At 65.9% G+C, this 109,881-nt stretch carries 112 protein-coding genes, 3 tRNA genes and 1 other RNA gene (1 of these 116 running past the window's edge); 79 read left to right on the forward strand and 37 right to left on the reverse strand.

Annotated elements, in window-relative coordinates; genetic code table 11:
* The first annotated feature begins 57 nt into the window (after positions 1-57).
* From pdxA to OJA40_RS13355, 3 genes are all read left to right on the forward strand, one after another.
* The gene (pdxA, locus tag OJA40_RS13345; protein WP_263810898.1) at positions 58-1,128 is read left to right on the forward strand and encodes a 4-hydroxythreonine-4-phosphate dehydrogenase PdxA; all 1,071 of its coding nucleotides are present in this window, start codon (positions 58-60) and stop codon (positions 1,126-1,128) included.
* A 150-nt stretch (positions 1,129-1,278) separates the two neighbouring features.
* A complete protein-coding gene (locus OJA40_RS13350; RefSeq protein WP_208426236.1) occupies positions 1,279-1,962 on the forward strand; it encodes a cell division ATP-binding protein FtsE in 684 nt (227 codons plus the stop codon).
* 144 nt (positions 1,963-2,106) lie between these two features.
* The gene (locus OJA40_RS13355) at positions 2,107-3,096 is read left to right on the forward strand and encodes a hypothetical protein (RefSeq protein ID WP_263810899.1); all 990 of its coding nucleotides are present in this window, start codon (positions 2,107-2,109) and stop codon (positions 3,094-3,096) included.
* Between the two features lie 61 nt (positions 3,097-3,157).
* On the opposite strand, the gene OJA40_RS13360 is transcribed toward OJA40_RS13355, so the two are convergent.
* The gene (locus OJA40_RS13360) at positions 3,158-3,637 is read right to left on the reverse strand and encodes a hypothetical protein (protein WP_263791340.1); all 480 of its coding nucleotides are present in this window, start codon (positions 3,635-3,637) and stop codon (positions 3,158-3,160) included.
* A 652-nt stretch (positions 3,638-4,289) separates the two neighbouring features.
* On the opposite strand from OJA40_RS13360, the gene OJA40_RS13365 reads away from it, so the two are divergent.
* Entirely contained in the window at positions 4,290-4,667 is a 378-nt protein-coding gene (locus OJA40_RS13365) for a hypothetical protein (RefSeq protein ID WP_263810900.1), read from the forward strand.
* A 63-nt stretch (positions 4,668-4,730) separates the two neighbouring features.
* The gene (locus OJA40_RS13370) at positions 4,731-6,287 is read left to right on the forward strand and encodes a S8 family serine peptidase (protein ID WP_263791337.1); all 1,557 of its coding nucleotides are present in this window, start codon (positions 4,731-4,733) and stop codon (positions 6,285-6,287) included.
* 338 nt (positions 6,288-6,625) lie between these two features.
* Here OJA40_RS13370 and OJA40_RS13375 read toward each other — a convergent pair whose 3' ends face one another.
* The 6 genes from OJA40_RS13375 to yidD all read right to left on the reverse strand — a co-directional run bounded on the left by OJA40_RS13375 (position 6,626) and on the right by yidD (position 11,589).
* Positions 6,626-7,144: an HhH-GDP family DNA glycosylase gene (locus OJA40_RS13375; protein ID WP_208426233.1), complete on the reverse strand. Its 519-nt coding sequence runs from the start codon at positions 7,142-7,144 to the stop codon at positions 6,626-6,628.
* A gap of 94 nt (positions 7,145-7,238) precedes the next feature.
* A complete protein-coding gene (gene hemB, locus OJA40_RS13380) occupies positions 7,239-8,264 on the reverse strand; it encodes a porphobilinogen synthase (protein ID WP_208426232.1) in 1,026 nt (341 codons plus the stop codon).
* 112 nt (positions 8,265-8,376) lie between these two features.
* Positions 8,377-9,921 carry a cysteine--tRNA ligase gene (gene cysS / locus OJA40_RS13385; protein WP_263810902.1) on the reverse strand — a complete coding sequence of 515 codons (1,545 nt, stop codon included), beginning with the start codon at positions 9,919-9,921 and terminating at the stop codon, positions 8,377-8,379.
* A gap of 159 nt (positions 9,922-10,080) precedes the next feature.
* Entirely contained in the window at positions 10,081-10,437 is a 357-nt protein-coding gene (locus tag OJA40_RS13390) for a transcriptional regulator (RefSeq protein WP_263810903.1), read from the reverse strand.
* A complete protein-coding gene (locus OJA40_RS13395; RefSeq protein WP_263809424.1) occupies positions 10,430-10,573 on the reverse strand; it encodes a hypothetical protein in 144 nt (47 codons plus the stop codon). Before OJA40_RS13395 ends, OJA40_RS13390 begins: the two co-directional genes overlap by 8 nt.
* Positions 10,574-11,265: 692 nt before the next feature.
* Complete coding sequence (yidD, locus tag OJA40_RS13400; RefSeq protein WP_263810905.1) at positions 11,266-11,589, reverse strand: membrane protein insertion efficiency factor YidD; 324 nt, start codon at positions 11,587-11,589, stop codon at positions 11,266-11,268.
* A gap of 86 nt (positions 11,590-11,675) precedes the next feature.
* On the opposite strand from yidD, the gene hisI reads away from it, so the two are divergent.
* Complete coding sequence (hisI, locus tag OJA40_RS13405) at positions 11,676-12,059, forward strand: phosphoribosyl-AMP cyclohydrolase (RefSeq protein ID WP_263791326.1); 384 nt, start codon at positions 11,676-11,678, stop codon at positions 12,057-12,059.
* Positions 12,060-12,061: 2 nt separating this feature from the next.
* Here hisI and OJA40_RS13410 read toward each other — a convergent pair whose 3' ends face one another.
* The 3 genes from OJA40_RS13410 to OJA40_RS13420 all read right to left on the reverse strand — a co-directional run bounded on the left by OJA40_RS13410 (position 12,062) and on the right by OJA40_RS13420 (position 15,726).
* Entirely contained in the window at positions 12,062-13,498 is a 1,437-nt protein-coding gene (locus tag OJA40_RS13410) for a sodium/proline symporter (RefSeq protein ID WP_263809428.1), read from the reverse strand.
* A 212-nt stretch (positions 13,499-13,710) separates the two neighbouring features.
* The gene (locus OJA40_RS13415) at positions 13,711-14,331 is read right to left on the reverse strand and encodes an SAM-dependent methyltransferase (protein WP_208426227.1); all 621 of its coding nucleotides are present in this window, start codon (positions 14,329-14,331) and stop codon (positions 13,711-13,713) included.
* Positions 14,332-14,382: 51 nt separating this feature from the next.
* Complete coding sequence (locus tag OJA40_RS13420) at positions 14,383-15,726, reverse strand: APC family permease (RefSeq protein ID WP_263810907.1); 1,344 nt, start codon at positions 15,724-15,726, stop codon at positions 14,383-14,385.
* Between the two features lie 264 nt (positions 15,727-15,990).
* Between OJA40_RS13420 and OJA40_RS13425 the strand changes: the two genes are divergently transcribed.
* Positions 15,991-16,485, forward strand: coding sequence for a TspO/MBR family protein (locus tag OJA40_RS13425; protein ID WP_208426225.1), 495 nt, complete (start codon positions 15,991-15,993; stop codon positions 16,483-16,485).
* A 20-nt stretch (positions 16,486-16,505) separates the two neighbouring features.
* Here OJA40_RS13425 and OJA40_RS13430 read toward each other — a convergent pair whose 3' ends face one another.
* Positions 16,506-18,035, reverse strand: a complete 1,530-nt coding sequence (locus OJA40_RS13430; RefSeq protein ID WP_208426224.1) for an SDR family oxidoreductase — start codon at positions 18,033-18,035, stop codon at positions 16,506-16,508.
* Positions 18,036-18,272: 237 nt separating this feature from the next.
* On the opposite strand from OJA40_RS13430, the gene OJA40_RS13435 reads away from it, so the two are divergent.
* The 43 genes from OJA40_RS13435 (at position 18,273) to ruvX (ending at position 53,361) form a co-directional block, all read left to right on the forward strand.
* Complete coding sequence (locus OJA40_RS13435; protein WP_043552131.1) at positions 18,273-18,476, forward strand: hypothetical protein; 204 nt, start codon at positions 18,273-18,275, stop codon at positions 18,474-18,476.
* A 311-nt stretch (positions 18,477-18,787) separates the two neighbouring features.
* Positions 18,788-19,213 carry a hypothetical protein gene (locus OJA40_RS13440; protein ID WP_263791312.1) on the forward strand — a complete coding sequence of 142 codons (426 nt, stop codon included), beginning with the start codon at positions 18,788-18,790 and terminating at the stop codon, positions 19,211-19,213.
* Between the two features lie 69 nt (positions 19,214-19,282).
* A complete protein-coding gene (locus OJA40_RS13445) occupies positions 19,283-20,212 on the forward strand; it encodes a DUF3108 domain-containing protein (protein ID WP_208427481.1) in 930 nt (309 codons plus the stop codon).
* Positions 20,213-20,395: 183 nt separating this feature from the next.
* The gene (locus tag OJA40_RS13450) at positions 20,396-21,571 is read left to right on the forward strand and encodes a site-2 protease family protein (RefSeq protein WP_263809434.1); all 1,176 of its coding nucleotides are present in this window, start codon (positions 20,396-20,398) and stop codon (positions 21,569-21,571) included.
* A 145-nt stretch (positions 21,572-21,716) separates the two neighbouring features.
* The gene (gene pyk / locus OJA40_RS13455; RefSeq protein WP_208427479.1) at positions 21,717-23,147 is read left to right on the forward strand and encodes a pyruvate kinase; all 1,431 of its coding nucleotides are present in this window, start codon (positions 21,717-21,719) and stop codon (positions 23,145-23,147) included.
* Between the two features lie 125 nt (positions 23,148-23,272).
* Positions 23,273-26,251, forward strand: coding sequence for a type IX secretion system periplasmic lipoprotein PorW/SprE (gene porW, locus OJA40_RS13460; RefSeq protein ID WP_263810910.1), 2,979 nt, complete (start codon positions 23,273-23,275; stop codon positions 26,249-26,251).
* Between the two features lie 129 nt (positions 26,252-26,380).
* A complete protein-coding gene (gene ftsH / locus OJA40_RS13465; protein WP_423816504.1) occupies positions 26,381-28,354 on the forward strand; it encodes an ATP-dependent zinc metalloprotease FtsH in 1,974 nt (657 codons plus the stop codon).
* Positions 28,355-28,746: 392 nt separating this feature from the next.
* Positions 28,747-29,121 carry a 30S ribosomal protein S12 gene (rpsL, locus tag OJA40_RS13470; RefSeq protein WP_011403790.1) on the forward strand — a complete coding sequence of 125 codons (375 nt, stop codon included), beginning with the start codon at positions 28,747-28,749 and terminating at the stop codon, positions 29,119-29,121.
* 47 nt (positions 29,122-29,168) lie between these two features.
* A complete protein-coding gene (gene rpsG, locus OJA40_RS13475) occupies positions 29,169-29,642 on the forward strand; it encodes a 30S ribosomal protein S7 (RefSeq protein WP_208426647.1) in 474 nt (157 codons plus the stop codon).
* Positions 29,643-29,715: 73 nt separating this feature from the next.
* A complete protein-coding gene (gene fusA / locus OJA40_RS13480) occupies positions 29,716-31,836 on the forward strand; it encodes an elongation factor G (protein WP_208426648.1) in 2,121 nt (706 codons plus the stop codon).
* Positions 31,837-31,923: 87 nt separating this feature from the next.
* Entirely contained in the window at positions 31,924-33,114 is a 1,191-nt protein-coding gene (gene tuf / locus OJA40_RS13485; RefSeq protein WP_208426649.1) for an elongation factor Tu, read from the forward strand.
* A gap of 82 nt (positions 33,115-33,196) precedes the next feature.
* Positions 33,197-33,508 carry a 30S ribosomal protein S10 gene (rpsJ, locus tag OJA40_RS13490; RefSeq protein ID WP_011403794.1) on the forward strand — a complete coding sequence of 104 codons (312 nt, stop codon included), beginning with the start codon at positions 33,197-33,199 and terminating at the stop codon, positions 33,506-33,508.
* Between the two features lie 5 nt (positions 33,509-33,513).
* Positions 33,514-34,008, forward strand: coding sequence for a hypothetical protein (locus OJA40_RS13495; RefSeq protein WP_208426843.1), 495 nt, complete (start codon positions 33,514-33,516; stop codon positions 34,006-34,008).
* A gap of 53 nt (positions 34,009-34,061) precedes the next feature.
* Positions 34,062-34,688, forward strand: a complete 627-nt coding sequence (gene rplC / locus OJA40_RS13500; protein WP_208426842.1) for a 50S ribosomal protein L3 — start codon at positions 34,062-34,064, stop codon at positions 34,686-34,688.
* A 73-nt stretch (positions 34,689-34,761) separates the two neighbouring features.
* A complete protein-coding gene (gene rplD / locus OJA40_RS13505; protein WP_208426841.1) occupies positions 34,762-35,409 on the forward strand; it encodes a 50S ribosomal protein L4 in 648 nt (215 codons plus the stop codon).
* A 56-nt stretch (positions 35,410-35,465) separates the two neighbouring features.
* Entirely contained in the window at positions 35,466-35,765 is a 300-nt protein-coding gene (rplW, locus tag OJA40_RS13510) for a 50S ribosomal protein L23 (protein ID WP_011403797.1), read from the forward strand.
* 52 nt (positions 35,766-35,817) lie between these two features.
* The gene (gene rplB / locus OJA40_RS13515) at positions 35,818-36,669 is read left to right on the forward strand and encodes a 50S ribosomal protein L2 (protein ID WP_208426840.1); all 852 of its coding nucleotides are present in this window, start codon (positions 35,818-35,820) and stop codon (positions 36,667-36,669) included.
* A gap of 75 nt (positions 36,670-36,744) precedes the next feature.
* Positions 36,745-37,038 (forward strand): 30S ribosomal protein S19, encoded by a 294-nt coding sequence (rpsS, locus tag OJA40_RS13520; RefSeq protein WP_011403799.1) that lies wholly within the window; start codon positions 36,745-36,747, stop codon positions 37,036-37,038.
* An 88-nt stretch (positions 37,039-37,126) separates the two neighbouring features.
* A complete protein-coding gene (gene rplV / locus OJA40_RS13525) occupies positions 37,127-37,492 on the forward strand; it encodes a 50S ribosomal protein L22 (RefSeq protein ID WP_208426839.1) in 366 nt (121 codons plus the stop codon).
* 61 nt (positions 37,493-37,553) lie between these two features.
* Entirely contained in the window at positions 37,554-38,264 is a 711-nt protein-coding gene (gene rpsC / locus OJA40_RS13530; protein ID WP_011403801.1) for a 30S ribosomal protein S3, read from the forward strand.
* Between the two features lie 60 nt (positions 38,265-38,324).
* On the forward strand, positions 38,325-38,762 hold the full coding sequence (gene rplP / locus OJA40_RS13535; RefSeq protein ID WP_011403802.1) for a 50S ribosomal protein L16: 438 nt from the start codon (positions 38,325-38,327) through the stop codon (positions 38,760-38,762).
* A 47-nt stretch (positions 38,763-38,809) separates the two neighbouring features.
* On the forward strand, positions 38,810-39,019 hold the full coding sequence (gene rpmC, locus OJA40_RS13540) for a 50S ribosomal protein L29 (protein ID WP_043552137.1): 210 nt from the start codon (positions 38,810-38,812) through the stop codon (positions 39,017-39,019).
* A gap of 60 nt (positions 39,020-39,079) precedes the next feature.
* Positions 39,080-39,388 (forward strand): 30S ribosomal protein S17, encoded by a 309-nt coding sequence (gene rpsQ / locus OJA40_RS13545; RefSeq protein WP_208426837.1) that lies wholly within the window; start codon positions 39,080-39,082, stop codon positions 39,386-39,388.
* An 84-nt stretch (positions 39,389-39,472) separates the two neighbouring features.
* On the forward strand, positions 39,473-39,841 hold the full coding sequence (gene rplN / locus OJA40_RS13550; RefSeq protein WP_011403805.1) for a 50S ribosomal protein L14: 369 nt from the start codon (positions 39,473-39,475) through the stop codon (positions 39,839-39,841).
* 53 nt (positions 39,842-39,894) lie between these two features.
* Entirely contained in the window at positions 39,895-40,266 is a 372-nt protein-coding gene (rplX, locus tag OJA40_RS13555; RefSeq protein ID WP_118838571.1) for a 50S ribosomal protein L24, read from the forward strand.
* 133 nt (positions 40,267-40,399) lie between these two features.
* Entirely contained in the window at positions 40,400-40,975 is a 576-nt protein-coding gene (rplE, locus tag OJA40_RS13560; RefSeq protein ID WP_208426836.1) for a 50S ribosomal protein L5, read from the forward strand.
* Between the two features lie 74 nt (positions 40,976-41,049).
* On the forward strand, positions 41,050-41,319 hold the full coding sequence (rpsN, locus tag OJA40_RS13565) for a 30S ribosomal protein S14 (RefSeq protein ID WP_208426835.1): 270 nt from the start codon (positions 41,050-41,052) through the stop codon (positions 41,317-41,319).
* Positions 41,320-41,412: 93 nt separating this feature from the next.
* The gene (gene rpsH, locus OJA40_RS13570; protein ID WP_011403809.1) at positions 41,413-41,814 is read left to right on the forward strand and encodes a 30S ribosomal protein S8; all 402 of its coding nucleotides are present in this window, start codon (positions 41,413-41,415) and stop codon (positions 41,812-41,814) included.
* Positions 41,815-41,881: 67 nt separating this feature from the next.
* Positions 41,882-42,436 (forward strand): 50S ribosomal protein L6, encoded by a 555-nt coding sequence (rplF, locus tag OJA40_RS13575; RefSeq protein WP_208426834.1) that lies wholly within the window; start codon positions 41,882-41,884, stop codon positions 42,434-42,436.
* A 75-nt stretch (positions 42,437-42,511) separates the two neighbouring features.
* The gene (gene rplR, locus OJA40_RS13580; RefSeq protein WP_208426833.1) at positions 42,512-42,871 is read left to right on the forward strand and encodes a 50S ribosomal protein L18; all 360 of its coding nucleotides are present in this window, start codon (positions 42,512-42,514) and stop codon (positions 42,869-42,871) included.
* A 50-nt stretch (positions 42,872-42,921) separates the two neighbouring features.
* Positions 42,922-43,449: a 30S ribosomal protein S5 gene (gene rpsE / locus OJA40_RS13585; RefSeq protein WP_011403812.1), complete on the forward strand. Its 528-nt coding sequence runs from the start codon at positions 42,922-42,924 to the stop codon at positions 43,447-43,449.
* A gap of 139 nt (positions 43,450-43,588) precedes the next feature.
* Positions 43,589-44,059 carry a 50S ribosomal protein L15 gene (gene rplO, locus OJA40_RS13590; protein WP_208426832.1) on the forward strand — a complete coding sequence of 157 codons (471 nt, stop codon included), beginning with the start codon at positions 43,589-43,591 and terminating at the stop codon, positions 44,057-44,059.
* A gap of 56 nt (positions 44,060-44,115) precedes the next feature.
* On the forward strand, positions 44,116-45,447 hold the full coding sequence (gene secY / locus OJA40_RS13595) for a preprotein translocase subunit SecY (protein WP_011403814.1): 1,332 nt from the start codon (positions 44,116-44,118) through the stop codon (positions 45,445-45,447).
* A 72-nt stretch (positions 45,448-45,519) separates the two neighbouring features.
* Positions 45,520-46,344, forward strand: a complete 825-nt coding sequence (map, locus tag OJA40_RS13600) for a type I methionyl aminopeptidase (protein WP_208426831.1) — start codon at positions 45,520-45,522, stop codon at positions 46,342-46,344.
* Entirely contained in the window at positions 46,344-46,565 is a 222-nt protein-coding gene (gene infA / locus OJA40_RS13605) for a translation initiation factor IF-1 (RefSeq protein WP_011403816.1), read from the forward strand. Before map ends, infA begins: the two co-directional genes overlap by 1 nt.
* 88 nt (positions 46,566-46,653) lie before the next feature.
* Positions 46,654-47,037, forward strand: a complete 384-nt coding sequence (rpsM, locus tag OJA40_RS13610; protein WP_011403817.1) for a 30S ribosomal protein S13 — start codon at positions 46,654-46,656, stop codon at positions 47,035-47,037.
* An 87-nt stretch (positions 47,038-47,124) separates the two neighbouring features.
* The gene (gene rpsK / locus OJA40_RS13615; RefSeq protein WP_013061620.1) at positions 47,125-47,529 is read left to right on the forward strand and encodes a 30S ribosomal protein S11; all 405 of its coding nucleotides are present in this window, start codon (positions 47,125-47,127) and stop codon (positions 47,527-47,529) included.
* 110 nt (positions 47,530-47,639) lie between these two features.
* Positions 47,640-48,242 carry a 30S ribosomal protein S4 gene (gene rpsD, locus OJA40_RS13620; protein ID WP_208426830.1) on the forward strand — a complete coding sequence of 201 codons (603 nt, stop codon included), beginning with the start codon at positions 47,640-47,642 and terminating at the stop codon, positions 48,240-48,242.
* A gap of 96 nt (positions 48,243-48,338) precedes the next feature.
* Positions 48,339-49,325, forward strand: a complete 987-nt coding sequence (locus OJA40_RS13625; protein ID WP_013061621.1) for a DNA-directed RNA polymerase subunit alpha — start codon at positions 48,339-48,341, stop codon at positions 49,323-49,325.
* A gap of 84 nt (positions 49,326-49,409) precedes the next feature.
* Positions 49,410-50,003 (forward strand): 50S ribosomal protein L17, encoded by a 594-nt coding sequence (gene rplQ / locus OJA40_RS13630; RefSeq protein WP_208426829.1) that lies wholly within the window; start codon positions 49,410-49,412, stop codon positions 50,001-50,003.
* A gap of 199 nt (positions 50,004-50,202) precedes the next feature.
* On the forward strand, positions 50,203-52,443 hold the full coding sequence (locus tag OJA40_RS13635; RefSeq protein ID WP_208427044.1) for a RelA/SpoT family protein: 2,241 nt from the start codon (positions 50,203-50,205) through the stop codon (positions 52,441-52,443).
* Positions 52,444-52,482: 39 nt separating this feature from the next.
* Positions 52,483-52,863 carry an HU family DNA-binding protein gene (locus tag OJA40_RS13640; protein WP_208427043.1) on the forward strand — a complete coding sequence of 127 codons (381 nt, stop codon included), beginning with the start codon at positions 52,483-52,485 and terminating at the stop codon, positions 52,861-52,863.
* A 66-nt stretch (positions 52,864-52,929) separates the two neighbouring features.
* Positions 52,930-53,361 carry a Holliday junction resolvase RuvX gene (ruvX, locus tag OJA40_RS13645; RefSeq protein ID WP_011403824.1) on the forward strand — a complete coding sequence of 144 codons (432 nt, stop codon included), beginning with the start codon at positions 52,930-52,932 and terminating at the stop codon, positions 53,359-53,361.
* Positions 53,362-53,379: 18 nt separating this feature from the next.
* Here ruvX and OJA40_RS13650 read toward each other — a convergent pair whose 3' ends face one another.
* Together OJA40_RS13650 and OJA40_RS13655 are read right to left on the reverse strand one after the other, a co-directional pair.
* Complete coding sequence (locus OJA40_RS13650; RefSeq protein ID WP_208427042.1) at positions 53,380-54,420, reverse strand: DUF72 domain-containing protein; 1,041 nt, start codon at positions 54,418-54,420, stop codon at positions 53,380-53,382.
* 25 nt (positions 54,421-54,445) lie between these two features.
* Positions 54,446-54,985 (reverse strand): HIT family protein, encoded by a 540-nt coding sequence (locus OJA40_RS13655; protein WP_208427041.1) that lies wholly within the window; start codon positions 54,983-54,985, stop codon positions 54,446-54,448.
* Between the two features lie 161 nt (positions 54,986-55,146).
* Between OJA40_RS13655 and OJA40_RS13660 the strand changes: the two genes are divergently transcribed.
* The 4 genes from OJA40_RS13660 to OJA40_RS13675 all read left to right on the forward strand — a co-directional run bounded on the left by OJA40_RS13660 (position 55,147) and on the right by OJA40_RS13675 (position 56,830).
* On the forward strand, positions 55,147-55,980 hold the full coding sequence (locus OJA40_RS13660) for a PHP domain-containing protein (protein ID WP_208427040.1): 834 nt from the start codon (positions 55,147-55,149) through the stop codon (positions 55,978-55,980).
* A gap of 47 nt (positions 55,981-56,027) precedes the next feature.
* A complete protein-coding gene (gene ribH, locus OJA40_RS13665; protein ID WP_208427039.1) occupies positions 56,028-56,498 on the forward strand; it encodes a 6,7-dimethyl-8-ribityllumazine synthase in 471 nt (156 codons plus the stop codon).
* 141 nt (positions 56,499-56,639) lie between these two features.
* Positions 56,640-56,716: transfer RNA gene (locus OJA40_RS13670), tRNA-His, on the forward strand.
* Positions 56,717-56,752: 36 nt separating this feature from the next.
* A tRNA-Glu gene (locus tag OJA40_RS13675) sits at positions 56,753-56,830 on the forward strand.
* Between the two features lie 63 nt (positions 56,831-56,893).
* On the opposite strand, the gene OJA40_RS13680 is transcribed toward OJA40_RS13675, so the two are convergent.
* The 3 genes from OJA40_RS13680 to OJA40_RS13690 form a co-directional block, all read right to left on the reverse strand.
* Positions 56,894-57,148 (reverse strand): hypothetical protein, encoded by a 255-nt coding sequence (locus OJA40_RS13680; RefSeq protein ID WP_263810912.1) that lies wholly within the window; start codon positions 57,146-57,148, stop codon positions 56,894-56,896.
* 137 nt (positions 57,149-57,285) lie between these two features.
* Positions 57,286-58,044 carry a tRNA-queuosine alpha-mannosyltransferase domain-containing protein gene (locus OJA40_RS13685; protein WP_263810913.1) on the reverse strand — a complete coding sequence of 253 codons (759 nt, stop codon included), beginning with the start codon at positions 58,042-58,044 and terminating at the stop codon, positions 57,286-57,288.
* Positions 58,045-58,088: 44 nt separating this feature from the next.
* Positions 58,089-58,325 (reverse strand): hypothetical protein, encoded by a 237-nt coding sequence (locus OJA40_RS13690; protein WP_263792808.1) that lies wholly within the window; start codon positions 58,323-58,325, stop codon positions 58,089-58,091.
* A gap of 206 nt (positions 58,326-58,531) precedes the next feature.
* Between OJA40_RS13690 and OJA40_RS13695 the strand changes: the two genes are divergently transcribed.
* Positions 58,532-59,209: a ComF family protein gene (locus OJA40_RS13695; protein WP_263792807.1), complete on the forward strand. Its 678-nt coding sequence runs from the start codon at positions 58,532-58,534 to the stop codon at positions 59,207-59,209.
* Positions 59,210-59,265: 56 nt separating this feature from the next.
* On the opposite strand, the gene msrA is transcribed toward OJA40_RS13695, so the two are convergent.
* Complete coding sequence (msrA, locus tag OJA40_RS13700; protein WP_263792806.1) at positions 59,266-59,826, reverse strand: peptide-methionine (S)-S-oxide reductase MsrA; 561 nt, start codon at positions 59,824-59,826, stop codon at positions 59,266-59,268.
* 271 nt (positions 59,827-60,097) lie between these two features.
* Between msrA and ndk the strand changes: the two genes are divergently transcribed.
* Both ndk and OJA40_RS13710 read left to right on the forward strand, forming a co-directional pair.
* Positions 60,098-60,526 carry a nucleoside-diphosphate kinase gene (ndk, locus tag OJA40_RS13705; RefSeq protein WP_208427034.1) on the forward strand — a complete coding sequence of 143 codons (429 nt, stop codon included), beginning with the start codon at positions 60,098-60,100 and terminating at the stop codon, positions 60,524-60,526.
* Between the two features lie 65 nt (positions 60,527-60,591).
* A complete protein-coding gene (locus OJA40_RS13710) occupies positions 60,592-61,842 on the forward strand; it encodes an exo-beta-N-acetylmuramidase NamZ family protein (RefSeq protein ID WP_208427033.1) in 1,251 nt (416 codons plus the stop codon).
* On the opposite strand, the gene OJA40_RS13715 is transcribed toward OJA40_RS13710, so the two are convergent.
* The gene (locus OJA40_RS13715; RefSeq protein WP_263808587.1) at positions 61,843-62,088 is read right to left on the reverse strand and encodes a DUF3098 domain-containing protein; all 246 of its coding nucleotides are present in this window, start codon (positions 62,086-62,088) and stop codon (positions 61,843-61,845) included.
* A 164-nt stretch (positions 62,089-62,252) separates the two neighbouring features.
* Here OJA40_RS13715 and dacB point away from each other — a divergent pair, with 164 nt between their 5' ends.
* Positions 62,253-63,686, forward strand: coding sequence for a D-alanyl-D-alanine carboxypeptidase/D-alanyl-D-alanine endopeptidase (dacB, locus tag OJA40_RS13720; protein WP_208427031.1), 1,434 nt, complete (start codon positions 62,253-62,255; stop codon positions 63,684-63,686).
* Between the two features lie 48 nt (positions 63,687-63,734).
* The gene (mreD, locus tag OJA40_RS13725) at positions 63,735-64,202 is read left to right on the forward strand and encodes a rod shape-determining protein MreD (protein ID WP_263792802.1); all 468 of its coding nucleotides are present in this window, start codon (positions 63,735-63,737) and stop codon (positions 64,200-64,202) included.
* Between the two features lie 42 nt (positions 64,203-64,244).
* Here mreD and dapA read toward each other — a convergent pair whose 3' ends face one another.
* Positions 64,245-65,153: a 4-hydroxy-tetrahydrodipicolinate synthase gene (gene dapA / locus OJA40_RS13730; protein WP_208426507.1), complete on the reverse strand. Its 909-nt coding sequence runs from the start codon at positions 65,151-65,153 to the stop codon at positions 64,245-64,247.
* Between the two features lie 56 nt (positions 65,154-65,209).
* Positions 65,210-65,950, reverse strand: coding sequence for a 4-hydroxy-tetrahydrodipicolinate reductase (gene dapB / locus OJA40_RS13735; RefSeq protein WP_208426508.1), 741 nt, complete (start codon positions 65,948-65,950; stop codon positions 65,210-65,212).
* A 230-nt stretch (positions 65,951-66,180) separates the two neighbouring features.
* Here dapB and OJA40_RS13740 point away from each other — a divergent pair.
* Both OJA40_RS13740 and OJA40_RS13745 read left to right on the forward strand, forming a co-directional pair.
* A tRNA-Ala gene (locus tag OJA40_RS13740) sits at positions 66,181-66,253 on the forward strand.
* A 154-nt stretch (positions 66,254-66,407) separates the two neighbouring features.
* The gene (locus OJA40_RS13745) at positions 66,408-67,799 is read left to right on the forward strand and encodes a cryptochrome/photolyase family protein (protein WP_208426509.1); all 1,392 of its coding nucleotides are present in this window, start codon (positions 66,408-66,410) and stop codon (positions 67,797-67,799) included.
* Between the two features lie 514 nt (positions 67,800-68,313).
* Here OJA40_RS13745 and OJA40_RS13750 read toward each other — a convergent pair.
* Together OJA40_RS13750 and OJA40_RS13755 are read right to left on the reverse strand one after the other, a co-directional pair.
* A complete protein-coding gene (locus OJA40_RS13750; RefSeq protein WP_208426510.1) occupies positions 68,314-68,580 on the reverse strand; it encodes a hypothetical protein in 267 nt (88 codons plus the stop codon).
* Between the two features lie 556 nt (positions 68,581-69,136).
* Positions 69,137-69,340: a hypothetical protein gene (locus tag OJA40_RS13755; RefSeq protein ID WP_263792798.1), complete on the reverse strand. Its 204-nt coding sequence runs from the start codon at positions 69,338-69,340 to the stop codon at positions 69,137-69,139.
* 2,030 nt (positions 69,341-71,370) lie between these two features.
* Here OJA40_RS13755 and OJA40_RS13760 point away from each other — a divergent pair.
* Both OJA40_RS13760 and OJA40_RS13765 read left to right on the forward strand, forming a co-directional pair.
* Positions 71,371-72,630, forward strand: coding sequence for a PIN-like domain-containing protein (locus tag OJA40_RS13760; RefSeq protein WP_208426511.1), 1,260 nt, complete (start codon positions 71,371-71,373; stop codon positions 72,628-72,630).
* A gap of 99 nt (positions 72,631-72,729) precedes the next feature.
* Positions 72,730-73,155, forward strand: coding sequence for a hypothetical protein (locus OJA40_RS13765; protein WP_208426512.1), 426 nt, complete (start codon positions 72,730-72,732; stop codon positions 73,153-73,155).
* Between the two features lie 699 nt (positions 73,156-73,854).
* Here OJA40_RS13765 and OJA40_RS13770 read toward each other — a convergent pair.
* Both OJA40_RS13770 and ssrA read right to left on the reverse strand, forming a co-directional pair.
* A complete protein-coding gene (locus tag OJA40_RS13770) occupies positions 73,855-74,370 on the reverse strand; it encodes a cupin domain-containing protein (protein ID WP_263808583.1) in 516 nt (171 codons plus the stop codon).
* Between the two features lie 550 nt (positions 74,371-74,920).
* Positions 74,921-75,289: a transfer-messenger RNA gene (gene ssrA, locus OJA40_RS13775) on the reverse strand.
* A gap of 211 nt (positions 75,290-75,500) precedes the next feature.
* Between ssrA and mazG the strand changes: the two genes are divergently transcribed.
* From mazG to OJA40_RS13790, 3 genes are all read left to right on the forward strand, one after another.
* Entirely contained in the window at positions 75,501-76,346 is an 846-nt protein-coding gene (gene mazG, locus OJA40_RS13780) for a nucleoside triphosphate pyrophosphohydrolase (RefSeq protein ID WP_208426513.1), read from the forward strand.
* A 93-nt stretch (positions 76,347-76,439) separates the two neighbouring features.
* Positions 76,440-77,042 carry a hypothetical protein gene (locus tag OJA40_RS13785; protein ID WP_208426514.1) on the forward strand — a complete coding sequence of 201 codons (603 nt, stop codon included), beginning with the start codon at positions 76,440-76,442 and terminating at the stop codon, positions 77,040-77,042.
* Positions 77,043-77,133: 91 nt separating this feature from the next.
* Positions 77,134-77,406 carry a hypothetical protein gene (locus OJA40_RS13790; protein ID WP_263808582.1) on the forward strand — a complete coding sequence of 91 codons (273 nt, stop codon included), beginning with the start codon at positions 77,134-77,136 and terminating at the stop codon, positions 77,404-77,406.
* Positions 77,407-77,463: 57 nt separating this feature from the next.
* On the opposite strand, the gene OJA40_RS13795 is transcribed toward OJA40_RS13790, so the two are convergent.
* Positions 77,464-77,967: a hypothetical protein gene (locus OJA40_RS13795; RefSeq protein ID WP_013061647.1), complete on the reverse strand. Its 504-nt coding sequence runs from the start codon at positions 77,965-77,967 to the stop codon at positions 77,464-77,466.
* 207 nt (positions 77,968-78,174) lie between these two features.
* On the opposite strand from OJA40_RS13795, the gene OJA40_RS13800 reads away from it, so the two are divergent.
* The 3 genes from OJA40_RS13800 to topA all read left to right on the forward strand — a co-directional run bounded on the left by OJA40_RS13800 (position 78,175) and on the right by topA (position 83,132).
* A complete protein-coding gene (locus OJA40_RS13800) occupies positions 78,175-79,422 on the forward strand; it encodes an acyl-CoA dehydrogenase family protein (protein WP_208426515.1) in 1,248 nt (415 codons plus the stop codon).
* 248 nt (positions 79,423-79,670) lie between these two features.
* Positions 79,671-80,252 carry a DNA starvation/stationary phase protection protein DpsA gene (gene dpsA / locus OJA40_RS13805; protein WP_112903693.1) on the forward strand — a complete coding sequence of 194 codons (582 nt, stop codon included), beginning with the start codon at positions 79,671-79,673 and terminating at the stop codon, positions 80,250-80,252.
* A gap of 291 nt (positions 80,253-80,543) precedes the next feature.
* Positions 80,544-83,132, forward strand: coding sequence for a type I DNA topoisomerase (gene topA / locus OJA40_RS13810; protein ID WP_263810914.1), 2,589 nt, complete (start codon positions 80,544-80,546; stop codon positions 83,130-83,132).
* Between the two features lie 79 nt (positions 83,133-83,211).
* On the opposite strand, the gene rsgA is transcribed toward topA, so the two are convergent.
* Positions 83,212-84,186: a ribosome small subunit-dependent GTPase A gene (rsgA, locus tag OJA40_RS13815; protein ID WP_208426517.1), complete on the reverse strand. Its 975-nt coding sequence runs from the start codon at positions 84,184-84,186 to the stop codon at positions 83,212-83,214.
* A 120-nt stretch (positions 84,187-84,306) separates the two neighbouring features.
* Here rsgA and OJA40_RS13820 point away from each other — a divergent pair, with 120 nt between their 5' ends.
* Positions 84,307-84,600 (forward strand): hypothetical protein, encoded by a 294-nt coding sequence (locus tag OJA40_RS13820; RefSeq protein ID WP_263808578.1) that lies wholly within the window; start codon positions 84,307-84,309, stop codon positions 84,598-84,600.
* A 57-nt stretch (positions 84,601-84,657) separates the two neighbouring features.
* Positions 84,658-84,900 carry a hypothetical protein gene (locus OJA40_RS13825; protein WP_208426519.1) on the forward strand — a complete coding sequence of 81 codons (243 nt, stop codon included), beginning with the start codon at positions 84,658-84,660 and terminating at the stop codon, positions 84,898-84,900.
* A 174-nt stretch (positions 84,901-85,074) separates the two neighbouring features.
* Here the strand turns inward: OJA40_RS13825 and OJA40_RS13830 are convergent, their stop codons facing one another.
* From OJA40_RS13830 to OJA40_RS13840, 3 genes are all read right to left on the reverse strand, one after another.
* Positions 85,075-86,943 carry a DUF3467 domain-containing protein gene (locus tag OJA40_RS13830; protein ID WP_263810915.1) on the reverse strand — a complete coding sequence of 623 codons (1,869 nt, stop codon included), beginning with the start codon at positions 86,941-86,943 and terminating at the stop codon, positions 85,075-85,077.
* Between the two features lie 50 nt (positions 86,944-86,993).
* A complete protein-coding gene (locus tag OJA40_RS13835; protein ID WP_263808576.1) occupies positions 86,994-88,421 on the reverse strand; it encodes a cystathionine beta-synthase in 1,428 nt (475 codons plus the stop codon).
* 139 nt (positions 88,422-88,560) lie between these two features.
* Positions 88,561-89,646 carry an LptF/LptG family permease gene (locus tag OJA40_RS13840; RefSeq protein ID WP_263810916.1) on the reverse strand — a complete coding sequence of 362 codons (1,086 nt, stop codon included), beginning with the start codon at positions 89,644-89,646 and terminating at the stop codon, positions 88,561-88,563.
* Between the two features lie 145 nt (positions 89,647-89,791).
* Between OJA40_RS13840 and sucC the strand changes: the two genes are divergently transcribed.
* Positions 89,792-90,970, forward strand: a complete 1,179-nt coding sequence (gene sucC / locus OJA40_RS13845) for an ADP-forming succinate--CoA ligase subunit beta (protein ID WP_011403880.1) — start codon at positions 89,792-89,794, stop codon at positions 90,968-90,970.
* 24 nt (positions 90,971-90,994) lie between these two features.
* Here the strand turns inward: sucC and OJA40_RS13850 are convergent, their stop codons facing one another.
* Positions 90,995-92,014 carry a hypothetical protein gene (locus OJA40_RS13850; protein ID WP_263810918.1) on the reverse strand — a complete coding sequence of 340 codons (1,020 nt, stop codon included), beginning with the start codon at positions 92,012-92,014 and terminating at the stop codon, positions 90,995-90,997.
* Between the two features lie 752 nt (positions 92,015-92,766).
* On the opposite strand from OJA40_RS13850, the gene OJA40_RS13855 reads away from it, so the two are divergent.
* Together OJA40_RS13855 and OJA40_RS13860 are read left to right on the forward strand one after the other, a co-directional pair.
* Complete coding sequence (locus tag OJA40_RS13855) at positions 92,767-94,059, forward strand: amidohydrolase family protein (protein ID WP_208427362.1); 1,293 nt, start codon at positions 92,767-92,769, stop codon at positions 94,057-94,059.
* Between the two features lie 61 nt (positions 94,060-94,120).
* Positions 94,121-95,338: an amidohydrolase family protein gene (locus tag OJA40_RS13860; protein ID WP_263808563.1), complete on the forward strand. Its 1,218-nt coding sequence runs from the start codon at positions 94,121-94,123 to the stop codon at positions 95,336-95,338.
* Positions 95,339-95,380: 42 nt separating this feature from the next.
* Here OJA40_RS13860 and OJA40_RS13865 read toward each other — a convergent pair whose 3' ends face one another.
* The 5 genes from OJA40_RS13865 to OJA40_RS13885 all read right to left on the reverse strand — a co-directional run bounded on the left by OJA40_RS13865 (position 95,381) and on the right by OJA40_RS13885 (position 100,497).
* Complete coding sequence (locus OJA40_RS13865; protein ID WP_263810919.1) at positions 95,381-96,088, reverse strand: 4'-phosphopantetheinyl transferase family protein; 708 nt, start codon at positions 96,086-96,088, stop codon at positions 95,381-95,383.
* Between the two features lie 86 nt (positions 96,089-96,174).
* Positions 96,175-96,567: an Mth938-like domain-containing protein gene (locus OJA40_RS13870; RefSeq protein ID WP_263808561.1), complete on the reverse strand. Its 393-nt coding sequence runs from the start codon at positions 96,565-96,567 to the stop codon at positions 96,175-96,177.
* Between the two features lie 99 nt (positions 96,568-96,666).
* A complete protein-coding gene (locus OJA40_RS13875; RefSeq protein WP_263810920.1) occupies positions 96,667-98,082 on the reverse strand; it encodes a GGDEF domain-containing protein in 1,416 nt (471 codons plus the stop codon).
* 97 nt (positions 98,083-98,179) lie between these two features.
* Positions 98,180-99,382, reverse strand: coding sequence for a KamA family radical SAM protein (locus OJA40_RS13880; RefSeq protein ID WP_208425942.1), 1,203 nt, complete (start codon positions 99,380-99,382; stop codon positions 98,180-98,182).
* Between the two features lie 113 nt (positions 99,383-99,495).
* On the reverse strand, positions 99,496-100,497 hold the full coding sequence (locus OJA40_RS13885; protein WP_208425943.1) for a D-alanine--D-alanine ligase family protein: 1,002 nt from the start codon (positions 100,495-100,497) through the stop codon (positions 99,496-99,498).
* 299 nt (positions 100,498-100,796) lie between these two features.
* On the opposite strand from OJA40_RS13885, the gene OJA40_RS13890 reads away from it, so the two are divergent.
* Positions 100,797-101,123 (forward strand): hypothetical protein, encoded by a 327-nt coding sequence (locus tag OJA40_RS13890; protein WP_208425944.1) that lies wholly within the window; start codon positions 100,797-100,799, stop codon positions 101,121-101,123.
* A 56-nt stretch (positions 101,124-101,179) separates the two neighbouring features.
* On the opposite strand, the gene OJA40_RS13895 is transcribed toward OJA40_RS13890, so the two are convergent.
* Positions 101,180-101,602 (reverse strand): hypothetical protein, encoded by a 423-nt coding sequence (locus OJA40_RS13895; RefSeq protein WP_208425945.1) that lies wholly within the window; start codon positions 101,600-101,602, stop codon positions 101,180-101,182.
* Between the two features lie 191 nt (positions 101,603-101,793).
* Between OJA40_RS13895 and OJA40_RS13900 the strand changes: the two genes are divergently transcribed.
* Positions 101,794-103,407 (forward strand): Na+/H+ antiporter NhaC family protein, encoded by a 1,614-nt coding sequence (locus tag OJA40_RS13900; RefSeq protein ID WP_208425946.1) that lies wholly within the window; start codon positions 101,794-101,796, stop codon positions 103,405-103,407.
* A gap of 36 nt (positions 103,408-103,443) precedes the next feature.
* Here the strand turns inward: OJA40_RS13900 and ppsA are convergent, their stop codons facing one another.
* Positions 103,444-105,840, reverse strand: coding sequence for a phosphoenolpyruvate synthase (gene ppsA / locus OJA40_RS13905; RefSeq protein WP_208425947.1), 2,397 nt, complete (start codon positions 105,838-105,840; stop codon positions 103,444-103,446).
* A gap of 550 nt (positions 105,841-106,390) precedes the next feature.
* On the opposite strand from ppsA, the gene OJA40_RS13910 reads away from it, so the two are divergent.
* From OJA40_RS13910 to OJA40_RS13920, 3 genes are all read left to right on the forward strand, one after another.
* Entirely contained in the window at positions 106,391-107,668 is a 1,278-nt protein-coding gene (locus OJA40_RS13910; RefSeq protein ID WP_208425948.1) for an adenosylhomocysteinase, read from the forward strand.
* Between the two features lie 921 nt (positions 107,669-108,589).
* Complete coding sequence (locus OJA40_RS13915; protein ID WP_208425949.1) at positions 108,590-109,312, forward strand: alanyl-tRNA editing protein; 723 nt, start codon at positions 108,590-108,592, stop codon at positions 109,310-109,312.
* Between the two features lie 66 nt (positions 109,313-109,378).
* A protein-coding gene (locus OJA40_RS13920) for a GHMP family kinase ATP-binding protein (protein WP_208425950.1) crosses the window boundary here: on the forward strand, positions 109,379-109,881 show its 5' portion. Its footprint extends 280 nt past the window's final position; 503 of the gene's 783 nt are visible here — the first part of the coding sequence; it begins with the start codon at positions 109,379-109,381; the stop codon falls past the right edge of the window.

Genomic DNA, 109,881 nt, shown 5'->3' on the forward strand with positions numbered 1-109,881 from the left:
TCGGCCTCCGCTCGCTGCTGTCTTCAACGTGTCCTTTCGAACCGACCCGACGCCCCGATGCACATTCAGCGCCCCACCTTTCAACGCCCCGAACCGCCGGCGCCGAACGGCGCCCCCACGCGCCTCGCCATCACCCTGGGCGACCCGAACGGAATCGGGCCCGAGGTGGTGCTGAAGAGCCTGCACGACCCCAGCCTGATGCCGTCCATGACCCCGGTCCTGATTGGGTCGGCGCACGTGCTGCGGGTGCACGCCGACGTGCTCGGCTTCTCGGACCTCGACATTCACATCGTGGACGAGGTGCCGGAGGCGGTGCCCCACGGAGACGTGGCGGTGCTCGACGTGGCCGAGGACCCGGAGCCCCCCGTCATGTTCGGCTCCAGCACGGCAGAGGGGGGGCGCCTGGCGATGCGGGCGGTAGAACGGGCCGTGGAGGCCTGCCAGGCCGGCACCGTCGACGCGATGGTGACCGCGCCCATTTCCAAGGACGCAGTGCGACAGGGCGGGTACGACGTGCCGGGCCACACCGAGTTTTTGGCGGCCAGGACGAACAGCCCGCAGCCGACGATGATGATGGTGGCCGGGGGGCTGCGGGTGGGGCTCGTAACGAGTCACACTGCCCTGTCGGAGGTGCCGTCGGCCGTCACCGAGGGGGCCATCCTCGAAAAGCTGCGTGTCATCGACGCGTCCCTGCGCGACGACTTTGCGATCGAGCAGCCCAAGATTGCGGTCTTCGGGCTGAATCCGCACGCGGGAGAGGCCGGCGCCTTCGGCCAAGAAGAGGAAGAGGTCATCGCCCCCGCCCTGCGGGCCGCGCGGCAGGAAGGGTTTCGGGTCGAGGGGCCCATGGCGGCGGATGGGTTCTTTGGGACGCAGCTCGACGCCGACCACGACGCGGCGCTGGCGATGTACCACGACCAGGGCCTCGTGCCCTTCAAGGCCCTTGCGTTCGATCACGGCGTCAACTACACGGCGGGGCTGCCCATCGTGCGAACCTCCCCGGATCACGGAACGGCCTACGGCATCGCGGGCAAGGGAATGGCCCTGCCGGGCAGCATGCGAAACGCCATGGAGCTGGCCGTGGCCATTGCCCGTCATCGTCACCAGCAGGCCACGCCCACGACGTAGCCCCAGGCCTGTGGGGGCTCCCTTGCGGTGGTGCACCGAGGGCCCTGTCCGTCGGGGGCGTCTCCGCCTGACAGGAAAGGAAGGGGGTTGACCCTTCCCGCCTGGACCCCGATCCTGTAGGCTCCTCTGCCCGGCCTGATTTTCCTGTCCGTGATTGACTTCCGCGACGTATCCATCTCGTTCTCCCTCCCGAACGGTGATCAACGTTCGGTTCTAGACGAGGTCTCCTTCCACATCGATCAGTCGCAGAAGACCTACCTGGTGGGCCCCACGGGCAGCGGCAAGAGCACAATTCTGCGCCTGCTTTATATGGACCTGTTTCCCGATTCCGGGGTGGTCCAGATCGGGGACCACCGGTCCGACCAGATTGAGCGGGACGCCATTCCGTACCTCCGGCGCTCGCTCGGGGTGGTCTTTCAGGACTTCCAACTCCTCCCGGACCGGACGGCGTACGAGAACGTCGCCTTTGCCCTCCACGCCACCGGCACGTCCGCCTCAGAGGTGCAGAGCCGGGTAACGAAGGTGCTGGGGCGGGTGGGCCTCAGTCACAAGCACCGCAGCTATCCCCACGAGCTGTCCGGGGGCGAGCAGCAGCGCGTCGTCATCGCGCGGGCGATCGCCAACGACCCCTGGGTCCTTCTGGCCGACGAGCCCACGGGGAACCTGGACCCGTCCGTGGCCGACGAGATTCACGAGCTGTTGCTGGACCTCCACAAGCAGGGAATGACCCTCTTCGTGGCCACCCACGACCACCGGCTCGTGAAGTCGTACTCGGCCCGAACCCTCGCGATGATGAACCGCCAGGTGGTGGAGATTGACCCAGAGACGCTCTAGCTCGTCCCGGGCACGGACCTGAGCGTCAGAACGACGAACAGGCAGTGGCGTTGCAGTACCCATCTGCGCCGCACAACTCCCGATCCGGCGTGCGCATGGTGTATCCACCCCGATGCTCCCCCTTACGGTGTCGCGTGCGTTCCCATGAGTGTCGTCTCTGCACTTCTTCGCTTCAACAGCCGTGTCTTTGACGCTTTCGAGGGGTGGTGGGAGGGCGAAGGGGCCCGCCGCGTGGTGGCCCAGGTGCTCGTCGGGGGGTTTTTGATCGCCCTCGTGGCGATTGAGCTGAGCCGGATGGGCCTGTTGCCCGACTCGGTGGGGCGTGCGGTGTCTACCAATCACTTCAGGGCCATCGACGTCGCGTTCACCCTTTTCCTCGTGGTGGAGCTCGTCGGGCTCGTTGTCGGCCTCGCCACAAGCGTGGCCGACACGGCGGGGAAGCAGTTTGAGGTGTTTTCGCTCATTCTGCTCCGCCGCTCCTTCAAGGAGCTTGTGAAGTTCGAGCAGGAGCCCATTCGGTGGAGCATGGAGGCGGGGCGGGAGGCGGTGCAGTACCTCGTCGTGGACGCCACGGCGGCCCTGGCCATCTTCGTCATCCTCGGCGTCTTCTACAAGGTGCAGGTGCACCAGCCGATTACCGAGTCGGAGGGGGAGCAGGAATTCTTCGTCCGACAGAAGAAGCTGGTGGCGAATGGACTGCTCCTCATCCTGGCCGGCCTCTCGGTGTACGCTGTGACGGCCCCGCTCCTCGGTGGAGCGGCCATTCCCTTCTTCAACACCTTCTACACGGTGCTTATCTTCAGCGACATCCTCATTGTCCTGATGTCGCTGCGCCACAGCGTGACGTACCACGTGGTGTTTCGCAATTCCGGATTCGCCGCGGCGACGGTCATGATTCGCCTCGCCCTGTCGGGGCCCCGCTACCTGGGGGCGGCACTGGGCGTGGGCGCGGCCCTCTTCAACCTGGGGGTCGCGGCGGCCTACTACTACGTGACCCCGGCGGCGCAGGCCTCGGCCCAACGCAACCAGGAGCAGACGTCCGTCGACGACACGTCGCCGACGGGTCCGGCCGACCCCGAGGACCAGCCCGTTGCGGCGGACCCCGCCGAGCCCGAATCCACGCCGGGCGTGTAGGGGGCCGTCGTGCCACTCGCCCAGGGGACCAAGGCCTTCACCGCACGGGGGGCGACGTCCGCTAATTGGCACCTAGCATCCATTGCCGAAGCCCTTCGGGCCCCAGCTCGTTGTACATCGTCTGGATCCGGGCCACGCCGTCGTCTGTGATGTGGGCACGGAGAATTTTCTCGATCATTGTGGCCAGTGCAGGCGGCATCTTCTGCTCAACATCAACCTCGAGGGTCCGCTCTCCTTGGTTCAGGGTGCGAAAGGCGAGCGGGGCCGCGGCCGCCGTGGCGGTCTCGGAGGGCAGGTGATCGGATAAAATCTCCTGGACCACTGTCGCCGGGGAGCGGGCGTTCTGGTCCTGTGCCGTCCCCATCAATGCCTCCAATTCCGCTCGCACCTCCTCCGACAGCTGAAGGTCGTGAAGCCCATTCGTTTTCAGGTGGGTGTGAAGGCGTTGCGCCAGGCGTTCCGCCTCCTTTTCGTTCGGGATGTGGGTGAGTGTCCAACCGCGCAGCCAGTCCTGCGCCGTCGGCGTCCTGGAGGATTCCATGTCGGTGCGTGTCGGGTCGGTTCGTTGGAAGAACGCGCGGCGTTCGGGAGCCCCCATCCACGCGCCCCCTCTCGGCTCGGGACGGGCGTGCGACGCGCAGGTTGTCGTCTGAACCCAGCAAAAGACGAACAACAGATGCGCCGAGAACCTCAGTTTCCGTTTAGAATGTGGTCAAATCCCTAACAAGGACCATTCCACCAGGGGGATGACTCGGCGAGGGCCGCCAAAGCGCACTGCGGTGGGCTTTGAGACAACAGGCCAGGGGGAGGTGGGGTGGGCTACTCTGATGTGTAAGAGGCGAGTGCACATGCGGAAGGCGGTACGAGGCCCCCACCAGGCGGACGGGTCCAAAAACGGGCGGATCTTTGTTAACAAAATATTAAATTAAGGAGAAGTGTTGACAAACACGCACTCACCTCCAATTTTAGAACATGCTAAGATCATTCAACGGGGGCCGTAAGAAAGGCGATGCCCTCAAAACGGGGAGTAGGAGGGGCTTGGGGGCACCGCAGCGCAGTCCAACGGCTGTGGGGGCCCTCGTCTCAATCTGTCGGGGGCAGACGCGTATCGTCCCCGATCCGGAGGGCGCAGTGTCCCATGATCCGCCTGTCCGCGCCCCCTGCGTTGGCCATCGAATCGGTAGAGCAGAGACATGTCCGATCGCGTGGTTGCCCAGGTGAGTCTCCAGTCCGCCGAGGGGTCGTCTGTGTTGGACGCCGACGAGCCCATTACGTCGGACACTGTAGACGACTACCGGGCCGGAACGAATGCGATTGAGGGCGCGAAGGAGGCGCTCCGCGGCCTCGGGTTTGACGTTGTTCAGGCCAGTGAGGTGGGGCTTTCCATCTCGGGGGACAAGGACCGATTCGAAGAGGTGTTTGACACCACGCTGAAGGCGCGCTCCGAATCTGCCGACGCGGAGCCGGGCGATCGCCAAGCGTACGAGGCAGCGGAGCCGGTTCAGGTGCCGGACGCGCTTGCGGCCTTCGTGGACGAGATCACCTTCCCCGTTCCCCCTGAGTTTCATTAGCTCGCTCGATGCACACCCGACGTTCACCCTCAATGACCTTGTTCATCACACACCAGAACGATCATGTCTGACGCCGAAGCAGATCAGGAAATCGTCACCATCATCTCAACCACATCCAAGGGAGGACGCTCCCTTTTCGAAACCGAAGAGCCCGTCACAGGAGCGAATGTTGACGAGTACAACTCGGACCCGGACGTTACGGAGGAGGCCGAGCGTGAACTCCGAGAATTGGGATTTCGCATTTTGGACGTGGGCCCAGCAACCATCTCGGTCGGGGGCTCGGCCGAGCAGTTCCAGGATGTTTTTGGGGTGGCCCTTGAGGGCAAGAAAAAGGAAGTGTTCGACGGCGAAGAAGCGGAGTACGTTGATGTCGAAGAGGAGGGCGAAGAAATGGCCGGGGCGCTGGGCGACTGGGCGGAGGGCGTCACCCCGGTCGTTCCCCCCGAGTTCCACACGGAGAGTCCCCTCTCGCCCATCGCGGAACCGCACTCGGACGCGTACCACTACTTCACGGTGCCCGACGAGGTTGCCACGATCCTCCGCGCCACGCGGGTACACCGCAACGGCATCACCGGGTCGAAGGTCGAGGTGGCAATGCCGGACACCGGATTCTACGAGCACGAATTTTACGAGCGGCGGGGCTACCGCACGCGCTCAACGATACTCGGGCCCGGGGCCAGTAACCCGTCGCAGGACAACTACGGGCACGGCACCGGGGAGGCGGCCAACATTTTTGCGGCCGCCCCAGACGCCCAGCTCATCCCGGTAAAGATGGGGAACGACGCGGTCGGGGCGTTCAACAAGGCCTGCAATCAGAGTCCAGACATCATCACAAACAGCTGGGGCTGGTCCGTTGACAGGCCGGGCACGTCGTGGAGCGACATCCGAAGCCGCAGCCGCTCCCTGTACAACACGCTGAAGGCGATGGAGGCCGCGATCGCCAACGCCGTAAACAACGGCATTGTCGTGTGCTTCTCCGCGGGAAATGGTCCAAACGGGTACGGTTTTCCGGCGAGCCACCCCGACGTCATTGCCGTGGGGGGCGTCCACGTAAACTATCCGGACCTGGACCTTGAGGCCTCCAGCTACGCGGCCAGCTTCGACAGCAGTTTGTACGCGGGGCGGCAGGTGCCGGACCTCTGCGGGATGGTCGGGGACGACGTATCGTCCCTGCCCGCTCCGCTCCTCATGCTGCCCGTGCCGCCGGGAAGCCGGCTCGACACCTCGTCGACCGGGGCCGCAGACGACAGCTGGGGCCTCTTCAGCGGAACGTCGGCCGCAGCCCCGCAGGTGGCGGGGGTGGTGGCCCTGATGCTGGAAAAGAACAGCTCCCTCAGCCCCTCCGAGGTGAAGAAGAAACTCGTCAACCAGGCCGCCAAGGACGTGACCAAGGGCCAGAGTGCAATGGGCGACTCGGCGGGGCCGGGCGACGACGCGGCAACCGGCGCGGGCATGGTCGACGCCAAGTGGGCCTGGGTCGTGTCCATGGGCGACACGATGGCCCGCTTCTTCGAGGCGACCCCAGAGAGGCGCGAACGGCTCATCGAGGAAGACGCCGTTCCGGAAATTGACGGGGAGTTTGTGGAGGACATGATGCAGACCCTCCGTTCGCGGTCGTAGCGGTCCGCCGCCGCTCGACACCGGCACTGTCGAGTGTGGGGGCCGACCCCGTGCCTCCGCTTCTCGCAGTGAATCTGTACCGGCCGAGGGGGCCCGTGCCGCACACCGGGCAGCCAACCGACGAACGTAGGAACCAGAACGGTCGGTTGGCGGCGTCGCCTGTGTGGGCACGGGCCTCTCCGGCGTGTCTGAGTCCCGTTCCCCGCGCTTCTAGGCTCGTTTCCCGACTCGCTGACGGCGTCTCGGCACGCCGGAGGGGGGAAGGAATCCACGTCCGCGGAGAGATTGGGGGCCGCTCTTCCGTACGAGTGCGGTAGATTCGTCTCGAACAGCGCTCCCTACGCCTCGTCTGAGAAGTCGCGGTGGCCGAAGTAGTGCAGGACGTACTTAATTTTGGACGCCTTCGCCGGGCCAAAGCCGGGCAGGTCCTGCAGGCGCTTCTCGACGCGAGAGAGGTCGGCACCGTCGTTCCACAGGTTTGCGGCGTTGCCGTCGTACTCGTCCGCGACCTGGGCGGCCACCTTCTGGGTGTTCTCCGCCATCTTGTTGACGAAGCGGTGGACGGCGGGCGACTCAGAGAAGTGCTCCTGGAACGGCTCGAAGTCCATCTCGGCGATCGCCTCCATGTCGAGGTGGCCAAGGCGGTCTTTGAGGCGGAGCGGGCCGGTAAAGGCCGACTCGGCGCGGACGCGCTGGTCGTAGAGCAGGCCGAGGAGGGCGGCGTTCGGGTCGTCGCGCAGACGGTCGTCGTCTTCGATCTCGCCGGTGAGGGTGCCTTCCTCCTTGAACCGGTCCATCATGCGGACGAGGCCGCCGGAGAGGTCGCTGTAGTCGATGTGGGTAATCTCAACTGCCATTTCCAAGGTGTGGGGGTCGAGGATGGAGGGATGAGGGTGTGGGGGGAACGTACACAGGGGGACAGCGAATTTGAAGCGTGCCCCCTGAAATTCGTCATTCTTCCAGCCAGCGGGCCACCTCCTCCGCGAAGTAGGTCAGAATGACGTCGGCCCCGGCGCGGCGGATGCCGGTGAGGGCCTCTAGTGCGCACTTCTTTTCGTCGAGCCAGCCGTTCTGGGCGGCGGCCTTGATCATGGCGTACTCGCCGCTCACGTTGTACGCGGCGACCGGCACGTCGCTGTGCTGATGTACGCGGTGGATGACATCGAGATAGGGAAGCGCGGGCTTCACCATCACCATGTCGGCCCCTTCGTCGAGGTCGAGCATGAGCTCGCGGACGGCCTCCTCGCCGTTGGCCGGGTCCATCTGGTAGGTGTCCTTGTTCTCAGGAATGTCCGTGCTCGGGGCCTCCGCCCTGTCCTCCGGCGCCGAGTCGAGGGCGTCGCGGAACGGGCCGTAGTAGTTCGACGAGTACTTGGCGGTGTAGGACAGGATCGCGGCGTCGGCGTGGCCGGCGTCGTCGAGGGCGGCGCGGAGGGCGCCCACGCGCCCGTCCATCATGTCGGAGGGGGCGATGATGTCGGCCCCGGCCTCGGCGTGGAGCACCGCCATTTCACGCATCACCTGAATGGTCGCGTCGTTGTCGATGTGGCCGTCGCGCACGATCCCGTCGTGCCCGTCGCTGTTGTAGGGATCGAGGGCCGTGTCGGTGATGACCATCAGGTCCGGCACGGCGTCCTTGAGGGCCCGGATCGCGTTTGGGTAGAGGTGATCGGGGTCGAGGGCGTGCTCCGCGTCCGGCGTCTTCAGATGATCGGGGAGGGCCGGGAACAGGGCCACCGCCGGAATGCCGAGGGCATGCAGCGTCTCTGCGTGGTCGACGAGCCGGTCGATCGTGTGACGGTACGTGTCCGGCATCGACGGGACTTCTTCCCGCTGATTGTCCCCCGCCATCACAAATAGGGGCGCAATGAGGTCGTCCGTCGACAGCCGCGTCTCCCGCGCCATGCGGCGGATGTTTTTCGTCGATCGGAGTCGCCTCGGTCGGATGGGGATCTCGTAGTCGGAAGAAGAACTCATGGCCGCAGGAGTGGTGCGTGAATCGTGCGACGTGATGCGGGACGCGTGAGGGGCGACGGGGAGTGAAATCTCTTTCCCGCCTCACGGGTCACGTTGTATTCGTCCCCGTTCCTCATTCCAGCTCTACCGTTCGGCGCCATTCCGTGCCCTCTGGGCGGTCCATGACCTCGATGCCCAGCGCCTCCAGCGTGTCGCGGATGGCGTCGGCGCGGGCGTATTCCCCGTCGGCGCGTGCGGCCTCCCGGTCCTCCAGAAGGGTATCGATGGAGTCGGAGAGGTGAGCGGGGGCCAACCCGTTTTCGGAGCCCGCGTCGGTGTGCTGGTCCGCCTCGGGCTCGACGACGCCGAGGAGCGCATTCGTGCGGTCGAGCCAATTGCGGGCGCTTTGGGCCGTCGCCCCATTGAGGCGATCCGTCTGCTCGATGGCCTTCACGCCCTCCAGGGCGGCGGCCGTGGCGGCGGGGGTGTTGAGGTCGTCGCACATCGCCTTAAGGGTGCGGTCGTAGATGGGGCCGAGCCGGCCGCCCAATTCGTCAGGGCCGTCGGCGTCCGCCGCCAGGGCCGCGTCGACGCGGTCCGCTGCGTCCTGGTACCGGCGAACGTGGCGGGCCGCCGTGTGGAGGGTATCGAGGGTAAAGTTGAACGGCTTGCGGTATTGGCCCTGCATTAGGGCGTAGCGGAGGGCCAGTGGATCGACGCCCCCCTGCTCCCGAACCGAGTCCGGAACGTGGTCGTCGTCCGGGCCGGGGGCGATGAGGTCGCGGACGGTGTAGAAATTGCCCTTCGACTTCGACATCTTCTCGCCCTCCACCTGCAGGAAGCGGGTGTGCACCCAGTAGTTGACAACCTGGTGCCCGGCGAGGGATTGGTTCTGGGCAATCTCACACTCGTGGTGTGGAAAGATCAGGTCCTCGCCGCCGGTGTGGAGGTCGAAGCGGTCGCCGAGGTACTGCATGCCCATTACCGAGCACTCGATGTGCCAGCCGGGGTAGCCCCAGCCCCAGGGGCTGTGCCAGTGCATGAGGTGCTGCGGGTCGTGCTTCCACAGGGCAAAGTCGCGCGGGTCGCGCTTGTCAGGGTCCTCCACCACGTCGCGCTCGGTGGCCTGTAGCTGTTGGGCCTCCGTGTTGCCGCTGAGGTGCCCGTAGTCCTCGACGCTCTCGACGGAAAAGTAGACGCCCTGATCGGTCGTGTAGGCGTGCTCCTTCTCGACGAGCTCGATGACGGCCTCCAGCTGGTCCGTGACGTGCTCGGTGGCGCGGGGGCGCACCTCCGGCTCGCGCAGGTTCAGCGCGCCCCAGTCCTCCAGAAACGCCTCCGTGTAGTGGCGCGCCAGGTCGTAGATGTTGGCGAAGCGCTCGCCTTCCCGCTCCAGGGCCCGTTGCATCTTGTCCTCGCCCCCCGGGTCCACGAGATCGTCCTGCGTGAGGTGCCCGACGTCCGTGATGTTGCTCACGTTGGTCACGTCCCACCCGATTGCCTCGGCGGTGCGCCGGATGAGGTCGGCCGTCAGAAACGACCGGAAGTTGCCGATGTGGGCGTACATGTACACCGTGGGCCCACAACTGTAGAAGCGGAGGTGCTCCTCCTCGATTGGCTCGACCGGCTCGGTCTCGTGCGTCAGCGTGTTGTAGAGGCGGAACGTGGGCGACGGCATGTGCGAGTGGACGGGCGGCGGGGTGAGAGGAGGTTGTGACTGGGCAGACCGTTCGGCTGTACCTCGTGCCTCGTGGATTGTGCCGTGACTTCCCCGTGGACCGAAGACGAGCCGGACGGGAACGTGTGGGAGTGGGACGAGGGGACAGGGTCGTTCCAATCATTCCGTGGCGTCCATATCGTCGGCGCCCCACCGATCGGCCGCGTCGCGGAGCGCCTGCAGGTCGTCCCAGTAGTGGGCGATCGTGCGACGGCCATTCTCGCTCAGCGACACGGTCGTCACGGGCGTCTTGTCCGCAAACGACTTGTCCACGTCCACCAGGCCCGCCTCTTCGAGCCGCGACAGGTGGCTTGAGAGGTTGCCCCGCGTGAGGCCCGTCAGGCGCTGTAGGAACGTGAAGTCGGCCTGCCCGCACGACGACAGGGCCGTGAGGATTGACAGCCGCGCGGGCTCGTGGATGAGCTTGTCCAGTTCGGCGAGACGCTCAAACGGCACGTCGGAGCCCGAATCACGCATCGGCGCTCACCTCCGGGTCGTCCATCGGGCCGAGGGTGCCGACGAGAAGGCGATGGTTGTAGAGCCCGACCCCGAGGATGACGGCCCCGAGGAGCCCGCAGTTCACGGCCTGCACCAGGACCATATTGGGCGTCATCAGAGGGAGGAGAGTGACCAGGAAGAGGAGAACGCCCGTTGCCGCGTACGTCCAGCGGAGACGAGGGGGCGGTGCCGGTAGGCTCGCAACAATTAGCACCCACCCTGGGAAAAACACGAGGAAATGGTTGTCGCCGAGGGGGGTGTGCAGGGGAATGGAAAACGTGACGAGTGCAATCCAGCAGAGGGCTCCCGTCAAGAGGGGGATGAAAGTCCATGCCGACCACACATCCCCAAGGGAACTCCCGTGTCCCCCTCGGCCTCGGACCCGCCCATACGCACTCTCGTAGCGTCGGTGCATGTACCACATCCATGGGGACGTGAGAACGAGGAGGGCAGGCGCTCCGAGGGGCGCTCCATCAATCAGGATCTGGGGACGCACCAGCAGACCCCCGAGCACGCCGAGAAGAAGCAGTCCCCCTGCAGGCGCGTAGCAGAGCCCCTTCAATTGATGATAGAACTGAGTAAAGAACCGGACCGAGTCGGGAGAGCGAGGCGGGCCCGACGCGCGTGCTCCTGCGGAAGACATCGGACGAGGAGAGGCCTGTTGGGGAAGCCGACTCGTTTGCACGGCAAACAACCGCTGGAGAAGAGTTTGCTCGGAGTGGTTGATGTTCCGGGCAAACCTGTTTGCATCGCAAACCCAGCACGGTCGCCGTGGGGCCGACCGGATGGGAAAAAATGCAAGCAGCCTCATTGCCGCTCTTCTGTGGCCTTCGGTCGGCCGTCCGCGGCCGGATGCTCCTCTCCGAACCACCGCGGGGGGTCGTAGCCGTGTCCGCCCCACGGGTGGCAGCGAAGAAGCCGGTGGATGGCGAGCACGAGGCCCTTCAGCGCGCCGTACTCCCGAAACGCCTGGATCGCATAGGCCGAGCACGTCGGGTGAAAGCGGCAGGTGCGCCCCAGGTGCGGGGAGAGCACGAGCTGGTACAGGCGCACCAGCCCAATCAAGAGCAGGCGCGGGAGGCGGGCCAGGAGGGAAAGGGCGCGGCGCATTGAGGAAGAAAGGTTGTTCATGCCACGGGTAAAACAGCAGGCCTGGAGACAGGTTCGAACGATCAACCTCATACTTCTTTCCTGCCTCGAACCTGCCGTCTCCCGCAATGAGCGACCCGCTTCTCGACGCTGCCGACTTCACCGACGACGGCCTGATCCCCGCGATCGTGCAGGACGCCGAGACCGACCAGGTGCTCATGATGGCGTACATGACGGCCGACACCCTTCAGGAAACCCTCGACACCGGCCGGATGGTGTACTGGAGCCGCTCGCGACAAGAGCGATGGGTGAAGGGGCAGACGAGTGGCCACACCCAGACGGTCGAAGAGGCCCGCCTCGACTGCGACGGCGACACGTTGCTCTTTCGGGTACACCAGGAGGGCGGGGCCTGTCACACCGGCTTCCAGTCGTGCTTTCACCGCCGCGCCGCCGCCGACGGGTGGACGACCGATGGCGAGAAGGTGTTCGATCCGGACGCGGTGTACGAGTAGGCCTACGACGACGAAGCCGTTACGGGCGACGAGGGGGCGGTGGCGTAGCTCGCGCCCAGCAAGGCCGTCAGGGTGATGGGCCACACCAGGATGGGAAACGTGGCGGGCGAGAGGTACAGGTTGCCGATGGCGCTCCCCAGGCCCGCGGCCACGGCCGCGAACACGCCGGCCCCCGTCGTGCGCGGCCACAAGACCAGAAAGGCGAGGGGCAGCCCGAGCGTCGCCCCGAGGCCCACGAAGGCGAACTCAATAATGTCGAAGATCGTCCCGGGCCGCCAGTAGGCCAGGCCGACCCCGAGCAGGGCCATCACGCCCACGATTCCACGTCCGAGGCGGATCATGCGGGCCGGGAGCACGCGGTCGGCGAGTTGCGTCTCGTAGAGGCGGGTCAGGTCCGCCGCGGTGACGAGCATCATCGAGTCGGAGGTGGACAGGACGGCCCCGATGATGCCGGCCAGCAGCAAGCCCGCGAACCAGTCGGGGAAGAGTTGCACCATCATCTCCATCGCCGCCGACTCGGGGTCGTTCATTGAGCCGTAGAGCACCCGGCCCGCCATCCCGATGAAGAGCGGGACCGTGAGGCGGAGGGCCTGAAAGGCCAGCGCGATGACCGAGGCACGGCTCAGCAGGCGCTCGGACCGGATGGCCTGGAACCGCATGAGTCCGTGCGGCTGGCCGAGGGCGCCGAGGGCGAACGCCAGCCAGGAGCCAACCGAGAGCGCGAGGGCGGTGCCGGTCTGCCCCGCCGTCATCGACAGGAGCGTCGGGTCCGCGGCCCGCACCGCCGTCACGAACGCGCCCCAGCCCCCAATTTCCGCGATGGCGACGAGCGGGAGCGCGAGGGCCGCCAGAATCACGAGCAGCCCCTGCACGAAGTCGGTCCAGACCGACGCGTCGAAGCCGCCGAGCGCCGTGTAGAGGGCGACGGCCAGGCCCCCAGCCCCCACCGACACTGAATAGTTGAGGCCGAGGCCCGTCTCCATGGCCTCCCCCACCGCGATGATCTGCGCGCCGATGTACGACGCCATGAACACCACCACCGCGAGCGTGGCCGTCCACCGGATCCACGGGCCCCACGGGGAGTCGCGGAAGACGAGCGCCAGGTGGTCGACCACCGTCTGGCTGTCGAGCGCCTCCGACTGTCGCCGAAAGGTCGGGGCCACGTAGCGGTACAAGAAGAGAACGACCACGAGCATCGCCATCGAGAACCAGAGCCCGTGGAGGCCTGTGGTGAACCCGACCCCGACCCACGCGAAAAACGTCCAGCCGCTCGCCACCGAGGCCACCTCCGAGAGGGCCAGGGGCCAGGTGCCCACGTCACGGCCCGCGAGCATGTAGTCGGTGAGGCGCCGGGTTTCGGTGCGGAGGAAGAAGTAGATCCCGATCCCTACGAGGACGAGGAGGTAGAGCCCGAACGTCAGTGAGAGGCCGATTGACATGGGACGCTAGGACGCTGAGGAGCGATGACCAAGGATCGTCACGTATCCATCCCCCCGCTTTGCATCGACGCGGCACAGGGCGTAGGCGAGAAGGGGAAGGGTCCCAACGAACGCGAGGGCCGCGGCTGTGCCCAGTGGAAGGCCGAACAGGGTCATGCGACGAGCGGTCTACAGGGGCGTGAGTGAGAGGGGCCGTGCAGGGCCGAGAGGGACTACTCGTCCAGGTCTCCGGGGATCTCGTCCGGAATGGTCCAGCGGTACACGGTATCCCCGTCCAGGTCGACCGTCCGGTCCGGGGCCCACCGTCCCATGTCGAAGTCGTGGGACACCACCGGCGTGCCGGGGGACAGCTGCTCAAACAGGATGGGGCGAAGCTTCTGGTTGACCGAGGGGAGCAGGTACAGCGTTACCACCGTCGCCTCGCTGATGTCGGCCTCGAAGAGGTCCCCCTGCCGGAACTCGACGAGATCGGCCACGCCGGCCTCCTCGGCGTTCTTGCGGGCCTTCTTCACGAGGTCGGGGTCGATCTCAATGCCGACGCCCCGCGCCCCATGCGTCTGCGCCGCACGGATCACGATGCGCCCGTCTCCGCTTCCGAGGTCGTAGATGACATCCGTCTCGTCCACGTCGGCCAGCTCCAGCATACGGTCGACGACCGGCTTGGGGGTCGGTACGTAGGGCACGTCCGACTCCTGTTCGGGCGGCATCTTCAGGCCCGGAATTGTCGTCTCTGCGGTGGTGTCCGTCTGCTGGGCGTATCCGGGCCGAGGCCCGTGGCCCAGCAGGAGGCCGAGGGCGAGCAAAGCGACCGGGAGGAATTGGAGGCGGGACATGGGGCGTTGAGTGTGAATGGGGAGGAGGACGCGAGCGAGAGTGGAGGGGGCTCAGGAGGAGGCCTCCTGAGAGCGGGCCGTCCGCAGGGCCAGCAGGGGAATGCCGGCCAGCAGCACCCCGACGCCCAGCAGGGCGCCGGTGCCGGCGTAGGCCACGCTGGACCAAAGCATGTACAGACAGGCCGCGCAGAAGAGCAGCGGAACGGCCGGGTACAGCGGCACCCGGAAGGGCCGATCCGTCTCGGGCTCGATCCGGCGGAGAACGAAGAGGGCCGCGCCGGCCAGCCCGAAAAACAGCCAGAACACCGGCGCCGTGTAGTCTACCATCGCCTCGAACCCCTGCCGAGTCCAGGCGCCCACGCCCACCAGCCCGAGCGCGACGGCCCCCTGGACGAAGAGGGCGTTGGCGGGGGTCTCGGTGTCGGCGTCCCAGCGGCCCAGGAAGCGAAAAAAGCGAACGTCCCGGCCGAGTGCGAAGCTGGTTCGGGCCCCGGTGAAGATGGTCGCATTTGTGGAGCTGAGGGCCGCCGCCACGACCAGCAGGCTGATGAGCTTCGCCCCCGGCTCGCCGAGGGCCGCGCGCATCAGGTCCGCCGCGACGACCTCCGAGCCCGCCATGCCGGCGAGGCCGAGCCCCTGCAGGTAGGCCCAGTTCACCAGCAGGTAGAGTCCCGTAATCAGGCCGAGGCTCCCGAGCAGCCCCCGCGTCATGTCGTGGCGAAGGTCGCGGACCTCGGCGGAGAGGTAGGCCGCCTCGTTCCACCCGCCGTACGTGAGGAGCACAAAGACCATGGCCATGCCGAAGCTCCCGCCCCCGCCTTCCGAGGCCCCCGTGGCGGCCGCCTGCCCGGCCGACTCGGGCACGAGAAAGAGGCCCGCCCCGATGAGGACGAGCAGGCCCACGATCGTGGCGACGGTAAGGCCCCGCTGTACGTGTTTTCCCTGCCGCACCCCAAGCGCGTTGATCAGCGTGAGCCCGGCGACGGCCAGGGCGGCGTAAATGGACGGCGAGTACGCCCCGATCGGCCACAGCTCGGTGGCGTAGTCGCCAAACACAAACGCCAGCAGGGCGATGGAGCCGGTCTGGATCACCACGAGGCGGGCCCATGCGAAGAGGAACGCCAGCCAGTCCCCGAAGGCGCGCCGAAAGTAAAAATAGTCCCCGCCCGCGTGGGGATAGGCCGTGGTTAGTTCCGCGTAGCAGAGCGCCCCCACAATCGACACGCCGCCGCCCAACGTCCAGGCAAGCAGGGCGGCCCAGCCGCTGCCGGTATTTCCGGCCACGAGAGCGGGGGTCTCGAAGACGCTGGCCCCAATGACCACCCCGACGGTCAGGGCCACGACGTCCACAGTCGAGAGGCTAGAAGCCAGTCGCGCCTGAGAGGGGTCGTTCATGTGGAAAGGCCCGAATGGGAATTGAGAGAACCGCTGTGCCCTGGGGCAACGTATGAAGGGTGGCGGAGCCCGGTCGGGAGCGACGGTTGTGAGGCCTGAGGAGCCTCGGGGCAAAATTCGCGATCTCTACACGGATACGGCCAGGGGACGTTCGCCGTGAGGAGCGTCTCGGTTTGGGAGGGGCCAAACGGATGGCCGGTAGTGAAAACGTCGGTGGGGGCTTGCCTTGCGCACCAGCAGTCTCTTGTCTTGTCCAGCCGAACGATGTCTTACGACTGGCGCCGCGTACTTGCACTTTCGGGAAAGGCCCTCGGGGCGATTCTGTTCTGTGAGGCGGTCGGGCTGTTGGCCGCGTGGGTCACCCAGACCTCCGTCACGACCTGGTACCCGACCCTCGCCAAGCCGGGCTTTACCCCGCCCAACTGGGTGTTTGCCCCGGCCTGGACGACGCTCTACGCCCTCATGGGCGTCGCCGCGTTCCTGGTGTGGCGTTGCGGCCCGGATCGGGCCCGGGTCCGGACGGCCCTCACGGCGTTCGGGCTTCAGCTTGCCGCCAACGCCGGGTGGTCGTTCGCCTTCTTCGGGGCCCGGTCGCCCGCCCTCGGGCTCGTCGTGATTCTGGGGCTGTGGGGACTGCTGGCCTGGACGATGGACCGCTTTTTCCGCGTCCGTCCGGTGGCGGGGTGGCTGCTCGTGCCGTACCTCGCGTGGGTGACGTACGCCCTTGCGCTCAACGCGGCCATCTGGGGCCTGAACTGACGGGGGCGGGGCGAGGGCGTCTATGCAGAAGTGGGCACACTCCGTGCCGTCGAGGCCTGGGGCGAATCGTCCCCGTCGGCGGTGCGCTCCTCGGCCCAGTCGGCCAGGGCGCGGAGCTGGCCGGCAAACAGGGGGCCGTGTACCCAGCGGGCGAGGGACCAGTACAGCGTCCCGGTCAGCCCCTTGGGTTCGAAGAAGAGGGTCTGCGTAATGCGGCTGCGGGCGTTGGCGTCCTCGTGGGGGGAGACCTTGAACTGCAGCCAGGCACGGCCCGGGAGCCGCATCTCCGCCCGCAGGCGGAGCAGCTGATTGTCCTCGCGCGTCTCGACCCGCCAAAAGTCGACCGTGTCGCCGACGCGGAGGGCATCGGGGTCTCGCCGTCCGTAGCGGAAGCCGACCCCGCCGACGAGTTGATCGATCCAGCCACGCAGGCGCCAGAGGGCGTCCCCGTACAGCCATCCGGTGTCGCCGCCCAGTTGTTCGATGGTGTCAAAGACGAGGGCGGGCGGGGCGTCCACGTCCACGGCGCGTTCCTCGCGGTACAGGCCCTCGCTGAGTTCCAGGCGGGTCGAGGGCGCCTCGTCGGGCACCGAGGAGACGGCGCTGTTCCAGACGGTCGGGATGGTCCCCGTTTCCGCCCGCCGCAGGGCAAGCCGCAACGCCGCCTCGAACGAGATGGGCTCGACGTCCGGGAAGAGGGAGTGCGCCTTTTCGGGGTCCTCCACGACCACCTCGTTGTCGAGGCCTTCGATGAGCGGACGGGCAATGCTGTTCGAGACCGGGGTAACGAGCCCGATCCAGTGTGAAGAGAGCCGAGGGGTCAAGAACGGCACGTTGACGACCCACCGGTTGAGGCCGCGCACCTCGGCGTAGATCTGGAACATCTCGGCGTAGGTAAACACGTCGGAGCCCCCAATCTCGACGATCTCCCCCGCACTGTCCGGCTGCTGAAGCGCCGCCACCAGATACTGCAACACGTTCCGGATGGCGATGGGCTGGGTCGGGGTGTGCACCCACCGGGGGCAGATCATGAGGGGCACCCGTTCGGTCAGGTACCGCACCAGCTCAAACGACAGGCTTCCCGACCCGACAATCTGGGCGGCGCGGAACTCCGTGACGGGCACCGCCCCGTCCCGCAGCACCTTGCCCGTCTCGATGCGGCTCTGGAGGTGCTTCGACTGTCGCTCCCCTTTCGGACGCATGCCGCCGAGGTAGACGATCCGTTGCACGCCGGCCGCCGCGGCGGCACGCCGGATGTTGGTCGCGGCGCGTCGGTCCTTGTCTTCGAACGCATCCTCACCGGCCCCAAGCGAGTGGATGAGGTAGTACACGGCGTCCACGTCCTCCATGGCGGGCGGCACGGTATCGGCCTCTAGGGCGTCGCCCACCGCCACCTCCACGTCGTCGCTCCAGGGCTGGGCCTGGAGCCGTTCGGCACTTCGCACGAAGCACCGCACCGCGTATCCTTCACGGAGCAGGCAGGGAACGAGGCGGCCGCCCACGTATCCGGTGGCGCCGGTCACAAGTACGGTCGAGGAGGAGGGGGACATGGAGGAAGCAAAGTATGGGGTCCGTGGCACGGCTCCTTACACGGACGAGGAGGAAAATAGGTTACGAATGCGTGCGAAGCCGGATTGTCACAACGGATGTCCCATTACGAGAATGTTTCACCTCGAGACGGAAACCAGAGATCCCTTGTGGACTTCCATGTGGGTGAACCTCGAACAGGTGCGAGCCCCGAGGTCAGTTTCTCCTATACACATCCAAAAACGAACCCGCACGCAGTTATGGCTGAAGTAGATGACACCAAAACATGGCCGGAGCTCGCCATCGGTCTGTACGACAAGCTCACGGGTCGAGGCGCCCAGATCACCTACGAGTTTGAGGACTTCGACCTTCAGGTGCCCAGCAAGGTTGGTGGCGACGCCCGGCATGCTCACTGGAATATGGACGGGACCCTAAAGATTCGGACGAAAGACAACGAATCGTAAACCAGTTTCCAACGCGCTTCCACTTCCGTGTCGGCGCGGCGGGGGCGTGCATGCGCCTCTGCCGATGTCACCAGCCCCCGCCGGTGCCGACCTTTGCACGTCGACGCCCTGGCATCTTTGAGGTCGTTCCAAAAGACGCGGCGGGCCCCGACGTCCGACGGGCCCGGACCGCCGGGGGCACGCTGAACCGTAGTACCCCCCTCCCTCCCCCCCGAAAAGCGCCCTCCACTTTTTCATCTCCAGCCTGTGTCCCACCCGGTAGTTGACCCGGTCCCTGGAGAGCAGGTGCTGACAACCCCCCCGCAACCGACATGGCCCTTCCCCTCGAAGTTCTCGCTGATCTCCAGTTGGCCGTTGACGGAGAGGACATCGACATTCGGGGGACGGGAGACCGAATTGTCGTGGACCTCTCGAGCCTTCGGGCCGGGCGCCGTCTTCTCGCCTCGGGGCCGTTTGCGTCGCCCCAACGAGCGCGGACGACCGGCCGCGTCCACGAAGCCCTCGACATTGCGGGGCTCACCGTGGAGGTGCGGCTTCGAGGCGACCCCGTGGCCCGCCTTGGGGCTGAGGCGCGGCCCGGTGCGATCGGGCGCCTACTGAACCTCGACGGCATTGAGGTGCGCCCCACGCAGCCCTTGCGGGCAGTTCTGCGCCGCCGGCCCGTTCTTACGGCGGCCGTCGTGATTGGCCTGCTCGCCGGGCTGGGATGGTGGCTGTTCCGGCGTGGGGACACGTAACGAAGGCCCCGGGGCGCCGACGAAAGGCAACACCACCCGCCGTGATCGTCCACCGACCCGTCCCAACTCATGTGGCCCCGTGCCCTCGCGCTCTGTTCAGTGGGCTCCCTTCTTCTCTTCGGGTTCGCCCTCGGGTGCAGTCGCGCTCCCACCTCGTCGGAGCCCGACGCAGACCCGATCACGGACAGCCAGTACCTCACGGCGGAGGTCTGGAACGACGGCCAGGCGGAGGTGGCGTTCTATCGGGTCGAGCGGACCCGCGACCAGTACGGCCGGGCGGAGGAGCAGGCGTTCATCATGGGGACGTACCTCGTGAAGCACCGGTTCAGCCCGGCCGACATGACGAAAGTGACGGACGGCACGGGCGTCTCGTCGTTCAAGTACGCCGCATTCTACGAGCTTGAGAGCGGCTCGTACCAGTACAAGCGCAACTGGGTCGTCAACGCACGGCAGAACGACCTCCGGCCCTTCAAGCAATCGTTTACCAGCTTCGACTGGTGTTCGAACCGCTACCGCGAAGTGGCCTTTCCGCCGGACGGGCCGGTGGAGGTGCGGACGCGGAGCGACGACTACGGCAACCGCCGCGCCTCTTTTGCCCACCGCCCGAAGGCGTACCCGCCCGCTCAGCTTCCTTTGTTGATTCGGGCGTTGGACTTCGGGGCGGCCGACACGCTTTCCTTTTCTGTTCCCGTCGCGGACAGCAGTGCGTACGTCCCGGCCCGGGCGGTTCGTGCGGGAACGGAGACGGTGGAGACCGAGGCGGGCACCCACGACACGGAGCGCATTGTTGTGCACTACGAGACGCCAGTGCCCTCCCCGATCGGGGAGACCAGCGATACGACCGAGACCTACTGGCGCGGCACCGGGCTGGAGCGGCGTCTCGTTCGCATGAAGGCGGAGGGCGGCCGATACCAGGTGACACTCGTCGAGCACCTCCGAACCCCATATTGGCGGGAGAACCTGTGGCCGAAGCTGGACCGCATCGACGACCGTCCCTGAGGCGTCGGCCGTTCGTTTGAGCCGTGCGGGAGGCCGTTGGGGGGCGGTCTTCATCCCCGGTCCCGTGTCTGATGGGCCGAACGGGGGCGGGCACCCCTCGTCAGCGGTCGAGTCCGGGGGAACCATGGCCCAGCGCGTCGCCGTTGGCACAGGCCGAACTCAAGGAGCAATTCACACAGGTGCATGAAGCGTTCACTCCGTGTCGGGTCCGTAGCGGGGATTGGGATTTTCCTGCACTGGACCTTCCTGCTGCTCGTTGCGGCCATCTTCGCCTACTATTACGTCCAGAGCCAGAGCCTGGGCGCGGCCCTCTCGGGAATGGGGCTCATCCTTGGGGTGTTCGTGTGTGTAATTCTTCACGAGCTCGGCCATGCCCTAACCGCTCGTCGCTTCGGGGTGCCCACGCGGAGCATCACGCTCTATCCGATCGGGGGACTGGCGCGGCTGGAGCGCATCCCGTCCGAGCCGATGAAGGAGTTCTGGATCGCCATCGGCGGGCCGGCGGTGAACGTGGTGATTGCCTTCGCGCTCGCCCTCGTGCTGCTGGTAACCGGGGGCACCCTTGCCCCGGCGGCGCTGGAGGCGCCGGGCAGCCACGCCCTGGCGTCCCTGATGTGGATTAACGCCGTGCTGGCGGTCTTCAACATGCTGCCCGCCTTTCCGATGGACGGGGGGCGCGTGCTGCGGGCGCTTCTGGCGCTCCGTTGGGACTACGCCCAGGCCACCCAGACGGCCGCCAACGTGGGGCAGGGCATGGCGGTCCTGTTCGGGCTGTTCGGGATCATGACGTGGAATCCAGTGCTCCTGTTTATCGCCCTGTTCGTGTACGTCGGGGCCCAGCAGGAGTCGAAGCAGGCCATGTACCGCGCCTTCACCGAGGGGACGCCGGTGCGGGAGGCGATGGTGACGCGGTTCGCGACCCTGACGGTCGACGACACCCTCGACGACGCCGTGGATGCGCTTCTGGCCGGCACCGACCACGACTTTCCGGTCCTGGAGAAGGGCACCGTCGTGGGCCTGCTGCGGCGCAAGCAGCTCATCCAGGCCCTGTCCGAGCACGGCCGCGACACCCCGGTCGCGGAGGTGGCCGACGCGGACTGCTTCACCACGGCCCCGAGCGCCCCCCTCGACGAGGTCTTCCAGCAGATGAACGCGCGGAGCTGTTCGACCGTGCCGGTCGTGGACGGGGGGCAGCTCGTCGGCCTCCTCACCCTCGAGAACGTGGGGGAGCTCATCATGGTGTCGAGTGCCCTGGAGACGCGGTCGCACTCGCGAGTCCCGCGCGACCAGCTCTCCGAGGCGCCACTGCGGGAGCGCCCGGACGGGGCGGCCTCCTCCGGGGCGCCACCCGTCCCGTGAAGACTTCTGGGGAAATCCGGCGGACGCGGCTCTCGTCGTGCATTTCCACGTGGGCTCTTCTAGATTTGGGGCGGCTTGCGCCGCGGCGCACCTCGAAGCGCAGGCCCCTCCCTGCGCGTACTGTCTCCCCACCCGCTTCGAAAGCATGGACCGCCGAACAAAAATCGTTTGCACGCTGGGCCCGGCCACGACGGACCCGGAAACACTCCGTCGCCTGCTCGCGGCCGGAATGGACGTTGCCCGAATGAACTTCTCCCACGGCACCCACGAGGAGCACCGGGAACGCGTGGAAACCGTTCGGGAGGTGGCCGAGGCGGAAGGAAAGGGAATAACGGTGTTGCAGGACCTGCAGGGCCCCAAGATTCGAGTGGGGACGGTCCAGAACGACTCGGTCATGCTGGCGGAGGGGGACGACGTGAGGGTGAGCACCGCCACCCCGCGGGAGAGCACGAACGAGCACATCTTCATCGACTACGAGGCCCTCGCCCGGGACGCCCGAGAGGGGGAGCGCATTCTGATCGACGACGGCCTGCTCGAACTCCGGGTCACCGAGACGAACGGCTCGCAGCTCCGGGCGACGGTTGTGGAAGGGGGGCCGCTGCGGTCTCGAAAGGGGGTAAACCTGCCCGACCTGCAGGCCTCCACGCCCCCGATGACGGAGAAGGACCTGAAGGACCTCGAGCTCGGGCTCGAATTGGAGGTGGACGTCGTGGCCCTTTCGTTCGTGCAGGAACGGTCCGACGTGGAGGCGCTGGTCCACCGCATCGAGGAGACCGGGAAGAAGACCAGTGTCGTGGCCAAGATCGAGAAGCCGCAGGCCGTCCACAACATCGACGAGATTCTGGAGGTCGTGGACGGCATCATGGTGGCGCGGGGCGACCTTGGCATCGAGATGCCGATGGAAGAGGTGCCCGGCACCCAGAAGCGACTCATCCGCAAGAGCATGGAGGCGGCCAAGCCCGTCATCACGGCCACGCAGATGCTCGAGAGCATGGTGGAGGACCCGCGCCCGACCCGCGCCGAGGCGAGTGACGTGGCCAACGCGGTCCTCGACGGCAGCGACGCGGTGATGCTTTCCGCCGAGACGGCGGTTGGGGATCATCCGGTTCGGGTCGTGGAGGCGATGAACCAGATCATCCGTCAGGCCGAGTCCTACTGGCACGAGGAACGACGGGCCCTTACCATGACGCCCGATCACTTTGAGCAAGGGGCGAACGTAACGAACAGTGTTAGCTTCACGGCCTGTCGCCTCGCCGAGCAGGTGGGGGCGGAGGCCATCTGCTGCCTGACCAACTCGGGGTCGACCGCTCGCTCGATCGCCCGACACCGGCCCAGCATGCCCATCTACGCCTTCACCGACAACAAACGGGTGGTGGCCCAGCTTGGAAGCCTCTGGGGCACCGAGGCCTTCTACATCCCCTTCCAGCAAGACACCGACCAGGGCATTGCGCGTGTGCACAGCGTCCTGCACGACTACGACCTGGTGAGGTCGGGCGGCCACGTGGTGCTGACCGTCGGAATGCCGCTGCCGGCCCGCGGGCGCACCAACACCGTCCACGTCAGCACCGTGCAGTAGGAAGGATTCGCAGCAGGAGGGGGGCGGGGCGTGGAGCCGTTCCAGACGGATCCCGTGGCGGCGCGCTTCCATTGTAGAACTTGCGAGTGGTTTCTCTTCTTTCCCGACGCGACTGGCGTGTCGACATGGGTCGCTTTTCTCCTCGGGGACGGACACAGGTCCGTACGGTGTGCGGCCTCCTCTTTCTCCTCGTCGGGGCCGGACTGCTGATGAGCTGTGGGCGGGGCTCGTTCATCGGTCGCCAGTACGACGACCTCACGGCCTATTACAATACCTTCCACAACGCCACGCAAGCCTTCGAGTCCGGACTCGAATCGGTGAACGAGTCGGGGGGAGACATCGACCGGACTCGTTACCTCTCGGTATTTCCGCCGCCCCAGGGAGGGGCCGGCCAGTCGTCCTTTGAGGAAGCGATTCAGAAGAGCGCAGCCGTGTTGCGCGAGCACCCCAACTCGGAGTGGGTCGACGATGCGCTGCTCCTCATCGGACGGTCCCGGTACTACCAGCAGAACTACGTGGGGGCGGTCCAGAAATTTTGGGAGGCGATTGCCCTCGAACCGGAGCGGGAAGGAGAGGCCCGCTTCCGGCTTGCCCAGACGCTGGTGGTGGCCGGCCGGTACCGGGAGGCCGCAGAAGCCCTCCGGACGGGACTGGACTCGGGGGAGGAGTACGGCAGCTGGGCGGCCCGAATGCGAGTGGTACAGGGGGAGCTCCTCGTGCGGCAGGAGAACTGGGCGGCGGCCGAACAGGCCCTGGCCCAGGGCCTGAACGACAACCTGCCGGACGAGACGGGCGCCCGGGCTGCCTTTCTGTTGGGGCAGGTGCGCGAAACGCTCGACGATCCCGAGGGGGCCCGGGCGGCCTACCGACAGGTATCGGGGTACGACCCGCCGTACCCGTTGGCGTTCGCCGCCAAGCTGGCGGCCGTCGAACTGGGCGGGGAGACCGGCCCCCCTGGACGGGCCCTAGAGCGGCTGGCAGAGCTGGAGCGGGACGACAACACCCGTGAGATGCGGGCGGAGATTGCCCGGGTTCGTGCCCGGCTGCATCGCGCGCAGGGACGGCCCGACCGGGCCCGGCAGGTGCTCACGGCCGTTCTGCGGGGCGACCAGGCGCCACGAGGGAGCGGGAAGGGGCGAACTCACTACGAGCTGGCGACGCTGTACCGGGATGCGTACGAGGACTTCACCCGGGCCGCGGCGCATTTCGACACGGCCTCGGCGACCCTCTCGCCCGGCCCAGATGGAGGAACGGGGGCGGGGGCGGCGGAGGCGGCCCAGGTCCTTCCGCGGGCGCCATCGGACGCGAGGGCCCAGGCGGACCGCTTCCGAAAACTGGCGGATCGCTCCCAGGCCGTCGCCCGGATGGATTCCCTTCTGCGCCTCGGCCGCATGGCCCCTACGGAGTTCCGGGCCGTCGTGGAGAAGATTCGCCAGCGGCGACTGGAAGAGCAGGAGGCGCGGGCCCAGCGCACACGCCGACAGCCGCGGTTCCGGGGCGGGAGGCGTCCGGCGGCGGGAGACGCCTCCCCCCCCTCGGCCGGACAGCCCGCCGTCCAGACGCAGGGGGCCGACGCCGGCTTCCTGTTTCATCGCGATCCGACCCTCGTGCAGCAGGGACGCCGCCAGTTCGAGCAGACGTGGGGCGACCGGCCCCTCATGGACGACTGGCGCCGTGCAGAGGCGATCCGCGGGCGTCCGGACGCCCGCCCGCGTGCCGACCAGACCGAAGACCGGGTCCGCCCGCAGTCGTCCGCGGGCTCGTCCACAGCGGCCGGTGTCGTGGACGTGTCGGCCGTGCCGCGAGACTCGATCAGTCGGGCGGAGATGAAAGACCAGCGGGCCGTTGCGCAGTACGAGTTGGCCAACGCGCTCTTCCGGGCGGCAGGCCGTCCCGACTCGGCGCAGACCTGGTTTCGTCGGGTGCTCGACGAGACGCCGGATCACCCGGTGGCGCCCCAGGCCCTCTACGGGTTGGCCCAGGCGCACCGGGCACAGGGCGATACGGCCGCCGGGGACGACGTGTACCGGCGCCTCATCAGCGAGCACCCCGACACGCCCATTGCGAGGCGGGCCCGTGAACAGCTGGGATTGGCGACGACCGACGAAGCCCCGGGGCGGGCGGTGAGCCGGGCGGATTCGGCGTACGCCAGGGCCTACGAGGCGTGGCGAAGTGGTCGCCACGATGCGGCCCTCAGGGCGTTCTTAACGGTGGCCGACGCGTATCGCGAAACGAGCGTGGCGCCGCGCGCGCTGCTGGCCGCCGGGGTCGTGTACCATCGAACCGCCCGCCACGATTCGAGTGGGCAGGGGCGGGCCCGTTTTACGCGCTACGCGGATTCACTGGCGCGGGCCGACGCCCCTGATCCCGGCCCCGACCCGACAGGCAGCCCGTCCCCGGACGCGACGGCCCCCGAGCCCCCCTCATCGGACGCCGCGACCCCGGCGCGGCCCGCCCCCGCCGACACGACGGACGCCAGTGTCCCCGAAGGGCCGCCGCGCCGGATGATTGACTCAACGGCCGTAGCGAACCAGGGGGCGTCGGGCACGCCGTCGGACAGTGCGGTGGCGTCGCCTTCCGTCGTCCGGGACACAACAACGGGCCCCTCGGGGCGATCCGGGCCACCGGATGCGCCCACGTCCGCCGTAGCGAGGGAGACGGCGCGGTCGGATTCCACGAGTGCTGCCCCCCAATCGCGGAGAAAGCCGGCCGATCCGTTTGAGCTTCTCCTGGCCCACCTTGTGGCCCGCTATCCCGAAACGGCCGAGGCGGAGCGAGCACAGGCCCTTCTCGACCAGCTGCGCGAGCGGCGCACCGCACAAAGGGGCACCACGGGGGATTCGACCGGTGCGGGAGCGCCGGGCGGCCCCGGAGCGAACCGGGAATCGGGGACCGTTGCTCCGGAGGCAGACACCACCAAGGACCGCCCGCGGCCGCCCGACGAGGCAGCAGGCCCTGCTGCCCGTCGTCGGCCCGCGCTCACGACCCCGTCCCAATCTGGACGAGAGAGGGCCACGCCCTTCCAGCGTCGTGATTCGTCCGCAACGCCGACCCGGAGTGCTTCTTCCCTGCAGGCGAACGCGTCGTGCCGCCCCCCGACCTGAGCCAGGGACAATCCGAACGACCCCTCTCGCCTAGGTTTGTGTTTCTGCATCGTGTCGTCGCCCGAGGCCATGCCCTCCAATGCTGATTCCCCGTTGAGCGGCCCCGGCCTGCAGCCGGTGTGGACGACCATGCACTCCCCATATGTGTTCTGGATCGGGGGCGCCATCCTCCTGGCTCTTCTCGTTCATCTCGGGATCAAGTGGCAGCAGGCGAGCGCCCCCGTGCGTGTCGAGTACAGCACGTTTCTCGAGCACGTGGAGTCGGGATACGTCGAGCGGGTCGAGATCGTCAACGGCAAGCGCATTAACGGGACCTACACGGCCACGGCGGTACAGAACGATCGGGTCGAGACCCGCCCGCCCCCGCCCGCCCCGATGGGGGCCGTCGTCGACCGCTCGCGGCGTGCCTTTGCCACCCACAAGCCCACCGCCCACGAGTTGACGGCGTTCTTGCAACGCCACAACGAGGCCGCGAGGGGGAGGGGCACGACCCCGGTCACGTTTGCGGCCACGCAGGAAAGCGACTGGGTCGGGACCCTTCTTTTGTGGGGGCTGCCCCTGGGGCTTATCGTGGGCCTCTGGTTCTTCTTCATGCGGCGCATGGCCACAGGGACAGGGGGGCGCGGAGAGCAGCTTGGCGGCGACGCGGCCGCGCTTTTCGAAGGGACGGGCGGGCGGCGCGTGACCTTCGACGACGTGGCCGGACTCGCCGAGCCGAAGGAGGAGGTGGCGGAGGTCGTCGAGTTCCTACGACGCCCCCAGAAGTTTACGCGGTTGGGGGGCGCCCTCCCCACCGGCGTTCTACTGGTGGGGCCGCCCGGCACCGGAAAGACCCTCCTGGCGAAGGCCGTGGCCGGCGAGGCGGGGGTGCCTTTCGCATCCATTTCCGGGTCGGACTTCATGGAGATGTTCGTGGGCGTAGGGGCGAGTCGGGTGCGGGACCTCTTCGACCAGGCGAAAGAGCGGGCCCCCTGCATCATCTTCATCGACGAGGTGGACGCCATCGGGCGGGCGCGGGGCGGCCCGGGAGGCGCCGGCACCGGGGAGCGGGACAACACCCTGAATCAGCTGCTCGTCGAGATGGACGGGTTCGACTCCGACGAGGGGGTGGTCATCATGGCGGCCACCAACCGGCCCGACGTGCTCGACTCTGCCCTCCTGCGCCCGGGGCGGTTCGACCGACAGATTTCCATCCACAAGCCCGATCGACTTGAGCGGGCCGACATCTTTCGGGTCCACGTCGCGGACCTTCGCCTGGACGCGTCGGTCGATCCCGAGGCACTGGCGCGTCAGACGCCCGGCTTCGCCGGTGCCGAAATTGCGAACGTCTGCAACGAGGCGGCCCTCCTGGCGGCGCGGCGGGGCAGAAACGCGGTGCAGATGGACGACTTCGACCAGGCCCTCGACCGTGTCATGGCGGGACTGGAGCGAAGCAACAAGCTGATTTCACCGGAGGAGCGGCGCGTCATCGCCCACCACGAGTCGGGACACGCCATCGTCGGGTGGTTCCTCGAACACACCGACCCGGTCGTGAAGGTCTCGGTCGTGCCTCGGGGCCTGGCCGCGCTCGGGCACGCGCAGCACCTCCCCAAGGAACGAGACCTCTATTCGAGGGAGGCGCTGATGGACCGGATGACGATGGCCCTCGGGGGACGGGGGGCCGAAGAGATCGTCTTTGGGCGGGCGACGACCGGGGCAAAAGACGACCTCGAACGGGTCACGGAGACGGCCTACGCGATGGTCGTGGAGTACGGGATGAGCGACCGCATCGGGCCCCTCAGCTACAACCGGGCCGAGCGCCGTGCCGACGGCTCCCTGTTCGAGAAGCCCTACTCGGATGCCATGGCCGCGGCCATTGACGAGGAGGTGGCCGACATTGTCGGGGAGGCGCGGGCCCGGGCGAACGACCTTCTCCAAGAAAAGCGCCCGCTGCTGGACGAGATGGCCGAGAGGCTTCTTCGGGAAGAGGTGCTCGGGGTCGAGGCGCTCGTGGCGCTCCTCGGCCCCCCTCCGCATGGGGAGTACGCATGGCTCAAAGAGGGCGAGGGGACCTCTCGGAACTCCGCCGCCGCAGAGGGGGCGTCTCCCTCGTCACAGGAATAAGATGGAAGTTCGTCTGAATCCGACGAAGTGTCGTGGCGCGCGGAAACCCCGTCGATCATCGTCTCGTAGACCCCTTCTGCAAAGAAGAAACCCGGCTTGGGCACGCCTAGAAACAGTTGGGCAAGCGCAATTGCGGCTTGCCTTTTTCTTAGCCCTCGGTTCGCAGAAAAGATTGGTCAACCGATACAGAGCGGTATACCAAAATAGGCGAGCTTTCGGGCCCCGTGCTGGCGGCCGGGGCCGGAAGAGTTGTTTTCATTTCTTCTTTGCCCCGCATTTAGGACCCTGACTGCCAGACGGACGGTAGTTAGAAAGTGTGCATACTTGAGAACAGCCAAGTACGCACCCGTGACGTCCCTCCGACATCGTCCCGACAAACGACCAACACCGACGTGCCGACGACGCAGCAGTTGATTCGAAAAGGGCGAAAGACCGAAGAGGAAACGAGCGACGCCCCCGCGCTGGAAGGCAGCCCGCAGCGACGCGGGGTGTGCACGCGGGTCTACACGACTACGCCGAAGAAGCCGAACTCGGCGCTCCGGAAGGTGGCGCGTGTGCGGCTGACCAACGGCAACGAGGTTACCGCGTACATCCCGGGCGAGGGGCACAACTTGCAGGAGCACTCCATCGTGCTCGTTCGCGGTGGGCGCGTGAAGGACCTGCCGGGCGTGAAGTACCACATCGTGCGGGGCGCCCTCGATACCGCCGGCGTGGAGGAGCGTCGGCAGGGCCGCTCGAAGTACGGCACGAAGAAGCCGCGTGAGTAGCACGCCGCTCCACTGAACCCTGTTCTTGACGACAGCCAGCTTTCCCTATGTCACGAAACGAGGCCCCTGAGCAGCGCACCACCCAGCCGGATCCCGTCTACCGGGACGACATGGTCGCCCGGTTCGTCAACGCCATCATGCGGGACGGCAAGAAGAGCCTCGCCCGGCGCATCGTGTACGACACGTTCGACGTGATTGAGGAGCGCACGGGAGAGGAGGAAGGGCTGGAGGTCTTCAAGAAGGCCGTGAACAACGCCGCTCCTCTCGTAGAGGTGCGGAGCCGCCGCGTGGGCGGGGCCACCTATCAGGTGCCCACGGAGGTGCGTCCCGAACGGCGCATTACACTGGCCTTCCGCTGGATCATTCAGTACGCCCGGGCCCGGAATGAGAAAAGCATGGTGAATCGCCTTGCGAGTGAGCTGGTCGATGCCGCTCGCGGCGAAGGCGGTGCCGTAAAGAAGAAGGACGACACGCACCGCATGGCCGAGTCCAACAAGGCCTTCGCTCACTTCCAGTTCTAGATTTGCTGGACGGATCGGGCCGCCACCCGGTCTGTGCTGAGCGTTCAAGTACCCAACTTTGAGCTTTATACCCATGGCTACGCAGACAAACGAGAGTTTCCCGCTGGAGAAGACCCGAAATATCGGCATCATGGCCCACATTGATGCCGGGAAGACCACCCTCACGGAGCGCATTCTCTTTTACACCGGGCGGCTGCACCGGATGGGGGAGGTGCACGAGGGGGCCGCGACCATGGACTTCATGGAGCAGGAGAAGGAGCGGGGCATCACCATTACCTCGGCGGCCACCACCTGCTACTGGGATGACCACCGGGTTAACATCATCGACACGCCGGGCCACGTCGACTTCACGGTCGAGGTGGAGCGGTCCCTCCGCGTGCTGGACGGGGCGATTGCCCTGTTCTGTGCGGTTGGGGGCGTGGAGCCGCAGTCGGAGACGGTCTGGCGCCAGGCCGAAAAATACGACGTGCCGCGGATCGGGTTCGTGAACAAGATGGACCGAACCGGGGCGGACTTCGAAAACGTCCTCGAGATGATGGAGGACCGCCTCAGCGCCAATCCGGTCCCGGTGCAGTATCCCATCGGGGCGGGCGACATGTTTCGAGGGGTCATCGACCTCATCGAAGGCAAGGCCATCATCTACGACGACGAGTCCCAGGGCATGCAGTGGGATGTGAGGGAGATTCCGGACGACCTGAAGTCGAAGGCCGAACACTGGCGCATCAACCTTCTGGAGAGCGTCGCGGAGTACGACGACGAGCTGCTCATGAAGTACCTCGACGAGGACCAGGAGGTGGAGCCCGACGAGCTGCACACGGTGATCCGGAAGGCAACGCTCAACCGCGACATGACGCCGATGTTCTGCGGCTCTGCCCTCAAGAACACGGGCGTGCAGCGCGTGCTTGACGGGGTTACGAACTACCTTCCGAGCCCGAACGACGTGCCCGCCATTACGGGCCACCACCCGCAGGACAAGGAGGAGGACATCACCCGCCATCCGCGGGAGGAGGAGCCCTTCAGTGCGGTCGCGTTCAAGATTACCACGGACCCGTACGTCGGGAAGCTGACGTTCGTCCGCGTTTACAGCGGCACGCTGGAGTCTGGGTCCCGCGTTTACAGCCCCACCCGGGACGAGGACGAGCGCATCGGGCGCATGATGTTCATGCACGCCGACAGCCGGGAGGACGTGGACGTGATCCGGGCCGGGGACATCGCCGCCGTGGTCGGCCCGAAGAACCTCAAGACCGGAGACACGATCTGCGACCCGGATCATCCGGTCGTGCTCGAATCCATGGACTTCCCGGAGCCGGTCATTCGGATCGCGGTCGAGCCCAAAACCAAGGCCGACCGGGACAAGCTGACCAACGGCCTCACGAAGCTCGCCGAGGAGGACCCGACATTCAACGTCCGCACCGACGAGGAAACGGGGCAGACGATCATTGCGGGAATGGGGGAGCTTCACCTCGAGATTATCATCGACCGGCTCAAGCAGGAGTTCAAGGTGGAGGCCAACGTCGGCCAGCCCCAGGTCGCCTACCGGGAGGCCCTCACCGACACCATCGACGAGCACTACGTTCTGAAGAAGCAGTCCGGAGGACGCGGGCAGTTTGCCGAGGTCTACATGGACGTCGGCCCGATTCCCGCAGAGGAAGAAGAAGAGAGCGGGTTGATCTTTGAGAACGAGATCAAGGGTGGGGTCATTCCGAAGGAGTTTATCCCATCCGTCGAGCGCGGCATCGAGAGCGCCATGGAAGACGGGCCGTTGGCCGGATACCCAATCGAGGGGGTCTGGGTGCGCCTCTACGACGGGGACCACCACGAGGTCGATTCTGACCAGAATGCCTTCGAGATTGCCGGCCGGCTTGGCTTCCGTGAGGCCGCCCGTCACGCCAGCCCGGTTCTGATGGAGCCGGTGATGGAGGTGGAGGTGGTGACCCCGGACGATTACATGGGGGACATCATCGGTGACCTCAATGGACGCCGCGGCCAAATCGGTCAGATGGGGCAGCGCAACGACGCGCAGGTCATCAACGCCGAGGTGCCGCTGTCGGAGATGTTTGGGTACTCGACGGATCTTCGCTCCCTGTCTCAGGGACGGGCCATCTATACGATGCAGTTCGGGAGTTACGAGCCGGTCCCCGAGGAGATTGCCTCCGAAATTATGGACGAGCAGACCATGGGCGCGGCGGCTTAGCCCGCTGGCGCCACGGGACACGGGTCTCGTGTCTGCCTCCTTTTAGCCTTATTCGAATCCACACGCACACACCCACCACACATCACCATGGCCAAGGAAGAGTTTGCGCGGGAGAAGCCGCATGTGAACGTAGGAACGATCGGTCACGTCGACCACGGGAAGACGACCTTAACGGCGGCGATCACGAAGGTACTGGCCGAGCGTGTCGGCGGGGCGGCGGAGCAGACCTTTGAGGCGATCGACAACGCGCCGGAGGAGCGGGAGCGCGGCATTACGATTGCGACGTCCCACGTCGAGTACGAGACGGAGAACCGGCACTACGCCCACGTCGACTGCCCGGGGCACGCGGACTACGTGAAGAACATGGTGACGGGGGCGGCGCAGATGGACGGGGCGATTCTTGTGGTGGGGTCCGACGACGGCCCGATGCCGCAGACCCGGGAGCACATTTTGCTTGCGCGACAGGTGGGGGTGCCCTACCTGGTGGTGTTCATGAACAAGACCGACCTGGTCGACGACGCGGAGCTGCTGGAGCTGGTGGAGATGGAGGTCCGGGAGCTTTTGACCGAGTACGAGTTTCCTGGCGATGAGGTGCCGGTGGTGCGGGGGTCGGCGCTGCAGGCCCTCGAGTCCAGCGAGGAGCATGAGGAGAAGATCATGGAGCTGATGGCGGCGGTTGACGAGTACATTCCGACGCCGGAGCGGGACGTGGAGAAGCCGTTTTTGATGCCGGTGGAGGATATTTTTTCGATCACGGGCCGGGGGACGGTGGTGACCGGCCGGATTGAGCGGGGGAAGGTTGAGTTGCAGGATGAGATTGAGATTGTCGGGATGCAGGAGGAGAAGATGGACTCGGTGGTCACCGGCATTGAGATGTTCAACAAGACGCTGGAGGAGGGGGAGGCGGGGGACAACGCGGGGATTTTGCTCCGTGGGATTGAGAAGGAGGAGATCAAGCGGGGGATGGTGCTGGCGGAGCCGGGGACGGTGACGCCGCACAAGGAGTTTGAGTGTGAGGTGTACGTGCTCAGCAAGGAGGAGGGGGGTCGTCACACGCCGTTTTTCGACGGGTACCAGCCGCAGTTTTACTTTCGGACGACCGATGTGACCGGGTCGATTGAGCTGCCGGAGGGGGTAGAGATGGTGATGCCGGGGGACAACGCGACGTTTGAGGGGAGTTTGATTGAGCCGGTGGCGCTGGAGGAGGGGTTGAGGTTTGCGATTCGGGAGGGGGGGCACACGGTCGGCGCCGGGGTGGTGACCGACATCCTGGACTAGGACTTTTGCGGCTTCAGGAGGCGGGCAAAGACAGCCGCCTCCTGTTCGCCAACACTCTGCATTCGAAACCCGATACGGATACATGGCTGCGCAGCAGGACATACGGATCAAGCTCAAGTCGTACGACCACACGCTGATCGACAAGAGTGCGGAGAAAATCATCCGCACGGTCAAGTCGACCGGTGCGGTTGTGAGTGGCCCAGTGCCGCTGCCAACCGAAAAGAAGATCTACACCGTGCTGCGAGGCCCGCACGTGGACAAGAAGAGCCGCGAGCAGTTTGAGCGGCGCCACCACAAGCGCCTCATCGACATCCTTTCGTCGAGCAGCGACACGGTCGACTCGCTCATGCAGCTTGAGCTGCCCAGCGGCGTGGACGTAGAAATCAAGGTGTGACGCCAGTGAACCTCTCTCCCCCAGTGTTTCTGGGAGTGGTCGGAGCGCTGCTCTGCGCCGGAGGGGTTCTACTCGTCGGCTGTGACGGGGCGGGCTCACAGCAAGCCTCGCTCTACCAGCGGCTTTCCGATGAAGGCGACGGGCCCTGGCGAATTAGACAGCTGAACGGATCGCTCACCCCGGAGCTTGGGGACCGAAAGGTACAGATTGCATTCCAGCAGGAAAATGGACGACGGTACCGGATCACAGAGCGAGTGTCGGGGGATTCGACGGTCGTACTTGCGTCCGGCGCCGTGGTGCTGCCTCGAGGAGACGACTTGCAGATGGCGACTGGGTTCGGGCGGCTCGGCCCAGTGACCTGGACGTATAGCTTTCAAGCCAGCCGGGCGGTGTTTACGCTTCGGGCAGGCTCGCGCCCTTTTCTGCAGGCGCTTTTCCCGGACACGGCCTGGAGTGAAGGACTGAACGTGGAAATGATCCTTGCGCCGATGGCGGAGTAGCCCCGGCCAGGACTTCCCAACGATGGACATACCATTGCACGGAGATCACATTTATGAGTAGCGGACTGATTGGAAAGAAAGTCGGAATGACCAGCGTCTTCGACGACGAGGGCAACAACGTGGCCTGCACGGTCGTGGAGGCGGGGCCCAACGTCGTGACGCAGGTGAAGTCGGAGGGCCGTGACGGCTACCGCGCGGTGCAGCTTGGCTTCGACAACGTGAAGGAGAAAAATGTGACACAGGCCATGCTGGGCCACTTTGAGAAGGCCGGGTGCCCGCCCAAGCGCATGCTCTCCGAATTCCGCGACTTCGGCGACGACGTAGACCTCGGCGATGTCGTGCGCGTTGAGGACCTCTTCCAGGAGGACGAGCGAATCGACGTGGTCGGCGTGTCGAAGGGAAAAGGCTTTCAGGGCGTGGTAAAGCGCCACGGCTTCAGTGGCGTCGGCATGATGACCCACGGCCAGTCCGATCGCCAGCGGCACCCCGGATCGATTGGCGCGTCGGCGGACCCGTCGCGCGTCTTCAAGGGCGTCCGCATGGCGGGCCAGACCGGCGGCGAGCGCACCAAGATTCAGAACCTCCGCGTGGTCCGAATACTTGCGGATCAGAACGCCATTCTTATCCACGGCTCCGTGCCGGGGCCGAAGAGCGAATACGTAGAGCTGCACAAGAAATAGAGGAGCCGCGAAAGCCTGGGCGTCCGCCCAGCTTCCGCATCGATGCACTGCAAACTGTTGAGGCCACGAACCCATGGACGTTGACATCTACCAAGACGACGGGGTAGAGTCGGGGGAAACCGCCGAGCTCGACCCGACGGTCTTCGACATTGAGCCGAATGACCACATCATTTGGCTGGACGTGAAGCGCATTCAGGCCCATCAGCGACAGGGCACGAGCAAGACCAAAGAGCGCGGCGAAGTGCGGGGGTCTGGCCGGAAGCTCTATCGCCAGAAGGGAACCGGAAACGCCCGGGTCGGCGACGCCCAGTCGCCCATCCGTCGGGGCGGAGGACGGGCCCATGGGGCGCGGCCTCGCGACTACGCCCACGACCTAAACCAGAAGGAGAAGCGCCTGGCCCGGCGGTCCGCCCTTTCGTACAAGGCCGCGAACGACAACATCCAGGTGATCGAGAACTTCTCGCTGGACCGGCCCGACACCCGAGGGCTTACGGACCTCTTCGACCTGCTGGGCGTGGAGGGGCAGGACATTCTGCTCGCAACCGCCGAGGTGGAACGTGAGGTCTACTTGAGCTCGCAGAACCTTCCGGACGTGAACGTGCAGGAGGTCCAAAGCATCAACACGGTCGACATCCTGGACGCCGACGTCGTTCTGCTCCAGGAGGGCGCGCTCGACTGGCTCACGGACGTCCTTTCAACCGACGAGGCCGTGCCGGCGTAGCGCCCGTCCCCGGTTCCGATCTGCCTGTTGCACTCCCCAACGAGCACCGTTGACCCATGAGCAAACGCGTACTGATTCGCCCCTACGTGACCGAAAAGACCACTCAGCAGATGCAGGAGGGCAAGTATTCCTTCATGTGCGGGCTCGACGCCACGAAGACCGAAATTCGGAGGGCGGTGGAACACCGCTACGACGGCGTTGAGGTCGAGGACGTCCGGACCCAGGTCGTCCCGGGGAAGCGTCGTCGCCAGTTCCGTGACGGAAACATGATTGAGGGCCGGACCTCCGGCTTCAAGAAGGCCATCGTGGACCTGGACCCGGACGGGGAACAGATTGACTTCTTCGAGGGCATTTAGGTGCCCTTGCCTAAGCCTGTACGACCCTTTGAACCGCTGACAACCCAGCGCCATGTCGATTAAAAAGCGAAAGCCGACCATAAACAGCCAGCGCCAGTACTCGGTGGACGACAAGGAGGACATCACCACCACCGATCCGGAGCGCAGTCTGCTGGAGCCCCTCCCGAACAGTGGGGGCCGCAACAACCAGGGCCGCATGACGATGCGCTACCGGGGGGGCGGCCATAAGCGCCGCTACCGCAAGATTGACTTCAAGCGGCGCAACAAAGACGGCATCCCGGCCACGGTGAAGACGATTGAGTACGACCCGAACCGCTCGGCCCGCATTTCGCTGCTCGCCTACGCCGACGGGGAGAAGCGGTACATCATTACGCCCGACGGGCTGGAGGTGGGGGATACGGTCATGAACGGCCCGCAGGCACAGGCTGAGGTGGGCAACTGCCTTCCGCTGACCAGCATTCCGCTGGGAACGAAGGTTCACTGCGTCGAGATGACGCCGGAGAAGGGGGCTCAGATGGTTCGTGCCGCGGGCACGCACGCCCAACTTACCGCCCGCGAAGGCGACTACGCGACGCTTGAACTTCCGAGCGGGGAGACGCGCCTCGTGCCCTCGAAGTGCCGGGCGACCGTCGGCACGACCAGCAACGTCGAGCACGAGAACGTGGTGCTCGGCAAGGCCGGTCGGAAGCGATGGCTCGGTCGTCGGCCCCGCACCCGCGGCGTGGCGATGAACCCGATCGACCACCCCATGGGCGGCGGTGAGGGCCTGAAGTCCGGCGGCCATCCCCGGTCCCGAGAGGGCGTGCCGGCGAAGGGGTACAAGACCCGCAAGCGCAACAAGGAATCAAACAAGTACATCATCCGGCGCCGCACGGAGTCGAAACAAGGAGCCGGGGGCCAGTAATCGTCCCGATCAGCCGGGGCCCTCGACCCCACCCGCGAGCCGCCTACACTTTCGGATTCAAACTTCCCCGACGACATGCCTCGCTCTCTACGCAAAGGCCCGTACGTATACTACAAGCTGCAGCGCAAGGTCGACGCGCTCAACGAGTCCGACGAAAAGAAGGTCATCAAGACCTGGAGCCGCGATTCGATTATTACGCCGGACTTCGTCGGCCACACGTTTGCCGTTCACAACGGACACCAGTTTATCCCGGTGTACGTGACGGAGAACATGGTGGGGCACAAGCTCGGCGAGTTCGCCCCGACGCGTACATTCACGGAGCACTCGCAGGCAAAGGTGGACCAACGGATCCGCAAGCCGGGACAGTAGTGCCCGGTTGACGGCGCCGGCTGGACCCCAGTGAGCGCCCATCCCTGCTCCGCGACCCTGATTTTCCCCGCAAACCGCACGACGAGACATGCAAGCACGAGCCGTCCGCAGGCACATTCGGAGCTCTCCCCTCAAGATGCGTCGCGTCATCAACCTGGTGCGCGATCGGAGTGTGCCCGAGGCCGTTGCGATTCTGGACTACATGCCGCAGAAGGTGACCGGCGTCGTGGAGAAGACGATCCGTTCCGCCGTCTACAACCTGATGGACCAGCACGACGAGCGCTTCGACGAAGGGGCCTTGAAGCTCAAGGAGATTCGGGCCGACGAGGGCCCGACGTTCCAGCGCCACCAGGCGCGCGCCCGAGGCCGTGCGGCGCCCATTCGCAAGCGCACGACCCACCTGAAGGTGGTCGTGGCGGTCGAGGAGGAGGACCCCGAAGAGGCGGCCGCGTAGCCTGCATGCCGTTTTCGACATCACACGTTGCTCTCTGAACTAATACACGAGGTACACACCCGTGGGCCAGAAAACACACCCCATAGGCTTTCGCCTCGGCGCCATCCGGGGTTGGGACTCCAACTGGTACTCCGAGACCAACTTCCAGGACAAACTCGTCGAGGACGAGGAACTGCGCCGCTACCTGCACACGCGCCTCAAGCGCGCCGGCCTGAGCCGGGCCGTGATTGAGCGCACGCCGGAACGGGTCATCCTGACCCTCCACACGAGCCGTCCGGGCGTCGTGATTGGCCGGGGCGGGTCCGAGGTTGAGAAGCTGAAGGGAGAGCTCGAGACCCTTACGGGCAAGGACATTCAGATTAACATCAGCGAGATCAAGCGTCCGGAGCTCGACGCTACGCTCGTGGCGAAAAACATCGTGCAGCAGCTGGAGGGGCGAATCTCCTTCCGGCGGGCCATGAAGCAGGCCATGCAGGCCGCCATGCGCATGGGGGCCGAAGGGGTGCGCATCCGTGCCGCCGGGCGTCTGGGCGGGGCCGAGATGGGGCGCACCGAGGAGTACATGGAGGGCCGGGTGCCGCTCCACACGATTCGTGCAGACATTGACTTCGCCCAGGAGACCGCTCTTACAATCTACGGCACAATCGGCGTCAAGGTCTGGATTCACCGCGGCGAGATCCTCGGCAAGCCGGACCTGAGCCCGAACGTGCAGGCGCAACAGCGCAAGATGAAAGAGTCGCCCCAGCAGCGTCGCCAGCGCCGCGGGGGGTGACCTCCTGCGTCGGCGGCCCACCCTCTTTAAACCGATCACACGCACCTGCCTTTACGACCCATGCTAGAGCCCAAAGACACAAAGCACCGCAAGGTCCAGCGCAACCAGGGCCTGAAGCGGAACAAGTACGCCGTGAAAGGCACCCGTCTCAGCTTTGGCGACTACGGCCTGAAGTCCCTCGAGGAGGGCGAGGTCAACAGCCGCCAACTTGAGGCGGCCCGGGTGGCGATCAACCGCTACCTGAAGCGGGACGGAAAGGTGTGGATCCGCGTGTTTCCGGACAAGCCCAAGACGAAGACCCCGGCGGAGACGCGGATGGGGAAGGGCAAGGGGGAGCCCGAGCACTTCGTCGCGCCGGTGCAGCCGGGCAACGTCATCTTTGAGGTGGGCGGCGGTGCCGACGAAGAATCGGCACGAGAGGCCCTGCGCCTGGGCAAGCACAAGCTGCCGCTCAAAACAAAATTTGTGGTCCGTCCGGGCTCACGGGCCGAGGAGTAGGTTCGTGTGTGCGTGTTCGGGCCCGTTCACCCAAGCCATTTAGACTGATGGATGCCGACCAGATTCGAGACCTCAGCATCGCGGAAATTGAGACGCGGATTGACGAGGAGGAGGAAGAGCTGGAAGAGCTTCAATTCCAGCACGCCATCCGGGGACGCCTAGAGAACCCGATGCTCCTTCGGACCAAGCGCCGTCTCATCGCCCGCCTGAAAACGATTCGCAACGAAAAGCAGGCCGTTGAGGAGGAGCCCGCATAGCCGTTTCCGCCGCGCCCGCCGATGCACCCACTCAGACGATCACATTGCCGATAGGGTATTATGGAGCAGACTGAAGAGCATACCGACACGCACACGGACGAGCAGGACGAAGCCGTCGACCGAAACGACCGCAAGGAGCGCATTGGGGTCGTCGAGTCGGCCAAGATGGACAAGACCATCACCGTGTCCGTCCGTCGCCAGATGAAGCATCCGATGTACGGGAAGTACCTGGAACGGTCCTCCACGTTCATGGCCCACGACGAAGACGACGCGGCCAACGAAGGGGACACGGTCCGGATTATGGAGACGCGTCCCATTAGCAAGAACAAGCGATGGCGACTTGTTGAGATCATTGAGCGGGCCAAGTAACGGACGCATCCTTCAGCGGCGGCCCGGACCCCTCCGGCCCCCATGTGGCCTTTTTACTTCGAACACTGAACCTGGACGACACCCATGATTCAACAAGAGACGCGACTCAACGTGGCCGACAACAGCGGGGCCAAGGAAGCACAGTGCATCCGTGTGCTCGGCAGTAGTGGACGCCGCTACGCCGGCATCGGGGATCAGATTGTGGTTTCCGTCAAGTCGGCCATTCCGAGCGGAGAGATCAACAAGGGCGACGTGAGCCGGGCCGTCGTGGTACGGACCGCCAAGGAGACGCGCCGCGAAGACGGCACCTACATCCGCTTCGACGAGAACGCGGCCGTGCTCATTAACCAGGAGGAGGAGCCGGTCGGGACGCGCGTCTTTGGGCCTGTGGCGCGGGAGGTCCGCGAGAAGCAGTTCATGCGCATCGTATCCCTTGCTCCCGAGGTGCTGTAGCTCCGTCGGGTCATCCCGGTTGCACTAGCGAACCAACATCTACCGCGAAGCCCATGGCTCAGAACAAGTTACACGTTAAGCAGGGCGATATGGTCATGCTTAACAAGACCATCACGTCCGCCAAATCCGCCGGCGAGGACCGAGAAGCCGGGTATGTGGGAAAGGTTCTGAAGGTGTTTCCCGACGAGCAGCGCGTGATTGTGGAGGGCGTCAACGTGCGCGTCTTCCACGAGAAGCCGAGCCGCTCCAACCGAGAGGGGGGACGAACTGAGCGGGAGGCGCCCATTCACGTTTCCAACGTCAACCCGATTGACAGCAACGGCGAGGCCACGCGGATTGGCCGAAAGAAGGTGGAGGATCCGGACACCGGCCGGTCCCGCTGGGTGCGGTACGCCAAGACGACTGGGGAGGAACTCGACGACTAGTTTGGGGCGACGCGCGGCATGAATCGCCCGTGCAACAGGAACCCCGCTCGTGCATCATCGATTTTCAACGTCTGCGGCCGCCGAGTTATTCTGGAGGCCGCGGCGCAACTTCCGAGCTTTGACCCTTTGAGCTATGGCCGACGTTCCGCGACTTCAGAAGCAATACCAGGACGAGGTTCGTCCCTCGCTGACGGACCAGTTTGGGTACGAGAACCCGATGGAGGTGCCCCGCCTCGAGAAAATCTGCGTCAACCGAGGGGTCGGGGAGGTTTCGGAGAACCAGAAGGCCCTTGACCAGGCCGTGGAGGAGATGCGGAAGATCACGGGCCAGCACCCGACCATTCGGCGCGCGAAGCGAAGCATCGCGAGCTTCGACGTGCGGGAGGGAATGCCTGTCGGCGTGAAGGTGACCCTCCGGGAGGCTCGGATGTACGAGTTTTTCGACCGGCTCGTCACGCTCGCCCTGCCCAACATTCGAGACTTTGGGGGCGTGCCCGACCGCAGTTTCGACGGCCATGGCAACTACACACTTGGCATCGACGAGCAGATCATCTTCCCCGAGATCGACGTGGACAACGTCGACCGCATTGACGGCATGGACATCACGTTTGTGACCGACGCGGAAACCGACGAGGAGTCCTACGCCCTCCTCAAGGGGCTGGGCATGCCGTTCGTCCGGCGTGGAGACGAAGAGCCAGCCGAGGCGTAGTGACGACTGGCGTTCTGGCGACGCCTCCCGTGCGCGCTTAGATCTACACAGGACAGATTCTACACACCGACGATATGGCCAAGAAAAGCTGGATTGCCCGTGAAGAGAAGCGGGAACGACTCTACGAGAAACACAAGGAGGAGCGGCGGCGGCTCAAAGAGGAGGAAAAGTGGGTCGAGCTGCAGAAGCTTCCCCGAGACTCCAGTCCCGTTCGCCAGAACAACCGGTGCAAGCTATGCGGCCGGCAGCGCGGGTATCTCCGCAAGTTTGGCGTCTGCCGAATCTGCTTCCGCGAGCTTGCCCTCGAAGGCAAGATTCCGGGCATCCGGAAATCGAGCTGGTAGCCGCTGCGCCCCGGCGGTTGCGAGCACAGCCAGAGCGGCCCCCTCCCTCTTGGCCCCCGAGTCCCCTTCCGAACCGACGATTCGACGCCCGAAATGAGTGGTATTTCCGACCCCGTCTCGAACTACATGGCTCAACTCCGCAATGCGCAGGAGGCGGAGCAGACCTATGTGGACATCCCCGCCTCCAAGCTGAAGCGGGCCATGACCCAGATTCTCCTCGAAAAGGGGTACATTAAGAACTTCGTCAACATCGACGATGAGAAGCAGGGCCTCCTCCGGGTCTACCTGAAGTATGACGAGTACGACCAGCCGGCCATCCGGATGCTGGAGCGGGTCTCGCGTCCGGGACGCCGCGAATATGCGGACTCGGACAACCTGCCGGAAGTGAAAAACGGCCTCGGCATCGTCATTTTGTCGACGTCCCGGGGCGTGATGAGCGACAAGGAAGCCCGCCGGTTTGGGGTGGGCGGCGAAGTGCTGGCCAAGGTCTTTTAACCACGCCCCTGCACTCACGGGCGTGCCTGCCCGCCAACTCCGTTGCACGAGACGAACGATTGAATCCATGGCTCGAATAGGAGACAACCCGATCCCGTTCGGTGACGACGTCACCGTGTCGGTCGACGATCACAACGTAGTGACGATCGAAGGGCCGAAGGGGACCCTCACGGAGCAGATTGACCCGGAGATGACCCTAGAAGTTGCCGACGACCACGTGGTCGTCCGGCGCCCGACCAACCAGAAGCGGCACCGCTCGCTGCATGGCCTCAGTCGGTCCCTCATCGTAAACATGGTCGAGGGGGTTACGGAGGGCTACAAGAAAGAGCTGAAGATCATTGGGGTGGGCTACCGGGCCCAGATGTCCGACGAGACCCTTGAGATCGCCCTCGGCTATTCGCACCCGATCTACTTCCTGCCGCCGAGTGATGTCGCGGTGTCGGTGGATGCGGACCGGGGCCAGGACGACATCATCATCGTGGAGGGCATCGACAAGGAATTGGTGGGACAGGTTGCGGCGAAAATTCGCAGCCTCCGTCCCCCGGAGCCGTACAAAGGAAAAGGGGTGCGGTACGTGGACGAGCACGTGCCCCTCAAGGCCGGCAAGACGGCGGCTCGCTAGTCCCTTCTCTTCGGTCGTGCCCCGCATTGCGGGGCCGGCTTGCTTCCATCGAACGACCACGACGACACAGCGGTTATGCCAAAGGGTAAAAAAGAAAAGGTCGAACGCCGACAGCGAATTCACGACAGCATTCGGGAGTCCATGTTTGGGACCTCGGTGCGTCCCCGCCTGTCGGTCTACCGGTCCAACGAGCACATCTACGCCCAGCTGGTTGACGACATGGAGGGGCATACGCTCACCTCCGCGTCGAGCCTGGCGGACGACGTAGGGGGGGAGACCCCGACGGAGGAAAGCCGGTCGGTGGGCGAACTGCTCGCCGAGCGGGCCGAAGAGGCAGGCATCGACAAGGCGGTCTTCGACCGAGGGGGGTACAAGTATCAGGGACGCGTTCGGGCCTTGGCGGAGGGCGCCCGTGACGGCGGCCTTCAGCTGTAGTCCCCCGACGATCGTAGCAACTATCCTCGCACGGAGCACCACGTACAGACATGGCGGATCGAAAAGAACAGAAGCGCGTCAACGCCGAGAAGCGGCAGGAAAACTGGGTGGATCGACTTGTGTCGGTCAACCGGGTCTCGAAGGTCGTGAAGGGCGGGCGTCGATTTTCCTTTAACACCGTCGTGGTCGTCGGAAACGAGGACGGCCTCGTCGGCACGGGCCTGGGCAAGGCCAACGAGGTCTCGAGTGCCATTTCGAAGGGAGCGGACGACGCGAAGAAAAACGTCATCCGCGTCCCGATGCGCGACGGCACGATTCCCCATAAGGTGGTGGGGAAGCAGGACGCCGGAAAGGTTCTCCTGAAGCCGGCCTCGCCGGGAACCGGAGTAATTGCGGGCGGAGGCGTCCGGGCCGTGCTTGAGTGTGCCGGGTACCGAAACGTGCTTACGAAATCGCTCGGCACGTCCAACCCGCACAACCAGGTCAAGGCGACGATCAACGCCCTCGCGGAGACCGAGGATGCCCTGGAGGTGGCCCGGCGACGGGACATCCCCCTCGAAAAGGTGTTCAACGGGTAGTGGGTGGGGCCCGACGCAACCCTCGGGGGGCGACCGGTCTCAACTTGCACCCCGGTGGGCCCGGCGCCCGGAGATAAGCACCGCACGCGCACGTCACTGCGCACGTCATTTGAGTTACCACAAGGACGGACGGATCGACATGGATTTGAGTAATCTGAAGCCGGCAGAAGGGGCGACCCAAGCGGGACAGCGCCTCGGACGAGGCGAGGGCTCCGGGCGGGGCGGCCACAGCTCGACCCGCGGAACCAAGGGGCAGAGCAGCCGATCGGGGGCAGGGACGCGCCCGATCTGGTTTGAGGGGGGACAGACGCCGCTCTTTCAGCGGGTCCCGAAGCACGGGTTCAACAACGCCCCTTTTCGCACCGACTACGCCATTGCGAACGTCAAGCGCCTGCAACGGCTGTTGGACGAAGAGGTCCTGGACGGGGACGATCCCGTCACGCCGGAGGTGCTCGCGGACCTTGGAGTGGTCCGAACCGCCAACCGGGTCAAGATTCTGGGCGACGGCGACCTGTTCGATGCGCTTGAGGTCAAGGCGCACGCCTTCAGTGAATCGGCCCGACAAAAGATCAAGCAGGCGGGCGGTTCAGTAACGGTTGTCGACCAGTGAGCTGGTTGGCGTCGGGCCCCTCTTCCCCGTGGCTTACGCATCAACGAGGCTGACTCATGGCTGGCTTTGCCGAAAGCATCCGCAACATCTGGAGTGTGCAGGAGCTCCGGGAGCGCATTCTGTACACGCTCGGCATCCTCCTCATCTACCGGCTGGGCACGCATGTGACCCTCCCCGGGGTGGATGCGGCCGCCCTCGCGCAGGTGCGGGCCCAAGAAGGAGGCGGGGGCCTCTTCGGCTTCCTCGACATGTTCGTCGGGGGCGCGTTCAAGCAGGCTGGCATTTTCGCATTGGGCATCATGCCCTACATCACGGCGTCCATCATCATTCAGCTGATGGGGGCCGTCGTCCCGTACTTCCAAAAGCTACAGCGGGAGGGCGAAGAGGGGCGACGACGGATTACGCAGCTCACCCGATACGGGACGATCGGCATCACGGCCTTGCAGTCGATTGGGTACTCGATCAACCTCTTGGCGGGGGCCACCGGGCGGGCCGTCGTGATCAACTCGACCCTGTTCACCATCACGACGGTCGTGGTGTTGACCAGTGGGACGGCGTTTGTGATGTGGCTCGGGGAGCGCATCAGCGAAGACGGCATCGGGAACGGCATCTCGCTGATCATCACGATTGGCATCATCGCGTTCCTGCCCCAGGCTCTCTACAACGAAATCGGCCTAATTGGCGACAACTTCTTCATCCTGCTCGTTGAGATCGGGGTCTGGGTGCTCGTGGCGGGGGCGGTGGTCCTGGTGTCTCAGGGCATGCGCCGGATACCGGTGCAGTACGCCAAGCGCGTGGTGGGGAAGAAGGTGCAGGGCGGAACGACCCAGTACCTTCCCCTTCGGGTGAACGCGGCGGGCGTGATGCCGATCATCTTCGCACAGTCGATCATGTTCATCCCGTCAACGATCGCGTCGTTCTTCCCGAACAATGCGACGATGCAGCGGGTCGGCGGCTGGTTCTCGGACATTAGCAGCATGAGCTACTCGGCGGTTTTCTTCGTGGTGGTCGTGTTCTTCACGTACTTCTACACCGCGATCACGGTGAACCCGCAGGAGATGGCCGACACCATGAAGCGGCAGGGCGGGTTTATTCCGGGCATCCGGCCCGGCAAGCAGACCAGTGAGTTTATCGACACTGTTCTGACGCGGATCACGCTCCCGGGCTCTATATTCCTTGGCCTCGTGGCCATCTTCCCGGCTTTTGCGATGCAGGCGGGGGTATCGCAAGGATTCGCGATGTTTTACGGGGGGACGAGTTTGCTCATTCTCGTGCAGGTGACCCTTGATACCCTGCAACAGATCGAAAGCCACCTGCTCATGCGCCACTACGACGGCTTTATGAAAAGTGGCAAGATGCGCAGCCCCCGGCAGGGCGGGGGCCTCTAGGCCCTTTGCGACTGAACGAGCTTTTTCATGCGGTGGTTGTCCCGCCTCTGGAACCGAACCTTCGGAGCTTCTATGGTGCATCTGAAAAGCCAACGCGAAATTGACTGCCTGCGCGAGAGTGCCAATCTCGTCGGGCAGACGCTCGCCGAGGTGGCCCGCCACATTGAGGTGGGCGCGACGCTGCGGGAGCTTGACGCCGTCGCGGAGGAGTACATCCGAACACAGGGAGGGGAGCCCGCATTCAAGGGCTATCAGGTGGGGGACAACGTTTTTCCCAACACGCTGTGCACGTCCGTCAACGATGCGGTCGTACACGGCATTCCGGACGATTATGCGCTTCAGGATGGCGACCTCCTGTCCATCGACTGTGGGGCAAAATTGAACGGCTATTACGGCGACTGGGCGTATACGTTTGCCATCGGGGACATTGCCGAAGAGGACGCCGCGCTCTGCCGCGCAACCCACCGGGCTCTTCTGGGGGGGATTGAACAGGCGGTTGCCGGCCAACGGGTGGGCGACATCAGCCACGCCGTGCAGTCGCATTGCGAGTCCCAGGGGTTTAGCGTGGTGCGCGACCTTGTGGGGCACGGCGTCGGTCAGGATCTGCACGAAGATCCGCAGGTGCCAAACTTTGGGGACCCGGGGCGCGGCCGTTCGTTGAAGCCCGGCCTCTCAATTTGCATCGAACCGATGATTAACCGGGGCACGGCCCGGGTTGTGACCGACGACGACGGATGGACCGTGCGCGCCGCCGACGGACTTCCCTCCGCCCACTACGAGCATATGGTGGTCGTGCGGGACGGAGAGCCGGAGGTTCTCTCCGACTACGGATACATTGAAGACGTGATCGACCCCCCTTACGAAGCTGACGCTCTTACAGAAACCACCATTCGCTAATGGCAAAAGAAGAGGCCATCGAGAAAGACGGGGAAGTTATCGAAGCACTCCCCAACGCGCAGTTTCGCGTTCGACTGGAGAACGGCCACGAGATCCTCGGGCTCCTCTCCGGAAAGATGCGGATGAACTATATCAAGATTTTGCCGGGGGATCGGGTCAAGGTCGAGATGTCCCCGTATGACCTTTCCAAGGGGCGGATTGTGTATCGCTACAAGAACTAGCCTTCTCCCCGGAAGGCGGGAGAAGCTGCGGGGCGGGGAGCGTGCGTAGTGGCTGCTCGGACTCTAGAACGAACCCAACTGACAAGTCATGCCGAGAATTGAAGGAGTTGACGTGCCGGACGACAAGCGTGGAGAAATCGCGCTCACCGACATCTACGGGGTGGGCCAGTCGCGGGCCAGTGAGATCCTGGAGAAAGCAGAGGTCAGCGTAGACAAGCGCCCCCGTGAGTGGACCGAGAGCGAGACCAAGCGTGTGCGGCGCATTATTGAGGAAGACTACACCGTCGAAGGCCAGCTCCGCACTGAGGTGCAGATGAACATCAAACGGCTGAAAGAAATCGGGTGCTACCGCGGCAAGCGGCACCGCGAGGGGCTGCCCGTCAACGGCCAGCGCACGCGGACCAACGCCCGGACCCGGAAGGGCAAGCGGAAGACCGTGGCGGGCCGCAGCCAGTCGACCCAGAAGAAGTAGGGCGGCCTCGGCACTTTGCATTTCCATCCCGGCACGGGCCAACGCTGCACGCCGGGTTCTCTCCCAAGACAAACACCGAATAGTTTCATGGCTGACGGAGACGATCGAGGGGGCAAGCGCACGCCCCGTAAGAAAAATGTTGTCGTTGAATCCAACGGTCGGGCGTACGTGAAGGCCACGTTCAACAACGTCATCGTGACGTTGACCGACCAGTACGGGAACACCATCTCGTGGGCGAGTGCCGGCAAGATGGGCTTCAAGGGAAGCCGCAAAAACACGCCCTACGCCGCCCAGAAGGCCGGGGAGTCTGCGGCCAACGAAGCCTACGAGCTGGGCCTTCGGCGCGTGGACGTGTACGTGAAAGGACCGGGGTCGGGGCGAGAGGGGGCCATCCGGGCCATGTCCGAGTCCGGGCTGGAAGTGGCGAGCATCCGCGACGTGACGCCGCTTCCCCACAACGGCTGCCGCCCCCCAAAGCGCCGCCGCGTCTGAACCGATCCCGCGCGAAGCGGGCGGGCCCCGCGGGGCGACACGCCTCGAGGCCCCGCCCCGCACCCCTCGCCCTGTTTGTACACAACACCTGACACCCGACACCGAATATTATGGCTCGCTACAGAGGTCCGAAGCAAAAAATCGCCCGACGCTTCAAGGAGCCCATCTTTGGGCCCTCCAAGGCGTTGGAGCGAAAGCCATACCCGCCCGGGCAGCACGGCCAGTCGCGCCGGCGACGGGAGAGCGAATACGCCGTGCAGCTGAAGGAGAAGCAGAAGACGAAGTACACCTACGGGCTGCTTGAGCGTCAATTCAAGAACCTGTTCGACAAGGCGTCCCGCATGCAGGGCGTGACGGGCGAAAAGCTTCTGATCCTGCTGGAGGCCCGCCTCGACAATGCGGTCTTCCGGATGGGCATTGCCCGGACGCGTCGCCAGGCCCGCCAGTTTGTGGCGCACCGCCACATCATGGTCAACGACGAGGTCGTGGACATCCCTTCTTACGAGATGTCTCCGGACGACGTCGTGTCTGTGAAGCCGAGCAGTCAGGACCTCGAGGTGATCCAGACGAACGTGGAGCATCGGCAACGGACCTTCTCCTGGCTGGAGATGGACCGTCAGGAGATGAAGGGAAAGTTCATCGACTATCCGAACCGGGAAGAGATTCCCGAAAACATCGACGAGCAGCTCATCGTCGAGCTGTACTCGAAGTAGAGTCGGGCGGCGTCCCGCGCCCACCGCGCCGAGCGCACCACGACGCGCTCGATCCAAACCACGACATTATTCCTTACAACTTGCTGATCCGAGCGTATGAGTAACCACGGGCTTCAGATGCCGGAAGGCGTCCACGTCGAGGAGGTCTCCGATTCCGAAGGTCAATTCGTCATGGGGCCGCTCGAACGGGGCTACGGCGTGACCATCGGAAACGCCCTCCGTCGCGTGTTGCTGTCGTCCCTGCGCGGCCTCGCCATCACGGCCGTCAAGATCGACGGCGTCCAGCACGAGTTTTCGACCATTCCGGGCGTCACCGAAGACGTGGCCGACCTGATCCTGAACCTGAAAGAAGTGCGGTTCAAGGCGGACGAGATGCAGGAGGGCCATCTCCACCTGAACCTCGAAGGGCCCGGCAATTGGACGGCCGCCGACATCGACGAGGCCACCGCGGAGTATGACGTCTTGAATCCCGATCAGCACGTCGCAACCCTCGCCGAAGACGCCGTCGTCAACGTGGATCTCCGGGTCGGGTACGGCCGTGGATACGTTCCGTCCGAGGAGAACAAGCGGGAGGACGACCCGATCGGCGTCATTGCGATCGATTCGATCTTTACCCCGATCAAGAACGTCAACTACGAGGTCAAGCCGACCCGTGTGGGGCAGAAGATCGACTACGAGGAGCTGCTCCTGGACGTGGAGACCGACGGGTCTCTTACGCCGGAGGAGGCGATCACACAGGGGGCCTCGATCCTCCGGGACCACGTAAGTTTCTTCATTCAGCTGGAGGAGGAGCCCGAGCCGGTCGTGGAGGAGCAGGAGGTCGACGAGGAGGTCAAGCGCATCCGCGAGCTGCTCGCGCAGCCGGTCGACGAGCTCGACCTGTCGGTGCGCTCGCACAACTGCCTCAAGGCAGCCAACATCAAGACCATCGGGGACCTTGTGCGTCGCGAGGAGGACGAGATGCTCAAGTTCCGCAACTTCGGGCGCAAGTCCCTTCAGGAGCTCGTGGAGGTCCTCGATGAGCGCGGGCTTCAGTTTGGCATGGACGTGGAGGAGTACCTCGAAGAGAAGAAAGCGTCCTAGCGCCCGCCGAGAACGGCCTCGGGGCTTTACCTGGATGGTTCCGTCCGCACTGCATCGCGATTCGTCACCCGTTAGAGACTACCAATGCGACACCGCAAGAAAGGAAAAAAGATCGGGCGCACGGCGTCCCACCGCAAGCGCACCCTGCAGTCCCTCTCCAATGCGCTGATCGAGAACAAGAGCATCACCACGACCGTGGCGAAGGCGAAGGCCCTGCGCCCGTTCGTGGAACCGCTGATCACGCGGGCCAAGGAGGACACGCAGCACAACCGCCGAGAGGTCTTCCGGCACCTCCAGAGCAACGACGCGATTGACGAACTCTTCGGTGAGGTGTCCGAGCGCGTGGGCGACCGGCCCGGCGGGTACACGCGAATCATTAAGCTCGGGCAGCGCTCCGGCGACGGCGCCGAGCTCGCCCTGATTGAGCTCGTCGACTACAACGACGTTCCCCCGACCGATACCGGACAGGGCGGATCCGGAGGAACGCGCCGGGGAAGTGGAAAGGGGCGTCGCACGTCAACCGAGGAAGAGCAGGCCGACGCTTCCTCGTCGGGCGATTCGTCCGATGAAGAATCGGAGTCCGTGGAGGCGGACGAGGCCACCGCGGGGAAGGCGTCCGCCGACGCCGAGCAGGATGAGGCAGGGGAAGAGGAGGAAGCCGAAGAGGACAACACCTAGCTACTGGCCGGCTTCCCATTTTTCTGGACAACGCAGGGCGTCGTGAGCGGCTCACGGCGCCTTTTGCTATGTGGGGCGGGCGTTGGGGGGGGGGCGGGGGCACCCGCGGCCCGACCGGGGCATGAGGGAAACCTACGGTCCCCCTGGAATTTAAAGACAGCATGAGCACGATCCTCAAGTTGTCCTCTCCACCCTGCCTATGATTCAGGCGTCGGCCGTCCCGCAGAAGAGCGAGATCGAGATCGATCCGAAGTATGAGGAGCGTCTCGAGGAGCTGCTGTCGTGCTGCCGGACCCATCTTCCCACCGTCGACGAAAACATGATTCGCCGGGCCTTCCGGCTGAGCTACTGGGCCCACCGCAACGACTGGCGCGAGTCGGGGGAGAAGTACGTCAGCCATCCGCTTCGGGTGGCAACCATCGTGGCCCGGGACATTGGGCTCGACGATACGAGCGTGGCGGCCGCGCTGCTCCACGACGTGGTGGAGGACACCGAGCTCTCCCTGGACCTCATTCGGGACGAGTTTGGGGACACCATGGCGACCATCATCGACGGGCTCACGAAGATCGAGGGCGTCTTCAGCAGCCAGAAGCTCGGCCAGGCCGAAAACGTCCGCAAGCTGATGCTCTCGATGGCGTCGGACCTCCGCGTCATTCTGGTCAAGTTTGCGGACCGGCTCCACAACATGCGCACCATCGAGGCGCTTCCGAAGAAGAAGCAGCTCCAAAAGGCCAGTGAGACGCAGGAGCTGTTCGCGCCCCTCGCCCACCGGTTCGGGCTGTTCAAGATCAAAAGCGAGCTGGAGGATCTCAGCTTTAAGGTTCTGGACCCCGAGGCGTACACCCACATCGTGGACCGGCTCGAAGAGATGGCCGAGCAGCGGGAGGCCTACATCGCCGGGTTTATTGAACCGCTCGCGGAGCACCTGGAGGAGGAAGGGTTTGAGTTCGACATCAAGGGGCGCGTCAAGAACGTCTACTCCATTCACCGCAAGATGGAGCGGAAGAATAAGCCGATCGATGAGATCTACGACATCTTCGCGATCCGGGTGATCCTGCAGAGCGGCGGCCGGACGGGAAAGGAGGACTGCTGGCGCGTCTACTCACTGGTGACCGACCTGTACAAGCCGCTTCCCGAGCGCTTCCGCGACTTCATCTCGGTGCCAAAGTCGAACGGGTACCAGAGCCTGCATACGACCGTCTTTGGGCCGGGGGGGCGCCGGGTGGAGGTCCAGGTTCGGACGCAGGAGATGCACGAGGTGGCCGAGCGGGGGGTGGCCGCGCACTGGAAGTACAAGGAGGGGACGGAAAACGTGGACGAGGAGATGGAGCGCTTCCTGGAGTGGGTGCGTGACCTTCTCGAGAACCCGGAGCCGGAAGAGGCCACGGAGTTCGTCAAGGAGTTTCGGCTCAACCTCTACGACGAGGAGATTTACGTCTTCACCCCGCAGGGCGACCTGCTTACGCTCCCGCAGGGGGCCACGCCGGTCGACTTTGCGTTCAAGGTGCACACGGAGGTGGGGATGCAGTGCCTCGGCGCGAAGGTGAACGGGAAGATGGTGCCGCTCTCGCAGGAGCTGGAGAGTGGGGACCAGGTCGAGGTGATCACGTCCGAGAAGCAGAACCCCAGCCCGGACTGGATCAACTTCGTCGTGACCCACAAGGCACGGAGCCGCATTCGGAAGTGGACGAACGAGGAGCGGCGCAAGGCCGTGGAGCTGGGCAGGGAGATCTGGGGCAAGACGAAGGACCAGGCGGACCTCGAGATCAGCGATCAGGACCTACAGGAGGTGGCCCACGAGCTCAAATTCCCCGACCTCCAGCAGTTGTTTTACGAGATTGGGAAGGGGCTTTACGACCCGGATGAGCTTGTCGATTACATAAAGGGCAACACCCAGCCGGAAGAGAAGACCGTCGAGGAGTTCGACGAAGAGTCGCTCCGGGAGCAGTACGAACAGTTTCTCGACGCGGCGCAGGAGACCGAGAAACAGGCCCTCGTCATCGACGGGGAGGTGCAAAAAGACCTGGCGGTCAACTACGCCTCCTGTTGCAACCCGATCCCCGGAGATGAGGTGTTCGGCTTCGTCAGCAAGACGGGCACGGTGAACATTCACCGCTCCAATTGCCGCAACGCGTCGGACCTGCTCGTTAACAAGGCCGATCGCATTCTGGACGTCGACTGGAGCCACCAGAAGGACGTCCAGTTTGTCGCGGCGCTGCGCCTCATGGGCGAGGACCGGGTGGGGATGGTGAACGACATTACGACGGTCATCTCCAAAAACCTGAAGACGAACATCCGGTCCATCACGATCGACACCGAGGACGGCATTTTCTCAGGAACGATCATGCTCCACGTCTCGGACCTGGAGCACCTGCAGCGCCTCACCGAGCGCCTCAAGCGCATCGACGGCATTCAAGGGGTGTACCGGTTCAAAGAATAGCTGAGCCCCGCTTGCACTCTGACACACGTTCCTCCCTCGATGGCAGACCAAGTCGATACGGCAACGAAGGAAGACGTGGCCCGCCGCGTCGCCAACATTCAGGAGTGTCCCCTCTACGAAGCCAAAGAGCAGGTACGGTCCGTCCTCACGGCCCTGGGCGATCTCATGATTGAGGCGGACCCGGAGCGGCGGATTGAGCTTCGCAACTTCGGGGTGTTTGAGGTGAAGAAGACGAAGGCCAAGCCGACGGCCCGCAACCCCAAGACCAACGAGCCGATGTTCGTGCCCAGCCGGCGCAAGACCCTGTTCCGGCCCGGCAAGCGGGTGGAGGAGGTGCTGAAAACGCCGCTCCGCGAGCTGGGCTACGAGGTGCCGGAGGGGAGCGCGGAACGAGACGACGGGGAGGCGAACGACGAGTAGCATCCGCCGAACGTCAGGTTCTCCACTACACCGTGCCCGCCAGTCCATTGTGAGCACCCGTCTATCGTGAGCACACTCTCATCGGAGGCCCGCGTCGTGGGGATCGACGTCGGCACGAAGCGCGTCGGCGTGGCCGTGGCCGATCCCCTGCGCCTCTTCGCCCAGCCCCACGGCACCTACGCGCCGGACGAGGCCCTCGACGTGCTCCAGGCGCTGCGGGACGCGGACGGCATCGCCCGCATTGTCGTGGGCTGGCCGCTTACCGAAGAGGGCACCGCAGAGGAGGCCACGGAGATGGTGGAGGCGTACGTGGAGCGCATCCGCGAGGCCCTGGGGACCGTGGAGGTCGCCCGGGAAGACGAGCGCTACACCTCCGAGATTGCGAAAGATCTCCTCCGGGAGGCGGGGGTGAGCCAGCCGGGGCGGTACGACAAGGGCCGCGTCGACGCGGCCGCCGCGGCGGTCATTCTGCAGGGGTTCCTGAACCGCACGGGGTAGGAGGAGCAACCACCTGTTTTATTCGCGGCCCTCGACGTGGTCCAGGATGCGGTGCGCTACGGTCCGGTTGAGGTCGGGGGCGTTGCCCCAGGCCCGGTTGTTCGCGATCACGTTGAGCGTCGCGTTGTGGGCCTCGGCCCGGAACGCCAGCGCCGTTACGTCGAGGACCATGGTGTGGGCCTGCTCGGTCTCGCTAAGCTCGGCGACGGGCTCTTCGAAGGGATGGGCCGTCGCGTAGGCCTCCGCGTACTTCGTGTCGCGCGGGGTAAGCAGGCGGGTGACGACCTGCCCGTCGGCCGCGGTCAGCCGCTCGCCGCTCATTGACCACTGCCGGCGCAGGGGCGGCAGCCAGGTCCAGTGGCTGAAGACGTGCCCCAGCCCGCGCTCGGCGAGCCAGTCGAAGTAGGGGCCGCGCAGGAGGTGCTCCGAGCGCAGCTCGATGTGGGGCTGCGGGGCATCGGGGAGGGCCGCAAAGAAGTCGTCGAGCTGGCGGACGTTCTCGTCGGGGCGAGGACTGTCGGCCACGCGCTGGTATTCCTGCTGGAAAATGATGCCGTCCAGCCGATCGCCCAGGATGTCGAGGGCCGGCTCGTGGAAGGTGCTCACGTATCCCTCAGCGTCGAGAAAGCTGGGATTGTCGACGAACTGTCCGTCCCGGCGGAGGGTGCGGGCAAAGAATTTCTGGGGGGCCTTGACCAGGAACGAGGCGTCGGCGGGGGCGTGCTCGGCGTAGTTGGAGAGGACGTGGTGGTTGGAGCCTCGCTCGTCGTTTTCCTCCAGCAGCGGACGGTAAAAGGTGAAGTCGAGCTCGAGCACCTCAAAGTGCTCGAAGTAGTCGCGCACCGACTCGATGGGCACGCGTCGTTCCGTAAAGGTCTCGCCGCCCATCTTGCGAGACCGGGTTGACACCTGATCGGCGTACCGCTCGGGGGGGTAGATCTGACCGATCCAGCCGCCGTATCGGTTGCTGGCCGTGCCGAAGCGGACGTGCGGGTGTATGCCCCGAAAGTCGTACGCGTCGACTGTGGTGCGGCGGTCGTCGATCGAAGCCGTGCTCATGGAGCAGGGTGGGGAAACGTGTGGGTCACTCGGAGGGCGTCTGTGCGGCGGGCTTCGTCGTGTCGCGGGCGTCGGGGGCCATGGCCGCGCGGAGCTTGCCGTAGGTGGTTTGCAGGTCTTCGGGGAGCACCTTCGTGTTCGCGGTCGTGGCCATAAAGTTGGTGTCTCCGTCCCAGCGGGGCACGACGTGGGCGTGGAGATGGTCCGGAATGCCGGCCCCGGCCGCGCGGCCCAGGTTCATTCCGACGTTGAAGCCGTCGGGGGAGACCGCCTCCCGGAGCCACCCCATGCACCGGTCCAGGGCGGCCGTCAGGGCCTGTTGCTCGGGGGCGCTGAGGGCGTCGTACTGTGTCACCTCGCGGTAGGGGAGAATGAGAAGGTGGCCGCTGTTGTAGGGATGCCGGTTCATGATGACGAACACGTGCTCCCCCCGCCAGAGGATGAGGTTTTCCTCGTCCCGCTCCTCCCGCAGAAGGGCCGTGAAAATCGACTCGTCGTCGGCGGGCTCGCGGTCGTTGGCCTCCGACACGTAGGCCGAGCGCCAGGGGCTCCACATGCGATCCATCAGCCGCGGCAGGTGGGTGAAAAGCAGGACGAGATGCCATCGGTCTTACGAACCCGTCCGGACAGGTTCGGTTCGATAGGCGCCGAAGAGTTGTCCGCTTTTTCCGGAGCAGCCCCCCGAACGGCCCCTTTCAGCGCTTGCAGCCGCCCCGCCCAACCCCGATGCCCGACGTACCAGTCTATGCCGACCTCCACGCCCACACCCAGTGCTCCGATGGGCACCTCGCGCCGGAGGCACTCGTGGCGCGGGCGGCCGAGCAGGGCCTTCAGGCGTTCGCCGTGACGGACCACGATACTGTAGCGGGCCTTCCGGCGGCCCGTGAGGCGGCAGCGGCCCACGGCCTGCGGCTCGTGTCCGGCGTCGAGCTCAGCGCGGCGGTGGACGGTCGGGGGGTGCACCTGCTGGGCTATGGGTTTGATCCAGGGCATTCGGCCCTCACCGATTACCTGACGGCCTTCACCTCGCGCCGCCGAGAACGTCTCCGGCAGATGGTTCGGCGGCTTGCGGACCACGGCGTCGATGTCTCCAGCGATACGGTCGAACAGCACGTCGGGACGAGCGCGGCGCCGGGCCGTCCCCATCTGGCCCGGGCCCTGGCGGCGGAGGGGCATGTTGAGAACTACCGCGAGGCGTTTGAGCAGTACCTCGCCACGGACCGACCGGCGTACGTGCCCGCGCCGACACGGCCGGCGGGGGAGGCCATCGATGCGGTGCACGCCGCGGGGGGCGTCGCGGTGCTGGCGCATCCCGGCCAGTGGACGCCGAGCCCTGTGCGCCGGACCCTTCGTGAACAGGGACTGGACGGCATCGAATGCCATGCCGCGAGCCACCCCGCGTACCTCGTCGACTATTACCGGAAGATCTGCCAGGCCCACGACCTACTGATAACCGGGGGCTCCGACTACCACGGTGGGCCGGAGGCCGAGGGGGATGCCCCTGGCGATGTGGGCCTCACCCGGGGCCAGTGGGAACGATTCCGGGACGCCGCCCTGTAACAGCGTCGCTCGAATCCATCCCCCTTTGTCTTTCACCCGCCTGCTCAATGCCCACGCACCTCGAAGGCGATCTCGTCGTTGACGGCCACCGGTTTGCCCTCGTCGTAGGGCGCTTCAACGAGCACGTCACCGAAGACCTGCTCGACGGCGCCCTGGACACACTGGAGCGCCACGGGGCCGATCTGGACGACATCACGGTGGCCCACGTGCCGGGCTCGTGGGAGATTCCCGTCGCGGCCCAGAAGTGCGCCCGCACCGGCGAGTACGACGCGGTGATCTGCCTCGGCGCCGTCGTTCGGGGCGAGACGCCCCACTTCGACTATGTCTGCTCGGGGGCCACGAGCGGGACGATGCAGACGTCGCTCGATACGGAGGTGCCGGTGCTGTTTGGAATTCTGACGACCGACACTGTCGACCAGGCGATCGCCCGGGCGGGATCGAAGGCCGGCAACAAGGGGCGTGAGGCCGCCGAGGCCGCCATTGAAATGGCGACGCTCATGCCCAAGCTTGAAGGCTAACGGAGCGCGTCCCAGCGAGTCGGAAGGGGTCACGGAAAGTTCACGGCGGGACCGGGGGCCTGCCCGGCCTCGGACGAAACGTATCGGCGCAAATATGCGTCCCAAGGGACACAAAAACGGCGAGTCCCGCCGCTTAAAATGGTGGGTGTAGCTCAGTCGGTTAGAGCGCTAGGTTGTGGTCCTAGAGGCCGTGGGTTCAAATCCCACCACTCACCCCACCTTCGATTCTGAAACCTGGGGTCGTCACTGCTGATGCCGCGTTCGTCTAGCCTGGTCTAGGACGCCGGCTTTTCACGCCGGTAACACGGGTTCAAATCCCGTACGCGGTACCATTTTGTTTGTCTCAGGGCCCCGGAAGTCTTCTTCCGGGGCTTTTTCTGTTTGGACACAGCGGCCTACGCCGGGGTGAGGGACTGCTCCACAACGGCTTCGAACAAATCGTCGTAGTCCGCCGCGTGGGCGCCCCAGTCGAGGGGGGCGGGCATCTGGCGCAGGGTGTCGGGCGGCAGGGGCCGCTCCTCCCGTTGCAGAATGGAGCGAAGCACTCCGAAAAGATGGTCCGCGTCGTCGTAGAGGACCGGGGCATGGAGGAGGGGGCGGTGGTGCGTCTCGGGGATCAGCTCCGGATAGCTGAGGCGATTGGGCAGCACCGGGTGGCAGCCGCAGTAGATGGCTTCCTGGATGGCCCCCCGAAGAACTCGTGCCGGGCCGTGGACACGACCACGTCCGCCCGGTGCAACAGCCGGCTGTACTGGTCGAAGTCCTCCGCATAGCCGTAGTGGAGGATTCAGCCAGCGTAGCGTTCGAAGGCCCGCTCAAACGCCTTCGGTTGCTCGTGGAAGTGTTTTCCCGCCAGGATGAGACGAAACGGCACCTCGGCGTCGTCGAGCCGGTTCATCATCCGAAAAAAGCCCGACGGGTTCTTGTCGTACTCCCACCGCTGGTTCCAGAGCACGACGGGCGGGGCGGTGCCGCGCGGCGTCCGGCCCGTGTCCGCGCTTCGATACTCGTCGTGGGCCGCAAGGTCGATGCCCGGATGCAGCACCGTGCTCTTGTCGCGGATGTCGCGCACGGTGTGCATGTTGGTGAAGTCGGGGAAGTCGCGGAGGAGCTGGGGAAGCGCCTCGGTGAACTCGGCAAGGTGTGACTGGGTGTTGAAGACGACCCGGTCGGCGGCCAGGGCCGAGAGGTAATTCGTGATGGCGTAGGCCCGCTCCTGCTCCTCGTCGGGCGGCACCGGATAGGTGAGTTGATTTTCGTGGAAGTACACGACGGCCGGCACGTCGTCGAGATGGGGGCGGGCCAGAGACAAGACGGCCGGCAGATTGACCATGTCCGTGGCGAAGAGCAGGTCGGGCCGGAAGCCGTCGTCCACGACCGATCGTGCTTTCTGGGCCAGGGTCACCCCACCGCCCTCCATCCGCCACTGCCAGAACCGCCCCGGCATGGTGACCGAGCGAACGTCATGGGTGCTGTGCTCGGCAAGCCCATTCAGAAAGCGGCGCCGAGACCCGCTGTGCCAGGGCTCCAGGGCAAGAACGTTCATCGGGGAGGCGGGCGGTGATACAAAAGACGAACGGCGGGGAGCGACTACTGGGCGTCAAGGCGCTCACTCAGGGCCTCGTCCTCGGCAGGGGTCGCGGGACGAACGATTGCGATCGACCGCTCCTGAAGCGCCCGCCGAAGGGGGGAGCTCCGCCCCTCCTCCGGGGTGATAAACGCCTCTTCGTCGGGGGCGAGGCGAAGCTGGCGGGACGACAGAGACACCTCCACGGCCCCGGACCCGTTGTTCTTAATCAGCATGCCGCGTCGAATCCGGTCGGACATTGGCCCCGATGCGTTCGTGAGGGATGGAGGCCCGTGCCTCTTCATGTTGACTCCACACCGTGCAACCTATACACTGCCGAGTAAGGTTGCATCCCGACGACGGCATTTTATTGAAAATCAGTCCTGTCGGCCGGAGCGCTGGTCGGAGAGGGGGGAACCAAAGAGTGTCCGATCGACCGTCCGTTTCATCGAGCATCGTCCGGTTCGTGCGCGATTGTGCACGGGGCCTGCTCCACGTCGCCTACCCGCCGCGGTGTCTCGGGTGCGGCGGGCGGGCCGAGTCGCCACAGCTCCCGCTGTGCCCGACGTGTGTGCGGTCGCTGGAGCGGGCGCCCGAGGTGGAAGTGACCGCCCGGCTCGATCGGCTCCCGGTCGGGACGAGCATCTTCGACGAGGCACTGGCCCTGTGGGTCTTCGACAAGGGAGGGACCCTGCAGGCCGTCCAGCATGCGCTCAAGTACCAGAACCGCCCGCGGTACGGCGTGCCGCTGGGGCGGCTCATGGGCGAAGCCTTCGCGGAGCGGCATCCGGCCCCCGACGGCGTAGTGCCGGTGCCGCTCCACCGGACGCGCCGGTTGGAGCGGGGGTACAACCAGAGCGCTGCGCTCGCGGAGGGCGTGGCGGAGGCGTTGAGCTGTCCCGGTCGCCCCGACCTCTTGGCGCGGCCGCACCCCACGCGTTCACAGACCGGGCTGTCCCGGGAGGAGCGCTGGCGCAATGTGCGCGACTCCTTCTCGGCCGATCCGGCGGCGGCCGACGGGCACTGGCTCCTGGTGGACGATGTGCTCACCACAGGGGCTACGGCCGTGGCCGCCGGGCAGACGCTGGCGGGGGCCGGCGCCGATTCCCTCGATCTCATGACCCTCGGCCTCGCCCGACAGTAATGCAGCGGCCAGGCCCGGGGGCATCGGCGAAGAGACACGAGTTCATCCCTGCGTCCTCAGGAGGTCGGACGGGTGCTCTTCCCCTGCAACTTGTCGGCATGCTTCTTCCGGAGTTTGGCGACCTTCGGAGAGATGACGGACTGGCAGTAGGGCTGGGACGGGTTGCGCTCGTAGTAGTCCTGGTGCTTGTCCGCGGCCTCGTAGAAGGTGTCCAGGGGCTCCACCTCGGTCACGATCGGGTCCCCGAAGACCCCGTTGGCCTCCAGACGCTCGATGAGGCCCTCGGCAATCTCCCGCTGCTCATCGTCGTGGTGGAGAATGATGGATCGGTACTGCGGGCCCACGTCGGCGCCCTCCTGGTCCTTGGTGGTCGGGTTGTGGATCGTGAAGAAAATCTCCAGCAGGTCGCGGTACGCGATCACGGACGGATCGTAGGTCAGCTGTACCACCTCGGCGTGGCCGGTGGTGCCGCTGCACACCTGCCGGTACGAAGGAGCTTGGACATGGCCGCCGGCGTAGCCGGAGACAATCTCCGTGACGCCGTCCACTTCTTCGTACACCGCTTCCAGGCACCAGAAGCAGCCGCCACCGAGGGTTGCGTGGTTGAGGGTCGACACGGGTCGAGTAGGGACTTGTGAGAAAAACAGCAAGTTTCCAATGCACGCGGGGACGCCCTGTTGCCCCGGAGACGAACAAAGCAATGTGGATGGCAGACTCGTTACGAGCGGGCTTTCGGGATTCACGGATGACTAACACCAGGGAGACTGCAAAGAGACGTGCATCCTGTACCTTTGAAGTGCTGACGTGTGGGCCGCAACTTGTGTCAACGCCGCGAGCTCACAGTCGGGGCCCTTTCATCATCTCTCATTCTTCTCCTCTTCTGCAGCCATGGCTACCGAACGCACCCTCGCCATTCTCAAGCCCGACTGTGTCCGAAAAGAAAAGGTCGGTGAGGTCCTTCGCCGCATTCAGGACGCCGGGTTTCAACTCCGCGCGATGAAAATGATTGCGATGTCGAAGGCCGAGGCTGAGGGCTTTTATGCGGTCCACGAGGACAAGCCGTTCTTCGACGACCTGACCGACTTCATGTCGAGCGGGCCGTGCGTGCCCGTCGTCCTGGAAAAAGAGAACGCCATCGCGGACTTCCGTGAGCTGATTGGGGCGACCGACCCCGACGAGGCGGCGGAGGGAACCATCCGGAGTGAGTTTGCCGGGTCCATCCAGGAAAACATCGTTCACGGCTCCGACTCCCCGTCGAACGGGCACAAGGAAGCCGGTTACTTCTTTCCCGAGCACGAAATCGTCGCCAACACGTGAGTGTTCTTCCAGGCCTTTCTGGATTGTGGTGCAGGACCTACTGCGGGCTGTTGCTGCTGGGAGTCATGGCCGCGGGGCTAGGGGGGTGTGCGCCGGACGAAGAAGAGTCCGCACCGGTGCGGGTGGGGGCCGAGGTGCTCGCCGAGAATGACTTTGCGTCCCTGTCCGGCCAGCGGGTCGGATTGATTGCCAATCACACGACGCGGGTGGACACCTCGCACCTGGCCGACCGCCTCGCCGCGGCCCCCACGGTGGAGCTCGGGGCCCTCTTTTCGCCGGAGCACGGCTTTCGGGGGACGGCCGGCGCGGGGGAGAAGGTGGGGAACGCCCGCGATCCCCGCACGGGGGCGCCGGTCTACAGCCTCTACGGGGACACGCGGCGGCCGACGCCGGAGATGCTCGAGGGGCTCGACGTCCTGGTGTTTGACGTGCAGGATGTCGGCGCCCGGTTCTACACGTACATCACCACGATGGGCCTGTCGATGCAGGCCGCCGCCGAGGCCGACCTGCCGTTCGTGGTGCTCGACCGCCCAAATCCACTGGGGGGGACGTACGCCGACGGCTTTGTCCTGGAGCCCCCCCACGCCTCGTTCGTGGGACGCTACCCGATCCCAATCACCCACGGCCTGACGATCGGGGAGCTGGCCCGCTACATTCAGTCCGAGCAGCTGCTCGCGGGCGTCGGGGCACTGGATCTGTCCGTGGTGGAATTGAAAAACTGGTCGCGCGGTACGCAGTGGCCGGACACAGGGCGCGGCTGGAGGCCGCCGAGCCCCAACCTGCCGACCTGGGAGACCGCGCTGTTGTACCCGGGAATGTGCTTCTTTGAGGGCGTCCGGGTGAGCGAGGGGCGGGGAACGGAGCGGCCGTTCCGTCAGGTCGGCGCGCCGTGGCCGCCGGCGGCGGCCCAGCGGGTGGTCGACACGCTCCGTGCCCGAGATCTGGCTGGCGTGGCCGTGGACACGGCGGCCTTCACGCCTCGCTCCATGCCGGGGGCCCCGGCGCCTCGGTTCGAAGGGGAACAGCTGTACGGTTTCGAGGTGCGGGTGACAGACCGCCGTGCCGTGGAGCCGGTCAGGGTTGGCCTTCACGCCCTGCACGCCATGCATGAGCGCGCGCAGGTGCGAGGGGATACGGCGTTTGTGAGTCGACCCGGGCACCTCACGCGACTGGCGGGCACCGATCGGCTTGTGGCGCAGCTCCGGGCCGGCGCGTCCCCGGAGGCCATCATCGCATCCTGGACGAAGGGCGTGAAGGATTTCCGTGACCGCCGGGCCTCCGCTTTGCTCTACGAGGCCGAGACGGAACCCCGCTAGCTACTGCTCCTCCGACGCGGACTGCTCATCGGGAGCCCACAGAAGCGCGTAGATGATCTCGGCGTATCCGCCAATGATGAGGACCGGGGAGACGTAGAGGGAAATGAAGCCCAGGTACTGCCCCTCAAGGTACATGGCCGTAAAGCCCACCACGATGAGCGCTACGCCGATCAGAAGAAGGACGTAGTTCCAGTTCGCGAAGACAAGCGTCCCGGATTGATTCCGGCGCCGAGAGGACTGGGGCATGAAGCGAAAGGGCCTAGATGCAAGGCGACACGCCGAGGCGGTGACGAAAGCGGGAGTGTCCAGGGGATGGGGAGGAGTGCTTTTCGCCAGGTACAAGAAACCATGGATCACTGAGGAAGGTTCCAGCCGTCGTCCATTCTCACAGCCTTAAGTGCCTCTCTTCCATGTACCGCCGGTGCGTTCTCGTCGCGGGAATCCTGCTCGCCGTGGTGGCCCTGCCGACAGAAGCCGTGGCGCAGCCCCTCCCGGCCCGCATCGATTCGCTGCTTCAGGAGCGCCGCGCCGCCCACGCGTTTTGGGGCGTCAGCATTTACGACCTCGAGGGCGACAGCCTCCTGTACGAGCGGAACGGGGAGCGCGGCTTTCTGCCGGCGTCCAACCAGAAGCTGTTCACCACGGCCGCGGCGCTCGATCTGCTCGGGCCGGAGCACCGGTACGAGACGACGCTTTCTTTTGACGGAACGACGCGGGACTCGGTGATGCGGGGCGATTTGCGGCTCGTCGGATCCGGGGACCCGACGTTCGGAAGCACCGCCCTGGAGCGCACGGACCCCCTCCGCAACTGGGCGGAGCGATTGGCCGAGATGGGGGTCCGTCGGATTGAGGGGCGCCTCATTGGGGACGATCAGGCGTTCCTGAATGGGTTCTATCCGGACGGCTGGAGCGTGAGCTACCTGACCCGGCAGAAGGGCCAGCAGATGGGCGTCCGCGCCGGGGGGCTCAGCTACCGGGACAACACGGTGCCCGTCACGGTTCGGGCGACGACGCCGGGAACGCCGCCCGAGGTGCGCATTCAACCCGAGGGGGTGCTCTCGGTGAAAAACGAGGCCGTCACGAGCGAGCGGTGGCGGGGGAGCACGCTGCTCATCAACCGCACCTTTTCGACGAACAGGATCGTGCTGACCGGATCGGTGGCGCGGTCCTACGGTGGGGTGCGCAACGTGCCGGTCAGCGACCCGACGGCCTTTGCGCTCCGCATCTTCCGGGAGCGTCTTCGGGAGGCCGGCATCGAGACGGATCTGGAGCTCGTCAATGCGGAGGCGGTCGATGCCTCGTCCGGGGGGGGCAAGCCCCTGTTCGTGTACGTCTCGCCGCTGTTGTCCGAGATCGTCACCGAGATCAACAAGCGCAGCAACAACTTCTACGCGGAGCAGGTCCTTCGGACGTACGGATGGGGGGGCTCCACACGGGGGGGCATTCAGCGCACGGAGTCGTTTCTGCGGCGGGCCGGCATCAACACGCGGCCGCTCTCCCTCAACGACGGGTCGGGGCTGTCCCGCAAAAACCTCGTCACGCCCCGGGCCCTCCAGGCGGTTCTCGCCCACATGAACGACCACGCGGCCGGCGATGTCTTTCGGGCGTCGATTCCGCGCGGGGGCGAGCGTGGCACGACCCTCAGCACACGCCTGGGACGAACGGACGTGCGGGCCAAGACCGGATCGCTCGCCTTCGTGCGGGGGCTGAGCGGGTACGTCGAGCGTCCGGACGGGGGGCGTGTGGCCTTTGCCCTGTTCGCCAACAACTACACCGGGCCGTCCTACCAGATCACCCACACCATGGACGACATCGTCCGGTTGCTAACCGCCCCTCCATCTTAACGGACCGGCGGGGTCCCCGCACGTCGCGTCTGTCGTCCCCCTTCTTGTATGTCACGTTCTGCCCGTCGACTTCTTGCTGCGGTTGGGGTGTTTGGGTTGCAGTGGCTCATCGTGGGCCGCCTGCGGATCTACGGGGCCTACCCCGACGCCGTGCTTCTCTTCCTCGGGTGGTACGCGCTGCGGGAGGGGCGCCGGCGCGGCACGCTGGCGGGGGCGGGGCTGGGCCTGGCCCTGGACGTGGCCTACGGCACGTGGGGAATCCACATGTTCGTGAAGGCCCTGATTGGGTTTCTGGTGGGCCGGTTTGCGGTGGAGGAGCACACGCCCCTCATTATCCGGCCGCAGCAGGCCCTCCTCGGAAGTCTCGTGGTGGCCCTGTTGCACAACGGACTGTTCGTTGCGCTCGTCGCGCTGCAGACGCAGGCCACGACGGGCGTTTTGCTGTACGGCCTGTGGCTGGGCTCGGCCGGCTACACGGCCGCCGTCGGCGGCATTGTGGCGCTGTTTGCCCGGTAGGGACCTCTCGGGCGTGCGGCGGCAGGGCGCGACCGGGCCCCATCAGGCGACCGTGACGTCGATCAGGTCGTCGAACGCCGACAGCACGCGCTGGCGGACGGGGGAGCGCTCGTCCATCGGCGTGAGGGGCAGGCGCACGTGTGGCTCCATCCAGCCGAGTGCAGCGCAGACGTCCTTGATGGGCACCGGGTTTGTCTCCAGGAAACAGGCCCGCATGGCCGGAAGCAACGCGGCGTGCCGGTCGCGGGCCGTCGCCAGGTCGTCGTCGAGCCCGGCCGCCACGAGTTCGCAGAAGGGCGCCGGCAGGGCGTTGCTGATGACGGAAACCGCCCCGTCCCCGCCCATGGCGAGCAGGGGGAGCGTCATCTCGTCGTCGCCCGAGTAGACCCCGAAGCCGTCCGGCCGGTGGGCCAACAGGTCGTCGATCTGTTCGATGTCGCCGGAGGCCTCCTTGATGCCGGCCACATGGGGGACCTCCTCGGCCAGGTGCAGCGCGGTTTCGGGGGCGATGTTGAAGCTCGTGCGGCCGGGCACGTTGTAGAGAATAATCGGCGCCTCGGCGGCCGCCGCGATGGTCTCGACGTGGGCCGCGAAGCCGGCCTGGGAGGGCTTGTTGTAGTAGGGGCCCACCACGAGCAGCCCATCGGCCCCGGCGTCCACCGCTGCCTTGGAGAAGGCGACGCTCTCGTCGGTGTTGTTCGTCCCGGTGCCGACGACAACGGGCACCCGCCCGTCCGCCGCGTCCAGGGCGGCGTCGACGATGCGGCGGCGTTCGGCCTCGGTAATCGTCGGATTCTCGCCGGTGGTGCCCAGCACGACGAGGGCAGAGACCCCACCCTCGATCTGGGCGTCGATCAGGCGTCGAAACGCGGCCTCGTCGATGTCGTCGTCGGACGTGAAGGGGGTGACCAGGGCGGGGGCGACGCCGCGGAAGAGCATGTCGTGTGCCATGGGGGAAGAAATTGGGGGGATCGGTGGGAGGAGAGGGTGCGGTCGACAAAGTGAGGTCAGGCGTTAAGCCAGTCGTCCAGCACGTCGTCCAGCGTGAAGAGGCCGCGACGCCCGCGGAGCCACTCGGCGGCCCGCAGAACGCCCGCGGCAAACCCGCGTCGGTTCTTGGCGCGGTGGCGGAGCGCGACGCGGTCGAAGGGACTATCGAACGCAACCGTGTGCTCGCCGAACGCCGTGCCGGCACGGGTGGAACTGACGTGCACGGCCGAGGGATCGATCCGTTGGTGTTGCGTCTCCGGCTCGACGTGGTCTTTGCGGCTGAGCCCGTCCACGACCTGCTCGGCGAGCAGCTGGGCCGTTCCGCTGGGGCTGTCCGCCTTCTTCGTGTGGTGCAGCTCCTGGACGAACGCGTCGTAGTCGTCGAGCGCATCCATGAGCGTGGTGACGTGGCCCAGGGCCCGGGACAGGACCGCGACACCAATCGAAAAGTTCGGGGCGTACAGCACACTGGCGTCGTGCTCCTGGACGAGCGTCCGGACGTCATCGAGCGCGTCGTACCAGCCGGTTGTGCCCATGACCACGGGCACCTGCCATCCGCAACAGCGCCGGAGATGCGGGACGGCCAGCTCGGGGAGGGAAAAGTCGACGGCCATGTCGGCCTCCTCCACGGCCGAGCGGGACGCCTCTAGGAAAGGCCGGTCGGAATGAAAGCGGGCGACAACCTCGTGGGAGTCGGCTTCGGCCTCCCTCGCCACGGCGCCTCCCATCTGTCCGGTGCCAACGAGCGCAAGCTTCATAGAGAGAAAGGAATGGTGAGCGAATGCACGAGGACATTCATACGTGCCGCTCAGTCGTCTTGTTACCCATCCCACCCGTAATGCCTCCGTGGTCGGTCGGAGCAAATTCGATGAAACAACGTCCAAACTCCGCCGCTCCGGAACGCGAGAAAAAGCTCAAAGTAGAGCACAATCGCAAATGGCAGTCACGTTACCATGCCCGACATCGCCACAACAGACCCCCTGCTTTCGGGGCCATAGCTCAGTCGGTAGAGCGCTTGCATGGCATGCAAGAGGTCCGGGGTTCGAATCCCCGTGGCTCCACTTTTGGGTGCCCTGAGCCGTGACCCTCCCCCCGCCCCGCGGCTCTGGGGCACCTATTTTTTTGTCCACTCGCATCGTTGTGGGGGGCGCCCGGCTACTGCTCCCTGCGTTCTGCCTTCGTCGTCGCACGCCCTCAGACGCCCGGCCCGGTCCCGTGCCAGACCGCAGTCTTTTCCTTTTCCGCCGGGACCTCCGACTGGCCGACAATACAGGGCTGGCCCGGGCGTGCCGGGCATCGGACGAGGTCGTCCCGGCGTTCATCTTTGACCCCCGACAGTGCGATCCCGACAACAACGCCTTCTTCAGCGAGCACGCGTTCGCCTTTCTGGTCCGCTCGCTGAAAGAACTCCGGCGGCGTTTGCGGGAGCGAGGGGGGCGGCTTTTCGTCTTCGAGGGCGCCCCGGCCGCCATTCTTTCTGAGCTCGTCTCCGGCGGGGACATCTCGGCGGTCCACGTCAATAGGGACTACACGCCGTTCGCCCGGCGCCGGGACGACCAGCTGCGCTCGGTGTGCCGGGAGGAGGGGGCCCGGTTTCAGTCGTCAAACGCGCTTCTCTTGACCGAGCCCGAGGAGGTCCAGCCCAGTGGGGGAGGCGCCTACCACACCTTCACCCCGTTTCGGCGGCGTGCCCAGTCCGTGTCCACGCCCCGTCCGAGGGGCAAGGCGGAGGGGCCGTTCTGCGACTGCGCACTCTCGGTCGAGACGACTCCGTTGGAGGCGTACGACCGCTACCCCACCGACGACCTTCGGGCGAAGGGCGGACGGGCGGAGGGAATTAAGTTCCTCGAGAAGATCGAGACGCTGGGGGCCTACCGGGACGCCCGCCACCAGCCGGCGAAAGAGTCGCTGACGGCCCTCTCGGCGCACCATAAGTTTGGCACCATTTCGATCCGGGAGTCCCTGTACGTGGTGAAGAAGGCGTTCGAAGACTACCACAAGTTGATTAGTCAGTTCTACTGGCGGGACTTCTATACCCACCTCCTCTTCCATCGCCCCGAGCAGTTGACCACCTCGCTGCGCCCGATCGGTCGGCACGTGCCCTGGCGCAACGAGCGGGGCGAGTTCGACCGGTGGCACGAAGGGGCCACAGGCGTGCCCTTCGTCGATGCCGGCATGCGCGAGCTCCGCGAAACCGGCTACATGCACAACCGGGTGCGAATGGTCGTCGCCAGCTTTCTCACGAAAGACCTGCTCGTAGACTGGCGCTGGGGCGCGCAGCATTTTGCGCGGACGCTCACCGACTACGACCCCGCCGTGAACGCCGGCAACTGGCAGTGGGCCGCCTCGGTGGGCACCGACTACCGGCTCCGCATCTACAACCCCTACTCCCAGGCCGAGACGCACGATCCGGAGGCCGAGTACATCAAGCGCTGGGTGCCGGAGGTGCGGGACGTGGATGCCGACCGGCTCGCCTCCGGAACGCAAGAGGACTTCTCGGATGCGGCCCCCAACTACCCGGCTCCGATCGTAGACCGAAACGACGCCTACCATCGTGCAAAAGACGCGTTTCAAGAGGCCGGTCGCGCCCTGGAAGAGGCCCGGTGAGACCGCGCTCCAATTCTAGCTCCCCTGTGCGGGAGGGGGCCGTACAGGGCCAATGAAGAGCGATCACTCCCAAGACATATCGTCTTTCCACACTGCTCTGCCCCGAGCTCTGTCGTCTCCGTCGAATCTCCTTGTTCTCTCCGCGAAGTCTTTGTTGGGGGCCCTTGCACCCTCGCCCAGGCCATCGTATCGTGTGGTTGTGCGTTGCGCACGACAACTAGCTGACCGTCAACCTTTGGGTTGATCGGTCCGGCTACGCGTTCTGCGGAACGCCACTTAAGCCTGCTCGACAGCGCCCTCCCCCGCCCAGCTGTCGATGCAGGCTTTTTTTGTTTGGGGCAACGAGGGGGCTGCCCGCCGTCCGCACCCCATCGAGGGGCGGACGCTGAGGCACGAGGCCACACGGGGCCTCCGTTCCCGTTCCCAGCGCTGTGCTGGGACTCTTTGAGGGGCGGGACGGAGACCCCTGAAAGGCCACATCAAGGGGCACCACGACCGGCTGCGCCGCGCGAGGTCATCGGGGCGACCGGGTCGTGGGAGGCGGCTGATCCTGGCGGTCCGAGGAGTCCTTCTCGTCCCAGAAGTAGTGGACGAACAGGGCATAGAGGACCGATGCGACACTGATCTCAACAAACGTGCCGACCGACCACGCGGCAGGAGTCCCCGCAAGGTAGTTGAAAAGCGCAGTGATCGGAAGCAGAAGCACGAAAAAGATCCCGGCGCGCACGGCACCCTTCTGAAGCGGGGGCTTGGTGCGGAGGTCGAAGAGGTAGTTGAGCATTGGGGATGATGTGTTTGTCGGCAGCCCGTCAAGAAACAGATGCTGAAGGCACTTACGATTGCGGGAACCAGTCCGTTCGGTGTAGGGAGAAGCCATATCCCTACTCACACTGGACAGTGACATGTTCTGCGTGAATGGGGGCGAGAGCAGAACCCCAGGATGGTTCCCAGGACTCCGTGCGTGCACGAGGTCGCATCGAGCCCCACGATCGTTTGGGTGTCGCCCGCCCCTGAAATCCCATCAAGATGTGCGCTGCCATCAAGAAGTGTGTTGTCTGTGGAAAGTGTGTTGTCTGTGGAGGCGACCCGCGTTGTGGTCTGCATGAGGGCTGTGCACGCCTCCAAGTGCGCCCGAATGCTCCCTGCAGATCGTGCGCCGGAGGGGGCTCCCGTGGACTGTACCCCCGCGGATCAATGGCCACTAGGGGCTGGGGGCGTACCGCGCCCTCAGCGTGGAGGCCTGACGCCCCCCTGCAGGCGCTGGATGCACGTGATTTGCGTCCGCGTACAACCCGCGGGTCCCCTGTTTGAGAATCCATCCGTCCCCGTGTGGACCTTTAGCGGCCTGCCGACTTTCCGCAGTCCGGACAGTAAAGCTCGCCGTTCGGGCCCTTGAACCAGCCTCGTTCCTGAAGAACAACCTCCGGGGCGTTCGGCGAATCGGGATCGGGATAGAGCCCGCGGGCATCTTCCCGGGTCACGGTTACTCCATCGGTACAGCCGGAGCACTCGTACGTGGAAGGGTAAGAAACATCAGGCATGGTCGTGGAAAACTGGCGGTGGGGATATCGGGCTGGCGGGGCACTGCGCCCTGTTCGATGCCGGGGCAAACTTGACGCCTTCTGCGTCGAACAATTTTTAAAGATTAAAATTTTAAGACGAAGTGCACTTCCAGTTACTGAAGCAACACCAATCTAACAAAGTTGCCCCCTGAATCGTCAAGGGACATCCGTAACGGAATCAACAACTCGGGTCGTGGCGTCTCCCGAATGTCAAAAAATGCCCACGGACGGGGGTCCACAGGGGGAACGGGTACGGTGACGATCGAGATCGGTCCCGGTCCTCGTTGCCCGGCAGGTTCGTGTTTGTGCACGTGCACCGACCGCACTGAAAGCGCTCGTCGGCCGGGGCCCGACATCTCCGTGTTCGCAGAGTGGGGCCGGTGGCCCGGTTTTGTCTCCCACTCGCGTTTCCGGGGCAGTTCCTGCGCGCCATCCAGGCTTCGACTGTACGTTCCCCCTCCGTTGGCGTGCGAGCGCCTGGGGGATGCGCTCAACTTCGTGCGGGCCGCGTGTCCGGATTGATTGGGCGTGCTCCGAGTGTGGAGGGAGGGCTCCGGCGGAGAAGGCCTGGCCGGGCCTGCGGAGGGTTCGACTGGAAGGAAAACGTCCTCCGTGCGTAGCCCCAATTGTTTTAGGCATTTGCCATGAGCCTTCCTGACCATTCCCCTCGATAGATGGGGGCCTTTGAGAGGGGGCTGAGCCCCGTTCTCCCCCCGCAGGCACCGGACAAAATGATCCGCCCAGACCTCACGGTGCCACCGATACGTGCGATCCACGTAGCCCCGTCTGTTCAACTGCGCTCGGAGGCGCATCGGCGCCCAGGTGACCGTTAGGTCGGGGAGGGCATTCTGGAGAAGCCGGCCCGCGCTGCTCGTACAAACTCCCGTCAGCAAAAATGCCCCGGTCCCGCACGACCGGGCAAAGTCTTTCCGGATCTGTTTCGCGTCTGATGCGGAGAGATCGAGAACCTGTACCCACGCGCCCCGCCACGTATTTGCCCGCTTGTATTCCGCCTCTGTTTCGCCGCATTGCCAGTCGGTCTCGAAACTATGCACCTCCCCGTCGATGATCACGGCCGTATGCCCCCGGGGCCAAACGCGGACCGGCTCAAGGATGCGCGGGTCGAACCTGCCCTGGTTAAACGTGACGACCTTAATCTCTGGAGGGGAGGCCGCCGCCGTTCCGAAGGGGGGCTCTTCAGCGGGCTCCGTGCCGTCCTGCGGTGGTTGGTGCGGGGCCGTGAGGGGCGCTTCCTCTTGTTGCTGCAGCGGCAGGACGATGAGGGCCACGCACAGAACGACCGACGGAGCCCTGGCAGACTTCACGGATGCCATCAACACGTGCACGTGGGCTCTCTCAGCAGCGATTCGCTCCGACAGTCGTGGGGCAGGGAGGCCGCAGGCCACGTTCTCCCGTCGACGCGCCTGCGCCGCATACGCCCCCAGTGCCCCGCACTGGCCCTCCGCGCGGGGGCTTCTCGGTTTGAGTCTACACAAACAGAATAAAAAAAGTCAATCCGCCCGGCCGATCGAACCGGATGACGCGTTGAGACTTGGGGGCAGCCTCCTCAGCATGAGGCGAGACTATCGGAGGCGGTGCCTCAAGCCCGGCGCGAACCAGAAATGGGATCAGAGGTGTCGGAAGTGTCGCGTCCGGGGGAGAGGGGGACGTGCCGCAATTACCGTCTACGCTCGGTGTTTTGGCCTGCACTCTGGGATCCATGCGTCCGATGTTGATGGGGCCGAGCCCCCTCCGCGCGGCGGCGGCTCATGCCGTCCCCAAGGCCCACCTGCGTGTCGCATCGGCGCCCCGGATCGCCGCGGGCTTGCACTCCAGGGGCACCCGCCCCGGGCGTGGTCGGGGTGGTGACAGCGGCCGATGCGGACAACGCGGGGCCGACGCGGCTCAGCCGTGTGGTACTAGATTTACACAAGTCGTCCGAATCTCGCTTTCTGCGACTCTGTTCGAAGGACTCGATCGAAGCATGTCCCATTCCCCCCAAGATTCTCGTGCAGAGGTCCTCTCCCGAAGCGTCTCCGTCCGGTCCGACCGAAGAGGGGACAAAGGACCACGGGGCCGAAGGCACGACGTCCCCCCGATCCTTCGCCTACGAGGAACGCTTTCCCGACGCCCAGTCCGCGTTTGGGCTTGACCTGAGTCCGCCCGACGCGGCGGCGTCCTCGACCCTGGTGTTCTTAGATACCTCGGCGCTCCTTCTTCTGTACGACGCGACCGAGGCGGCGGCCCGGGCGGCCCTCGATGCGTTCGGTCGGCTGCGGGCGGACACTCGGCTGATCGTGCCCGGGCACGCAGCCCGGGAGTACGCCGTTGTGCGCTCCCACAAGATCACGGATCTGTACGACGACCTATCCCGGCAGGTGAGGCCGCCGGCCCTCCCGAAGCGAGCAGGGGCGTTCTCGAATCGGGCGCTCGTCGAGAGCCTTGGGCATGCGGACCGCCTTGATGAGCTCCGTCAACAGATCGCTGCGCTGACGGAAGCATACCAGCACGAAGCCCGAACGCTCATGGGAAAACTCGAAGCCTGGGCGGGGAACGACTTTATCAGTGAGGCCTACGGTGCGCTCTTCGAGGGCGAGGCCGTTCAGGATCTGGATGCGACCGTCCGGGACGTCACGGCGGAGGTCCAGCGTCGGGATGACATCAGCCGCCCCCCCGGCTACCTCGACAGCGGCAAGGACCAGAACGCCGCCGGGGATCTGCTGATCTGGAACACCCTTCTGGCGGTCGCCGCCCGCCGCGACCGGGACGCGGTGCTGGTGACGCAGGACCGGAAGTCCGACTGGTGGCATCAAGGCGGCAAAGGCACCGCCCTCTATCCCCGGACGGAGTTGATTCACGAGTTTGACCAGCAGACCGGGGGGCGATCCTTTGGCCTGCTCACCCTGCCGGGCCTGCTCCAGGCGATGGACGTCGAGGCGACCCACGTACAGCGGGTGCGGGAGGCGGTCGGCGAGGCGCCGTCGACCGAAACCATCGAGGTCGTGGGGCCGGCCGAGCGGGTCCGGACCGTCGCCACCGTGGCCACCAGCGCACACGACGCCCGGTCGACTGGGGACGGGCGCCTCGGGACCCGGCGGGCAACCAGTTTGCAGGTGCGAGAGGACGAGGCGGCCGCGGTTGCGCAGCTCGCCCGCGACGCCGATCTGGATGTGACCCGCAACGCCGACGGTCGGGTCGCCCGGGCCTTTGAGCGGCAGCAGAACAAGGCCTCTGAAGAAGACCCCGCCGGCGGAGGGCCGGCGGAGTAGTAGCTCACCCCCGTGCACGGCGCCCGGTCAGGCCGGGCACAGATACACCCCGAAGACGACCCCAAACGCGATAGAACCCATCCCACAAGCCCCCAACTCATGGACGTTGACTTGGACCTGCTCGCCGCCCTCCTCGAATCCCATGAGGAGTTCGACCACCACGACGCTCCTGATTTCCCGGCGGCCCCCGGCGTCCTCGTCGACGACGGCGACGCGCCCGTTGCGTCGGGGCAGCTGAGGCCCGCCGACCGGATTGCGAAAGAACGTGTGGACGAGACCGATTCGGACCAGCCCGCAACGAAAGAAGTGCGACAGCGTGAGCTCCAGACCGTCTATCACCACGTTGGGCTGCTGGTCCACGCCGAATGTTTGACTCCCCAGGAGGACTTTTACGGGGGCCTGCCGGCCCTTGAGAGCCCCGACAGCCACGATGTCCATGTCCTCACCATGAAGGGGCACCAGCTCCTCGACCGGCTCAGGGACGACAGCGGCGGCGACGGGGACATTGGCTTTGCGACATCCTGAACGCCCACCGGAGGCGCCCTGCCCGGGCGGCGTGGTCCATGGCCCCATGCGGGTGGACGTACTGGGCGGCCCCAGAGACAGGCCGAGGCGAGAAGTCCACACTCCCGCTGCGGGGCCTCGCTCCCGAAGTTTGGCCTGCGTGAGGGGGGAGGGCAGTCCCGACACGCCCCGCCTGGAACCGCAGCGTCCCGTGCCGGACGACGCTGGACGACCAGCACCATGGCCTCTCATGAGTGACGGAACGGGTTCTACCCGTCTTCCGTGGGTGCCCCCGCAATATTTTTCGATCCCTCGCCCTTCCGCACCCCGTCCGGCCCAAGATGATTGAGGCGTTCTTCGACCTCCGTTCCAGATTCCGCTCTCGTCTGCTCACCGCGTCCGCCCTTGAGCGGATTGGGCTTCTTGCCGGTGCCTTCTTTCTGGCGTCCCTCCCGATTGCCCCTCTGCTCGCGGTGGTCATTCCTGGGTTTGAGGGATGGGGGCTTTTCCAAAGAACGTGCACGGCGGTCCTTTGGGGTGTAGGCATGCACTCCTTTGGGGAGTGGACGGAATCGCAGCACGCAGGGTAAGGCCGGTGCCGTCCCGCGATTTTCGTCGAGCCCGTGGCGTTCTAGGCCCTAGATGTGTGGTAGGAGGGGGGGCTGAGTCCTGAGACGCCAAAATGGGGCGCGCATCGATCACGTCAACGGCCGCGGCGTCTCATGATTGTCCAGGGCCGTGCTGCTCTTGATCTTGACTGTGGGGCGTCCCTGGCTCGAAGGTAGTGATCACAAAGATGATCAGGGGCTCGGGACCCGTGTTGCGGACCGCGTGGAGCGCGTTTCCGCGCACTGTCGTGATCGTGCCTTCTTCAATGGGAACGCTGCGCGCCTCGGCCTCGGCGTGATCCTTTTCGAGGTAGGTCCCCTCGCCCCGCATCACGACGTAGAGCTCCTGTTCGTTGCGGTCGCCGTGCGTATGGAAGCCGGCGCTGTCTCCACGGGTGGGGAGCACCATGTAGGCCCCGATTCGGTTGTTGACGAGCTCCCCGTCCTCGAACATCTGCAATAGGTACGTGGTGCCGGAGCCGCCGTACATCTCCTCCCGCTTGTCGTAGCGGACGGCCGACCGCGGCTCGGCGCCGTAATGGTGTACGGTCGTGTCCATGACCGCGTCGAGCAGGGCGTCGAGGCGCTGCTTTTCGTCGGGGGAGAGGGGGCTGCGCTTGCGGGCCATGAGGAGAGAGGAACGTGGAGGGGGATAGACAGGGGCCGACAGGGCCCGTCGGTCACCGAAGCGGGCTGTGCCTCGGCTGGAAGGAGTGGTTCCCTCGCGAGACAACCTCGGAGGCAAGAGGGAAAGGGGCCGGAAGCAGAAAGGTTCACAACAGTCCCTCTACACCTCGTTGCCGATGGGGGCGTGGGAATTGCGCCGGTACCCGTTGTGGCCCTTTCGGCCCCGGACATGATCTGCCGCATCGCTCTGCTGCCGCGCGTGACCGCCGATTGATCGGTAGAACGGTCTCTTTCTGGACGGGGCCGGGGCGCATCAAACCCGTGCGGGCGCTGGCCGGACCGCCACCGAAGGCCTTCACACGCGGCGCCGCCATATAGCTGCCATATAGCCTGTGCGGTTCATTGAGGCGGCGAAGGGAATCTGAGTCAGCCAGTCCCCGGTGAAGGTGTGGGCACTCACATGAATACCGGTGACACACGCCCAGCACGCCATCGCGAAAGGGCAAAAGGAAAGCCCCTGAGCCGCCACGGGGGCGATTCAGGGGCGTACGCTGTGGAGATGCCGGGAGTCGAACCCGGGTCCGTGTAGCCGCACAGGCAAACCTCTACCTGCATAGTGGACGCATTGGTGGTTCACGGCGCCCGTCTGCCCATCCACGAGGCCAGGGCGGCGCTGAGACTGGTTAAATTTCACCGGCGCATCCGCAGTCGGAGAACGCGGCGGCTACACCCTTTTTGTCGATGTCTCACGCTCCCCAAGGGCCAGGAGCGACGCGAGACAGATGGGGGCTGTTACGCCGCCATCGCGTACGAATAATCGTCCGCAGTTACAGTTCCTGACAGGTTTTACGAAGCGAATCAGGCTGCTCGGCAGGTCAGTCTGCTGCACGCTTACTACACGTCGAAGCCGTGTCATCCCCATATGTGAAAGAGCGGTGCGCAGAGCAGTTCATGTGTTTTGGATTGTGCATCTACGCACCTATTCCGACGCATCTTTGCGGGCGATGTTCCCGCGGGGGAGGAGGCCACCGACCCCACACACAAACCCCACACACAAACACGCGGCGCTTCCGCCGGTAGGGGTTCTTGAGCCAACTGCTGTTGCAGCAACCTTCGGCACCGCTTGCATCCATGCCCGACCCAGACGCGTCCCCTGCCGACAAGATCTACGAATCCCAGTTCGCCGAGCCCGCCGGGCGGCTGGAGGCGTACGCGGACCTGGCGGCCATTGTGAAGCAGCTGCGGCGCGACTGCCCGTGGGACCGGGAGCAGACCCACGAGTCGGTAAAACACCTGCTCATTGAGGAGGCCTACGAGGTGGTGGCGGCCATCGACCATGGAGACTGGGACGAACTGGCGGAGGAGCTGGGCGACGTGCTTCTGCACGTGCTCTTTCACGCCGCTATTGCGGAGGAGGGCGGACGATTTACGCTCGCGGACGTGATTGAGGCAGAAACGGACAAGCTCGTCCGGCGCCACCCGCATGTCTTTGGGGACGCGGCGACGGGCGACGCGGATGCGGTGGCGGCCTCCTGGGAGGAGATCAAGCAGCGGGAGAAGAGCGGCGAGGCGGAGGAGGCCTCGGTGCTCGATGGGGTGCCGGCCCAACTGCCGGCTTTGCTGCGGGCCCAGCGGGTACAGGAAAAGGCAGCGGGCGTGGGGTTCGAGTTTCCGGACCGAGACGAGGCCTGGGAAAAAGTCCAGGAGGAGTTGGGGGAGTTTCGGGAGGCGGTGGCGGACGACCGGTCCCCGGAACGGCGGCAGGACGAGTTTGGCGACCTGCTGTTCGCCCTGGTGAACTACGCCCGGTACACGGACGTGACGCCGGAAAATGCCCTGCGGGAGACCACCGATCGGTTCACGCGACGTTTTCAGGACGTGGAGTCGCGTCTGTCGGGACAGGGGACGTCCATCGACGAGGCGGATCTTGCGGAGCTGCGTCGGCTCTGGAGGGACGCGAAGACGCGGGAGGAGTGAATCGCGCGAGGAACGAGCCGCAACCCTGCCCTGGGAAACACATACGCTTGAGACGCAAGCGCTTCTGGTTTTTGGAACAACTGTGCGCACACGATGGCCGACGAAACCGCCGCGGTGGGGGAAGTGATTGAGGCCACGACCCGACAATTTGTGGCCGAGGTATATGAGGAGGCCGACGCGCCGGACTTTGGGGCCTGGGTGCGCGTGGAGCCGGACGGGGCGCCGACGCTCTACGGGCTGGTAAGCCACGTGGAGACGGGGAGCTACGACACGAACCGGCAGGCCGTGGCACTCGGCCTCTCGCCCGAAGAGCGGGCCCAAGAGATGCCGATGGTGGACGAGCTGCTCCGCACCACCGTCCGCGCACAGATGCTGGCCTGCCGGGGGCCCGACGGGGACATCCGGCAGACCCTTCCGCCACAGCCCCCGGACATCCACGACTTCGTCACGCCCTGCACGGACCCGGAGGTTCGGGCCTTCGCGGCGCCCTACGACTTCCTCCGCACCCTCGTCGAGCACCCGGACCCGGACGTGCCCGTCGACGACCTTCTCGTGGCGGTGCTCCGCGGCATCCACGCGGCCCACGGCGGGGAGGGGGGCGGCCGCGAACCGGTCGTGCGGGCCGGACGTGCCCTAAGCCGGCTTCTGGACGACGACCACGAGCGCCTGCAGTCCATTCTCCGGCGGGTGCTGTAACCCCCATCGCGGTGCGGGGGCGTAACTTCTTCGGGGCGAGGCCGTTATTCGATCGCCCCACAGCGTCCGATGGACTCTCCTTACACATCCCATGTCCGAATCGCCCGCCCCGCCGGACGAGCCGTCCCGTTCCGAGGTCGTCCGGGACGTGGTAATCTTTCAGGCCAAGCTGTGGCTTGAGGGGGTCAAAGACGTGGCCCTGATGCCCCTATCGTTCGGCGCGGCCGTTCTGGACTTCGTCGTTGGGAGCTCCACGCTCTACGCCGTGATGAAGCTCGGCGACCGGTTTGAGCGATGGGTTCACCTGTACGGCGCGCTGGGGGACGACGCCGCGGCATCGTCCGACCCCCGGTCGGGCGGCTGAGCCCGACATCCGGGCGGCAGGCCCAGTCGAGGGCGAGGCGCACCCATCAGAGACCAATCAGAGGATGACCCCAACCCGAATCGGGAGGACCAGGGTGGTCGACTCCTGGCCGACGAGGAATCCAGGGTTGAACTCGACGAACAGCGAGCTTTCGTCGAGCAGCCACGCCCGGCCGACGCCCAGGTTGAAGGTTGGGCCGCTCTCGGTGTTCGTGTCGCCGAACGGGACGTAGGCGCCCGCCCCAGCGTGCACGTACATGTTTTGGGCGCGAGCGGTGGAGAACGACACGATGGCCGATACCTGCGGGTCGAGGGCGAAGGCCGCCTGGTCGCGCCCCCGAAAGATAAAGCCCGTCAGGCCGGATCCCAGCGCCAGGGATACATCGGAGTTCAGGGGCGTGGACGCCCGAAAGTGAAGGCCGGGGCCCACGTTGCCGCTGGCCGTACTTCCGAGCATCTGGATGCCGAGTCCGAACCGAGAGGGGCGGTCGTCCTGGGCCTGTGCCGGGGCCAGAGAGAGCGTGAGCCCGAGAAAGAGCAGGAGACACGAGAGGCGTCGCATGGAAGAACGAGGGGGTGGAATCAAGGAGAAGGGCGCGTCGTAGCACGTACCAGTCCGAAGGGACAGAGACTGCCGAGATCCTCTCGACTGCCTTTCGGAACGTACGTTTCCGGGAGGCGATGATCAATAGGAACGGCACGCGACCGGCTGCGTGCCGCCCCTCCTCCGCGTATATTCGCCGTTCTCTCATCTTTCGACGCGACAGTCATGCCTCAGCCCGCTCCGCCCGATCCCAAGACGGCGCCGTCAGCCCCCGACGTGTCCACCGCCGAGACGTGGGACCCGACCGCCTTCGATCCGCCCGACTTTTACGACCTCGAAGCGCTTCTGTCCGAGGAGGCCAGGCACGTCCGGGACGACGTGCGAACCGTCGTGACGGAGGACGTGATGCCCATCATTGAGAAGTACGCCCAGCGCGGCGAGTTTCCCCGTCACCTGATCTCGACATTCGCCGAGCACGGCCTCCTGGGCTCCACGCTTCCCGCCGAGTACGGCGGCGAGGGGCACAGCAACATCGCCTACGGCCTGATCATGCAGGAACTGGAGCGGGGCGACTCCGGCCTCCGGTCGTTCTGTTCGGTCACGGGTGCCCTGGTGATGTACCCCATTTGGCAGTACGGCAGCGATGCGCAGCGGGAGCGCTGGCTGCCGGCCCTGGCGAATGGCGAGGCCATCGGCTGCTTCGGGCTCACGGAACCGGACGTCGGCTCCAACCCCGCCGAGATGCAGACCCGCGCCCGGCGCGACGGAGACGGCTGGGTGATCGACGGACACAAGCGGTGGTCCACCAACGCCACCATCGCCGACGTCGCCGTGATCTGGGCGAAAGACGAGGACGACACGGTGCGCGGCTTTCTGGTGGAGACGGACCGCGACGGCGTCGAGACGCCCCCCATCGACGATTCATGGTCGCTACGGGCGGCGGTGACGAGCGAGGTGGTGCTCGATGGCGTGCGCGTTCCGGATGCGGCCCGCCTGCCGGAGGTATCGGGGTTGAAGGGCCCCCTCTCGTGCCTGACCCAAGCCCGGTACGGCATCTGCTGGGGCACCATCGGGGCGGCCATGGCCTGCTTCGATACGGCCCGGCAGCATGCGCAGAACCGCGAACAGTTTGGGGGGCCCATCGGCCGGTTCCAGCTCATGCAGGAGCGCCTCGTCGACATGGTGCAGGAGATCACGAAGGCGCAGCTCCTGAACTGGCGCCTGGGCACCCTCAAGGAGGCCGGCACGATGCGCCCGCAACAGGTCTCCCTCGCTAAGCGCAACAACTGCCAGACCGCCCTGGACGTGGCCCGGTCGGCCCGGCAGGTGCTGGGGGGGAACGGCGTCACGAGCATGTATCCGGTGATGCGCCACATGAACAACCTGGAGAGCGTGGTCACCTACGAAGGCACCCACGAGGTACACACCCTCATCGTGGGGGAGGACGTCACGGGGCTGAACGCCTTCACGTAGAGGGCACGGCCCGTCTGGGCGCCGACGAATGCCGTCGCCGATGAGGCCGTTACAACGACGCAACGGACGATCCCCCGGCCGGGTCTGGCACCGGATTTGTGCACTACTATGGTGCTATGGAACGGCCGGATTTGCCCTCTGAGATGAGGCCAGCCGTCAGTCTGTCACGGGGCATTGGTGATGGAGTGACGGCCCCGACACGACATTCCGACACCGCATCCGCTGAATAAACCAATACCCTGACCCATATGCCTACGACCAAGACGCAAACGACCGACACTGCACACGGCGAGCCCTGGCGCCCGCAGCAGATGATCGAAGACAACCCGATCGGGCTGGACGAGGAGGTTGTCGAGCAGTTGATCCCGAAGCTCGATGAGATCCAGTGCACGCTCTGGACCCTGTACCACCAGTACCAGAAGCACCACTGGCTCGTCGAGGGACCGCAGTTTAACGACCTCCACCTCTTCCTCGAAGAGAATTACGAGGAGGTCCACAAGTACCTCGACCGTGTGGCCGAGCGCATCACGGCCCTGGGCGGCATCCCGACCAGCGCGCCCGACGCGCAGGCGGAGCTGTCCCACGTGGAGCACGAGCCGGAAGGCACCTATCGCGTCCGACAGATGCTCCAGCACGACCTGGACGCGGAGCGCACCCTCGCCGAGATCCTGCGGGAGGTTATCTCGGAGGCGCAGGACCTCGGAGACCCGGGGACCGAACGCACGCTCAAGAAGGCACTGACCAAGGTCGAGGATCGGGCCCACCACCTCGATCACTTCCTGGGTGAAGACAGCCTGGAGCACGGGCGTCCGAACGGCGAAACCGCCTAGCCCCCCCCTGTCGCGTCCGCATCCGTGTGGACGAACACACGCAAGAGCCCGGTGTCGGCCTGTCCGGCACCGGGCTTTTTATGTGCGGGGGCCGTGTGCGGACACAACGACTCGGCCGAGGGGAATCGTCCGGGTGGCCGTGCCGGATTCAAAACACATCGATCACAAAGTCCCTCGGAACGACCGTCCCGCAGCGAGCGTGATCTACCGGCGCTCTTCTCCCAACGGGTCGCCGTGCCATCCCGCCGTCGACCGCCTGTCTCTTTGTCACCTCCGAATATTTTAGTTTCTATGAAGCGTTTGGTTGTCGTTGAGTCCCCGACCAAGGCCCGGACCATCCGAGAATTTCTTCCGGAAACCGGGTATCGCGTCGAGGCGAGCATGGGACACATTCGGGACCTTCCCGCGTCGGCGGACCAGATTCCCTCGGAGTACAAGGACGAAGACTGGTCGCGGCTCGGGGTGAAGGTGACCAATGGGTTCGAGCCGCTCTACGTGGTGCCGCCGGACAAAAAGGAGGTCGTCCGGGACCTGAAACAGGCCGTGTCGGACGCGGACCGGCTCTACATCGCGACGGACGAGGATCGGGAGGGCGAGTCGATCGGATGGCACCTCATCCACACCCTCGACCCCGACGTGCCGGTCGAGCGGATGGTCTTCCACGAGATTACGGAGGACGCCATCCAGCGGGCCCTGGACGACACGCGCGACATCGACCAGCACCTCGTGGAGGCGCAGCAGACGCGTCGCATCCTGGACCGGCTCGTGGGGTATTCGATCTCGCCGCTGCTCTGGCGCAAGATCAAGCCGAAGCTCTCGGCGGGCCGCGTGCAGAGCGTGGCGGTGCGGCTGCTGGTGCGGAAGGAGCGGGAGCGCATCACGTTCGTGCCGGCCACCTACTGGGACCTCGACGCGCAGCTGGCCAAGCAGGGCCTCGGGGTGGAGGCCGAGATGACGCACCTGAACGAGGTGCGGCTCGCGTCCGGCAAGGACTTTGACGAGGACACCGGGCGGCTCAAAGAGTCGCTGACTGAAGGGGAGGACGTGGTGTTGCTCGACGAGGAGCAGGCCACCGCCCTTGCCGAGGGGCTCCCGGAGGCAAGGTGGCGCATCGACGACATCAAAGAGCGGACGCGCACGAAGTCGCCGTTCCCGCCGTTCATCACGTCCACCCTCCAGCAGGAGGCCAACCGCAAGCTCAATCTCTCGTCGAGCCGGACGATGAGCGTCGCGCAGTCGCTCTACGAGAACGGCTACATCACCTACATGCGGACCGACTCGACGAACCTGTCGTCCGAGGCGGTGGAGGGGGCCCGGCGCACCGTCGCCCAGCGGTACGGCGACGAGTACCTGAGCGACGGGGTGCGCCAGTACAGCTCCTCGGACAGCGCCCAGGAGGCGCACGAGGCCATCCGGCCGGCCGGGTCGGAGATGAAAACCAAAGACGAACTCGGGCTGAGTGGCATCGAGGCGGCGCTCTACGACCTGATCTGGAAGCGGATGCTGGCCACCCAGACGGCGGACGCCAAGGTTCGCTACACGAACGTGTACTTCGACGCCGAGGTGGACGGGGACGTGGCCCGCTTCCGCGCCTCCGGCAAGCGGCTTGACTTTCCCGGCTTCTTCCGCGTGCTGGTGGAGGGGAGCGAGGACCCGGAGGCGGCCCTGCGGGACCAGGAGCGCCCCCTGCCGCCGCTCGAAGTGGGGGAGACCGCGGCGCAGACGGCCGACGATGAGGGATTCCAGGTCCGGTCGGTCGAGCCGCTCGGGCACGAGACAAAGCCGCCGTCCCGCTACACGGAGGCCTCCCTCGTTGAGACCCTCGAGGAGGAGGGCATCGGCCGCCCCTCCACGTACGCCTCCATCATCGGCACCATTCAGCAGCGCGGCTACGTGCGGAAGAAGGGCAGCGCGCTCGTGCCCACCTTCACGGCCTTCGCCACGAATAACCTGATGGAGACCCAGTTTGAGCCGCTGGTGGACGTCCACTTCACGGCGGAGATGGAGGACGTGCTCGACGACATCGCCCGGGGGCGCAAGGACCCGACGCCGTACCTGCGAGACTTCTACAAAGGAGAGGAGGGCGTCGAGACGCGCGTGGAGCAGGGGCTCGACGACATCGACCCCAAGCAGATCAGCGAGATGTCGTTTCCCGATCAGTGGGGCGAGTACGTGGTGCGCGTGGGCAAGTACGGCGCCTACGTCGAGGGCGAAATGGACGGGGCCACCGTCACCGCCTCGATCCCCGACGACCTGGCGCCCGGCGACACGACGGAGGAGCGCCTGCGCGAGATTCTGGAGGAGGCCAACCGGGGCGACCGCGTGCTTGGCATCCACCCGGAGGCCAGCCTCCCGGTGCTGCTCAAGTCCGGCCCCTACGGCCCGTACGTCCAGCTCGGCGACGACGAAGAGGAGGACGACCCGAAGCGCGTCTCGCTCCCGCCGGACGTGGAGCCCGAGGACGTCGATTTCGACCTTGGCGTCCGGATTGTCGACCTGCCCCGCACCCTCGGCGAGCACCCGGACACCGGGAAGGAGATTGAGGCCGACATCGGCCGCTACGGGCCGTACGTGCGGCACGAGGGCACCTTCGCGTCGCTGCAGAAGGGCGACGATGTGCTGGAGGTGGGGCTGGAGCGCGCGCGGGAGCTGATTCGGCGCAAGGAGAACCGCAACCAGCCGGATCGGGTCCTCGGCCCCCACCCCGGATCGGACGAGCCGGTGGAGGTATGGAATGGCCGCTACGGGCCGTACGTGAAGCACGACGGCACCAACGCGTCCCTCAAGGACGACCAGTCGATCGACGACGTGACGATGGACGACGCCCTCGACCTGCTGGCGGAGAAGGGGGACGAGGCCACCCAGAAGGTGCGGGAGTAGGTCGTGAGGTGCGTGCGCAACACAGGAGAGACCAAGATCACGCAGCACGAATCAGGCATCACGTTTCGCGCAGCACGCATCAATACTCCGGAGAGTGCTCCTCCCGGAGCGACGCCAGGATGGCCAGGTAGCTCTCGTGCCGCTCCGCGTGGACATCGCCCCGCTCCACGGCGGCCTTCACGGCGCAGTTGGGCTCATGGTCGTGCGTGCAGTCCGGAAACTGACAGGCGTTGACGTAGGGGGATAGGTCGGGAAAGTAGTGGGCCAGGTCCTTCGGGTGCACGTTGCGCACCCCAAACTCGCGGACGCCGGGGGTGTCCACCACGTAGCTGTCGTCCGAGAGGGCATGCAGCTCGGCATGGGTCGTGGTGTGGGTGCCCTTCTCGGTGGTCGAACTCACGGAGCCCGTTCGCAGCTCCAGGTCCGGCTCCAGGGCGTTGAGGAGCGTGGATTTGCCGGCGCCGGAGGGGCCGGTGATGGCGTTGACCTGCCCGTCGAAGGCGTCGCGGAGCCGGTCGAGCCCGAGTCCCTCCGTGGCGCTCGTCGCAAGCACCGGATAACCAAGGTCGGCGTACCGCAGGTGCAGGTCCATGACGTCCGGCAGGTCGTCCTGCGTCATGAGGTCGATCTTGTTAATGATCAGGCCCGCCGGGACGTCCTGCGCGGCCGCCCCGACGAGCAGGCGGTCGAGGAACCGCGGGTTGAGGGCGGGCCGCCGCACGGCCTGCACGCTCCAGATGCGATCGACGTTGGCCACGAGGACGTGCTCCTGGCCCTCCCGCGGCCCCGCGGCCCGCCGGCTCAGCTTGTTCGTCCGCTCGTGGATGTCCGTGATGAAGCCGGTCTGGTCCTCGTCGGCCACCCGGAGCGTTACTCGATCCCCGACGGCAATCGGGTTGGTGACGTCCTGTCGAGTCAGCCGAAACTTGCCCCGCATGCGCGAGGGAATGGTCCGGTCCCCGACCTGCACGTCGTACCAGCTGCCGGTTGAGCTCGTCACGACCCCTTCGAGAAGGGGGCCATCGGACGTGTCCGTCGGGGGGGGAGAGGTCATACCTGAACGTTTGATCGGGAAACCATCTGTTCCTACTGCACGTCAGCGTGACGCCGACACTTGGCACTTCCGTGTAGATGCTGTCTCTAAACGAGGCCCCGCGCCCAACAGTTCGTTCCCATGCCGACCGATGACGACTACGAGCAGACCCGCCGCCGCTTCGACGAGCTCGAGGTGGAGCAGCAGGCTCAGTTCCTCATTGAGGCCTCCGCCTCGGCCCTGGCGAAGGGCATTGAGCAGGCGGGGAAGGCGCTTGCCGATGGACTCGAGGACGCTGTTCGGCGTCCGCATCGGTCGTCGTGCGGGTCTCAGCCCGCCGGGCCGGGCGCCGCGGAGCCGGAAACGGCCCAGCGACAGGCCCCGAAGGGGGGACCGAAGGGCGGCGGAGGTGCGCCCGCCGATGCGGACGCCTAGCCCCGAGCAGAGAGCCCGCGGCAGCAGACGCCTCCTTTCATCGACCCGCCCCGACACATGTCCCAGGAACGTTCTTCGGAGCGCCGCGAACCCCACAACCTGAACTGGCTCGGGAAGACGGTCCATGCGGGGGGCACTGTGCTTCGCCTGACGGCCAACCTGGTGGAGGCGACTGCCGACCGGGTCTCGAGTATCGCCGCCGAGTCCAAGAAGGCGTTCGACCGTGAGCTTGATCCGAACATTGAGGAGGCCCGGGTGATCGAAGAAACCCCGCGCCGGGACGCCGAGCCCGAAGCGTAACGGGCCCCGTTCACTTCTCTTTTCGGTGGAAAGCCGATCCCACCCCCGTCTGCTCCCACTGACGGCCGGGCCGCACTGCCCGAACGCGTCTCGGGGGCCTCAGTCCGCCCTTTAACGGTCGCGGCGGATGCACCAGCAGGCCTGCCTCGCGTCCGGAAGCAGCAAGCGGGCCGGTCAGGACGACGAGAAGACGTGCTTCTGGATGGCGGTGTCGAGCTCGTCGCGCTTGAAGGGCTTGGAGAGAATGCCGTCCACCTCGTCGTGGGCAGATTCGGTCTCGGTGTAGCCGGTCAGCAGCACCACGGGAAGGGCGGGGGCCTCGTCCTTCAGGGCGTGGGCCAACTCCGCCCCCGTCATCTCGGGCATGCCGAAATCGGTAAACACGATGTCGTACGCGCCGGCGGAGAACATCTCCAGCGCCTTCGCCCCCGATGCGGCCCGATCCACCTCGTGGCCGCTGAGCGTGAGGAGGCGCGTGACGGTGGAACGGACCATCTCCTCGTCGTCCACCACGAGGATGGACACCCCCTCGGGCGCTGCCGGCTCGTCCGACGGCTCGTCCACGGGGGCCTCGGCGGCGGGGGCCGGATCGCCCTCGGCGGGCGGGAAGGTGAGGGTAAACCGCGTGCCCTCGCCGGGCTCGGACGACACGTCGATGGTGCCCTCGTGCTCCTGCACGATGCCGTAGCTGGCCGCGAGGCCCATGCCGGTGCCGTCGTCGCCCTTCGTGGTGAAGAGGGGCTCGAAGATGTTCTGCTGCACCTCGTCGCTCATGCCGATGCCCGTATCGCCGACGTCGACGCACACCTGCCCGGCCCGGTCCGTGTAGGTGTCGAAGCGGAGCGTACCGCCCTCGGGCATGGCCTGGACGGCGTTCAGGACGAGGTTGACAAACACCTCGCGCAGCTCGGACGCGGCCCCCAGAACGTCCGGGACGTCCGCCAGGTCGGTCTCGACCGAAATTTCGATGCCCTGGCGGCGGGGCTCGTTGTACCAGTACGGCTCGGTGAGGGTAATGCAGTCCTCGATCAGGTCCGTCAGGCTCAGGGGCTCGAAGTGCTGCTGAGTGTCGTGACGGATGTAGCGCTGGAGCTTCTCGATGAGGGCCGCGCCGTCCTCCGCCGTCGTCTCGATGGTTTCGATGGAGGGGCGGATCGAATCGGTCAGCGAGGCGCGCTCCACCTGGTCCTTGAGAAGTTCAACGTGGCCGATCAGGCCGCTCAGCAGGTTGTTCAGGTCGTGGGCCACGCCCATCGTCATGCGGCCGAGGGTTTCCATGCGGTGCCGCTGGGTCTGACTCAGCATCCAGGACGGCGGCTCGGCCAGCACCTCCCCGCTCGCCGTGACGGCGCGGGGGCTGTCCTCCCCGGAGGCATCGTCGTGCACGGGAATGAAGTTGAGCAGGACGGGAAGGGGCTCCTCGCGGTGATGGGTTTGGGCGGACACGAGCCGGTTGGTGACGAGGGACCCCTTCCGGGCCCGGAGCACCGCGGACTCGGCCACCTCCTGGTCCTCGTCGGACAGGCGGGCCCAGGGCCGATCGCGGGTGCCAAGGATGGAGGTCCACGGGTCGTTGCAGTATTGCGCGTCGCCCGACAGGGAAAAGGTGGCCGTAAGCAGTTCGGGCTCTACGGTGGGAACCGGACCGGACGCATTCTCGCCGGGCGAGGGAGGGCCGTTGCCCGAGGGCAGCGCGTCCGGGTCGAGGTCGCGTTCCGTCATCGGGTAATCGGCGGACGGTGAGTCGCGCTCGTCCGGCCGGTCGGGCGCATCGGGAAGGGGCTCTCTGTTGGGGGAGGGCTCCGTGTTGAGGTGCTCCTCCAAGGCGTCGAGAAGGCGTTCGGCGTTCTGGGGCGGCACGATGACCCGGCTTTTCAGGCGGGCCTGCACCGTCCCGGGCACGATCCGAACGAAGTCCACCACGACCTCCTCGGGCGACGACCGGACCAGGACCGAATTTGCGTAGGTGCCCTCGGCCATCTCCTCGTCCACGTCGAGGGGAAGCTCCTCCGGAACGTCCCGGAGGCCGTTGAAGTCCGGCATGCGCAGACGGCTCGTGCGGACCGTCTGGTCGGGGGCGAATTCGAGCGTCGCTACGCGGCCCCGTTGCCGTTGCTCTGCCCCACATCGGCGAGCGCGCTGATGAGGTCGCTCTTGGTCAGAATCGAGTAGCTGCCTCGGCTCTCCGGGCCGTGATCGACCAGCACGGCGCCCGCGTCCTCTTCCAGGTAGGCGGAGAGGTGCTCGAGGTGCAGGGAGGCCGGAACCACCGGAAACGGCGTGCCCATGATGTCGCGGACGGGGGCTTTGCGGGACTCCGGGTCCTCGATGAGCTCGTTGAGGACGCGTGTTTCGGTAATGCTGCCGACAACCTCCTGGTCCGCGTCCAGGACGGGCATCTGTGAGATGCCCTGGTCGGTCATGGTTTCGATGACGTTGCCGAGGTTGTCGTCCGGCGCGGCGGCGATCACGTCCGTCTCTTCCTGCTGCACGTTGAGGACCTTGTCGGCCGTCACGTCGGGGCTCTTTTCCAGGAAGCCGTGGTTCTGCATCCAGTCGTCGTTGTAGGTCTTCGACAGGTAGCGGAAGCCCGAATCCGGAAGCAGGACGACCACCACGTCGTCCGGCGAGAGCTCGTCGCGGTGGGCCTTCACCCACTGGAGGGTGCCGGCAACGGCCAACCCGCAGGACTGTCCGATGAAGAGGCCCTCCTCCCGCGCCAGCCGGCGCGTCATCTGCATGGACGCCTTGTCGCCCACCTCCACGAAGTCGTCGACGACGTCGAAGTCCATGTTGTCGGGAAGAATGTCCTCCCCCACCCCCTCGGTGAAGTAGGGATAGATCTCGTCCTCGTCGAAGACGCCCTCGTGGAAGTACTTGTGAAAGACCGACCCACAGGGATCCACCCCAATCACGCTAATGTCGTCGTCCTGCTCCTTCAGGTAGTTCGCCGTGCCGCTGATGGTGCCCCCCGTTCCGGCCCCCGCCACAAAGTGCGTGATTCGGCCCTCCGTCTGCTCCCACAGCTCCGGCCCCGTCGTCTCGTAGTGGGCCTTCGCGTTGGCGGGGTTGTCGTACTGGTTCAGGTAGATCGAATTGGGGATCTCCTCGGACAGGCGGCGGGCGACCGAGTAGTAGCTGCGGGGATCGTCCGGCTCCACGTTGGTGGGGCACACCAGCACCTCGGCGCCCAGGCCCCGGAGCACGTCCACCTTCTCCTGGCTCTGCTTGTCCGTGGTGGTGAAAATGCACCGGTACCCCTTGGCGATGGCGGTGATGGCGAGTCCCGCGCCCGTGTTGCCGCTGGTCCCTTCGATGATGGTGCCGCCCGGTTCGATGCGCCCCTCCTTTTCGGCCTCCTCAATCAGTGCACGCCCAATCCGGTCCTTCACCGAGCCCCCCGGGTTGAAAAACTCCACCTTCGCGAGAATCGTGGGGGGGAGGTCACTGCCAATTTCATTCAGCCGAACCAGGGGCGTGTCTCCGATCGTGCCGAGGACGCTGTCGTGCCACATAGGCATAGGTAAAGAAAACAGGTGAGCGGACGGGGGGTGAGAACGAGGGCGGGGGAGTCCACAGGTGAGACTCCGCCACTACTTGTAAAAATAACACGACGGGCAACGGTTTCGGGGCGGACGACCCATGCCTGGAACGGAGCCGCTATTTGCGGGCCCACCAGAGCACGAGCAGGGCCACCACGGCGAACGTGAGGTGGGGAAGCCAGGCGGTCCAGGCCGGGCTGAGGGTGCCGGCGTACCCGAGCGGCTCCGCGAGCTTCTGAACGGAAAGGTAGACGAAGGCGATGAGCAGCCCGATGGCGAACCGAACAGCCTGCCCGCCGCGGCGGCGGGTGGAGGCGATGGGCACCCCAATCAGAACCAGCAAAAGATTGGCGAAGGGGTACGCGAACTTATTGTAGTAGGCGACCAGCGGCCGCGTGAGCCCCCCGACGCCGGACCGGCGCAGGGCCGCCAGGTACTCCGCGGCCGCCGGAATGGTCATGGCCGCCACGTCATTTTTTGAACGGGCGAGGTCGCGGGGGTAGACCTGAAGGGTTGTGTCCAGTGAGGCGATGGTGCGTTTGCGCTGCGTCTCGCCCTTCACGAACGTGCGGCGTGTTACGTCGTCCAGCCTCCACACCTCGAGGGAGTCGTCCCATTCCATCCGGTTGGCGTCGACCCGGCGGGCCAGGCGGGCGTCCCCCGCCAGCTGCTGGAGGGAGACGGTGTGGGCCCGCTCGCGGTCCGCGTCGTAGTAGCCCACCGAGAGGATGCTGTTGGGGCCGTTTCGGCGGTGAATCTCGCTCGTCTGGACGCTCTTTTGGTTGCCGGGCAGGTATTCGTTCTCGTAGCGCACCACCACCTCGTTTGTCTTGGGCACCACCCATCCGTTGAACCCGAACATGAAGACGGTGACGAGCAGTCCCACCCCCAGGTACGGCCGCAGGAGCTGGTAGAGGGACACCCCGGAGGTCTGCAGGGCCACGAGCTGGAGCTCCTGCGCGAGGGTGCCGGTCAGGTAGATGCAGGACAGAAACAGCGCCAGCGGGGAGGTGAGCCGGATGATTTCCGGGACGTAGTTGGGGTAGAAGACCGTAAACACCTCCCAAATGGTGGCCCCGCCGTCGAGGAAGTCGTCGCTGTACTCGACCCAGTGCAGCACGATGAAGAAGACGAGGAGGGCCCCGACGAACAGTACGAAGCCCTTCAGCAGCCGCTTGATGATGTGCCGTTCGAAGGTCGACATGGCAGCGGGGGGGCGTGAGGGGAGAGGGCGGGGCGGACGGGATCGCTTGCGAACACCCCGCAAAAATGAGCAGCCTGCTAGACCTTGTCCGCCCCGACCATTTACTTGCCAGCAAATTCGACGTTCATCCAATCCGCCCTACTCCATGAAGCTCCACGAATACCAAGCAAAAGGTCTCTTTCGCGACTACGGCGTATCGGTTCCGGACGGCATCGTGGCCGAGACAGTCGACGCGGCCGTCGACGCGGCGCGCCGGCTGGAGGAGGAGAACGACGCCACCTTGTTCATCGTGAAGGCGCAGATCCATGCCGGCGGGCGCGGCAAGGGGGGCGGCGTCAAGCTCGCCCACAGCGTCGAGGAGGTCCGCGAGCACGCCGACAACATTTTGGGCATGGACCTGGTGACCCACCAGACCGGCCCGGAGGGCCAGACGGTCCGCAAGATTCTCGTAACCGAGGGCGTCGACATCGACCAGGAGTACTACTTGGGCGTCACCCTGGACCGGGAGACGAGCATGAACGCCATCATGGTGTCGACCGAGGGCGGCGTCGACATCGAGACGGTCGCGGAGGAGTCCCCCGAGAAGATCCAGCGGGTGTGGGTGGACCCCTCGATTGGCCTGCGGCCGTTTCAGACCCGCCAGCTCGCGTTCGCCATGGGGCTGGAGGGCGATGCCTTCAAGCAGGCCGTCGCGTCGATTCAGGGCCTGTACGAAGCGTTCGAAGAGAACGACTGCACGCTCGCGGAGATCAACCCGCTCGTGCAGACGCCCGGCGGCGACATCGAGGCCGTCGACGCGAAGGTGAACCTCGACGACAACGCGCTCTTCCGCCACCCGGACCTGGAGGAGATGCGCGACCTCCACGAAGAGGACCCGACGGAGGTGAAGGCCGGGGAGCACGGACTGAGCTACATCACGCTCGACGGCAACGTGGGCTGCATGGTGAACGGCGCCGGCCTCGCCATGGCGACGATGGACATCATCAAGCTGGCCGGCGGGGAGCCCGCGAACTTCCTCGACGTGGGCGGGGCGGCAAGCGCCGAGACGGTGGAGGCGGGCTTCCGCATCATTCTGGAGGACCCGAACGTGGAGGCCCTGCTGCTCAACATCTTTGGCGGCATCGTGCGCTGCGACCGGGTGGCCCAGGGCGTCATCGAGGCGGCCAAGAACATCGACATCGACGTGCCGCTGATCGTCCGCCTGCAGGGCACCAACGCGGAGGAGGGCAAGCGGCTGCTCGACGAGAGCGACCTCTCGCTCCGGTCGGCGGTCCTGCTGAAGGAGGCGGCCGACGAGGTGACCGCGGCGCTGGGGGAGGACTAGTGCAGGCCGGCGGGACGGGACGCGCTACTCCTGTGCAGCCGAGCCGCTTGCCGCGCCGCCAAACCGGACGCGGAGGCCAATTCCGAGAAGTTGATTTACCGAGTCGAAGGGGCCGGTAATGCTTCCCTTAGGTGGGCGTTCTACTTGAACGTCCTCGGGATAACTTGTGCCGTCAATGGCGTTGTCCGGAAGGGTGAAGTTGAATCGGGACTCCACGAAGAAGGACCACGTGTTGCTCAGAGGAATGTCGACCCCGCCGCCCACGGAGGGGCCAAACCCCGGACTGGCAATGCCCCCGCCCCCGAAGGTGACATTGGCGCCTGCGTCCAGGTACGCCGCAACCGCCTCGCCCGCAGCGCCAAACGTATAGCGAACCAGAAGTTGCGGCGTGTGTCGCCAAGAGTCCGCGATGTCGTTGTTCCCCGTCGAGTATCCGACAATTGGATAGTTGCCAGTCTGAACACCGAGCACGAGGGCCAAGTTTGAGGAAAACTCGTATCCGAGTTCGGCCGTAAAGAGGTACGGGGCCCCGAATCCGGTGCTTGCCTCCTGAAAGTCAAAGGGATGACCGGTGGTCCCAACCGGAAGGTCGCCGGTGTAATCCGAGAGGCCGACCCCGATAAGTTTAAGAAAGAGCCCTCCCTCGTTACGTCGCGGGGGAGCAGGAGAAGGCTCTTCTGTATCGGTCTCCGCGTCTGCTGTATTTTCGATATTCTCCTCCCGCCGCACCAAGGAGACGAACAGGTCGTAGGCAGGCGGGTCGTTGACCGGATCGGCCGTGTACCCGGGATCGATCTGGAGGATATTGGTGACCGCGGAACGGGCCTGGACGAGGGCGCCCTGTCGCAGTGACGCCAGCGTGATGAGCCGATACGCCTGGATCACGATCTCGTCGTCAAAGGCCGACCGGTCTGTGCACTGAGAGGCGAGTGTGACTGCCTCCTGGTAGTTGCGGTTCAAGTACGCCTCCTCCGCAGCCGTTACGGTACCGGTGCACGGAGACGCTGTGTCTTGTGCGTGGACGGTTCCTGGGGAGACCGCCACGAGTGTCCCGCAGGTCAAAAGGGCGAGTGCGAGGACGCGTCGCGCTGTGATGCTACGACGGGCACGTTGCCACGGGAAAGCAACGGAGGGACGAGACATTTACGCTAGGGCGTTTAGGGAAGTAAACTGTTCGGCACTTAGCAAAAGGGTCACTTGGCGAAGGAAGCTCTCAGTGAGAGAAAATGGGACCTGTCTCGGCAATAGAAGAAGGCCCGAACCGCGTCACCCCGCAGGGCACAGGCACGGATGCATGCCATTCCGTCGATGCTGCTCAATCAAAGCTTCGTGCTTGCTGTATCGCCCTGCTCCGAAGACGATGCCGACCGTAATTTTTAAAGACGATCGCGGTGACGGGGTCTGTCATCGGTTGAGTACGGGTGCCTCGTCGTCTGTCTGACCCAATATCGCATTATGATCTAAAATCTCTCATCTCTAAAATCTCTCATCAACGTGTGCACGCTACCAAAGTAGCTTCGGTGTCCTCCAGAGAGACAGAGAAGCCGCTCGTGCGGTGATTCACAACCTTCGACGCCTTCCCCCCAGCCCAAGTGCTGGGCGTCCGGTTCAGTTTAAACTTGGAAGATTCCTCTAACTTGGGGGATTTCTCCAAAAAGAAAGATAGAAGGGGCGGATGCATGCTCTTCTCCCCAGACTGCCGCGCCGTCTTTGGCTCGCTTGCGAGTGCGAGGGGCACGTCATACGTTCTATATACCCAGCGCAACTTGTCTTTTTCGAACCGTCCTCTGTTCCGCATGCGGACTGTCCTTCTCCTCCTGAGCCTCGCGGGACTGTGCCTCTGCGCGCCCGCTCAGGCTCAAGACCGGCCTCACGTCTTCCGAAACGCCACCCTCTACCCGATTCACGACGAGCCCATCGAGCAGGGGGTCCTGGTGGTGGAGGACGGCACGATTCAGGCCGTCGGGCCGGTCGGATCGGTCGACGTGCCCGCGAACGCGGTGGAGCACGACGTGGCGGGGAAGGAGATCATGCCCGGCCTCGTGGACACGCACTCCCACATCGGGGAGGTGGGCGGCGGGGATGGGTCCGCAGCAATGCACCCGGACGCCCGCACGATCGATGCCATCAACGTGCGCCACCCGTCGTTGCACCGGGCCCGCGCCGGCGGCATCACGACCGTCCAGCTGATCTCGGGCTCTGGCCTCCTGATGAGCGGCCAGACCACCTACCTCAAGTTGCGTGAGGGGGGCACGGTGTCCGAACTGTCGGCCTGTGAGGAGAAACCGGTTGGGGACTGCGGCGGCATGAAGATGGCCAACGGCACGAACCCCCAACGGGCGAGCGGGGCCTTCCCCGGCACCCGGGCTCGGGCCGCGGCCATGGCCCGCGAGCAGTTCGTGGCGGCGCAGGAATACCGGCGCAAGAAAAAACAGGCCGACGATCCGTCGGAGGCGCCGGACCGCAACCTCCGCATGGAGGGCCTGATCGACGTGCTGGAGGGGCGGCGGACGGTGCACTTCCACACGCACCGGCACGACGACATTCTCACCGCGATCCGGCTGAGCGAGGAGTTCGGCTTCGACCTCGTGCTGCACCACGTCAGTGAAGGATGGAAGGTGGCCGACGAGATTGCGGAGGCCGACGTCCCGGCCTCCATCATCGTGCTCGACTCGCCGGGTGGCAAGCACGAGGCCGACGAACTGGTCTACCGCACGGGGCGGGTGCTCGAGGAGGCGGGCGTAGACGTGGCCTACCACACCGACGACCCCATCACCGACTCCCGGCTGTTCTTGCGGTCCCCGGCCATCGGGGTGCGGGCGGGCATGCCCCGAGACGCGGCGCTCGAATCGGTGACCCTGGCGGGGGCGCGCATGCTCGGCATGGAGGACGAGGTGGGATCACTGGAGGAAGGCAAAGACGCCGACTTCATCGTGCTGTCCGGCGACCCGCTCAGCGTGTACACCAAGATCGAACAGACCTGGGTGGAGGGCACGCCGGTCTTCGACCGATCCGATCCCGAGGACCGCGAGTTTGCTACCGGTGGGTACCGGGTCTACGACGGGGCGGCCCAGCACGTCCATGAGTAACGCCTGCCTCGCCCGCTGCCTCTTGTCTGTCTGCTTCCGTCTCTCAACTGAGCGTTCTGCCATGTCGACGTCGCGTCTTCGCCCCCGCCGCCTATCCATTCTGCTCGCCGCGCTCCTGCTGTGGGGCGGCCTGCCCACGGCCTCCGCCCAGCCGCAGCGGGCCGTGCGGGCGGATACCCTGTACACCATGACCGGCGACCCCATCGAGGAGGGGGTCGTGCTCATCGAGAACGACACGATTGCGGCCGTCGGGCCCGCGCCGGAGGTCGACGTGCCGGCGTCCGCCGAGGTGCACGAGGCGTCCGTCGCCACCCCGGGCCTGATCGACCCGCGGGGCACGGTGGGCCTGTCGGGCATCTACAACGTGCCCGCCGATCAGGACCAGCTTGACACCTCGGAGCCCATGCAGCCTGCGCTCCGGGCCCTCGACGCGTACAACCCGCGGGAGCAGCTCGTGTCCTTCGTCCAGCAGCTGGGCTTTACCACCGTCCACACCGGCCACGCGCCGGGCGCCCTCATCAGCGGGCAGACGGCCACGTTCTCGACCGCCGGCACGACGGTCGAGGCCTCCCTGCGCGATTCGATCACCACGGTCGCCTTCACGCTGGGGCCCGACGCGCAGGCCCGCTTCGAGCAGCCCGGGACCCGGGCCAAGGGGGTCGCGATGCTCCGACAGGCCCTGCTCGACGCGCAGGCCGCGATGGACGGGGGCGAATCGGAGGGAGATCTGGGGCAGGCCGTTCTGCAGGATGTGCTGCGCGGCGAGGTGCCGGCCCTCATTACGGCCCACCGGGCCCACGACATCCAGACGGCCCTGCGCCTGCAGGAGGAGTTCGGCTTTGACCTGATTCTGGACGGGGCAGCGGAGGCGTACCTGATGCCCGAAGAGATCGCGGAGGCCAACGTCCCCGTCATTCTGCACCCGACCATGGCCCGCCCCTCGGGCACCACGCAGAACGCCGCCTTCACCACGGCGGGCGTCCTGCACGACGCGGGCGTCCCCGTGGCCATCCAGACCGGCTGGGAGCCCTACGTGCCCAAGACCCGCATTGCGCTCTACGAGGCGGCCATCGCGATGGCGCACGGCCTGCCCCGTGAGGCGGCCCTGGCCAGCATCACCCGCGAGGCGGCCGAGATCCTCGGGCTGGAATCCGTTGGGACCCTGGCCCCGGGACAGCGCGCCGACCTGGCGCTCTTCGACGGCGACCCGTTCGAGTACACCACGCACGTCTGCACCGTCCTGAGTGGGGGAGAGGTGGTGAGCGACGAGTGCAAGTAGGCGGGGGCAAGTAGGCCGGGGGCACGCGGGGGGACAGGGGCCTCACTCGGCCGACCGCGTCACGATGTTCGTCGCGTCGACCCAGGAGACCGGGGTTGGCACCTCGCCCTTCCGCACGATCGCCCCGAGGACATCGTCCGTCGCCGAGAAGGGCCGAACCGACCACTCATCTGCAGGGGCGGAAGAGGGGGCGCTGGAATCGGGCGCGTCGCGGAGGGCCACAACTGTGGAGCCGTCGGCGATGCTCTCGACGGTCGTCGGCGCACGACGCAGGCCCTCGCCGGTCGCTTTGAGAAACGCCTCCTTGCACGTCCACAGGTGCAGGAGGGCCGCCTCTCGGCAAGAGGCGGGCCGGGATCGCCACCGGTCCCGCTCCGAGGCGGTAAGGACCCGTTCTGCGAGCGACGGGGCGTCGACCGTTCGGGTGTGGGGCTCCACGTCGATTCCTACAGGCTGATGCCGGCTAAAGGCCACGACGACCACGGGGCCGGTGTGGCCGATGTTGAAGTGGAGGCGGGGGCCATCGGCCGGCGGGTCCTGCAGTCTGGGCTTGCCGTGAGGGCCCTCCGCGATTGCGAGCGAGGCGGGCGTGCAGTTCTGCCAGCGGGACAGGACGAGGCGGACGAGGGCGCGGCCGGCGAGGTGGCGGTGCCGGTCGGCCGCGAACGCGTAGCGACGGGCCCGGTCGTGCTCGGACGGAACGGTGAGCGGGCGCAGCACCACCTCCGGATCGCCGCCGAGGGCATTCATGCGAAGTCGCCAGACGCTAACTGGGTGCCCCGCCGGCCACGACGACGTCCATGTGGGGGCGGGCAGGTGCATGTCGGGGCGCCGTGCTAGCAGGTGGAATGAAAGAGGCCCGCGACGGCCTCGTCGGCGGCCTGCAGCTCGTTGTACCGGTCCACGGCCGAGTCGGTCGGAAGCACGTGGGGGGCCACGCCCGCGTCGTCGAGCCGATCGAGGGTCTTTGGCTGCACCTGGAGCCGCTCGTTCATGCCGCGGGACAAGACCACGACCGAGGCCCCGTGCTCCAGCAGTTCCTCCACGTCGGCCGGTTGAATGCCCGGCGTGTGGGACGTGCCGGTCTCGTTCCAGTCCCACACGCGCGCCCCGCCCGGATACAACTTGGCGTCCTTGAACGACCGGGTGCCGTCGTCGGATGCGAATTCGACCTCAAGGCGGCCCCACGACACGTGCGTGATGCGCGGCGACGAATCGAGGTCTGGCATGGCGACAAAAGGGCGCGTGACGGAAGCGACGTGTGACATATCCTCCAACGAGGAGGGCATTTCCAAAACGCCACTCTGGGGGGGCAGGTTCAGGCCCGACTACGTCACGATCGTGCAGGTGCCCGTCTCGTACGCCTCCCGCAGGGCCTCTGTGGCGGCGGTCCGGAGTGCCTCGGGGGTCTCGTCGGTCCACAGGGCCACGCCGACGCTCGCGCCGCCTTCGAGTTGTCCCTGCTCCTGCGCCATCGCCGCCTCGAAGTCTGTGATCCACGGCTCGATGGTGTCGGGCCCGGCTCGGAAGAAAACGCCGTACGTGAGCTCACCGAACCGTTCGACCCGCTGACTGGGGGCTTTCTGTTCCAGGCGGGCCTCAAACAGGCGCTCGGCGGAGGCGACGGCCTCCTCGCCCTGGCGGGCGATGGATTCGGCCCGGTTGAGGTGAACGAGGGCCAGAGCGAGCGGCTCCGACGATGAGCGGGCGGTCTCCATCTCCTCCGCGATGAGTTCGCGGCGGGGACGGGGCGACGCCTCCGGGTCCTCGTCCGCCTCGAGGTCTGCCTCCGGTGTGCCGTTTGCATTCGGGGCCAGCAAATCGGCGTCCTCAACCTCGTGTGGCCCTTCGGGGGAAGAGGCTTGCTCCGGCCCGTCGGGCGACCGGTCCGTGTCGAGCAGGAGGGCCACCGTGTCGGCGAAGTGGGACAGCACAGTGCGCGCCCGAGACGCCCCGAGGTCGACATCCGAGGAAGCGTCCGCCACGAGAAACGTCGTGGAGGACGAATCCGGCTGGGCGGCGGGGGCGAGGGCCAGGTGGTCTACCGTCGGCGGATCGTCGTAGTAGCCCAGGTCTTCGACTGCCACCTCAGCCCCGGTGAGGGACCGGTAGGTCACCGATTCCCGCGACATTGTGGCGGTCAGAAGGGGCGTCTGGGTGTCGAACGAGCCGCCCTTCCGAACCGACGGGTGCCGGCTGGCGAGGGCCTTAATCCGGTAGGTCAGCGCCACGTCTTCCTGGACGAGAAGACCGACCGTTCGGGCGTCCAGGGCTGCGCGCGCGGCCTCAAGCAGAGGCGCGAACACGGAATCCGCCTCCTCGTCCGTGTCTTCCGGGGCCGGTGGGGCCGCGGCGGGCGAGGGCTGAGGCGTGTCGACGGACGCCGGAGGGGGGGCGGAGGAGGCGTCCGATTCAGCAGGGGCGGCCGTGTTGGGGGGCGTCCGGGGACCGCTGTGCTCGGCCGCCTCGTCCGGGGAGGGCTCCGACGCGTCGGGCCCCGCCCCCTTCGGCTGGATGTCCATGATTCCGAGGTCGTCGAGCGATGGGTCCTCGGCGTCGGGCGCAGGGCTGGGGCGCTCCGGGGCCGCCTGGCCCTGCCCGAACGCGGTCCAGAGCCACCAGCCCAATCCCCCGAGGCCGCCGACGAGGATCAGGCCCGTCGCGACGTAGAGCCACGGACGGCCGAACAGGACGGCAAGTCCGACGACGAGGACGGCCAAGAGCACGAGCAGGAAACGGACCATTCGGGGGGGCGGAACTCCCTGTGCGAGTGAAAAGTGATGGGGAATAGAAGGTATCTCGACCCACCGGTAATGTCAACAGAATGAATCCCGATTCGCACTACGCGCTGGCAGGGCGTGCCTCCAGCGAGCCGTTCGTCGGGATGGTGTCGACGTCGGGGGGCAGGTCGACCGGCGGGAGCCGGAACGGGAGATCGCGGCCCTCGGGCACCGGATTCGGCTCGGCCCAGAGCGTCCCGTCGTAGCTCTCCATGAGCACGTGGTCGCCGGCTCGGCCCTTCACGTAGCTGCGGTTGAGGGGCACTTTGCCGTGGGGCGTGTCGAGGACGTAGTCTGGAATCGCAAACCCGGACGTTCGGCCCCGGAGTTGTCGCATGATGTGCATGCCCACCTCGATGGGCGTACGCAGGTGGCCGGTGCCGCCGATAATTTGTGCCTGGTAGAGGTAGTAGGGGCGCACCCGCATGCGGACGAGCCCTTCGTTGAGGGCTTTCATCGTGTCGGGGTCGTCGTTCACGCCCCGCAGGAGCACCGTCTGGTTGCCCACGGGGATTCCGGCGTCCTTGAGGCGGCCAATGGCCGCGGCGGCATCGTCGGTGAGCTCGTTCGGATGGTTGAAGTGGGTGTTGATCCAGAGCGGGTGGTACTCGGCCAGAAGGGCGCAGAGATCGTCGGTAATCCGGTACGGAAGCTTCACCGGCATGCGGGAGCCAAAGCGGATGAGCTCCACGTGGTCGATCGCCCGCAGCCTGCTGAGAAGCCACTCCAGGTTGGCCTCGTTGAAGGTGAGCGGGTCGCCGCCCGTGAGCAGCACGTCGCGAATCTCGTCGTGGGCGGCGATGTAGTCGATCGCCGCCTGGTGCTCGTCGGTGCGCATGAAGTACTCGGCATCCCCCACCATCCGCTTGCGCAGGCAGTAGCGGCAATAGATGGCACACTCGGCGGTGACGCAGAAGGCCACCCGGTCCTCGTAGTTGTGAATCAGGTTTTTGACCGGCTCGTGCCCGGTCTCGTCGAGGGGGTCGAGCTCGTCGACAATGTCGGGCCCGAACTCGTCCATCGTGGGCACGGCCTGGCGCCGCACCGGGCACGACGGGTCGTCGGGGGCCATCAGGTGGGCGTAGTACGGGGTCACGTTCCACCGAAACGCGTCCCCGGCCCGCTCGATGGCCGCGCGCTCGTCGTCCGTCGGGCGAATCCACTTCCGAAGCGCCTCGGCACTGTGGATGCGGTTTTGCATCTGCCAGCGCCAGTCGGTCCACCGTGGATGGTCGGGGCCGGGCCGCGAATTGGAGGGTGCCATCGGGGGGCGTGTGTTCGTGGTGGGGAGCACTCTGCAGGGGGCTTACACGGGATGCACAGACGGAACGTTGCGCCTGTGGGGCAGAGGGAGGGCGCGCGTAGGGTCAGGCGGAACTACTCAAGTCCGAGTCGCCGCAGCCCCCGTCCGAACACCTCGGCGAGGTAGTCGACGTAGTCACGGCCCATGAGCTCGGCGACGATCGCGAAGGTGTCGTCGGGCTTAAACGTCGGCAGCGGGTTGATTTCGAGAAACCAGGGGGTTCCGTCGCCGTCGACCCGGAAGTCCGCGCGGGCGAAGTCGCGGCAGTCGAGCGTGTCGAACGCGCGCAGGGCCAAGGTCTGCAGACGGTCTTCGAGGGCGGGGGCGAGCGTGCCCCGCAATTCGTATTCCCACTCCTCATCCGCGGTGGGGGCGCCGCGGTGCTCCAGGGCGTGCAGGCCGATGCCGGTGGTCGGTTCTACGCCGCGCTGGAGAACGGGCAGCGCCTCGGGCGGGTCGTGCCCCACGACGGCCACCGTAAACTCGCCGCCGCCCGCCACGAAGGGCTCCGCGACGGCGTCCTGGTCGTACGTCGTCGTGATGCGGTCCACCGCACGCCGCAGGGCCGCAACGGCCTCGACCTTGCTGTCGGGCGTGATCCCCTTCGACGTCCCCTCGTAGCGTGGCTTCACGAACAGGGGAAAGGCACCCGGAAGGGCGTCTGCGTCGACGGCTTCGGACGCACCATAGACCCGATGTGGCGGAGTGGGGATGTCCGCGGCCGCGACGAGGGTTTTCGTCCAGGCCTTGTCCAGCGTCACCGAGAGGGTGAGCGCGTCGGAGCCGAGGCAGGGAACGCCGGCCATCTCCAGCAGAATCGGGACGTAGGCCTCCCGGTTTCGGCTGTGGGCCCCCTCCGTGATGTTGATCGCGGCGTCGAGCGACAGTCCCTCCCCGAGCCGGTTGCGCAGGTCGGCCGCGGTCCCGACGCGGACGGGGGTGTGCCCGAGGTGCTCCACGGCGGCCGCGAGGGTGTCGACCGTCTCTTTGGGCTCGTACTCGGCGTCGGCGTCCGGCGGGTCGTCGTCGGCCCACGAATAGGCGTCGAAGGTGTCGTAGAGGAGGCCGATGCGCATGGGGGCGGACGGTATTCGAGCGTGTCGTTGGTTCCAGGCCGTCCTGCCGGGCGTGGGGACAGCGGTTCTGGTACTGTGTGTTGCGTATTTCGTATTGCGTATTTCGTACTGCACCTCTTCGGCTGCATCCACCCGAAAGGCCGGGGCGAAGGACAGTCCACCGCGTGTCTCGTTACGCAATACGCACTACGCAATACGCACTACGCAATGCGTTTCCGAACTTCACCGCCTCCCCAACAAATCCAGAGTTGCGTCGTTCGCTCCGCGTCTCGACTCTGCGGAGGCAAAACTCCAGACCGATGCCCCAGAAGGTGCTGATTGTACGCACGGGGCCCGACGGCCACGCCGATGGCCACGAGGGGCTCGACGAACTCAACCTTGAGCTGGAACGGGGATGGCGCGTGCACACCGTGAGTCCGATGGGTGGGGCCGGTGACGCGGGGGAGGCGCCGTGCCACGCGGCGCTCTTGGTCCTGGAGCAACGGGGCGAGGGACCCACGGTGGCGGTGGAAGCCCTGGAGCGTGCCGAGTCCGAGGCCCAGTCGGTCGTCGAGGAGATCATGCGGGACACGGGAAAGGTCATCGAGGGCAACGGTGCCGATCCGCCCAACGAGCCTCATTCGTGACGCGGAAGGGCCCGCGGCAATCAACCGACCGCTCCCGACGGCGAACGTCATCGGGTTCAGTCTTCGAGAGCCCGAAGTTCTTTTGCATCGAGTACGAGGGAGGATTCCTGCCAAAAGCCCACGTCCCCGATGCCGGTCCACGTGTCGATGCCCACCTTGACCTCGGTCACCGCTCCGAAATCCCCGTAGAAACGCTCCAAAATCTGGGCAATCCTTGTTGCTTCCCGCCGCGACACACCCGAGGTCGCCGTGTCGTCCATCACCGAAAGGGTGTCGACAGTGCTGCCTGCGAACGTGATTTCGACGTGGCGCCCGTCCGAGTACTGGAGGACATCCACCCTGGGGTGCTCGCCCCGCGGAGGAATCAGTCGTTGAATCTCGTCTTCCTCTGTGGCGAGGCGGTACCCGGCCTGTCCGTCGACGCAGGCGCCAAAGGCAAGAACGAGAACGAGCCCAAAGACGAGTCGCACGTCGTTCATGGGAGAGGCCGTAACCCGATGGCAGGAGACCGACCGCGCTGCTTCTTTCGGACGCGTAAAACCACGACGCATGCATGAGTGGTTCCATTCCGGAAGCGCCAGTCCGCCTCCGGTCGGGCAAGTTGGCGTCCCTGGTGCACAGTTGCTTACTTGGGCCTGGATTTGCTTCTGGATTAACCTGCCTAATGTCCATGCCCGACGCCGCCGAGCCCGACGCCTCGATCACTGACGTGCAGGAATCCGGATCTGTTGCGCCCGAGTCCGACGAGAACCCTGATGAAGGGACGCCGTGGTGGCGGCGCTGGCTGGTGGCGGCGCTGGTGCTGGGGGGGCTCGGGGCGGCAGTCTACGTGGCCGGCGACATTCCCAAGACCAACGGCCACTACGGCTTCTGGTCGGTCCTGCCGCCGCTCATCGCCATCGTGCTGGCCTTCTGGCTGCAGGAGGTGGTGAGCGCCCTCTTCATCGGCATCGCGGCGGGCGGCATCATTGCGGGACAGGTCAACATCATCGACGCCTTTCTGCTCCCCGCGATTGGCACGGAGGACTTTGCGCTGATCCTGCTGGTCTACCTGTGGGCGTTGGGGGGGCTCATCGGGCTCTGGACCCGGACGGGCGGAGCGATTCGGTTTGCGGAATGGGCGGGGGAGAAAATGGTGACCGGGCCCAAGACCGCCAAGTTTTTTACCTGGCTGATGGGGCTTCTCTTCCACCAGGGCGGCACCATTTCGACGGTCCTCACCGGGGCGACGGCCCGCCCGATCGGGGATCAGCACGACGTGTCGCACGAGGAACTGTCGTACGTGGTCGACTCGACGGCGTCCCCCGCCGCCACCCTTATTCCGTTCAACGTGTGGCCGATCTACGTGGGGGGGCTGGTGGCGGGCACCATTCCGCTCATCGAGACGTCGCAGGAGGGCATTGCGTTTTTCTTCTCGTCGATCTGGGCCAACTTCTACGCGCTCTTTGCGGTCGCCCTGACGCTTCTCTTTGCGTGGGAGGTGCTGCCGTGGGTGCCGAGCAAAAAGATGCGCGACGCCACCGAGCGGGCCCGCACGACCGGCAAGCTGGACCGGGACGAGGCCACGCCCCTCACCTCGCGGGAGCTGACAGAGATGAACGTGCCGGACGACTACACGCCCGGTCTCGTCGATTTCGTTGGGCCCATCGGGACGTTGCTGGCGGTCGCCATCCTGCCGTACCTGTACACCTATTTTTACCTTGGCAATACCGAGGACCCCACCCTCCTCATCGCCGAGGCGTTCGTGCTGGCGGTGCTGGCGGGGCTGGGCCTGGCGCTGTTCAAGGGAATGGAGTTTCAGGAGGCAATTGACGGGTTCATCGACGGCTGCAAGGGGGTCACCATCGGGGCCATCATCCTCGCGCTGGCGGTGTCGCTGAAGGAGGTGGCCGACGCCATGGGCACCGCCGAGTACGTGGTGGCCAGCGTCGGTGAGGCGATCCCGCCCGCCGTGCTCCCGGGCCTACTGGTGGTCCTTTGTCTCATCATCGCCTTCTCCACCGGCACGTCGTGGGGCACCTACGCGGTCGTCTTCCCGGTGGCCCTGCCGCTGGCGTGGAGCGTCTCGCAGGACCCGCTCTTTATCACGCTCTGCTTCGGGGCGGTCGTGGGGGGGAGCGTCTACGGGGACCAGTGCTCGCCCATCTCGGACACCACGGTCCTCTCGTCGCTGGCGACGGGGGCGGACCTGATGGACCACGTGAACACGCAGCTTCCCCTCGCGTCGGTCGCCGGCGGGCTGGCCATCGTCCTCTACACGGTCTTGGTTGTGCTCCTTGTGTAGGCTTGTGCCGGCGACGCGGACGCGAGGGGCGACCGGTTAGGCGGCGCGGGCCTCCGCCTGCGCGACGTGCCGGAGGACGTTGGGGACACTGTCGGGGGTGACGGAGATGGAGTCGATGCCAGCCTCAACCAGGAACTCCGCAAACTCGGGATAGTCGCTGGGGGCCTGCCCGCAGATGCCCACCGGGCGCCCGGCGGCGTGGGCCTCCTCGATCAGCTCCGCAATCCGCCGTTTCACCGCCGCGTTGCGCTCGTCGAACAGGTGGGTGAGGCGCTCCGCGTCCCGGCCCACGCCCAGCGTGAGCTGGGTCAGGTCGTTCGTGCCGATGGAGAAGCCGTCGAACCGCTCCGCAAACGTGTCGGCCAGGGCGATGTTGGCCGGGATTTCGGCCATTACGTACACCTCCAGCCCATTCGTGCCGCGCTTCAGGCCGTGGTCGGCCATCACGTCGAGCACCCGGTCCGCCTCGTCGGGCGTGCGGCAGAAGGGCACCATGGCCACCACGTTCGTGAAGCCCATCTCGTCGCGAACGCGCTTCAGGGCCCGGCACTCCAGCGCAAAGCCCTTCTCGTACGCGTCGCTGTAGTAGCGAGAGGCGCCGCGCCAGCCGAGCATCGGGTTTGCCTCCTCGGGCTCAAACCCGCGCCCGCCGATGAGGTCGGCGTACTCGTTGGTCTTGAAGTCGCTGAGGCGGACGATGACCGGGTGGGGGTGCTGGGCGGCGGCAATCGTGGCGATGCCCCGCGAAAGGTGGTCGACGAAATACTCCGCCTTGTCGGCGTACGCCTGGGTCAGCTTCTCGATGCGACGCTGGGCGGTTTTGTCCTCCACCTCGTCGAACGCCACCAGCGCCAGCGGGTGGACCTTGATGATGTTGTTGATGACGTATTCCATGCGGGCGAGGCCGACCCCCTCCACCGGCAGCTTCCACCAATCGAGCGCCGCGGACGGGCTCGCCAGGTTCAGCATCACTCGGGTGTCGGGGGCCGGAAGCGCGTCGAGGTCGATCTCCTCGCTCTCGTAGTCGAGCTGGCCCTCGTAGACCTGCCCGGCGTCGCTGTGGGCACACGACAGGGTTACCGTCTGGTCGTCGCGGAGCGCCTCCGTCGCGGTTTCGGAGCCGATGACGGCCGGAATGCCGAGCTCCCGGCTCACGATTGCAGCGTGAGACGTGCGCCCTCCCCGGTTCGTGACCACACCGCCGGCCCGCTCCAGGATGGGGCCCCAGTCGGGATCCGTCATCTCGGTGACGAGGATGTCCCCGTCCTCGAACCGCTCGGCCTCGTCGACGCTGTCGAGCACGCGGGTCGTCCCCGACACGATGGACTTCCCGATGCCGACGCCCATAACCAACGGCGATGCCTCCTCCGTCAACCGGTACGTGCGGAGCGTGCCTGCGGCCTGCTGGGACTGCACCGTCTCGGGCCGGGCCTGCACCACGAACAGGTCGCCACTGTCCCGGTCGCGGGCCCACTCCACGTCCATCGGGCGGTCGTAGTGCTCCTCGATGATTCTTCCCCACCGGGTCAGTGCGAGGATTTCCTCGTCGGACAGCACGAAGCCGGACTGCTCGTCGTCGGTGGTCGGCATCGTGGTCGTGCCGCCCTCGCCCGTGGAGACGATCTTCTGGGCCTGGTCGCCCTGGGTCTTCTCCAGGATGGGAGAGAGGGTCTCGTCCTTCACGAAGGGGGTGTAGACGGTGTACTGGTCCGGATTCACGATGCCCTTCACGACACTCTCGCCAAGCCCGTACGCCGCGTTGATGACGCTCGTGTCGGGGAAGCCCGTCTCGGTGTCGATCGTGAAGAGGACGCCCGACTTGTCCGCCCGCACCATCTTCTGGATGCCCACCGACAGGGCGACGTCGAGGTGGTCGAAGCCCTGCTTCTCGCGGTAGCCCAGGGCACGGTCGGTGAAGAGGGAGGCAAAGCATCGCTTGCAGGCCGTGAGGACGGCGGTGACCCCACGCACGTCCAGGTAGCTCTCCTGCTGGCCCGCGAAGCTGGCGTCGGGCAGGTCCTCGGCCGTTGCGCTACTCCGCACGGCCACGTCTGCGGCGTCGGCGCCGTAGGCGGCGCTGAGGGACCGGTAGCCCTCCCGAATTTCCTCCGCCACGTCCTCCGGGAAGGCCCCCTGCCGGATTCGTGTGCGAATGGTCGTGCCCGTCTCGTTTAGGGACTGCTCCCCTGCGTCCCAGGCTTCGAGCTCCGCCCGAATGTGCTCCGTGAGGTCGTTCGCCTCCAAAAAGCGTCGGTAGGTGTCGGCGGTCGTTGCAAACCCGTCGGGTACGCGAATGCCGGAGTCCTTCAGGGCCCCGATCATTTCGCCGAGGGAGGCATTCTTTCCACCAACCAAAGAGAGGTCTTCGTTGTCGAGCGTCTCGAACCAACGAATCGCGGAGGTTGTCCTGGAGGGCGTCGTGGCGTTGGGCATAGGGGATGGGGGAACTGCTGACGAAAGGAATGAGGAGGACCGGTGTCCAGAAGACGCATTGTGCGTCGGTTCTAAACAACCCGCCTTGTATGCACCAGACTTGTAAAAACAATATGACCGCTGCGTCCCGGTTTTGAAAGCGCTTCCAGCACGCGTGACAGGATCGTCGAGTTGATTATCATTCGACAAACTGTCCGCCGCTTTTGGACGGTGGCCTTTTCGGGCCGGAGGGGGGCGCGTGCAGTGTGAAGCGTCCTCGGTTGGGGCCTCTCCCCGACGAGACCCTCCGAAGGACTGTTTGCCGCACGACGACATGGGGCGGGCCCCGGCAGCAAGGGGGGGCGCCCCCGAAGATCACAGATGAATTGGGGGGAGATTTCCGCCAAACTTACAAACTGTTGGCCGGCGCCCCGGTAGCATCAACCGATCAGTAGCGTTTTCCACCGGGCTGTCGCGCACGCACTCCGGACTTCCGGTCGCGTGGGGCATATTTCGTCGCGGTCTGGGATCTCTTGGATCTGTCTACCACAAACCAACGCCATCAAGCCACATGGACCACAAAGAAGGACACTACAAGGTACGCGACTTGGGCCTGGCCGACGAGGGCCGCAAGCGCATTGAATGGGCCGAGAGCCGGATGCCCGTGCTCATGGAGCTCCGTGACGAATTTGCCGACGAGAAGCCCTTCGAGGGCTACAAGATCAGCGGCTGCCTGCACGTCACGAAAGAGACCGCGGTGCTTGTCGAGACCCTGCAGGCCTGCGGCGCCGAGGTGGCCTGGAGCGGCTGCAACCCGCTCTCGACGCAGGACGACATCGCCGCCGCCCTCGCCAACGGCGGCACCGAAATCTACGCGTGGCACGGGCTCGACACCGAGGACTTTTACTGGTGCATCGAGCGGACGATCGACACGCCGCCGCACCTCACGCTCGACGACGGCGCGGACCTTATCTTTACCGTCCACTCCGACCACCCGGAGATGGCCGACCACATCATCGGCGGCTCCGAGGAGACCACAACGGGGGTGCACCGGCTCCGGGCGATGGACAACGACGGGGAGCTGCAGTATCCGGTGTATGCCGTCAACGACGCGGAGACGAAGTGGGACTTCGACAACGTGTACGGCACCGGCCAGTCGACGATCGACGGCATCCTGCGCGCGACCAGCACCATGATCGCGGGCAAGAACTTCGTGATCGCGGGCTACGGCCACTGCGGGCGGGGCGTGGCGACCCGTGCCAAGGGCATGGGCGCCAACACGATCGTGACGGAGGTCAAGCCGGCGAAGGCGCTGAAGGCGACCCTCGACGGCCATCAGGTGATGAGCATGGACGAGGCCGCCGAAAAGGGCGACATCTTCGTCACGGCCACCGGCATGAAGGACGTGATTCGGGGCCGTCACTTCCTGAAGATGAAGGAGGGGGCGATCGTCGCCAACACCGGCCACTACGACGTGGAGCTCAACCTGGAGGAGCTCGCCGAACTCTCCACCGACGCCCGTGAGGTCCGCACGAACAACCGCGAGTACACGATGGAGAACGGCAAGCGCGTGTACGTGCTCGGCGACGGCCGCCTGGTGAACCTGGCCGCGGCGGAGGGCCACCCGAGCGAGGTCATGGACATGAGCTTCGCCAACCAGTTCCGCGCCCACCTCGACCTCGTCCAGCGCCACGAGTCCGACGCGATGTTGGAGGACAAGGTGTACGACATCCCGCAGGACATGGACGACGAGATTGCGGAGGTGAAGCTGCGCACGATGGGCATCCAGATTGATGCCCTCTCCGACGAGCAGGAGCACTACGCCACGGACTACTCCGCCGGGACGTAACCCACGGCCCCTAAGCACGTGCGACCGCTCCCGGTCGCGGATGCCTGCGCCGCTTCGCCCCGACGTTGTTCGGGGCGGAGCGGCTTTTTTATTGGTCGCCTCACTGGTGTCCCCAAGTCCTGTGGGGGGCAAAACTAACCGCCGCCCGCCGGTAAATGGGACGAACCAGACGTGTCTCTTGAGAACTGTGCCGCGTTGTCGTGTTTTGACGGCACGACTCCGCCTCGGGGGCCCGATTCCGGGAGGGGCCCGTGCGCTGCTTGAGGCCGTACGGTCCACGGAAGCGTCGAAACTCCTCGTCGATGCCCAAAACATGACGGCCCACGACAAGGGGGACCAGAGGTGGCTCGGGAACGAATGGATGCCCAAGGTATCGAGTCCGGGATCGGGCACTCCGTCACGGTCCACGAGGTGAATCCATTCGCGGAGACCGAGATGAGAGGCCTTCCTGTCCCGGCTCGACGGACACGACGTTCCGTCAGTCATGCCCTCCGACATGGAAAAAGCCCGAGCGTGGATCGCGGACAAGTATCGTCTGCGGGGAGACGCCCCCTGGTTTGCGTCCCGCAGAAAGGCAGCCGCCAACGAACGGCACCGCCGATGGCGGAGCGGGAGCGCCGGACGTTCCGCTACGGGCAGGATCACGTGATATCGGAGTGAGGTGTGCGTGTCGTGAGTGGGCGGACACCTCGTAAGTGGGCGGGCACCATAGGGCCAGGGCCGGGCTGCGGTGTGACGGCGGTGCGGATTGACGCGCTTGCGGGGTCATGTCGGTCATTTGTGAAAGAGAGGCGTGATAAGGGACGGGAGGACGAAAAGCCATTTCTTTTTCGACGGGCATGGGTTTAATTCAAGAACGCGTTGCGGCCGTATGCGCTGCGGCCGCTGTGGCTCTGCGAATCCGTCTCTACCGCGATACCCATGACTGAGCTGCGATACCTGCCCGACAGCGACGATGTCACCACCTTCACCGCCGCCGTCACGGACGCGACCGACGACTACATCGTCCTCGACGGCACTTATTTCTATCCGGAGGGCGGCGGCCAACCCGCCGACCACGGCACGCTGCGCTGGGACGAAGGCGCGGCCGACGTGACCGACGTGCAGAAGGAGCACGGGGCGGTGCGCCACTACATCGACGACCGGACGGGGACGCTGCCGGCGGAGGGCGATGAGGTGACGGGACAGGTGGACGAGGCGCGCCGCGGGACGCTGCGCCGCATGCACACGGCGCAGCACGTCCTGTCGAAGGTCGTGCTGGATGTGTTTGGGGCCCAGACGGCCGGCAATCAGATCCACACGGACCGCTCGCGCATCGACTTCGAGCCCGCCGACTTCTCCGAGGAGGACGTGGCGGTGATCGAGGAGCGGACCAACACGGCCATCGAGCAGGACCTGCCAGTCGAGAAACAGGAGATGGCCCGTGCCCGGGCGGAGGAGCAAACCCCGGAGGGCCGCGGGCTGCTCGACCTCATCCCCGACCACGTGGACCCGCTGCGGATGGTACGGATTGGTGACCTCGACCTCTGCCCGTGCGGCGGCACCCACGTGGACCGCACCCGCGACATTGGGCGGATCCGCATCACCAACCGCACGTCGAAGGGCGCGGAGGTGGATCGGATCGAATTTGAGCTGGAGGACTGATCGGTTCCCCGGTCCTTCGCGCCTCCCGTTGATCGCCCGTTGTCTTCTGGACGACCGCCGGCCTCCATGTCCGTTACCGCCCACGCCCCGGGGAGCGTCACGCCGATCTTCGTGCCGCGCGACGGCCGGTCGTCGCTCGGCATCAGCTTTGCCACGGCCGACGGCGTGACGGCGACCGTTGAGTCGGCCCGCGAGACGCTCGTCTACCTGGACGGCCGCCCCGCGCAGGTAGCGCCGGTGAGTGGGGTCCTCGACCGGCTCGGCGTCACGGCGACGGTTCGCCTCGAGACCGACGTGCCGATTGGCTGCGGCTTCGGGGCCAGCGGGGCGGCCACGCTCGCCACGGCGCTGGCCGCCAACGAGCGGTTCGACCTGGGTCACGACCGTGACGCCCTGGCGGAGATGGCGCATCGGGCCGAGGTGGCGGCGGGTACGGGCCTCGGAGACGTCTTCATCCAGGAACGGGGCGGGCTCGTGTGGGACGTGGGGGACGGCCTGACGCACGCTACGCGCAGCACGCGGATCGAGTACCAGAGCTTTGGGGGCATCACGACCGCCGCGGTGCTGGG

This window comes from Salinibacter pepae, assembly GCF_947077775.1.
Lineage (GTDB): Bacteria > Bacteroidota > Rhodothermia > Rhodothermales > Salinibacteraceae > Salinibacter > Salinibacter pepae.

What these genes read in the sequence shown, in the direction of transcription:
- OJA40_RS13415 (WP_208426227.1), bottom strand. Translation starts at nt 14,331, where the DNA reads ATGTCCCGCCTCCAATTCCTCCCGGTCGCTTTGCTCGCCCTCGGCCTC.
- OJA40_RS13640 (WP_208427043.1), top strand. Translation starts at nt 52,483, where the DNA reads ATGGCAGACCAAGTCGATACGGCAACGAAGGAAGACGTGGCCCGCCGC.
- yidD (WP_263810905.1), bottom strand. Translation starts at nt 11,589, where the DNA reads ATGAACAACCTTTCTTCCTCAATGCGCCGCGCCCTTTCCCTCCTGGCC.
- rplR (WP_208426833.1), top strand. Translation starts at nt 42,512, where the DNA reads ATGCCAAAGGGTAAAAAAGAAAAGGTCGAACGCCGACAGCGAATTCAC.
- OJA40_RS13835 (WP_263808576.1), bottom strand. Translation starts at nt 88,421, where the DNA reads ATGCCTATGTGGCACGACAGCGTCCTCGGCACGATCGGAGACACGCCC.
- OJA40_RS13820 (WP_263808578.1), top strand. Translation starts at nt 84,307, where the DNA reads ATGCCGACCGATGACGACTACGAGCAGACCCGCCGCCGCTTCGACGAG.
- rplE (WP_208426836.1), top strand. Translation starts at nt 40,400, where the DNA reads ATGGCCGACGTTCCGCGACTTCAGAAGCAATACCAGGACGAGGTTCGT.
- rpsE (WP_011403812.1), top strand. Translation starts at nt 42,922, where the DNA reads ATGGCGGATCGAAAAGAACAGAAGCGCGTCAACGCCGAGAAGCGGCAG.
- OJA40_RS13865 (WP_263810919.1), bottom strand. Translation starts at nt 96,088, where the DNA reads ATGAATGCCCTCGGCGGCGATCCGGAGGTGGTGCTGCGCCCGCTCACC.
- rplC (WP_208426842.1), top strand. Translation starts at nt 34,062, where the DNA reads ATGAGTAGCGGACTGATTGGAAAGAAAGTCGGAATGACCAGCGTCTTC.
- cysS (WP_263810902.1), bottom strand. Translation starts at nt 9,921, where the DNA reads ATGCCGTCGCCCACGTTCCGCCTCTACAACACGCTGACGCACGAGACC.
- map (WP_208426831.1), top strand. Translation starts at nt 45,520, where the DNA reads ATGGTGCATCTGAAAAGCCAACGCGAAATTGACTGCCTGCGCGAGAGT.
- rpsQ (WP_208426837.1), top strand. Translation starts at nt 39,080, where the DNA reads ATGGAGCAGACTGAAGAGCATACCGACACGCACACGGACGAGCAGGAC.
- OJA40_RS13370 (WP_263791337.1), top strand. Translation starts at nt 4,731, where the DNA reads ATGTCTGACGCCGAAGCAGATCAGGAAATCGTCACCATCATCTCAACC.
- ftsH (WP_423816504.1), top strand. Translation starts at nt 26,381, where the DNA reads ATGCACTCCCCATATGTGTTCTGGATCGGGGGCGCCATCCTCCTGGCT.
- rplD (WP_208426841.1), top strand. Translation starts at nt 34,762, where the DNA reads ATGGACGTTGACATCTACCAAGACGACGGGGTAGAGTCGGGGGAAACC.
- dapB (WP_208426508.1), bottom strand. Translation starts at nt 65,950, where the DNA reads ATGAAGCTTGCGCTCGTTGGCACCGGACAGATGGGAGGCGCCGTGGCG.
- infA (WP_011403816.1), top strand. Translation starts at nt 46,344, where the DNA reads ATGGCAAAAGAAGAGGCCATCGAGAAAGACGGGGAAGTTATCGAAGCA.
- mreD (WP_263792802.1), top strand. Translation starts at nt 63,735, where the DNA reads ATGTCACGTTCTGCCCGTCGACTTCTTGCTGCGGTTGGGGTGTTTGGG.
- rpsJ (WP_011403794.1), top strand. Translation starts at nt 33,197, where the DNA reads ATGGCTGCGCAGCAGGACATACGGATCAAGCTCAAGTCGTACGACCAC.
- OJA40_RS13825 (WP_208426519.1), top strand. Translation starts at nt 84,658, where the DNA reads ATGTCCCAGGAACGTTCTTCGGAGCGCCGCGAACCCCACAACCTGAAC.
- dacB (WP_208427031.1), top strand. Translation starts at nt 62,253, where the DNA reads ATGTACCGCCGGTGCGTTCTCGTCGCGGGAATCCTGCTCGCCGTGGTG.
- OJA40_RS13765 (WP_208426512.1), top strand. Translation starts at nt 72,730, where the DNA reads ATGGACGTTGACTTGGACCTGCTCGCCGCCCTCCTCGAATCCCATGAG.
- OJA40_RS13860 (WP_263808563.1), top strand. Translation starts at nt 94,121, where the DNA reads ATGTCGACGTCGCGTCTTCGCCCCCGCCGCCTATCCATTCTGCTCGCC.
- porW (WP_263810910.1), top strand. Translation starts at nt 23,273, where the DNA reads ATGGGTCGCTTTTCTCCTCGGGGACGGACACAGGTCCGTACGGTGTGC.
- OJA40_RS13445 (WP_208427481.1), top strand. Translation starts at nt 19,283, where the DNA reads ATGTGGCCCCGTGCCCTCGCGCTCTGTTCAGTGGGCTCCCTTCTTCTC.
- OJA40_RS13885 (WP_208425943.1), bottom strand. Translation starts at nt 100,497, where the DNA reads ATGCGCATCGGCCTCCTCTACGACACCTTCGACGCCTATTCGTGGGCC.
- rplP (WP_011403802.1), top strand. Translation starts at nt 38,325, where the DNA reads ATGCTAGAGCCCAAAGACACAAAGCACCGCAAGGTCCAGCGCAACCAG.
- OJA40_RS13355 (WP_263810899.1), top strand. Translation starts at nt 2,107, where the DNA reads ATGAGTGTCGTCTCTGCACTTCTTCGCTTCAACAGCCGTGTCTTTGAC.
- OJA40_RS13875 (WP_263810920.1), bottom strand. Translation starts at nt 98,082, where the DNA reads ATGGTCCGTTTCCTGCTCGTGCTCTTGGCCGTCCTCGTCGTCGGACTT.
- hemB (WP_208426232.1), bottom strand. Translation starts at nt 8,264, where the DNA reads ATGAGTTCTTCTTCCGACTACGAGATCCCCATCCGACCGAGGCGACTC.
- OJA40_RS13785 (WP_208426514.1), top strand. Translation starts at nt 76,440, where the DNA reads ATGGCCGACGAAACCGCCGCGGTGGGGGAAGTGATTGAGGCCACGACC.
- OJA40_RS13795 (WP_013061647.1), bottom strand. Translation starts at nt 77,967, where the DNA reads ATGCGACGCCTCTCGTGTCTCCTGCTCTTTCTCGGGCTCACGCTCTCT.
- sucC (WP_011403880.1), top strand. Translation starts at nt 89,792, where the DNA reads ATGAAGCTCCACGAATACCAAGCAAAAGGTCTCTTTCGCGACTACGGC.
- rplV (WP_208426839.1), top strand. Translation starts at nt 37,127, where the DNA reads ATGCAAGCACGAGCCGTCCGCAGGCACATTCGGAGCTCTCCCCTCAAG.
- OJA40_RS13895 (WP_208425945.1), bottom strand. Translation starts at nt 101,602, where the DNA reads ATGAACGACGTGCGACTCGTCTTTGGGCTCGTTCTCGTTCTTGCCTTT.
- OJA40_RS13790 (WP_263808582.1), top strand. Translation starts at nt 77,134, where the DNA reads ATGTCCGAATCGCCCGCCCCGCCGGACGAGCCGTCCCGTTCCGAGGTC.
- OJA40_RS13880 (WP_208425942.1), bottom strand. Translation starts at nt 99,382, where the DNA reads ATGGCACCCTCCAATTCGCGGCCCGGCCCCGACCATCCACGGTGGACC.
- rplF (WP_208426834.1), top strand. Translation starts at nt 41,882, where the DNA reads ATGGCTCGAATAGGAGACAACCCGATCCCGTTCGGTGACGACGTCACC.
- OJA40_RS13635 (WP_208427044.1), top strand. Translation starts at nt 50,203, where the DNA reads ATGATTCAGGCGTCGGCCGTCCCGCAGAAGAGCGAGATCGAGATCGAT.
- OJA40_RS13855 (WP_208427362.1), top strand. Translation starts at nt 92,767, where the DNA reads ATGCGGACTGTCCTTCTCCTCCTGAGCCTCGCGGGACTGTGCCTCTGC.
- OJA40_RS13915 (WP_208425949.1), top strand. Translation starts at nt 108,590, where the DNA reads ATGACTGAGCTGCGATACCTGCCCGACAGCGACGATGTCACCACCTTC.
- rpsK (WP_013061620.1), top strand. Translation starts at nt 47,125, where the DNA reads ATGGCTGACGGAGACGATCGAGGGGGCAAGCGCACGCCCCGTAAGAAA.
- OJA40_RS13375 (WP_208426233.1), bottom strand. Translation starts at nt 7,144, where the DNA reads ATGGCAGTTGAGATTACCCACATCGACTACAGCGACCTCTCCGGCGGC.
- rplB (WP_208426840.1), top strand. Translation starts at nt 35,818, where the DNA reads ATGTCGATTAAAAAGCGAAAGCCGACCATAAACAGCCAGCGCCAGTAC.
- OJA40_RS13660 (WP_208427040.1), top strand. Translation starts at nt 55,147, where the DNA reads ATGCCCGACGTACCAGTCTATGCCGACCTCCACGCCCACACCCAGTGC.
- rpsG (WP_208426647.1), top strand. Translation starts at nt 29,169, where the DNA reads ATGTCACGAAACGAGGCCCCTGAGCAGCGCACCACCCAGCCGGATCCC.
- ppsA (WP_208425947.1), bottom strand. Translation starts at nt 105,840, where the DNA reads ATGCCCAACGCCACGACGCCCTCCAGGACAACCTCCGCGATTCGTTGG.
- OJA40_RS13755 (WP_263792798.1), bottom strand. Translation starts at nt 69,340, where the DNA reads ATGCCTGATGTTTCTTACCCTTCCACGTACGAGTGCTCCGGCTGTACC.
- OJA40_RS13365 (WP_263810900.1), top strand. Translation starts at nt 4,290, where the DNA reads ATGTCCGATCGCGTGGTTGCCCAGGTGAGTCTCCAGTCCGCCGAGGGG.
- rpsS (WP_011403799.1), top strand. Translation starts at nt 36,745, where the DNA reads ATGCCTCGCTCTCTACGCAAAGGCCCGTACGTATACTACAAGCTGCAG.
- rplN (WP_011403805.1), top strand. Translation starts at nt 39,473, where the DNA reads ATGATTCAACAAGAGACGCGACTCAACGTGGCCGACAACAGCGGGGCC.
- mazG (WP_208426513.1), top strand. Translation starts at nt 75,501, where the DNA reads ATGCCCGACCCAGACGCGTCCCCTGCCGACAAGATCTACGAATCCCAG.
- rpsH (WP_011403809.1), top strand. Translation starts at nt 41,413, where the DNA reads ATGAGTGGTATTTCCGACCCCGTCTCGAACTACATGGCTCAACTCCGC.
- OJA40_RS13390 (WP_263810903.1), bottom strand. Translation starts at nt 10,437, where the DNA reads ATGCGTGATTCGGGCTCCGACGTGCCGTTTGAGCGTCTCGCCGAACTG.
- OJA40_RS13830 (WP_263810915.1), bottom strand. Translation starts at nt 86,943, where the DNA reads ATGCCGGACTTCAACGGCCTCCGGGACGTTCCGGAGGAGCTTCCCCTC.
- hisI (WP_263791326.1), top strand. Translation starts at nt 11,676, where the DNA reads ATGAGCGACCCGCTTCTCGACGCTGCCGACTTCACCGACGACGGCCTG.
- OJA40_RS13715 (WP_263808587.1), bottom strand. Translation starts at nt 62,088, where the DNA reads ATGCCCCAGTCCTCTCGGCGCCGGAATCAATCCGGGACGCTTGTCTTC.
- OJA40_RS13800 (WP_208426515.1), top strand. Translation starts at nt 78,175, where the DNA reads ATGCCTCAGCCCGCTCCGCCCGATCCCAAGACGGCGCCGTCAGCCCCC.
- OJA40_RS13840 (WP_263810916.1), bottom strand. Translation starts at nt 89,646, where the DNA reads ATGTCGACCTTCGAACGGCACATCATCAAGCGGCTGCTGAAGGGCTTC.
- OJA40_RS13655 (WP_208427041.1), bottom strand. Translation starts at nt 54,985, where the DNA reads ATGGATCGCATGTGGAGCCCCTGGCGCTCGGCCTACGTGTCGGAGGCC.
- OJA40_RS13710 (WP_208427033.1), top strand. Translation starts at nt 60,592, where the DNA reads ATGGCCGCGGGGCTAGGGGGGTGTGCGCCGGACGAAGAAGAGTCCGCA.
- ribH (WP_208427039.1), top strand. Translation starts at nt 56,028, where the DNA reads ATGCCCACGCACCTCGAAGGCGATCTCGTCGTTGACGGCCACCGGTTT.
- fusA (WP_208426648.1), top strand. Translation starts at nt 29,716, where the DNA reads ATGGCTACGCAGACAAACGAGAGTTTCCCGCTGGAGAAGACCCGAAAT.
- OJA40_RS13870 (WP_263808561.1), bottom strand. Translation starts at nt 96,567, where the DNA reads ATGCCAGACCTCGATTCGTCGCCGCGCATCACGCACGTGTCGTGGGGC.
- OJA40_RS13440 (WP_263791312.1), top strand. Translation starts at nt 18,788, where the DNA reads ATGGCCCTTCCCCTCGAAGTTCTCGCTGATCTCCAGTTGGCCGTTGAC.
- OJA40_RS13770 (WP_263808583.1), bottom strand. Translation starts at nt 74,370, where the DNA reads ATGGCCCGCAAGCGCAGCCCCCTCTCCCCCGACGAAAAGCAGCGCCTC.
- OJA40_RS13420 (WP_263810907.1), bottom strand. Translation starts at nt 15,726, where the DNA reads ATGAACGACCCCTCTCAGGCGCGACTGGCTTCTAGCCTCTCGACTGTG.
- OJA40_RS13430 (WP_208426224.1), bottom strand. Translation starts at nt 18,035, where the DNA reads ATGTCCCCCTCCTCCTCGACCGTACTTGTGACCGGCGCCACCGGATAC.
- rpsD (WP_208426830.1), top strand. Translation starts at nt 47,640, where the DNA reads ATGGCTCGCTACAGAGGTCCGAAGCAAAAAATCGCCCGACGCTTCAAG.
- OJA40_RS13625 (WP_013061621.1), top strand. Translation starts at nt 48,339, where the DNA reads ATGAGTAACCACGGGCTTCAGATGCCGGAAGGCGTCCACGTCGAGGAG.
- rpmC (WP_043552137.1), top strand. Translation starts at nt 38,810, where the DNA reads ATGGATGCCGACCAGATTCGAGACCTCAGCATCGCGGAAATTGAGACG.
- OJA40_RS13690 (WP_263792808.1), bottom strand. Translation starts at nt 58,325, where the DNA reads ATGTCCGACCGGATTCGACGCGGCATGCTGATTAAGAACAACGGGTCC.
- rsgA (WP_208426517.1), bottom strand. Translation starts at nt 84,186, where the DNA reads ATGACCTCTCCCCCCCCGACGGACACGTCCGATGGCCCCCTTCTCGAA.
- secY (WP_011403814.1), top strand. Translation starts at nt 44,116, where the DNA reads ATGGCTGGCTTTGCCGAAAGCATCCGCAACATCTGGAGTGTGCAGGAG.
- OJA40_RS13435 (WP_043552131.1), top strand. Translation starts at nt 18,273, where the DNA reads ATGGCTGAAGTAGATGACACCAAAACATGGCCGGAGCTCGCCATCGGT.
- rplO (WP_208426832.1), top strand. Translation starts at nt 43,589, where the DNA reads ATGGATTTGAGTAATCTGAAGCCGGCAGAAGGGGCGACCCAAGCGGGA.
- rpsN (WP_208426835.1), top strand. Translation starts at nt 41,050, where the DNA reads ATGGCCAAGAAAAGCTGGATTGCCCGTGAAGAGAAGCGGGAACGACTC.
- OJA40_RS13450 (WP_263809434.1), top strand. Translation starts at nt 20,396, where the DNA reads ATGAAGCGTTCACTCCGTGTCGGGTCCGTAGCGGGGATTGGGATTTTC.
- tuf (WP_208426649.1), top strand. Translation starts at nt 31,924, where the DNA reads ATGGCCAAGGAAGAGTTTGCGCGGGAGAAGCCGCATGTGAACGTAGGA.
- OJA40_RS13395 (WP_263809424.1), bottom strand. Translation starts at nt 10,573, where the DNA reads ATGACGCCCAATATGGTCCTGGTGCAGGCCGTGAACTGCGGGCTCCTC.
- OJA40_RS13410 (WP_263809428.1), bottom strand. Translation starts at nt 13,498, where the DNA reads ATGTCAATCGGCCTCTCACTGACGTTCGGGCTCTACCTCCTCGTCCTC.
- dapA (WP_208426507.1), bottom strand. Translation starts at nt 65,153, where the DNA reads ATGGCACACGACATGCTCTTCCGCGGCGTCGCCCCCGCCCTGGTCACC.
- dpsA (WP_112903693.1), top strand. Translation starts at nt 79,671, where the DNA reads ATGCCTACGACCAAGACGCAAACGACCGACACTGCACACGGCGAGCCC.
- OJA40_RS13750 (WP_208426510.1), bottom strand. Translation starts at nt 68,580, where the DNA reads ATGCTCAACTACCTCTTCGACCTCCGCACCAAGCCCCCGCTTCAGAAG.
- pdxA (WP_263810898.1), top strand. Translation starts at nt 58, where the DNA reads ATGCACATTCAGCGCCCCACCTTTCAACGCCCCGAACCGCCGGCGCCG.
- OJA40_RS13360 (WP_263791340.1), bottom strand. Translation starts at nt 3,637, where the DNA reads ATGGAATCCTCCAGGACGCCGACGGCGCAGGACTGGCTGCGCGGTTGG.
- rplW (WP_011403797.1), top strand. Translation starts at nt 35,466, where the DNA reads ATGAGCAAACGCGTACTGATTCGCCCCTACGTGACCGAAAAGACCACT.
- topA (WP_263810914.1), top strand. Translation starts at nt 80,544, where the DNA reads ATGAAGCGTTTGGTTGTCGTTGAGTCCCCGACCAAGGCCCGGACCATC.
- ndk (WP_208427034.1), top strand. Translation starts at nt 60,098, where the DNA reads ATGGCTACCGAACGCACCCTCGCCATTCTCAAGCCCGACTGTGTCCGA.
- OJA40_RS13650 (WP_208427042.1), bottom strand. Translation starts at nt 54,420, where the DNA reads ATGAGCACGGCTTCGATCGACGACCGCCGCACCACAGTCGACGCGTAC.
- rplQ (WP_208426829.1), top strand. Translation starts at nt 49,410, where the DNA reads ATGCGACACCGCAAGAAAGGAAAAAAGATCGGGCGCACGGCGTCCCAC.
- rplX (WP_118838571.1), top strand. Translation starts at nt 39,895, where the DNA reads ATGGCTCAGAACAAGTTACACGTTAAGCAGGGCGATATGGTCATGCTT.
- OJA40_RS13910 (WP_208425948.1), top strand. Translation starts at nt 106,391, where the DNA reads ATGGACCACAAAGAAGGACACTACAAGGTACGCGACTTGGGCCTGGCC.
- OJA40_RS13900 (WP_208425946.1), top strand. Translation starts at nt 101,794, where the DNA reads ATGCCCGACGCCGCCGAGCCCGACGCCTCGATCACTGACGTGCAGGAA.
- rpsM (WP_011403817.1), top strand. Translation starts at nt 46,654, where the DNA reads ATGCCGAGAATTGAAGGAGTTGACGTGCCGGACGACAAGCGTGGAGAA.
- OJA40_RS13890 (WP_208425944.1), top strand. Translation starts at nt 100,797, where the DNA reads ATGCCCCAGAAGGTGCTGATTGTACGCACGGGGCCCGACGGCCACGCC.
- OJA40_RS13425 (WP_208426225.1), top strand. Translation starts at nt 15,991, where the DNA reads ATGTCTTACGACTGGCGCCGCGTACTTGCACTTTCGGGAAAGGCCCTC.
- OJA40_RS13685 (WP_263810913.1), bottom strand. Translation starts at nt 58,044, where the DNA reads ATGAACGTTCTTGCCCTGGAGCCCTGGCACAGCGGGTCTCGGCGCCGC.
- pyk (WP_208427479.1), top strand. Translation starts at nt 21,717, where the DNA reads ATGGACCGCCGAACAAAAATCGTTTGCACGCTGGGCCCGGCCACGACG.